Consider the following 115,343-nt stretch of genomic DNA (forward strand, 5'->3'; position numbering starts at 1 on the left):
GCATTGTTGAACGTGAACGCGCCGCGAATGCCGCGCAGCTCGCCCAGTTCGCCTGAACGGATAATTTCCTTCATGCGATCATAGCGCGGGTGGAAGCGGTACATGAACGCCTCAGCCAAATGAACGCCGGCCTTGCGGCTGGCATCCGCCATCCGCTGCGCTTCCCCGGCATTAAGCGCAATCGGCTTCTCGCACAGCACATGCTTGCCGGCTTCCATCGCTTTAATGCTCCATTCCATATGCAAATGATTCGGCAGCGGAACATAGATCGCATCAATATCCGGATCGTGCAAAATTTCCTCGTAGCTTCCGTAAGCTTTTGCTATATTCAATTCAGCCGCTGTCTGCTGAGCTTTCTCGATTCCACGGCTTGCAATCGCTGTCACTTCACCTGTCTCCGATTGCTGAATACCCGGAATAACCGCTCCCACTGCGATTCCGGCACATCCGATAACGCCCCAACGAAGTTTTTTGCTCATATGGCACCTGCTTTCATGGATTTGGCATCATTATAGTCCAAGTAGCAGGCGGAAGGATATACAACATTAATGCAGCAGCATATTAATTTTTTGCTTGATGGACACTCCACTCGTCAATATACTGGAATACGGCGCTTTTGTCGATTACCAATTGTTTACCTCTTCATCTAAAAAAAAACGGACCCGCCTCGAACCGATCAGTCCGCTGCAGATCCAGCACATTTCAATTAACCTATTACCGTCAATTCCTTCGGAAATGTCGTCAGCACGTCAACGCCGTGAGCGGTCACGACGACATCATCCTCAATCCGCACCCCGCCCAGGCCGGGCACATAGATGCCAGGCTCGATTGTGAATGCCATGCCTGCAGCAAGCTGCTGCTCGTTGTCGCCATGTACGGATGGGTATTCATGTACATCCAGCCCTAGTCCGTGTCCCAATCGGTGCATAAAATAGTCGCCGTATCCTTTGCCGGCAATGACCGCCCGAGCAGTCCGATCGAGGCTGCCAAAAGTAGCGCCAGGCGCGACTGCCTCAATCGCCCGCATATTGGCAGCAAGCACAGTCTCATAAATATCCTGCAGCTTCGGAGCGATATCGCCAACCGCAAACGTCCGCGTAATGTCGGAAGCATAGCCATCGACATAGACTCCGATGTCAAACAGCAGCAATTCACCCTCACGCACAGAACGGTTGCCAGGAACGCCATGCGGCAATGCCGATTTCTCGCCTGCTAGCACTATCGTATCGAACGAAGGCCCATCAGCGCCCAGCTTTTTCATCCGGTATTCCAGCTCCGCGACAAGATCAAGCTCCGTCACGCCAGGCTTCACCTGCGCAACGCCGGCATGCAGCACGTCCTCAATTACCTGAACAGCCTTGCGCATCATCGCAATTTCTTCTGCCGATTTGATCATACGCATCGACTGCAGCTCGGCCGCAAGATCGAAATAAGCATCTGCACCGATGGCCGCGGCCAATGCCTCGAAGCGGCTTACCGTCAAATGCGTTTTCTCCAGTCCGACGCGCCTTACAGCCGCTGAAAGCAGCTTTTGCAGCACTTCATAGGGATTATCGGTATCCGTATGCGTATAGATGCGCGAGATCCCTTTGGCAGCCGTCCCCGCCGCCTCCTTGTCGAGCGCCGGCACAAGCAGAAACGGTTCGTGCCCTTTCACAAGAATAAGCCCGAGAAACCGCTCATGCGGATTGCTGCGAAAGCCGGTCAAATAATAAATATTTGCAGGAAGCGTCACGAATAGCGCATCGAGCGCTTGCTCCTCCATATAACGGTAAAGCCTCTGTATGCGACTTTGCAATTGCACGCACCATCCTGTTCCAATGTTGGTATGCTTAAGCAACATTATAGCACATTTACCCGTTATCCCACTCCACACCGCCGATCAGCTGACAATGGACATCGCAAAAAGGCCAATCATTTGCGTATCTTATTCAATACGCTACGATTGGCCAAGCGCCGGCTATCCAATCCCGCGGCGGCAATGATTTATCCGGCCGCGAAGGAACGACAGCTTTACAATATTGGAGACAGCAGGCGCGTCAACGACTCCTTCAGCTTTTGCGTACGCGACCTCGCATTGTATTGCGCAAGCGTCAGTTCCCGGCAATGCGTCAGGTCTTCATCGAATATCCGCTGCAATTTAGCCGCGGCTTCACTATCGTACACAATCGCATTCGCTTCAAAGTTCAGCTTAAAGCTGCGGATATCGACATTAGCCGTTCCGATCGAGGCGATTTTCCCGTCAACCACGATCGATTTCGCATGGAGGAAGCCGTTGTCATACAACAAAATATGCCCGCCCGCTTCAAGCAGGTCACCCAAGTAGGAAAACGAAGCCCAATACACCATTTTATGATCCGGGTTACCTGGTATCATCAGCTTCACCTTAACACCGGATAAAGCGGCCAGTCGCAGTGCGTTCAATACACTCTCATCCGGAATAAAATAAGGCGTCTGTATACATACGCTTTCCTTGGCGGCATGAATCATTTTGATGTAGGCATTTTTAATTTGCTCATCCGTATTATTCGGGCCGCTGGACACAATTTGTATCCCGACTTTTCCGTGCGCAAAGCCGACCGGGAAATAGCTCGGATCTTCCGGGATCGCTTTATTCGACGCCAAATTCCAATCGAGAAAAAACTGCGCCTGCATCTGCAGCACCGCACTGCCGCGAATTTGCAGATGAGTATCGCGCCAATTGCCAAACCGCTTGTCCAGCCCCAAATACTCGTCGCCTACATTAAATCCGCCGATGTAACCGACTTTTCCGTCAATGACGGCCAGCTTGCGATGATTACGGTAATTGACCCGAATATTCAGGTAAGGAATTTTGGACGGGAAGAAGGCCGCGACCTCTCCGCCAGCGTCAACCAGCGGCTTGTAGTATGACTCCGGCAGACCAAAGCTGCCGATTTGATCATAAAGAAAGCGAATCTGTACGCCCTCTTTTGCCTTTACCGTGAGCGCGTCCATTAATTTGCGGCCAATTCCGTCATCCCGGACGATATAATACATCAAATGGATGAAGGATTTCGCCTCCGCAATCGATACCAGCAAAGCATCGAACTTGTCTTTGCCGTCTATGTAAATATCAATTTCATTGTCTTGCGTGTACAGTGCCGAGCCGCTGGTCAAATTCATATAGATCAAATCGCGGTACGGCACCATCGCCTGATCTTTAAAAACGATTTCATTGTGCAAATAAGCTTTGCGCTGGCCGTCGACGATCTGTTTGATGACCTCAGTGGTACGTTTGCTGATTTTGTACAGTTTGGCCTTACTCATATTTTGCCCTAACAGCAAATAGAGAAAAAAGCCGACGACCGGCAAAAAGAGCAAAACCATCAGCCATGCCCAAGTATTGCCGACATTGCGCCGTTCCAAAAATATAACAACAGCCGCCAATAATAAGTTGAGCACTGTAATGAATATGTAGTAATTATGATACAACCACATCGCGCTCGCGTGCACCTCGTTTCAACCCGGATGAAACAACTATATCGTATTGTGCGTTAGTTAGCAAAGCAAAACATGCACGGATCCGCTTCTAATGAGCGGAAACGTGCATGTTTTCATCTCTTTTATCTTGCCATCCAGCCGCCATCGACACAAAGCACATGACCGTTCATATAGTCAGAAGCCGATGACGCAAGGAACACGGCTGGCCCTTTCATATCGTCCGGAGTTCCCCAGCGGCCGGCAGGGATGCGCTCTGTAATCGCCTTGTAGCGATTTTCGTCGGCAATAATCGGCGCCGTATTATTGGTCGTCATGTAGCCCGGAGCGATCGCATTGACCTGCACGCCGCGGCCTGCCCACTCATTGGCCAGCGCCTTCGTAATGCCGGCAACGCCGTGCTTACTTGCGGTATAGCCCGGCACATTAATGCCGCCCTGGTAAGTCAGCATCGACGCAATGTTAATTATTTTGCCGCTGCCTCTTTCCAGCATATGATTGCCGACAAGCTGACAAAGGAAAAATAAAGAATCCAGATTGAGTGAAATGACATCATGCCAGTCCTGCCGTGAATGCGCCGCGGCCGGCGCACGGCGGATAATGCCGGCATTGTTCACCAAAATATCGATTCCGCCAATCATGCCGATCGCCTGCGACACGACGCCCTCAAGCAGCTCCTCCTTGCTTAGATCGGCTGCGATCCATTCCGCCTGCCTGCCCATTTCGCGAATTTGTGCAACAGTGTCGCGGCATTCTGAGGAAGCTACAGCAACAACATCCGCGCCGGCCTCGGCCAGACCGATAGCCATAGCCTGTCCAAGCCCGCCGGATGCGCCGGTTACAAGCGCCCGTTTGCCTGTCAAATCAAAACTGTTCATTGCCTAGGCACCTCTTTATTTTAATATTCCACTTCAATACCGGCTGCGCGGAACGGTGCTGCCACCTCTTCGCTGCAGCCGCGGTCAGTAATGATTCGCGACACTTCCGGCAGATCGGCGAAAGTGCGCAGGGCGCATTGTCCGAATTTGTAATGGTCGACAACAGCGTATACCGTTTCACTCGTATCAATGAGCGCCCGTTTGTAATCGATCAAATCATTCGTATAGATTGTAAAGCCATGCTGCAAGTGAACCCCCGTAGAAGAGAGGAACGCTTTCTGGATATTCAACGAGCGAATGTAGCTGGCTGCTTCCGGGCCTGCCAGCATATTGCGCACTCTGCAGCCGCCAGGCACCACCAACCGGATTTCATCCTTGCACACAAGCTCGCAAATGATGTTCAGGTCGTTCGTGATGACCGTATACGGGGCGTTGTCGAGCCGCCGCGCAATTTCCAGCGTCGTGCTCCCGCCATCAAGCGCAATAATGTCGCGCGGCTCAATATAGAGCAAAGCCCGTTCGGCGATTTCCGCCTTTTCGGACGGATTTTTAACGTTCGGCCCCTTGGTCGGCAAAATGCCGAACTGCTCGCTCTGCGCTAGCACTGCGCCGCCATGAACGCGCATTAGCAGCCCCTTTTCCTCCAGCTTCGCTAAATCCTCGCGAATTGTTTTGCCTGTCACCTCAAGCAAATCGCTCAATTCGCTTACCGTTACTTCTTTATTTTCCAGCAATGCTTCCATGATTTTCTCATGTCTTCGAATCGGGTTCATCCAAACCATCCGTTCTTCAATCGTTTACCCTTATCGTAACTCGTTCATAGCCACCGCGTCCATATCTTCGAAGGTTTGGTTCTCGCCTGCCATTCCCCAGATGAACGTGTAATTGCTTGTGCCGACGCCGCTATGAATCGACCAGCTTGGCGAAATAATCGCCTGCTCATTGCGGACAACCAGATGGCGCGTTTCTTGCGGCTCGCCCATATAGTGGAACACGACGCCGTCCTCCGGCATGTCGAAATAAAAATAAATTTCCGAACGGCGGTTATGTGTATGGCACGGCATCGTATTCCACATGTTGCCCGGCTTGAGCAAGGTCATACCCATTACGAGCTGGCAGCTCTGTACGCCGCCGCTGTGAATATATTTGTAGATGGTACGCTCATTGGAATTCGTAATGCTGCCCAGATGATTCGGGGAAGCTTCGCTGATCGCGATTTTTACAGTTGGATATGTTTTATGTGCAGGCGTTGAATTCAAATAAAATTTGGCCGGGGCATTCGCATCATTGCTGGCAAAGGTCACTTCCTTGGCCCCGAGGCCGATATACAGACCGTCCTTGGAATCCATCGTATACGCCGTGCCGTCGACTGTTACCGTGCCTTGCCCGCCGACATTAATAATGCCGATTTCACGGCGCTCCAGGAAAAATTCCGCTCCCATTTCCTTTTTATCCGCTTCTAGCACAACCGCCTTGGACACGGGAATAACCCCGCCGACGATAAAACGATCGACATGTGTATAAGTAAGGTTCAATTCATCCGGAACAAATAAGGACTCCATCAAAAATTGTTCGCGCAGCTCCGTTGTATCCATCTTTTTCACTTCATTCGGGTGATTCGCGTAACGAATTTCCACTTAAAAGCACTCCCTTTACGTTTATATAAGTTCATATAGGTTCATGTTAATCCATAACCGTTTATAAATCAACACAAAAAAGAACATGCACATTAAATGTACATGTTCAGCATGCTCAATTATTCAACTGAAAGCAGCTTATTCAGTCTGCCCGGAAAATCGGTAATGACCCCCGTCACGCCTAGCCCGACTACAAGTTTCATATCTTCCTCGCTGTTCACCGTCCAGGCGTATACTTCCAAACCGCGGTCTACAGCGTCAGCAACCGCCGCTTTATCCAGCAGCTTAAAATCCGGATGCAAAGAAAATACAGGGGCACCCAGCTGCTCTGCCAGACCGTGATGGCTTTCTACCTGCTGATGATAGAGCATGCCGATCTTAAGCTCCGGCTCTTGCTGTTTCAAGCGGACAAGCAATTCATGGTTAAAGGAGGAGATGACGACATGCTGCACACGGTTCGTTTCCCGCAGAAATTGCACCAATCGGCGCTCGCCCGCTTCCCCATGCAGGTCTTTAACCTCTACGTTAATCATAATGGAAGGAGGCACAAGCTCGAACACCTCCGACAGGAGCGGAATGCGTTCTCCTGCATAACGCTCATCGAACCAGCGCCCGGCGTCCGCTTGTTGAATTTCCTGAACCGTCAGTTCATGAATCGCTCCGCTGCCATCGGAAGTACGGTCGATCGTGTGGTCATGGCATACGATAATTTCGCCGTCTTTCGAGAAATGGACGTCCAGCTCGATCGCATCGCAGCCCTGCTCCATCGCAAGCTTGAAGGCAGCTAAAGTATTTTCCGGCGCTTCTCCGGCACATCCGCGATGAGCAATTACAAGTGGTTTTTTCATGGCATATTCTTTCCTTCCATTATTAGATAATGTGCTACCATAGTCTGCGTTTGCCTGCTGATACGGCCAGCGCACCCGCTTCGAGCGCATCGTCGATTTCCTGCTGATTGTCCACCAGGCCGCCCGCTATGATCGGCAGCGGCGTTAATTCCGTTACTTCACTAATAATCCGCGGCATAATGCCTGGCATAACTTCCACCGCATCGGGCAAGCTTTGTTCAATCGCCTTGATTCCTTTGACAATGGCATTATGGTCGATCAGGAAGAGACGCTGAATCGCCATCAGCTTGCATTCTTTAGCAATTTTGATCAAGCTGCTGCGCGTTGAAATGATGCCGGTCGGACGAATATGCTGGGCTACATACGCCACCCCACTGCGATCCGCCGCTATGCCCTCAATAAACTCCATATGCAAAAAAACGTGCTTATTCGCTTGTTTAATCCGCTCTACTAATTGTTGAATATTAAATATGGAGCCTGTCAGCAAAAAAATAATATTCACTTTACTTTTTAGTGCCAGATCAAGCTCTGCTTCCGATTGAACAGCGGCAATCGTCTGATGTTCAACCAAATCTACAATAGGATACATGCGTCCACCTCAAATTATGCTTTCGTGTTTCCTATTATACCATGCCAGTATTGTCTAAAGTTCAACAATCTCCTTGATGCTGTTCAATATAAAGGCAGGCTTATCCTCAGCTTGATCGGCCATTTCCTTCGTGGACACTCCGGTCAAAACAAGAACTGAATGCATGCCAGTACTGTTGCCCATCCGAATGTCCGTCTCCAGCCTGTCGCCGACCATATAGCAGTCCGCATAATCGAGGCCGAGATACTCTACGGCGAGCGATGCGGCGATTGGAGAAGGCTTCCCGACTACTAAATCAATCGGCCGGCCTAACGCTCCTTCAATTGCACCAATCAAGGCGCCGGTATCCGGCACTTCCCCGCCCAAAAGCGGACAAGTCCGGTCAGGATTAGAAGCAATAATGAAGGCGCCGCGTATCGCCGCTTGGTAGAGCAAGTTCAATTTGTCATAAGTGAACTCTCTGTCCCAGGACAGTACGACATACCGCACATTATAATCCGTATCTGTTATCGCAATATTATGCTGCCGCAATTCATCGCGAATCGGCTCTTCTCCGATGACGAGCACCTGCTCTCCCGCCTCCACCTTTCCTTTCAAATAAAGAGCTACTAGCAGGGAAGAGTTGACAATCTCATCAACAGATGCCGGAATGCCCATCTTCGTCAGCTTGTGCGCATAGGATGCCCGGGTCGCGATCGGCTTGTTTGTCAAAAACACGACCTTGTCTCCACGTTCACGCAATGTACGAATGGCGTCAGACGCGCCATCCAGCATCTGGTCCCCCAAGTAAACCGTGCCGTCAAGATCAAATATAAATCCTTTCACTTACGCTTTCCTCCTGTCGCCTTGCCATGGTAGCAGCATAAGAGCACTGAGAAGAAACGGCTGAAGCCGTCCTTGGCGCGAGGCAAGTTTCTTCCCCTGAAATTTTATAGAATTTACCCTAGTGAAACTTATAAATTCTATAAAATGCACAAAAACCCAGACAGCAGGCATACCTAAAGTATGCCAAGCCGTCCGGGTTTCTCCTCGTCTCTAACCCATTCGATTCAGATTAAATCATTCTATCAAACTGCTTTGAACCGACTATATCACACTGGAAGACAAATGAAAAGGGCAAAAACAGGATCACGCTCAAATCGTTGTATGTTGCGCGCCTTCTGTATATCGGGCTAAAATAAGCCCCGAGGTTTCTTCGATCGATTTGCTCGTCACATCGATAATCTCGCAGCCGAGCTCCTTCATCACCTTCTCGGCGAAGGTCAGCTCCTCCAAAATCCGCTCTACCGAAGCATAGCGCGAGCCCTGCGGCAGCCCCATCGCCAGCAGCCGTTCCGAACGAATGGAAGCCAGCTTTTCCGGATCCATCGTCAGGCCGACAATGAGTCCGTCTCTTTTCGTCATCAGTTCCGCCGGCACGCTCATTTCCGGCACGAGCGGCAAATTGGCGGCACGAATGCCTTTATGCGCCAAATAAATGCACATCGGCGTCTTGGACGTCCGCGACACGCCAATCAGCACAATCTGCGCCAGCTGCAGGCCGCGCATATCTTTGCCGTCATCGTAATTTACCGCAAATTCCATTGCATCAATTTTACGGAAATAGTCGTCGTCCATCGTATAACGCAAACCCGGCTGCCGCTTGGGCGAATCATTAAACGTATCGATAAACGCTTGCATCATCGGCCCCATAACGTCGACAGCGCGAACGCCTCTTTTGACCGATTCTTCCTTCATCATCTCGCGCAGCTCCGGCTGAACGAGTGTGTAAGCGATAAACCCGCGGCACCTGGCCGCCTCTTCTACGATGTTGACGATTTCGTCTTCATTGCGGATATGACCGTACCGCTTTAATTTGATTTGATCGAAGGCAAACTGCCGCATAGATGCGCGGACAACTGTTTCCGCAGTTTCGCCAATCGCATCCGAACAAATAAATATTTGCCGATTGCTCCCTACTCCCAATGCCGGCTCCTCCCTATTCATGGATGTCATCCGCCTTTTCCAGCTGCTCCAGCATACGCCGCAAAATCGTCGTCTTGCCGATCCAGCCTACGACTTCACGCTCTGGAGACAGTACCGGCACACCGTCGAGACCATGAGCCAGCATAATGCGAATCGCTGTTTCTACTTGATCATCCGGGCTTACGGCTGCCATCGCCGGCAGACGCGACATCACCATTCCGACCGGCATCGAGCCTGCCTGCGAATTGCCAAGCGTCAGCTTCAACATATCTTTAGCGGTCACGATGCCCAGAAAACGCTTCTGATCATCGATTACGGTCAGCGTCTCTGCATTTTCCAAAAATAATGTAACGACCGCTTCATGCACCGATAGCGCTCCGGTCACAATTACGGGAATGCCCTGCACCTGCTTGACAGTAATGCCTGTCCAGCTTGATGCAGGCTGCTCTGTCTTGTTCAACTCGCTGGGGAAATAACCAACCTTCGGTTTTGCGCTCACGAGATTCAGCATGACGAGCAGCGATAAATCCGAGCGCAGCGTTGCCCGGCTAACGCCAAGCATCTCGGCAATCTGCTCGCCAGTAATCGGCGCATGCTTTTTGACGAGTTGTACGATCTCAAGTTGACGCGCGGTCAGTTCGATCTCGATCCACTCCCATTCCAATCATTGTTAACCTTCAGTTTAATGGTATCTATCCCATTCTACAAGAGGTTTAATCCATATTGCCGGCTCGAAACAGATAAGATTTGTTCGGCATGTAGTGGGTTGCCCGAATATGGCGGATCGTTTGTGTTTTTGCCCGCATGACGATAGAGTGCGTCTCTGCGCGCTGATCCGGCAAATAGCGCACGCCGCTCAAAAATTCGCCCGGCGTTACGCCAGTAGCTGCAAAAATTACATCGCCGCTGCCAATCATGTCATCCATATCCAGCACTTTGCGCGGATCGGCAATTCCCATCTCGATGCAGCGCTTGTATTCTTCGTCATTCGCCGGCATGAGTCTGCCTTGCAGCTCGCCGCCGAGGCATTTGATCGCTGCCGCGGCCAGTACGCCTTCAGGAGCTCCGCCAGAGCCCATATATAAATCGATCCCTGTTTCCGGGAAGGAAGGTGCGATCGCTCCGACCACATCGCCGTCGGACAAAAACTTGATCCGTACGCCAATGCTGCGCAGCGATTGGATCAATTGCTGATGGCGCTCCCGGTCCAGCACGACGACCGTCAGATCGGATACGCTTTTGCCCAGCGCTTCTGCCGCCTTCGCTATCGTGTTTTCCGGAGAATCGGTAATGCTGAGCTTGCCGCGCAGCTGCGGACCCACTGCCAGCTTCTCCATGTACATATCCGGAGCGTGCAGCAACTGCCCCTTCGGAGCAATCGCAATGACCGACAACGCATTGTTCAAGCCTTTGGCTACGATCTCCGTGCCTTCAAGCGGATCGACGGCAACGTCAACCTCCGGCCCGTCGCCTCCGCCTACTTTTTCGCCGATATAGAGCATGGGGGCTTCATCCATTTCACCCTCGCCAATTACGACAGTACCTTGGATCGATACGGTGTCAAACATCAGGCGCATAGCGGTCGTTGCCGCACCGTCGGCTTCATTCTTGTCCCCGCGTCCCATCCAAGGAGCGGAGGCCAGCGCCGCCGCCTCTGTCACACGCACAATTTCCAATGATAATTCCCGTTCCATACCTATCCCCACTCCTTATTGTAGGCATTATTTACTGTCATTACACCTTACAGTATCGTATGAAAGATTGTACTACTTAATTATTTATTGTGCAATATATGTTTATATGATACACATTATATTCACAATATTAGGTTCAGTCCATCCCATACAAGCAAAAAAATAGCTCTAAAAAGTCAATGCTAACTGACTTTTTAGAGCTATCCTGCTACAGTTTAATGATTTGTCCCGTCGCTTGCGATTCAAATGCCGCCAAAATCACCGCTAGCGATTTCATGCCTTCCTCGCCCGAAATGCTCGGCGGTGTACCGGTTACGATCGATTCAATAAAAGCATCGATTACACCGCTTGATTCCTGCTTCTCATTCGTCGAAATGGCGCCTACCTTGTATTTTTCCACCGTTCCGTTGCGCAGCTCGACAATGACCTGATCTTCAGGGTCGGTTCCCACCTTCATCACGCCATTTTCACACCAAAATACCGAGCTGTTATCTTCGCCTTTATAATATGTCCAGCTTGCTACCAGCGAGCCGATGGCTCCGCTTCTCATCCGGAGCATGCAATTGGCATTATCGTCTACTTCCGTGCCGTCCTTATGCAAAGTACCGATAAATGCCCCTACCTCTGCCACTTCATCCTGCAGCAAATAACGGATCAAGTCAGACTTGTGCACGCCCAAATCGCCCATCGCGCCCATAATCGCTTCCGGCTTGTTGAAAAACCAGCTCTCGCGGCCATCGACGCTCCAGCCCTCCGGTCCCGGATGTCCAAACGATGTGCGAAAGGTAAGCACTTTGCCCAGAACGCCCGAATCCAAAATTTCTTTGGCCTTCACATGCGGCGGCATGAGCCGCTGATTGTGGCCCACCATCAAATAGACGCCGTTTGCAGCTGCAGCCTCAATCATTGCCTGCGCTTCGGCCAAGGATGCGGCCATCGGCTTTTCCACCAGCACATGCGCTCCAGCGTTGGCGGCGTCAATCGACACCTGCGCATGCAAGGCGTTCGGCAAATTGACACTGACCGCATCCGGCTTCTCAGCAGCCAGCATCGCTTTATAATCTGTATATGCTTTCGCTCCATATTGATCTGCATAACGCTGTGCGCGCTCAGCGACAAGATCGACAAAGGCAACCAATTGAACATGAGGGTTTGCCGCATACTCCGGAATGTGGCGGTGCTTGGAAATCGAACCGCAGCCAATCACTGCTACTTTAATTGTTTTACTCATCCCCAGATAGGCTCCTTTACGAATATAATTATGACTAATCAGTTTATGCCCTCGACAAATAATTGTGCTTTACCCAGTTCAAGCTGTTCTCCACGCTTTGCAGCGGCGGATTTTGGCAATTATCCTGCTCAACGATCATCCACTCGACGCCTGCATCCGAGGCAGCCTGAAGCACTTGTGCAAGCGGCACCTCGCCTTGTCCAAGCTCAAGCGTAATCATTTCGCCCTGCTCGCCCTTCCTAAAATCCTTCAAATGAAGCAGCGGCAGGCGGCCTGCGTACTTGCCAATATAGGCTAACGGATCTTCGCCGGCAAATTTTACCCAGCATACATCCAGCTCCACCTGCAGTTGCTCAGGTGTCGTTGCCGAATAAATCGCATCGAACACATACTCGCCATTCAACTGCAGATGAAACTCAAAATCATGATTGTGATAGCCAAACTGCAGACCACTGGCGCGCACCTTTTCCCCGGCTTCCTGCAAAAAGGCGATATGCCCCTCCCAATCGGCCGTCGTTCCCCGCTCATTCGGATGGATCCACGGGCAGATCATATACTGGCCGCCAATCGCCTTCAAATAGTCGATCTCACCTTGCAGGTCAGCTTTGAGCTGCTGCATGCCGACATGACTGCCGATCACTTTAAGCCCAGTCTCCGCTAATAGCGATTTCATCTCCTCAACCGACAAGCCGCCATAGCCGGCAAACTCTACCCCTTCATAACCCAAAGCCGCTACCTTGCGAATCGTACCCGTAAAATCATTCGCCAGCTCATCGCGCAAGGTGTACAATTGCAAACCGATTCCCATTCTTCTCATTGGAACACACTCCTGCCATCATTTTCAAATCTTTATAGCCAATTTGATTACATCATACACTGAGTTGTTTCCAAATGACCATAAACGATATAATTACGACATCGACGATTTGGCTACCATTATTGAAGCGAGGGATGATGATGACATCGGCATCAGTCGTGCAAACATGCGGTTACTCCTATCATACCCAGCAATTCAGCGTGACCCATACGCCAGGGCTGACCTCCTATTTGCTTCGTCTGCAGACAGAAGGGATGAGCGAGGCCATTATTTTATCCCCTGCCATAAAAGTCCGCCTCTATCCCGGCGATTTGCTGCTGCTTGCCCCTGGAGCCAGCTATGAGCTGCATGTTTCGGCGCATCGCAGCGACAATCGCAATGAACCGGCGGCAGCCAGCGGGGATTACTATATTCATTGTACAGGAGAATGGATCGACGAATGGTGGCAGCGCTCGGCCAAACCGCCGCTTGTCCGCATCGATCCCGACGAGAAGCTGCTTGGGTTGTGGCGCCATCTCATTGTCGAGCAGCGCCGGCAGCCGGAAGGAAGCAATCAGGAGCTATGCGACTACTTGCTGCGCTCGATCTGCCTTTCTCTGGAGCGGGCTATTGCAGAGGCGCTGGCGCCGGCTGCTGCCGCCCCCTTTCCCGTTCTTCGCATGAAGCGCTACATTGAGGAAAATGCCTTATCCCGCTTCCGCATCGAGGAGGCGGCACAATATGCCGGGCTAAGCGTCTCGCGGGCCGTCCATCTGTTTAAACAGTATGCCGGGCAATCGATGATGGCGTATGCGACTGAAATCAGACTTTCAGCTGCGATCGAGCGGATGAAATATACGACGCGAACCTTGCAGCAAATTGCCGAGAACTGCGGCTTCGGCGAATATTCATATTTTCATAAGGTATTCAAGCGCCATTACGGCAGTTCCCCCGGCATTTACCGGCAAACGATGCGTCCCGATAATAGTGCGGCAGACGAGAGCGATTGAGCTGGCATTTTGTCCGGCAATTTCCGAAAACAAAAAGCCGTCTCGCGCAGCAGTTAACAACTGCTCCAAAGACGGCTTCATCGTATTATTCAGCAACAAAACGGTTCGTCAAGCTGCCGAGCTTTTCAATTTCAATCGTCACAACGTCGCCAGGCTGCAAGTAAACTTGCTTCTCAGGCGGGTAACCCATCACTACGCCTTCCGGTGTACCGGTCAAAATAATATCGCCAGGCACAAGCGTCATATGCTGGGAGATGTAGCTGACAATTTCGTCACAGTGGAAAATCATGTCCGATGTATTGGAGTTTTGGCGCACTTCGCCATTTACGATCGACTTGATTACAAGGTCGTTCGGATTGCCAACCTCATCAGCCGTTACAAGGTATGGACCGAGCGGGCTGAAATCGTCGCAAGTTTTGCCGAGCAGCCACTGCTGCGTGCGGAGCTGCAAATCGCGGGCTGACAAATCATTGACAGCAGCGTAACCGAAAACATAATCAAGCGCGTTCTCTTTGGACACATATTTGGCATCCTTGCCGACAACGATGACCAGTTCCGCTTCATAATCGAGCTTTTCCGTTACTTTAGGTACAGCTACATCCGCTTTATGTCCAGTCAATGTGTTGTTGAATTTATTAAAAAGAATCGGATATTCCGGAATTGGAGAGTTGGTTTCCTCAGCATGCTTGCGGTAGTTCAGGCCTACGCAAATAATTTTGTTCGGGCGGGTAACGCACGGCCCCCACTCAATCTTTTCTTCGTCAAGCACATACGCGGCATTGTCTGCCGGCAAGCTGTCAACATAAGCCTGCAGAGCGGCTACCGCCTCTTGTCCCCCTTCGATTACGGCCATTACATCTTGCGCCACTTGGCCTGCTGCCGGCTGAACGGACAAGGCAGCGGCAATATCGATAATGCCGGCGTCAGTTTTTACCCCTAATGCTTGCTTGCCATCTTGTACAATTGTTACGAGCTTCATGAAATGAGACCTCCTAAATATAGTTGTTGCGCAGATGCAAAAACTTCCTGCAGTTTGTATTATAACGTTCCTTCGGAATTTTGCATCCTTGCCGTTTACGCTTTTTTGCCGAATACAGCTCCGCCGTCAATATAGAGCGGTGAGCCCATCATGAACTTCGACTCGTCAGAAGCGAGGAACAGCGCTGCTTTTGCCACATCCTCCGGCCGGCCAAGCTCACCGCTCAGCTGACGCTTTCTGAGACCTTCATAGGCTTCCTCCGGATCATCGTAGGATTTGCGCAAATAGTCCTCAACGAAAGGCGTCATAATAGTGCCGGGCAGCAGCGCATTGACGCGGATATTGTAGTCCGCATAATCAACTTGCATCGATTTGGTCAGGGCCAGTACGGCGCCTTTCGTGGCAGCATAGACAGCGCGGCGGGCAAGGCCAATCTCGGCGATGCAAGAAGACATATTAATGATCGAACCGCTTTTGCGCTCCATCATATGCGGCAGCACATACTTGCTCGGTATGTAGACGCCGCGAATGTTCACGTTGACAACCTTGTCCCACAGCTCCGGCTCCAGCTCATGGAGCGCGCCGACGCCGCTAATGCCGGCATTGTTGAACAATACATCAATGCGGCCGTACAGCTTGATAATATCTTCCACCATGGCGCTGATCGCTGCAGGGTCGGTTACGTCCGCTTTACGATAGATCGCTTCGCCGCCAGCTGCGCGAATCTCGGCCGCGGTTTCCTCACCTTTTTCCTCCGACAAATCATTGACGATGACGGTTGCCCCTTCGCTGCCGAACAATAGCGCTGTGCTTTTGCCAATGCCCGAACCCGATCCGGTAATTAAAATAACTTTATCCTTCAGTCTCATAGCCTCTGGTCAACTCCCTCAAATATAAATTCAGCCGCAGCCGGCCTGCCGCTATTCCGCCAGCCGTTCAGCCAATTGCCGAATTTCCGCTTCCGCCGCATCCTTCTTTTCCGGCCAGCAATGGACCGGCATAGAGCAGCTGACCGCATAGACTGCCTTGCCTGACTGATTGAATACCGGAGCGGCGATGCAATTAAAGCCCATAACCGCCTCCTGCATGTCGTACGCCACCCCGCGCTCCCGGGTCAGGCGCAGTTCCTTGCGCAGCTTCTCCATATCCGTCAGCGTATAAGGCGTCAGCTGGCTCAACTCGCTCTCCTGCAGCAATTGCTCCATCCGCTCCTCGGCTTCGAAGGCGAGCAAAGCTTTGCCAAGACCTGTTGCATAGGCCGGAAAGCGCATTCCCGGCTCTGAAACGAGCCGCACCGGAGAAGGAACCTCCAGCTTTTCCAAATAGAGCACTTCCCAGCCGGCCAGCTTGGCCAGCTGCAGCGTTTCGCCGATCGTCGAGCGAACAATCGCTCCCTCCTGCCGAAATTGCGCTTTCACATCATAGTGCTGGGCAAATGAAAACCCGATCCGCGACAGCCCGCGGCCAATCGAGTAAGTGTCCCCGGTCTCGCGCTTCACCCACTCCAGCGCTTCCATCGTCTGCAGCAGCGAAAACATCGAACTTTTATTGATTTCCAATGTGCGCGACAGCTCAATCAGCTTGAAGCGCCCGGGCTGATCCGCGATCAAGTTCAGTACTGCATGTGCCTTCTCCAGTGCCGGCACCCAATATTTCGGTTTATCTGACATACGACTGTGAACCTCCATCCTTGTTGCCTGACAGTAAGTCCGCAGAACAACATGCCGTGGTTTATTATACAGAACTAATTCTCAAATAATAAACCTAATCTCATTATAACGAGCGCTGCGCCCCCCGGCAAGCAAAACTAAGAAAAATCTCCCTAATATTAATATCAGGAAGACTACAAGGGGGCCATGATCTATGAGGTGCAGGATCGCGCTCCAATGACTTCCCACGCTGCCTCCGATATGTTAGGATCAAGAGATAACGAACGAGCCTGCATATGGAGGTAATTTGCCATGCGTTTTATCGACAACCGGGGCGTCACCGACCCCGCTTTTAATTTAGCTTTAGAAGAATATGCACTGCGCAATCTCCCGATGGATGACAGCTATTTGCTGTTTTATATTAATGAACCCTCCATCATCATCGGCAAAAACCAGAATACGATCGAGGAAATCAATCAGGAATATGTGCGCGATAACGGCATTCACGTCGTGCGCCGCCTGTCGGGCGGCGGAGCGGTCTATCACGATCTGGGCAACCTTAATTTCAGCTTCATTACGAAGGATGACGGCAATTCCTTTCATAACTTTGCCAAGTTCACCCGCCCTGTCATCGATGCGCTGCATAAGCTCGGGGTAAACGCCGAATTAAGCGGACGCAACGATATTCAAGTCGATGGCCGCAAAATTTCCGGCAATGCCCAATTTGCCAGCAAGGGGCGAATGTTCAGCCATGGCACCCTGCTTTTTAATTCCGCCATGGAAAATGTCTCCTCCGCGCTGAAAGTCAAGCCGATTAAAATTGAATCCAAAGGGACAAAATCGGTACGCGGCCGCGTGGCCAACATTTCGGAGTTTTTGCGTGAGCCGATGACGATCGAACAATTCCATGCTGCCCTGCTGCGCGAGCTGTTCGGCGGCGCGGACGGCGAGGTTACTCATTATCCGCTGACAGATGCGGAGTGGAGCGCCGTTGCCAAGCTCGCTGAGGAGCGCTACCGCAACTGGGACTGGAACTACGGACGTTCGCCAAAATGCAACATTGAGAATATCCGCAAATTCACCTCCGGCATCATCGACGCCCGGCTGGATGTTGAAGACGGACATCTTGTCGGCATTCGCCTGTTCGGCGACTATTTCGGCGCCCACGATGTCACCGAGCTGGAAGAGCTGCTTATCGGCACGCGCTATGAAGAAGCGGCATTACGCTTGAAGCTGGCCTCTGTCGATCTTACACGCTATTTCGGCAAATTGAGCGAAGATGAGTTTATCAACCTGCTGCTGCTGCGGGATTAAGAGCTTCCGGTAAAAGGGAGCTAATTGTTCCGAGATAGGCAGAGCAAATGCTGCACAAAAGAGTTAATTTCACAATTCGAAACCCTTGGTATTACTGACTTTTTTACACCTAAAAAAGGAGTTACCTCCCCAAATCTCAAAAGTTTGCAGACGGCACCAGGCCGCTTAAAGCTACCGCTCGCTGCTCTTTTTGAGCTTTGACGCTAACGAACCTGACAACTCTTATTCGGCTCAAAATGAGGCTGTTTGGGCTCTAACGAATCTACCGATCGTTAATCACCGAAAATCGGCGGCTTTCTCTCCTTTTTCCCCGGAATAACGTGTTTGAGATTCGTTACACGCTGAAAAAGGCGATGGATAGGCGAATAGCGTGTCTGTGATTCGTTAGCCCCAACTTGTCAGAGCTGTTATTATGAAATTGACTCCAAAATGCAACATTTGACCCCGAATTCTGCGGTATTGGCTGAAAATATTGTACACTCTGCAACAATCATCACTAATTTAAGCTCCCTGAGGAGCAGATTGTTGCATTTCATACAACAATTCAGGGAATACTCGTTCCCACTTTGGAGTTTGTTGCACAAACTACAATATTTGAGCTTATTTTTCCGTTCAACCGAACGACGCTGAGAAGGACTAGGTTATTTTTCCAGATCTTAGTTATTTCGCAATCGAACAAACGGACCATCATTCCGTTATCTGTGAACAATCGTGCCAAAACAACAGGGCTGCGGACCTTGCGACGTCACGAAAAAACCGTCAGAAGCCGTCTCACAAGCAGCAAGCAGCTGCTTTGTAAGACGGCTTCTTTTTTGCTTCACTTGCCAATCATATAGTCGATACAGGCCTTCGCCAGCCTTCAGCCAGCGGCGGTTTTTGCGCATGACAATCCCCATTATCCGTAAATAATAAACCTTATGCTGCAATAATGCGCATTCTGGGCGCCTCTGGCTCTGTAATGGATGTTTTTTGCCGTTTGTCCTCCGTTTTGGCGTGTTTTTAAACCGCAGCTTCACTTTACATGGCAGCGCTTTTGTGAAAGTGTTGCCGAATCAAACGCCAGCCGATTTACTTGCTGCGCCACCTGTACTACAATGAAAGATACTTGAAAGATGTGGAGGCTCTACAATGGATTACATTATTTTGGATATTGAATTTAATGGCCGTAAATTCGCCAGCGATAAACCGATGGAAGTCATTGAGATCGGCGCCGTTCGACTGGATGCTCAGCTGCAGCAGATCGATGAATTTGCAGCCTTTATTAAACCTGTTTATTTTGCCAAGCTGAACGACTTCATTAAGAAAAAGACCGGCATCCCGCAGGAAGCGATCGATAGTGCCGCCCGCTTTCCGAAAGTGATCCAGGATTTTATCGGATGGCTGAACCGCAGCGAATCATTCATTCTGTTTACTTGGGGCGGGGAGGATATGAAACGGATCGTATTTGATACCCGTATGCACAAGCTTGATGATCAATACTGGCTGCAAGTAACGTACTACGATTTGTTAAAAGGCTTTTTGCGCGACCGCAAGCTGACCAACGATGTGAGCGTGGAGGGCGCGCTGGCCGAGCTTGGAATTCCAGCAGAAGGATCTGCGCATCGCGCCTTGGATGACGCGCGTATGACTGCTGAAGTTTTCAAAGCGATATTTGAGCGGCTAGATTTCACCTATGCCCAGCACTACAAAGATGTGTATTCTAACGCCAAGGAACGCCGCCTCGTGAAACAAGCTATTCGCGGCATGCGCTCCCAAAAAATCACACCAAACTGGGAGCTTCTTGTCGAGCATTATTTCAAGAATAAGCCGGCCATGCAGGACCCTCGAAAGTTGGCCGAGCTGCAGCAATACTTTGAGCGTGAAATCAATAATCGCGCTGAATCCTCTCCTTCCCGGCAGGAATAAACTTTTGGATACGCCGCTTGCAATTGTCACAACCAAATTCATGCGGCATCCCCCCTTGCTTCCGCTCTTACTCCTATATTCTTCCGCCATCATTTTGCCAAATGGATGACAAATATGCGACACATCCCTTGTGAAAATAATCACATTAACTTTGTATAATAATAACAGCAACATCCCATCTTAACTTATATTAGGAAAGGAGCCAGCCTATGGACCGAGGAAAGCTGCAAGAAAAACGGCTTATCCTGCTATGTTCCGTCGTCGCCATCGTCATGCTGTTGTCATTAACCCGTTACTTATTCTAAAAAGGAAGGATATGAGCCTGTGCTGCTTAACGGATATGATCCAGTCATCTACAGCCGCATTTTGACTTCATTTACTTTGGGCTTCCATATTATTTTTGCTACACTCGGGGTCGGCGTTCCCATGATGATCGCCCTGGCGGAATGGATGGGAATTAGACGGCGTGATCCGCATTATTTGCTGCTGGCCAGAAGGTGGACGCGCGGATTTGTCATAACGGTAGCAATCGGCGTCGTAACAGGAACTGCTATCGGACTCCAGCTAAGCCTGCTTTGGCCAAGCTTTATGCGCGTTGCCGGACAGTCCATTGCACTGCCGCTGTTTATGGAGACCTTTGCTTTCTTTTTTGAAGCCATCTTTCTTGGCATCTACTTATATACATGGGACCGTTTTAAAAAACGGACGGTTCATCTCTGGCTGCTGATCCCGGTCGTTGTCGGCTCCTCCGCTTCCGCTTTTTTCATTACAATCGTCAATGCCTTTATGAACGCCCCAGCCGGCGTCACGGTGCAGAACGGCAAAATAACCGATATCGCTCCATTTGCCGCAATGCTCAGCCCCGCCATGCCGACCAAAGTCACTCACGTTCTTGTAACCGCATATTTGACCTGCGCTTTCGTGCTCGCAGCTATAGCAGCCTGGTCATTACTGAAGGGGCGCAATCATGTCTACTATAAAAAAGCGTTGAAGCTGACAATGGTGTCCGCCTTCGTCTTCATTATTGCCAGCGCCGTAATCGGCGATCTATCCGGCAAATATTTGGCCAAATATCAGCCTGAGAAGTTGGCGGCGGTGGAATGGCATTTTGAGACCTCCACTCAAGCCCCGCTTGTTTTTGGCGGTGTTCTCACGGCCAACAACGAACTTAAATACGGGATAGAAATCCCGTTTGCGCTCAGCATCCTCGCTCATGGCTACCCGAATGCCGAAGTGATCGGTCTCAATGATATACCGGAGGATGAACGACCGCCACTGTGGATTCACTATATGTTTGATATGAAAATGGTGCTTGTCGCCATCATAACGCTTGTAGCTGCCCTCTATATGCTTATGCTATGGCGCAAACGCGGGCTGAGCAGCAAATGGCTGCTCCGAGCGATCATTGCTGCCGCACCGCTTGCGATGTTAACAATCGAGCACGGCTGGATTTTTTCCGAGGTCGGGCGCCAGCCGTGGATCGTCCGCGGAATTATGCGTACAGCCGAAGGGGCGACAGTTTCCGGCCATGTAGATACGATGCTTATTTTATTCAGTGCGCTCTATGTCCTGCTCGGTATTACCGCTGTCCGCGTCTTAACGAAAATGTTTCGCAACCATCCGGTTGAAGCAGAGCTTGAAGCGCAATTAAAGAAAGGGGGAAGTGGAGAGTGAGCTACGAAGTACTTGGCATTACAGTGTTATGGCTGTTTCTGTTTGGCTATCTTATTGTTGCTTCGATCGACTTCGGTGCCGGGTTTTTCAGTTTTTACAGCCATATTACCGGCAAACGCCATCTGATACACGGCATTATCGAACGCTACTTGTCGCCTGTATGGGAAGTGACGAACGTATTTCTCGTCTTTTTCTTTGTCGGCATTGTTGGCTTTTTCCCCGACACTGCCTATTATTTAGGTACTGCCCTGCTTGTCCCTGGCAGTGTAGCGCTCATCCTGCTCGCTATTCGCGGTTCCTACTACGCCTTCAATACGTACGGCTCGCGGAGCAATATTGTTTATATGTTCTTGTACGGGGCAAGCGGACTCCTTATCCCTGCCGCCCTGTCGACCGTACTGACGATTTCCGAAGGCGGCTATATCCGGACCGATACGAACGGCCAATTGCTTTTTATGTACCGCAAACTGTTCACGAGCACCTACTCCTGGGCGGTCGTATTGCTGGCATTAGTGAGTGTTCTGTACATTTCAGCGATGTTTCTTTCCTACTACGCACACCGAGCTAATGATCGTCCGGCTTTTGAAATCGTGCGCCGTTATGCACTCGCTTGGAGCGGCCCGACGATCCTTTGCAGCCTGCTTGTCTTTTTTGCCATCCGTCAGCATAATCCGGAGCACTTTGAGCGGATGATCGATCTCGCCTGGATGTTCGTAGCCTCCTTTGCCTGTTTCCTGGTCGCCATTTACTTGGTCTGGGCCAAACGCCGCCTTGGGCTGTCGTTCATCTTTGTCATGCTGCAGTTCGGGTTCGCCTTTTTCGGCTATGGCGCAGGACATTTGCCTTACATTTTATACCCGTACGTAACGGTATACGACAACTTTACAAACGAGCCGATGGCTTTGGCGCTAATAACCGTCTTCATACTCGGTTTGATGCTGCTCGTTCCGTCTCTTTATCTGCTCATGCGGCTGTTTCTGTTCGATGCCAAATATGTGCAGGGCAAGCGCGGATAACCGTGCAGTCTCTATGACACAGCAATCTCGAAAGGTGGTTAACATCTGTGGCTGACTTCTTTCTCTTGTTTGTTGCTCCGTTTCTAGTTGTAGTGCTCGCCGTTGGCGGATTGTTTTTTTGGGGCGGCTATACGTCCAAGTGAAGTGATCATGATCATTGCGATGCATCCTTACACACCGTGCCGCTTGCGGTACTCGAGCGGAGACAAACCGTTCCATGCCTTGAATACCCGGTTGAAATTCCGGACGCTTTGATACCCTACCCGCTCCGCTACCTGATAGACCGGAATCGTCTCCTCCATCAAAATCCGCTTCGCATGCTCGATGCGGATTTCAGTTACATATTCGGTATACGTTTTCCCGACCTCGCGATGAAACAGCCATGAAAAATAATCGGCATTCAGATGGACAGCACTCGCTACGCCGGCAGCCGTCAGCTCTTGATTGAAGGACCGCTCAATCAGTTCCTTCGCCTTGCGGATTGCCGGATCGGCCGTCTCCTTTTTCGTCTCGCGGTCAAGCTTGAATACGATCAGCCCCCGCTCCTTTCTGGCCTGCATCTGCAGCGCCTGACGGCGTGAAGACGGAAACTCCGTTACATCCCGCAACAGGCAAAAGGAGGCCATACAGCTTGCTTGCCCGTACTGCTCCCATGCGTCGAGCAAGCCGGCGGCCAGCTCGACGCAGCCCTGCCGAAAGGTCTCCTCCTCCTCGCCGTCCACAGCTTTCATAATGATGATTACTTCCCGGCCGTTTTCCCGGCATACGGTTGCGTTTGCGCTGCTCAAGAAATCCTTGGCGAATAAGTAAAGCGGCAGCTGGAAGGATGGCTCATCGGCAACGATGGTGAGCACCCCGATATAAGGCACATTCGGATAAACGCCTAACGTAGTCGCACAATCGTACATTTCGCCAAGCGAGCTGAATTCCCCCTTGAGCAGCAGATGCAGGCGATAATGATCGGCAATGACCTCTGTCTCTGTACGCTGGCGCTGCAGCTCTCCTTCTGCTCGCCACAGCTCCATGACCTTCCGCACCATCTCCTGCAAATCCTCGCGTTTGACCGGCTTCATCAAGTAATCCAGACAATTCAATTGAATCGCCCGCCTCGTATATTCAAAATGGCTGTAGCCGCTAATAATAATCGCATGCAAATCAGGATTGGTCTTGCGGACTTCCAGCAAAAATTGCAGGCCGTCCATACCCGGCATATGAATATCAGTCACGATCAGATGAATGGGCTGCTCCTGCAGGAGGCGCATCGCTTCCTGCGCGCTGTCCGCCTGCGCTACCTCCACCCAGGCAGGCACGCACTGCTCGATGATATAGACCAGGCCGTTGCGTACTACCGGTTCATCATCCACTACAACAATCCGATGCATGCTCACTTGCCTCCTTTTCTTTGCACAACCGCAGCGGCAAATGCACCACCACCTGAAATCCTCCGCCAGGTGTGCCCTCCACTTGCAGGCCATACGACTCGCCGCACAGCAGCCGTACCCGCTCCTGCACATTGCGCAAACCAGTATGCGACGATTTACGTTCCTCTTCCTGTCTGCGCAGCTGTTTGGCTTGAAGCCCCTGCTCCGCCTGCTCGAACTGCAGCCATTCCCGCACTTCCAATAGCCGTTCTGCGGACAGCCCTTTTCCATTGTCGCGGATTTGAATAATTAGCTGTCCCTGATGAGCCATTACCCGAATGGCAATTTTCATCGCTGCGCCGTTAAAACCGTGCTGCACTGCATTTTCCACTAACGGCTGAAAAATTAGCGGCACGACACAAGCATCCATCACAGCTTCCGGTATATCCAGCTGTACCTCGATCCGGTTGGCAAACCGGATCTTCTGCAGCTCCCAGTACACTTGAAAGCCGTGAATCTCCTCATGCAGCGGAATAAGCTCCGATTGGTGCCGCAAGGTCATCTTGAAGAAATCGCCCAAATAGCCGATCATCTGCGCCGTTTCTTCATCCTCGTTCATAATGGCCATCATATAAATGGATTCGAGCGTATTGTATAGAAAATGCGGATTTACCTGCATCCGCAAAGAATCGAGCTGCGCCTGCTTGCGCTTTAAGGCCAGCACATGCGTTTCCTCGATCGTTTCGCGCAGACGCTGCGTTACTTTAACAAAGTGGGCCGTTAATTGGCCGATCTCATCCTTTCGCTGGTCTTGCGGCATTTTCAGCATCAAGTCGCCTGCACCGACCTGATTTTGCATTTTCCATAATGTCAGTACAGGGCCGGTCAGCCTAAGCACGATCCACCCATAAAAAATACTGGCCAGCAGCAGCGCACAAACCGCAATAATTAAAATATACAGTTTAATTTTATCGATCTCTTTATTCAGCACCTCAATCGGCACTTGATAAAACACAAGCCAGCCAGAATAGGCAGAGGCGCGGGCGGCCATCCAATACCCCTCAGCCGTACGCGTCGCTTCTCCCGGCGTATTCAAATAAGTGTGCACCAGCCGGTCCTGCTCATCCCCGCCTGACAGGACAGCCTGGCCGTCCATCGTGTAAATGCCCAGCTTTCCTTCCGGGTACAGCTGCACATTATCCCGTATGGCAAGCAGCCGGTCGAAATTGAAATCAATCGAAATAACCGCTAACGGCTGCTGCTTCTCGAAGCTATTGATCATTCGCGATACAGAAAATACATAGCCCGGATTGTAGCCGATCTGCTCCTGGATATGGCGCGGCGTAAGCGTCATCCGCCCCTCATTGATTACGGCATTCTTATACCATGGCGCTTCCAGAGGCTTGAAGCCCGGATTCATGGCCGAATTGCGGGATACAACGAAAGGCTGCCCAGAGACCGGATAGAGAAACACCCCTTCCGTATCTCCGCGCAACGAGATCATTTGCCGCAATACATTGTCCACGTAGGAGCTGTATGAGTACGACGCGTTATTAAAAAAATACTCCTTGTTCCGCAGCGGAACCCCAGAGCGCAAGCCCTCCAAAATATCAAGCAACTGCTTTTCATAGTAGGGCTTTTGCGTCAAGGCTTCCAGCTGTGAGATATAGTTATCGATATTGTCGATCGTTTGCCGCAGCACTTCCGAAGTCGTCGTCGAAATGTGATCGTACAGACTATTCCGAAAAACGTGATATGATGTTAAACTAACTGCGCTTAACGGGAGCAGCACCAGAATAAGGAACGAGAATAGCAGCTTTTTACGAAGCGATAAAGTTGGAAATTTAGAAAAAAATGCCGTCATCCTCAACCTCCCTCCCGATGCTGTTACAACATGCTGTGAATTATCATATTAGCCTTTTATCGCTCCGCTCGCAATCCCTTTGATGATATAAGATTGCAGCGACAAATACGCGATCAGGTTCGGCAGCATAATTAAGACAATTAACGGAAAAATCGATGCCCAGTCCTTCGTATAGAAGCTGACATAATTGTAGAGCATCAATATGACGGTCTGTTTGGAAGCGTCCTGCAAATATAATAATGGGCCGAGAAAGTCATTCCAAATGCCCAGCGTCAGCAAAATAACAGCTGTCGCCGTAATCGGCTTAAGCAGCGGAAAAACGATCCGCACAAACAATTGATAGACGGAGCAGCCGTCGATGCTCGCGGATTCCATAATCTCTTTCCCTACCGTACCCAAAAATCCCGTATATAGAAACACCAGAAAAGGAAGCTGTCCGGAGGTTGTTATTAAACAGTACCCAACATACGTATTCGTCAAGCCCAACGTGCTGGCCAGCTTATAGAGCGGGATCATACCGAGCAAACCGGGAATCATAATGGACGAAATTAAAATAAAGAAAACGATTTTGCCAAGCCGCCCGTTATTCAAATGAATCGCAAACGACATCATCGAGCTTAGCACGATCGAGGCTGCAATAATAACTGCCGTAACAAAAATCGAATTGCTGAATGACAGAACAATTTTGGCTTCGCCAATTACCCGGGCGTAATGCTCAAAGGTAATCGATTTGACAAGCGAAAACGGGCTGGCGCTAAGCTCCTGAAAACTTTTCAGCGAGCTGTTTATGACCAGAAACACCGGATAGGACATTATGAGCGCGAACAGCCATGCCCCGGCCTCCAGCGAAAAAGTACGGTAGCTGTATTTCATCGTAAACGATTCTCCCTTCTGCGCAAATAGCCGAGCAGAACGACGGAGACAAGCATGACGACAATAAAGTTCACGACTGCTCCCGCGGAAGCGTAGCCGACTTGCCCTGCGCGCAAGCCTTGTACATAGAGGAAGTAGCTGACCGTAGTCGTAGAGCCTGCCGGACCGCCTTCCGTCATCGTATATACATAATCGAACACCTTCAGCGCGTCAATCGCTGTCAATACTGTCGTAATGGTTACCGCCGGCGCCAGCAGCGGAAACGTGACATGACGGAACGTCTTCCAGCCGTTTGCCCCGTCCAATTGCGCCGCTTCTTTCAGTTCTGTCGGAATGGTTTGCAAATTAGCGAGGAAAATGACCATCGACTTGCCGGCAAACTGCCATATATTAACCGCCGCAATCGCATAAAGTGCAGTTGATGGATTGCCGAGCCACAGCTCCGTCAAATGATTTAGGTGCAGCGCGCGCAGCAATGAATTGAAAGATCCTTCCGGATCGAATATGCGCATCCAAATATAAGACACAACGAGCATACTGAGTACAGCAGGCGCAAAAAAGATCGTACGCAAAATATTTTTGCTCTTCAAGCCCGTATCAAGCGCCAGCGCTAAAATCAATCCCAGCAAATTCAAAAAGATCGTGACGACAAGGGCATACATCAACGTATTGGATAATGCCGGAACAAATTTATCGTCGGTCAGCAAATATTCATAGTTGGACGTGCCGATAAATTTCGGAGGCGACAAGCCATCCCAATTCGTAAACGAATAATAAAAACTGCTTATATTCGGGTACATAAAAAAGAGCAGGAACAAGAAAAAACCGGGAAACAAAAACAGTCCATAAAATAAAGGCTTACCTTTTCTCAGCAGCATAATCTCGTCTCCATTTGCAACCCGGTGGCTGCTGCCGCAGCTTTTACAGCAGCAGCCCCGAATTTGATCAGGCTTTATTGATTTTGTTTCATGTATTTCTCCATCTCGGCATCAAGCGCTTTCGTTACGCCAGAAGCATCCATTTTGTCAAACAGCATGTTCTGCACAACATTGTTAAATTCGGTTTGCAGATTCGGGTTCAACCAGCCTTGATCAAGAAAACGCCAAAACTGGTCGCGCTCAATCGCTTCTACAATCGGCTGAAAGCCCGGCTCCAGATCGGATTTTGCCTTCAGATTTGTCGGGAATGAATTCTGGCTTTTTGCCCATACCGCCTGATATTCAGGCTCCGCCCAAATTTCCAGATACTTTTTCGCCAAATCCATATATTTCGTATCTTTATTGATTGCCCACGTTGTGCCTACAGCAGCGGCGGCCCATACTTCACCTTCCTTATTCGGCATCGGGAACATGCCGAAATCCAGATCCGGATTCGCCTTTTTGATCGGATCGGCCGCCCAGCTGCCGTTAATCAGCATAGCCGCCTTCCCTGTTACGAAATTGTTCTGTGCGCCGTCGCCGGACAAACCCAGCGCATCGGGGGAAGCATAATTTTTATACAGGTTTTTATACTCGGTCAGCATCTCTTCCCATAAACCGGTGAACTTCGCTTCGCCGGAATTCATTTTCTCATCGAAATCCGGATGCTTGGCGTAAATCCATGCGGGCGCAAACGTATACGTATCAAAGATTTGCCATTCCTTGTTTAAGGCAATCGGCGTTATGCCGGATTGTTTAATTTTGTCGCAGACTGCCAGAAACTCGTCGTAATTTTTTGGAATATCGATGCCGAGATCGTTGAATACTTTTTTGTTGTAATAAACTCCGAGTGCAGCAAGGTCGTTCGGCAGTCCATACAGCTTGCCGTCAAAGGTCGTAACCGATTTCGCATTTTCCGAGATGTCCCCTGCCCACGGCTCATTGCTCAAATCAGCCAAATAGCCCGCTTTGGCATAGGAACCGATCGAGGTCAGGCCAGGGTGAATCATGACAACGTCAGCCAGTTCCCTCGAGGCTGCGCGCGCCTTCAGCAATTCCTTGAACTCTGGTCCCCCTTTGCCTTCGTATACAACCTTTGTCCCGGGATTGCGCTTTTCAAATTCGCGGTTAACCTCTTCAATATTGCCGATATATTCTCCGGACTTGTATCCCAGTACACGCAATGTGACGGTTTCGGAGCCCCCTGCCTCTTTGCCTGATCCGGAATTGCCGCAGCCTGTCATAGTTGCTGCAAGTACAATGCATGAAGCCATTACTGCCCACGATGTTTTGTTCAAAACTGTGTGCCCCCTTCTCTCCCGTTGTTCGTGCTTACAGTAGCTATATTAGCATCCGTCCCTCCGCGACAACAGGACGTCATCTTTGAACTCATGGACATCTTCTTGGGAGTTGCGGCTAACCACCTGTCAACGTCTCGACAACGCTTCCATTTTCCCTATACAATAAGGGCATCAGATTGGGGAGGGAGTCTACATATGGTTGCATCGACAGCAGAATTCAGCAATATAAAAACTAAATTCACCTCGCCGGAGCCGCCGCGGAGCTTGTATCCGCTATTTTGGCTGCATGGCGATGAACGTGAGACCGAGGCCGTATTGCGGCAGGAAATTGCCGCTATGGATGAAGGCGGCTGCGGCGGCTTTGTCATCGAATCGAGACCGCATAAAGACTATCTGGGCGAAGGCTGGTGGCGGGATGTCGCGATTTGTCTCGATGAAGCCGAAAAGCGGCGGATGAAGGTATGGATTTTTGATGAGGAGTTTTTTCCGTCGGGAATTGCAGGCGGCAAGGTGCTGCAGGATCATCCGAAATACCGCATGAAAGCCCTCGTCCGCGAGCAGTTCAGCTGGGAGCAGGTAACCTCATTTCCGCTTGCCGAGGGCAACTTGCAGGCTTGGGACGAGGTATTAAGTTTGTCTGTGCATGCCGCTAGTGAAGTAGCCGGACAATACCGTTTATTTGACAACTGCGACGAATTGCTCGCATGGAGCAGGCAGCCAAAGACCGAGGCTAGCGCATGCTCATGGCAAATCAATGTCATCGGGCTCAAGCCAACCTGGAGCGGACGGGAAATTGATAAAATGGTCGATTATATCGACCCTGAGGTGGCGGACCGCTTTATTAAACTTACGTATGAAGCGACCAAGGAACGCTTCGGCCATTTGTTCGGCACCGTCATTCAAGGCTTTTTTGGCGATGAGACAAGCTTCGAGAACTTCGGCTCCTATGATTACTTGTTTGGTCCCGAAACGCCAAGCCTGCCATGGACCCGTCAGCTATTCACCGCCTTTCGGGCGCAAAAAGGCTACTCCTTGCGCGAGAAACTGAATCTGCTGTGGGACGATGCGCCGCTTGCCGATCCAGAGCTTGCAAGAGAGACGATGAAAGTTCGCTTTGACTATATGGACGTCATGACCGCTTTGTTTTCCGAGCATTTCTTCGGCCGCATTCAGCGCTGGTGCCACGAGAACCGCGTGCAATTTATCGGACATATCGTCGAGGATAACCATGCGCATATGCATCACGGCTACGGCGTCGGCCATTTTTTCCGCGCTACGAAGCATTTTGATATGGGCGGCTATGATTTCGTCCTGCGGCAAATCGATCCCGGCCAAAAGCTGCAGCCTTATACCGAACATTACCCCCAGTTCGCTACCTATCGTAAACCGCCATATCCGGATTTCTTTCACTTCACGCTGGCCAAGCTTGCGCAATCGGCGGCGCATTTGGAGGTCGGAAGCGATCTCATTATGTGTGAAAACTTTGGGGCGTACGGCTGGGATTTAAGTATGAAGGAGATGAAGTGGCTAACTGACTGGCAGACGATCCGCGGTACGAATTGGTATGTTCCGCATGCCTTCTCGCCGATTTTTCCCGATCCTGATTGCCCGCCGCACTTCTATGCCGGAGGACGCAATCCGTTGTGGCCGTTTTTCCGTCCGTGGGCGGACTATGCCAACCGCTCCTGCTTCATGCTCCAGGATGCGCAGCAGATCGCCCGGATCGCTGTCGTCTATCCGGCAGAATCGCATTGGAGCGGAGATCCTACCCGCCTTGATGAGGTATGCCGCAGTCTGATGGAAAATCAGTGGGACTTTAATATTGTCTCTTGCGATCTGCTAACAGATTCGCAGCTGAGCACAATTGCAGAAGGAAGGCTGCATATTCGCGACGCATCATTCCGCACGATTATTTTGCCTGGTGTTCGCACATTGCCGCTCGCTGTCATGGAGCGACTCGCCGCTTTTGTGCAAGCAGGCGGGCAGTTGATCGCGCTTGATGCATTACCTGACCGGGAGTGCCGCGGGGCCCATGAAGCTGTTAGCAAGCTTGCGGGCGAGCTCTCAAATGCCAGCACGGTTACAACGGTTACACTTGATCAGCTTTCCGACGCCATTCTGACAGAGTTGCGCAGCATTTCGCTGGAGCAGCCCTGCACAGAGCTGCGGTATGCCCATTACTTCAAAGCAGGCATTAACGTCTTCTTCCTGCATAATGAAAGTCCGACGACCGCCTGGAGCGGGACGATCCGCCTGCATGCCGCCGGCATTCCCGAGCTGTGGAACCCGATGGACGGTTCAGTGCGGCAAGCGGCCGCCTACAGCTGCGGTTCCGCGGACACGGCGATCTGGCTGTCGCTGGCGCCATTCGCGGCAACCTTCGTGGTCCTTGCGCCTGACGGAACTGTAGAGCAGCTGGATCATCTGGAGATAGACGATGCTGTGCTGCAGCAAAGCGGCGTACAAGCGGCACGAGATGCAAGCGGCACTATTCAAGTTTGGGAGCCAATCGACGATGCGAAGAAGCGGATGGATGAAGTTTGGCAGGCTGTCACAGTCTCCAGCACCTTGGATGAAATTGACTTGCCGCAGCCGGCTGAGATTCCGGCCATGCAAGATTGGCTGACGCTGCCCGCAAGCGCCAAGTTCAGCGGAACGGTAACTTATCAATGTCAGCTTAAGCAGCCTGCTGCAGACGGAGCAGATGGAGCAGACGGGCAGCAAAAGTATGTGCTCGATTGTGGAGAAATAGGCGGGGTAGCCGAATTCGAAGTTAACGGCGTAAAGCTGCCGCCGCAATTTTGCCCGCCTTATCAGCTTGATTTGCTCCCATCGATGTTTAACGGGCAAGCAGGCTGTACGATTCGTTTGGCGGTTACAAACACATTAGGCGCATATATCGAAAACTACTGTAATCCCGGTAAGCCGGCACCGGCCGGACTGCTGGGCCCAGTAACGCTGCAGGCTTACCGCAGACTAAAGTAAGCAAGCTGGACGGGGACATTTCTAGCTAAATGTGCCCCGTCCACTCCCATGGCTGATTGGTCAATGCATCATCCAGCCGCCGTCTACATTCAACGTTTGACCTGTAATAAAATCGCTGTCTCTGGAGGCGAGAAACACGAATGCCCCTTCCAGATCATCCGCCAGCTCCCGCCTTGGGAAGCATTGCAAGCTGCGCAGCGTTTCCAACACTTCATCGGATGCCTGCTGACCTACCTTCTCCGCCTCCGTCTCTGTATAGACGGCGCCCGGCGTCAAGCAATTGACCGTGATGTTGTGCTCACCGACCTCCCTCGCCAGCGCCCGGGTAAAGCCGACGATCGCGCCTTTGGAAGTTACATAATGCAAAAAGTTTTTTTGCCCGGTAAAAAACGTGACCGACGAAACATTGATGATTTTGCCGCGTCCCTGCTCTTTCATGAATGGAAATACGGCCTTGGCGCACAAAAACTGCGAGCGGACATTGGTCGCCATAATATGGTCCCACTCTTGGACGCTGATTTCGTACCATGTTTTACGGGGATCCATTGCCGCATTATTGACCAATATATCGACTGTGCCGTACCGGCGGGCCGTCTCCGCGACCAGCGCCTCGACTTCGTCTTCCTTGGAGACATCTGCTTGAAAGGCAAACGCTTCGCCGCCGCTCCGGCGGATCTCCTCGACAACCCTCTCCGCAAGCTCCGGATGAGTCCGGTAATTGACTGCAACCTTCGCTCCTTCCACCGCATAGCGCTTGGCGACGGCTGCGCCGATCGAGCGGGAAGAGCCGGTTATGATGGCCACCTGCTTGGATAATCTCATTGTTGATCTCTCCTTATAAACATGATCCGCCCTGCAGAGCGGGACGCGCTAATCGGGTATACTGGCCGAGCGCGCCTCTATGTTTGATCTCCGGTCTTTTCCAGCCCTGTCTCCGTTCCGATAAAATCGTCTCGATTTCCGCCGCTTCACGCTCGATCCCCTCCGTGCCAACGATCGAAATCGTCCGGTTCGGGATGTCGATGCGAATCAGATCGCCGTTCTCCACGAAGGCGATCGGCCCGCCTTCACAAGCTTCCGGACCCAGATAGCCGATGCAAGGGCCTCGCGTCGCGCCGGAGAAGCGGCCATCTGTCACCAGCGACGTCGTGCGTGACAAGAGCGGATCGGAAGCGATCAGCTCGGACATAAAGAACATCTCCGGCATTCCCGTCGCCTTAGGGCCCTGGTAGCGGATAACGACGACATCGCCAGACTTGATCTCCTTGGCAATCAGCGCATCGACTGCCTCCCGTTCACTGTCATATACTCTCGCCGGCCCTTGGTGCATCTGCATCTCATCGACGATAGCCGATTTTTTGACCGTCGCTCCCTCAGGCGCCAGATTGCCCTTAAGCACGGCGAGCGAGCCTTCCGCCTTGAGCGGCTTGTCGAACCGGTAGATAACATCTCTACGATTCAGCTTATAATTGGCCAGAAACATCTCGGCGAACTTCGGCATCTCACTCTTAAAGTGCTGCTCGAGATTTTCCCCGAGCGTGCGCCCGGTTACCGTCATGACGTCCAGATGGAGAAACGGCTTCAGCTCTGCCATTACCGCCGGTACGCCGCCGGCATACCAGAAAAGCTCTGTCGGGTATTTTCCGGCTGTCTTGGTGTCCACCAGCACCGGAATGCGGCGATGAATCTCATTGAATCTGTCGGCGTTAAGTTCAAGCCCCGCTTCCCGGGCTACCGCAATCAAATGCATAACCGCGTTCAAGGAACCGCCGATCGCCGAATGGACCATGATTGCATTCTCGAAAGCCTGCTCCGTCAGAATATCGGACGGACGGATGCCCTTCTCTGCAAGACGCATGACCTGCTGGCCGGCATCGCGCGCCGCCCGCTTGATCTCGGCATTCGTAGCCGGAATAAGCGCCGTCCACGGCAGCGCAAGACCAAGCGACTCCGCCATCACCTGCATCGTGGCTGCAGTCCCCATATACTGGCAGGCACCGCAAGTCGGACAGCAGCTGCGCTGAAAGGCAAGAAATTCTTCCTTGCTCATCTTGTTCTGTTCGACTTCGACGCTCATATGCCACAGTTCTTCATTCGAACGCATGCACGGTCCGGCCCCCATCGCGCCGCCAGGCACGAAGACAGCCGGAATGTTCAGCCTCGCGATCGCCATCAGATGCGCCGGTACCGCTTTATCGCCGGCGGATGTTAACACCGTGGCGTCGAATGGCGTAGCCATCGCATGTATTTCCACAAGAGAGGCGATCAAATCCCGGGATGGCAGCGAATAATGCATACCGCGGTGCGCCTGCGCAACGCCGTCGCAAATATCGGTCGCGGTATAGACAGCTGGCTTGCCGCCCGCTTGATAGACCCCCTTCTCGATCTCGTCGACAAGCTCGCCAAGATGATAGGAGCTTGGGTGGCTATCTCCTCGCGTACTATCTACAAGAACCTGGATACGCGACAAATCCTCGACCGACCAATCCATCGACATGCGGAGGGCATCGCCTTCAAAGCTGATCTTTCGGACTTTCTGGCTTTCTTGCATCATGTTCACTCCCGCTTCCTCTCTCATAGCGATAACTGCTGCCAGTCAAAATGATCATCGAAAGGATACATCGGCCTTGCGATCCGTTTAAACGGCATGTCAAACAGGTTCGCAGAGCTGCTGCCTGGCGTATCCAGAATAAATATTTTGTTACTCAGCCGTTCATACTGTGCCCGGAACTGATTGGCCGACTTGACCATTACAAAATCAGCTGTTGCCGGCTCCAATCCAACGGAACGGTACATCGCAGGATCGCCAGTAAAAATTGCCCGCTCCTGCAGCAGCACAGACAAACCGCCGATTTGCAGTACGACGCATCTTCCCATGCGGCCGACTGTATTTTTGGCATGGGCGCCTACCATAACGAATTCGCCGTCTCCGATCGTCCGCACTTTGCCAAACACTTCGATCGGGGTCCCTTGACTGCTCTGCGAATACCCGACAGATAACGTTACAGAACTCCCTACACCGGCTCGAATCGCAGTATCGACCGCCGGCGCATCAACCATTGATAGCATGCCGGAAAGCTTGTGCTCCATCCCAAGTTCAAGAGCTCTTCGTAATACGAAATTGCTGTCTCCCGTCGAGCCGGCCCCCGGACTGTCCGCGGAATCCGAAATAACGACTGGCTTCCCGCTCCCTTGGCAGCGAAGGGCCAGTTCCATCGCCTCATCGACAGTCAACAGTTCCACACCAAATTCATACCGCTTTTCCCACAATAGTCCTGCCAAACGATCCGCTTCCCGCTGCGCTCGCTCACGATCGCTCCCAACGACAACGACCGCCGAGCCGTATTCTTCGATATCCAGCCAGGGCTGTACCGGAAAGAGCGACGTGATGAGCGATTCTCCCCGCTGTTCGCCGCGCCTTGCTTCCTCCCACAGGGCGCCGAGAGGCCCGCTGTGAAATTGGCCATTCTCAGCCGGGACGATCATCGGAACTTTGCGCATTGCGATAACAGGCTCGCTCTCCTTGTTTACAATGGATAGCAGCAGCCCGGCAGCCTGCAGTCCCGTTTCATAGAAATCGATGTGAGGGAACGTCTTATAACCGACCAGCCCGTTTACCTTGCCGGCGATTCGCGCCGTCATGTTCGCATGCGGGTCCAGCGTAATAACAAGCGGCGTCTGCTCGCCAATGTGCCGGCGAATCAAGGCGATCAGCTCACCTTCAGTATCATCGCAGCCCTCGGCAACCATCGCGCCATGGAACGCAAACAAAACGCCATCCACACCCCCGCCGTCCCTCGCTGCCTGCAAACGGATATCCAAATCCGCCTTCAACTCGTTAAAAGCGGTTGCCGATAGCGGGCCTGAAGAGACAGCCATGCAAAATAATGTAGGTACAATCTCTGCCTGATTGAGCCTGAGCTGATCGCAGAACCCTTTTACCTCGTTTTCAAAAGCCGCTTCGGTCAGCTCTTCCCCTGTTATGTAAAAATAATTGCGGAAATCTTGAACTGTCGTCTTCTTCGGACTGAACGAATTGCTTTCTTGCAAAATACCGCCCACCACAATACGCATCTGTCGATCCTCCTCATACGCCTGTCAGGTTTATAAAAGCAAGCTCTATCCACGTAATGACACTGCCATCATAACACGTTCCCGAAACTTGTCAATGATTTATTTAAAACATTATATTGTTGACAATCTTACGTTTGAATAATTATAATTGCATTATCGAAGCAAGTAAGCTACCATTTCCATAAATCGTATGAATAAAGAGGATCACGATCATGAAAAATTTTTCATTTACCCAACAATCGAACCTTTCCCTCCGCGAGAAGGTTGTCGTCGAAATCCGCAATGCGATATTGCAAGGGCATCTGAGCGCGGGCGAAAGAATAAAGGAAAATGAAATCGCACTTCAAATGGGCGTCAGCCGGGGGCCGATCAGGGAAGCAGTTCGCCAACTGGAGTTGGAAGGCTACGTCATCTCATACCCGTACCGGGAAACGGTCGTCGCCGAAATGGATGAGAACGAGATCAAGGATTACTTGACCCCGATCCGCTATCACCTCGAATCGACAGTTATTCAAAAAAATCTGGACGCTATTAATGACGAGTTTCTCGGTCGTTTGCAAGAGATTATTGACGAGATGGATCACCATCACGCTGATAGCGATGTATACTTTTGGGTCGAACAAGACCTGCTGTTTCATGAAACCATCATCCGTCTCGCACCTGAGCGCACGGTCCATTTGATTTGGGAGAGCGTCTCCAACCGGATTAAACTTCATTTCAGCCAGCGCACCGGCGCTTACGACAAGCAGCAATTCGTGCGCGATCACCAGCATTTGCTCGATGTCCTGCGAACGAAAGACATGGTCAAGATTCAGCAGACGCTGCTCGCGCATATGAACCTGTATTGACAAGCACCTTAGAAGCAAAGGCCCACCGAAAGTCCAGCTCGCGAAAAAAAAGCCCCTCTTCAGTTCAGGGGCTCACTCGCGAACGGCTTTTTTGTCCTCTGCCAACTAGGCAATGACGTACGCAACTACCCTATCCTGAAAAATACCTGTTGGTAGTGGTGTCTTCATTCCTCTGATGGTGCTGCGATAGTGGCATGGACGTCTAACTGATCGCTCAGAAAAAACAAGTAGTGCCGGAAGATCGCTCTTCCGGCACTACTTTGCTTCTACTATTCGAAATAAATTGCTTTACCTGTCTGGGAGGACTCGTAGATAGCTTCCAAAATCTCGGATACTACGAGTGCTTGCTCCGGCTTCACGATCAACTCTTTGTCGTTCAGTACAGAGTCGATCCATGCGCGGGCTTCCAGCTCGGCCGGATCGTCGCTTGCGCCTTCGTAGAAGGCCACGCCGCCGCTGCTCAGCTCGATTTCCTTGACGTACAGACGGCTGTTTTCTTCGCCGTTAATACGCAGTCCTTGCTTCATGTCGGCGCCAGCTTTCGTACCGCAGAGCGTTACTTTTGCTTCGTCCACTTCAAGCGTATTCAGCGCCCAGCTGGACTCAAGCACGATCGATGCGCCGTTCTCCATCGTAATCATGGCGAAAGCGGAGTCTTCTACTGTAAACTTCGCCGGATCCCATGGACCCCAAGCGTTTGCAGCATTTTCGGTTTGCGACAATTTATGGTAAGCACGGCCAAGAACTACTTTTGGCTTGTAGTTGTCCATCATCCACAGTACAAGGTCAAGCGCATGTGTACCGATATCGATGAGCGGACCGCCGCCTTGTTTTTCTTCGTCGAGGAATACGCCCCATGTCGGTACTGCGCGGCGACGAATCGCGTGTGCTTTGGCAAAGTATACTTCGCCCAGCTCGCCTGATTCGCACACTTGCTTAAGCGCGCGGCTGTCCGTACGGAAGCGGTTGTTATAGCCAATGCTCAGCTTTTTGCCAGTTTGCTTGGATACTTCCAGCATGCGGCGAGCGTCAGCGGCCGTCTTAGCCATTGGCTTCTCGCACAGAACGTGCTTGCCGGCCTCCATAGCAGCAATGGAAATTTCGGCATGGGAATCGTTTGGCGTACATACATGGATGACTTCGATCGATGCATCTTTCAGCAGCTCGGTGTAATCGCTGTATACTTTCGCATCCTCATTGCCGTATTTTGCTTTTGCCTCTTCGGCGCGTTCTACGACAATATCACAGAAGGCCACTATTTCGGCTTCTTTCACTTTGGCCAAGCTAGGCATATGCTTGCCGTTAGCGATACCGCCACAGCCGATAATACCAATACGAACTTTAGACATGTTTCGTTCTACCTCCAATTCGAATCGGGAAAAAGTAGTCGTAATTTTACATTGTATGCAAGCATCCAATGCACTAAACTTAGTATAAGCGAAATCGTTGTTGCAAGAATAGGTTCGGAATGGCGAAGCTTTTATGTGATTTTGTCTTTTGACGAGGTGGTCAGATGGAAGTCTATAATGAAAAGGTTGCTTATGAAAACCCTCTTTTGTCTATAAAAGTGTTTCAATCACAGCGCAATAACGACTTTTTTCTCAATTGGCATTATCACCGCGAGGTCGAATTGCTGCTTGTCAATGACGGCACGCTCGATGTCTACATTGAAGAGGAAGTCATTAGACTTAACGCTGGAGACGTAGCGATTATCGGCGCCAAGCAGCTGCATCGCGATCGCAGCCTCGGCATGCCGATGAACTATATTGTGCTGCAATTCGATCTTGATCACTTCTTTGATCACAGCACAATGCCCTATATGCGTTTCTTCTCAGAAGCAAAATCGCCGCTTAGTCAAGCAAACTATATTTTTCGGGAAAATAAGAAAGCGCGCGATGAAGCGGCAGATTGCATCCGGGCCATCTATACGGAGGTCACCTTCAAGCAGACCGGCTACGAGCTGGCTGTGAGCATGATTATCAAAAAGCTGCTGCTCATTATGATCCGCAATGATACGAAGAAGGCGCTCGTAGAAAGCGATGACTTTGACCGCGCGCGGCTGCGCTCCGTTCTCGATTATGTCGAGTCGCATCTGCATGACCGCATTCAGGTTGAAGAAGTATGCAAATTGGCCAATATGAGCTACTACTACTTTGTAAAGTACTTCAAAAAAGCAATCGGATTATCCTTTACCGAATACGTCAATTACCGGAAGATCAAATGGGCGGAACGCATTTTGCTTACAAAGGATATGAGCGTATCCGAGGTTGGCGATCGCATTGGCATGCCGAATATGGCGCATTTTTATAAAATGTTCAAAAAATACAATGATTGCTCCCCGAAGCAATTTCAGAAACGTATGCAGGCATGGGGCAGGCAATAAAGCCCAAAAAGCTCGGCGCTCCGATTCATTTCGGTGCTCCGAGCTTTTTCGGCATGACCAGTTTGTAGCCTACGCCGCGAATGGATTCGATTTGCACCGATTCCTGGCCCAGCTCCAATTTTTTGCGGAGCGAGCTGACATGCACATCCACAGTACGCTGGCCGCCGATGTAATCAAAGCCCCACACGACGTTCATCAAATCATCGCGGGTAATGACCATTCCGGGACGCTGTACAAGATAGAGCAGCACCTCGAATTCCTTAGGACGCAGCGGAACCGTCTCGCCATTCAGGATCACTTCATACTTCTCCGGATAGATGGACAGATCGCCGGCTGTAATTACTTTTTCCGTAGATTCGGTCAGTTTGTCCTCCTCATGATTGGAGCGGCGCAATACAGCAGACACCCTTGCGAGCAGCTCCGCTACTCCAAACGGCTTCGTAATATAATCATCCGCACCGCGGCGCAGTCCTTGCACGACTTCCTCCTCCGCATTGCGCGCAGTAAGAACAATGACAGGCGTACGATTGCCGCTTTGACGCAGCCGGGATAAAATTTCAAAGCCATTCAATCCAGGCAGCATTATATCCAGTACAATCAGGTCGAACGGCTTCTGAAGGGCGGTCTGCAGCCCTTCAGCGCCATGATCGATGACAGTCGTATCGTATCCTTCCAGCGTCAGGTTGTACGAAAGCAACCTCGCCAGCGTCGGTTCGTCTTCAATGACAAGCACTTTTTGCGACATGTAACCCCCAGCTTTCTCGCTTGTTGCTAACCGCTTCATTACTTGCTTTACAAATCAATCATATCATCCAACACCAATCGGGTAAACCTTTTATTGCAGCACAGGCAGCTCAATGATAAATGTCGAGCCTACTCCGACCTCGCTCTCTACCGCGATTGTTCCGTTATGCAGCTCAACTAGATGTTTGACGATCGATAAGCCGAGTCCCGTTCCGCCTGACCCGCGCGAGCGTGCCTTGTCGACTCGATAAAAGCGTTCAAAGATACGCGGCAAATCCTTTTTAGGTATGCCTATCCCTGTATCAGAAATGGTTAACCGCACGAAATCATAATCCCCGTCACTGCCATGCGTGCCTGCCGGACCTACTTTAATCGAGACCTTCCCGCCCTCCGGCGTATAATTAATCCCGTTGCCGAGCAGATTCATCACGATTTGCCGCAGCCGGTCCTCGTCAGCTTCTACATAAAGGCCGGGTTCTGCGTTCATTTCCAGCGTAATATGCTTGCGGCTTGCCTCAGCGGACAACAATTCCAGCGTCTTCTTCGTAAAGCTGTACATATCGACGGGGGAAAACTGCAGCGGCACCCGGCGAGACTCGATTTTGGACAGCTCCAAAATATCGCCAATCAGCCTGTTCAGCCGCTCACTCTCATCGAATATAATTTGCAAAAACGAACGTGTCGTCTCCTCATCCTTCACTGCGCCGCCAAGCAGCGTCTCGGCAAAGCCCTTTACGGCTGCGATCGGCGTTTTCAGCTCATGCGACACATTTGCGACGAATTCACTGCGCATCCGCTCCAGACGACGTATCGCCGACACATCCTGCAGAACGAGCAGCACGCCGCCGAACTGCTGATCGTCCTCAAAAATCGGCACTAAATTAAGATCGAGCAACCGCTCTTCGGGAAAATAAAACGTAATTTCTTCACGCAAATGCTCCTTGCGCTCCAAACCGTCCTGAATAATTTGCGACAGCTCATACTGCTGCTTCGCTTCCGAATAATGCCGCCCGACCAATTTTTGCGCTGTAATGCCCAGCACTTCCTCGGCAAAACGATTTAGCAGCACAACTTGTCCGGAGCGGTCGATCATGACGATGCCGTTGATCATATTGTCCAGAACGCTTTCCAGCTGATTCTCGTTCTGATGAATACGTTCCATCTGCACCTGCAGGCTGTCAGCCATTGCATTTATAGCCTGTCCAAGCTCACCAATTTCATCCTGCTTGCGCACCTCGACGCGAGTGTGATAATCCAGATTTTGAATCCGTTTGGCGACCCCTGTTATTTGCTCGAGCGGCCTTGTCAAGCTGCGCGCCAGCCGATAGCTCACCGCCGCCGCCGCTGCAAATAACAACAACAACCCGATGCCTAGGACGGTCCAAATATGCCACATGCTGGAATCGACCGTTTTCAAGCTAAGGGCGAGACGAATATAAGCCGATTGCGGATCGGCCGGGTTGACTTTTTTGGTTACATAGAGCAAATTTTCGCCAAGCGTATCGCTATAGCGAATCGTCCGGCCAATCCCTTCCCGGCTCGCTTCCTCCACCTCTTTGCGGCTCGCATGATTGTCCATCGTCCGCGGATCGTGGTCGGAATCGCCAAGCACCATGCCGCTGCCGCTCACAAAGGTCACCCGCGCATCCGTAACTTGCTTCAATTCCTTCGCCTGAGCTGTGTAATAATCATATAATTGTTCCGGCTCGCCCTGCGGCCATTCCATCTGGCGTAAAATAATGTTCATTTCGCGTATCATATTATCCTGCAGCGCATCAATATGATTGTCTTTATACGTTTTCGCCATAAAGAGCCCCGCAGCAAGCACCGATATGCCAACCATTGCTACCATAATTACTGTCAACCGTGTTCGAAAACTGTTCATCTCGCTCCGTCCTCTACGAATGGTATCGCCACTATCGTACCTGTCCTTCTTGCTCCGCGCCAGCCTTTGGCTTGTAAAGTTTTTGTAAAACATAATGATGCACCGTTGCCAGCGGCTGCTGAATCAGGATCGACAGGACGACAGGAACTGCAGCCAGCGGGCTGAAATACCCTAATGCGAGCACAGTCCCTAGCGATATGTTGCGCATTCCTGACGCATATGACACAGTCGTTTGTATTTCCCGGCTTCGATAAGGGATCGCTCCGAAGAATCCCACCGCGTAACAGAGCCCGACTAGCAAAATCGCGATCGGAATTATCGTTATCAGATCGCCCTTCAGCGCCGAGGCTTGCGGGGCAATCGCCGCAGCATTCAAAGCGACTACCGCTACAAAGCAAAGCTTGGAGAGCGGCGCGGCGTAAGGCTGCACCGCAGCCTGAATGCGCCCCCCGGACAACTGATGCAGCCCCACCCCGATCACGGTCGGCAGCACAATAATAATAAGCAGATCCGTTATCATCTGCATCGTATCTGCTTCGACCGTTGTATGAAACAGCAAATGCAGTCCAGCCGGCACGACGAATGGGCTCAACGCCGAATCGATAACGACCATTGCCAACATGAGCGGCACGCTGCCGCCCGACATGCCAACCCAAAGTACGGTTGATACACCTAGCGGAATAATCGTAAACAAGACGAGGCCAACCACGTAGGGCGAGTCTGATCCGAAGATCAGGCTCCCTATCCCGTAGGCAATAAGCGGTGACAGCACATGGGTCAATACGAAGGTCCATACCATTACACCCGGCCGCCGCAATACAGCCGCAAGCTGCTTCACTCCGCAGCCGATCGCCATCGTCAGCGTAACAAAGGCGAACAAATAGGGCACATACGGGACAAAGCGATGCAGCTCCGCTGAAAAAAGAAATCCCAGGACGAGTGATCCGGGGATAAGAAGAAACATCCATTGTTCAAAACGTTTATTAAAAGCTAATCCGAAAGCGCGCGTAGTGCATCCCTCTTTTTTTATTTGAATACCGGTTCTTTAAACTGCGCCAGCTTCGCCTTGGAATCCTGCTCGACATCCGCATGCAAGCTGTTGCCGTGCGCATCCATCGTCACGATAGCCGCAAAGCCCTCGGTCTGCAAATGCCACATCGCCTCCGGAATGCCAAATTCCATGAAATCGACGCTGTTGACATTTTTGAAGCATTCTGCGTAATACTGCGCGGCTCCGCCGATTGCATTCAAGTATACGGCGCCATGCTCCTGCAGAGCAGCCAATGTTTTGGCACCCATGCCGCCCTTGCCGATGACGGCGCGGATGCCGAATTTTTTAATAATATCGCCTTGGTAAGGCTCCTCGCGGATGCTTGTCGTAGGTCCGGCCGCCTTGACATGCCAGCCCTGCTCATCCTGCAGCATGACCGGTCCGCAGTGATAAATTACCGCGCCGTTCAAGTCGACAGGCGCATCGTGATCCATCAAATGCTTATGCAGCGCATCGCGGCCGGTATGCATCTCGCCGTTAATGATGACGATATCGCCTACCTTAAGCGAGCGCACCTGCTCTTCCGAGATCGGCGTATTCAGCACCACTTCGCGGCGCTCCGGCTGATTATCCACCGCTGCTGCCGCGGCGTCGGCCGCTGCCGACTTCATCGGCGTGTCTGTGCCGCTAGGATAAATCCAGCTTTTTCTTTGGCCGGTAGCGCCATCGAGCAAGGCGCCTTGACGGCGATAAGCCCAGCAGTTGTAGGCTACCGATACAAAGAAGCTTGCCGGCAGACGATTCATGACGCCGATTTTGCAGCCAAGCAGCGTAACTTGGCCGCCGAAGCCCATCGTGCCGATGCCGAGCTTATTGGCATTTTCCATCACATAGTCTTCCAGCTTGGCCAAATCCGGATTCGGATTCGTATCGTCGACATGGCGGAACAGTTGCTGCTTCGCCAGCTCATAGCCGGTTGTCCGGTCGCCGCCGATGCCTACGCCGATAAAGCCTGCGCTGCAGCCTTGGCCTTGGGCTTGATACACGGCATGCATAATACATTTGCGAATACCGTCAAGATCGCGGCCTGCTTTGCCCAAGCCTTCCAGCTCAGCAGGCAGGCTGTATTGAATATTTTTGTTCTCGCAACCGCCGCCCTTAAGAATAAGACGGATGTCTATGTCGTCATTTTCCCATTGCTCAAAATGGATAACAGGCGTTCCCGGCCCTAAATTATCGCCAGTATTAGCACCTGTCAAAGAATCTACAGAGTTGGTCCGCAGCTTGCCGTCCTTCGTTGCCCGGGCAATGGCATTGCGGATCTGCTGCTTCATAATGATTTGATTGGCGCCTACCGGTGTATGGACTATAAATGTCGGCATTCCCGTATCCTGACAAATCGGCGACACTCTCGTCTCCGCCATCTCAATATTGGTAGCAATTGTCGAAAGCGACAGCCCCGCGCGCGTTGCCCGGTCCTCCGCCTCCTGTGCAGCTTGAATCGTTTTGCGAACATCGCCCGGCAGATTAGTAGAAGTTTCCACAATAAGATCGTATACGCTTTGTTCAAAATGTTGCATAACGTGCAGCCTGCTCCTCTCTCTAGTCGCATTTCATCTTTAGTTATATAATAGCATATACACTTCCCTTATAGGCAGTAAAATATGGAGAAGAGGTGATCCTACTGGACGATAAACATAACGCGGGCAGCCATTTTATGGCCTACCTGTACCGGTTGCGCTACATTGAGCGCTGGAGTCTGATGCGCAATACGACCCGCGAAAATGTCGCTGAGCATTCCTATCATGTCGCCCTGCTCGCTCATATGCTGTGCGAGATTGGCAATCGCATTTTTGGGCGCTCGCTCAACTCTGACCGCGTTGTAACGCTAGCTTTATTCCACGACGCAACCGAGGTATTCACCGGCGATATCCCGACACCGGTCAAGCATCATAATCCGAAAATGCTCGCCAACTTCCGCGATATTGAGGCGATGGCCGCCGAGCGGCTGCTGGCCATGGTCCCTCCCCAGCTTCTCCCGGCCTATACGCCGTTGATCAGCAGCTCCAGCAAGCAGCAGCCAGACGGGGAGGACCTGCTTCTGCTCCGCATGTTAAAGGCAGCCGACCTGCTTGACGCCTACATTAAATGCTTATCCGAGCTCTCCTCGGGCAACCGCGAATTTGCTGTCGCCAAAGGACAAACCGAAGCGGCGCTGGCCCGGCTGGAGCTGCCTGAGATCGACTGGTTTTTGACGCATATGGCGCCCAGCTTCAGCAAAACATTGGATGAATTGTCCGAGCAGGACGACGACTAAAACCGGCTGCCCGGGACTGCACAATGATGCTTGTGCCCCCGGGCAGCCGGTTTGCGTCAATATCTCATTTCCCGTACCGCTTTCGCAATCGAGCGATACAGATCTTGCCAATGCGGAGCGATGCCGTCATCCATCTGACCGGACTGCTGCTCTTGCTCTTCTTTATCCGTGCCAGGCTGTCCGCTGCCTAGACGATCAATCGCCTGCACGCTTTGCTCCCCTTTTCCGTCATTTAGCTGCGCCATCCTAAAATCCGCCCTCCTAACCCTTCAAGCGCTGTCTGCGCAGTGTAAACAATTCACGCAGCTCATCCGTTGACAGTTCTGTGATCCAGCTTTCCGATTGTCCTACCACTTGCTCATTGAGCGACTGCTTGCGGGCAATCATATCGCTGATCCGCTCCTCCAGCGTACCGAGCGTTACATATTTATGCACTTGAACATTGCGCGTCTGCCCGATGCGGAAGGCGCGGTCTGTCGCCTGATTCTCTACAGCGGGATTCCACCAGCGGTCGAAGTGAATGACATGATTGGCTGCCGTCAGATTAAGCCCGGTGCCGCCCGCTTTGAGCGATAGCACAAAAGCGCAGCCCGGCTCCCGCTCATTCTGGAACCCCTCAATCATCGCATCGCGGCCCACCTTCGGCACACCGCCGTGCAAATAAGGAACCGGCAAGCCAATCCGCTCCTCCAGCAGCTTTTTGATCGCAGCTCCCATCTCGACATATTGGGTAAAAATCAAGCAGCGCTCGCCTTCCGCGGCGATTTCCTCTACCATTTCCAGCAAACGCAGCAGCTTGTTGGAGCGCTCTGGGTCCCAGGCGCCGGCTGCTTTGCCCGGCTCTTCCTTCAAAAGCAGGCTTGGATGATCACACACCTGCTTCAGCTTGGTCAATGTCGCCAAAATTAATCCCCTGCGCTGCATCGGACCGAGCTTCTCCAGATCGGCAAGCAGATCGCTCACAATATTTTCATACAGCGTCCCCTGCTCAACCGTTAGCGATAAATAGGTTTGCGATTCATTTTTTTCCGGCAAAGACAGCTGGATCGCCGGATCCTTCTTCCCGCGCCGCAGCAAAAACGGCTTTACCCAGCGCTGCAGTTCGGCAATCAGCTCTTCATTCCGTTCGCGCTCGATCGGAAGGATGATCGCCCGCCGAAACTCGCCCATGCTGCCCAGATAGCCGGGATTAATAAAATCGTAGATCGACCACAGCTCTGTCAAGCGGTTTTCCATCGGTGTGCCGGTCAAGGCTATGCGATGATTCGCCTGCAAAGTCCGAATCGCCGCTGATTGCTTGGTATAGTAATTTTTAATATTTTGCGCCTCATCCAGACAGACGACATCCCACTTGGCCGTGCCAAGCTCCTCTTCATCAAGCGGAGCAAGCGCATAAGAAGTAATTACGAGATCCGCTTCTGCAGCAGCTTCGGCAAACGCTTCGCCGCGCAACCGCCGCGGGCCGTAATGGACGTAGACGCTCATTGCAGGGGCGAATCGCTCCAGCTCCTTCTCCCAGTTGCCGATAACCGAAGTAGGACATATGAGCAGCGATGGCCCCAGCGCTCCGCCCTGCTCAAACACATGCTGCAAATACGCCGTGAATTGGATCGTCTTCCCGAGCCCCATATCATCGGCCAGGCAGCCGCCCAGCCCGAACCTGCGCAAATAGGCCAGCCACGACACGCCTTGCAGCTGATAAGGGCGCAGCTCGCCTTGGAAGGCTTCGGGCTTGTCAACGATCGGCAGCTCAGCCGTTTCGTTCAATTGCCCCAACCAAGCCTGCAAATGCGCATTCAGCTCAACTTCCGCCTCCAGTGCATCCGTATCCTCCGTTTCCGCCTCCAATTCAGCCGCGCCGCGCAAATGCATCTCCAATACGTCGCGCATCGTAAAGTTCATCTTGCCGCCCTTTTTCTTCAGCCACTTGCTGATCCTTGCAACATCCTCGGGAGCCAGATAGACCCACTCTCCGTCAATATGCAGCAATCGCCGCTGCTCTTCGGCCAAACGCATAAATTCGCTTTCGCTAATGCTGACATCGCCGATCGCCAGCTTCCAGTCAAAGTCAACAATTTGCTGCAAGCCAAAGGTTGGCGTCTCCCGCGAGCCAACAGAGGATTTCACCTTCGCCCGCAGCCTCAGCTTGCGGCTGCGTACCGCCTCCCACCAGCCGGGAAGCAGAACGAGACAGCCGGCAGCAAGCAACCGCGGACCCGCCTCCTCCAAAAACAGAAAAGCCTCCTTATCCGACAGCTCGGTTTTGAGCATCGCAGCTTCATTAGCTGCGGCGGAACTATCGGACGCGCCGTTTCCCCAATCCGGCAGTGCAGCAATCCACTTCGCTTCTTCCTTCCGCATCCGTTCGGCGAAGCATTCTTTCCACTGATCCGGTATCTCATCCGGCAAGCGCCAGCGCAGCGGCTGCTCCCCCCTGCCATTATCCTCCTCCAGAGTGAGCCATTTGCCCCCTTCGGTCCTGTCCTGAACAGCCGGGCGGAGACGCCAGCCAGCCTTCCCATCCGGCTCCAGCAGTTGCAGCGCCAAACGAAACGGCACTTCATCGCGCTTCATGCCGATGGCAATCAGCCAATCGTCTTCATCGGCCGCCTTCATATAAAGAGCCGATTCTCCTGTTTCATAAACGGCATTCTGCCATTCAATTTTAACGTCCGAATCTTCGGCAATAAGCCGTTCAACCACCTGGCTGAGCCATTGTTGCAAAATTGAGACTTCTGCAGGTAAGAGCGACAGAGTTTCTTCGCGCAGCGATCCGGCGCCAGATTGCGGCAGCCGGAGGCGCCAGGCGCGCTGCCCTTCCGACCAATGCAGCCAATCCGGCATAAACCAGCCGCCGAGCAATGCCTCCCGAATAATTCTGGCCATTCTCATTAACAATTGCAGGTTCTCATGCCATACAATCTGCAGCAGACGCACCGGTTTCGGCGAAGATAAATAATCCATCGCCAGCAGCGGATCGAGCACGAGCTCCAGCTCCTTCCGCCTGCCTTCGCGCTCCGTCACCTCAGCGCCGTACCAAGAAGGGGCATGCCAGGCAAAAAGAAGGGGGCGCAGCCGCGGCGTCAATCCGGCGGCAGGCTCTACGGTTAACACCACCCCGTCAGCATTGTCCCAATAACCGTCAACTTGGATGATTTCCGTCCCTGAGTAACCTCTCATGTAATGATTTTTCCCCTCCAGAGCTCTTCTTGTAAGGCGCGCAGCCGCTGATATTTTTGAACAAGACCGGCTACATACCGCCGCCAGCGTTCCAACTGACCATCCGCCTTGTACAGCCGCTCCAATTTTTTCATTAGCTTCACCGCCGTCTTGTAGCCCTGACGATTGCGATTGCGGATCGCTGTATCGATCGCTTGATGATATAGGGGCATCAGCACGCGCGGCGCCTCCTTGGATACTTCGCGCAAATGCTGGACATCAATCTCGCCAGGATCGACGGCAAGCAGAATTTGCAGATCGGCCCATTGATCATATTGCTGCCGTCCGAGCCAATGCGCGGCCAAAGCCGAATAGGAAAACGGCAAAAAGTCTATCAAATACTGCTGCCAGCGCGGATTTTGCGGCTGCTTCTCGTCGGCAGCGCAGCACATCTCAATAAAAGGGCCGAATGCCGGCGTCTTCCTTTCCCTGCTTAACTCCTTATATATATAATCCATCCACATCTCAAGCTGCGGCCATGCCTCTTCATTCAGCCGCCGGCGAGCAAAGCTGCAGGCAAGCACACCTGATCTTGTAAAAGGCGCTTTGCTTATTAAAGCTACAGCCTCTGTATCTTCCTGATCTGTAAAAGTCAGGAAAGCCAGCGCCAACGGGTAAAATATAGGCTCACGCCCCGAACGCTCAAGCTCTGCCATTTGCTGGCCCAGCCAAGCCTCCTCCGGCTGGCGAAACTGCGGAACCTGCACCAGCTGTCGCCACAGGGCAAAATAAAGCGTCTCCCAGCGGTGCAGTTGATTCGAACGCTCCATATCGCGTTTTCGAAAAAAATAAATCAAGCTTTGCAGCGCTTTCTGCTCCTGCTCCGTCAGCTCGGCGGCATCAAGCTGCTGCATCAGCTCTTTATAATTTTGAATCCATGGCTCCGTCATCCGCGAAAAAGCCATTTCATAATAATAACGATTGTAGCTGTCCGTTATGCGGTAGGCTGCTTCGGCCTGTTCCAAAACGAACAAAATCGCATGGATCCAGTGGAGCTTTTTTATAATCGGCCCCCAGTCCTTGGATTGGCTTTTGATGCTGGAGAGCACCTGCTGCAGCGGATGAAGGGAATGACGGCATTGATGCCAGCTTTGCCCGTACTCTGCTGTCATTTCCCCCAGCCACTGCTGCGGGTCGCCCCCATCTGCCGGCAGTTCCTTCCCGGCGCTAATTGAAGGGGCCGCTTTGCTACCGCCGCCAAGCAGCCGATTATGCGCCTCCTCGGCATCGTATCCCGCATTCGTACAATAGGCATAATAGACGGCAACCATATGATCGCAGCTTCCTTTGTACAGACAAGTACAAGTATTGAATTGACTGTCTTCGGTATCGAGCGTGACGGCGACAATTTCCGGCGCTTTGACTACGCCATAGATGGAATGGCCAACTACTGCTTGAACGGAGAGCACTTTTTCACGGCGGTAAAGATCCCAGCCGCGCTCCAGCAAATGTTGTGGCATTGTGCCTGCAAAGCGATTTTCCAATGAAATCCTTTTTTCTTCACTAAGCCGAAAATAGCTGATCATCTCCGTCCCTCCGATCACTTTCAAGCATCTTTTCATTATAACAAAAATAAAAGCTCTTTGCTCTGCAGCGCACGCGCCAAGAACAAAAAGCTTTTTCGAATTAAGATAACGCCGATCTAAGCATGCCTTCATAGATGCCGGGCATAGAGCCTTCAATTACTGTAGCGCCGACCACTTTCTCATAAAATGCTACCGGTCCGGCTCCGCCGATAACCGCATAACCATACCCGTTTTCCCTCATTGCCCGCAAGGTTTCCAAAAAGAGCTGCTTGCCAATGCCAAGCCCGCGAGCATCCTCCGCTACGCCTGTAGGGCCGAAAAAGCCTTTGCAGGTTGCATCATAGCAAGCAAAGCCTAACAGCTTATCGTCCTTGACGGCAATATAACAGCTGACCGGCTGCCGGGCAATCGCCACCTCGCATTCACTGCGCCACCCTTTGCCAAAATGCGACTCGACCCATTCCCCAATGACGATCATCTCCGGCCCGAGCGCGCGGCGAATGGTAACTCCGGTACGTTCTTTGTAGCTCGCTGCCGTCTCGTCCTCCGGCAAGTTGTACAATTTCACTAACATATCAGGCATTTGTCGATTCTCCTCTTCAATTAATCCATTAACAGTATACACAAATTGCTCCGGTGCGCCTATAGTTCTCGCGACTGCGGTTATCAATGCGGAATGCGAATGACAAAAGTAACGATGCCGATCCCTTCCTCCTCCTCAAAACTTACCTCGATCGATCCTTTATACTGATCCACGATCGTTTTGACAATCGCCAGCCCAAGACCGGAATGATTACCCGCTTTTGTCGTAAAGCCGGGCTTGAACAAATCCTGCTCATTTAATCCGGCCGTATGCTCGCAGTAATTGCTGACGGTAAATTCGATCACCGTCTGATGCTGGCGGCCGATCAATTGCACCACGCGCCGCTCTTCTTCCAGCTTCATTACTTCATCGAAAGCATTGTCGATGAGATTGCCGAGCAAACGGGTCAAATCGAGCGTCTTTACTCCTAAAGCCAGGCGCTGCAAATCGGCAATATCAGTTTCAAATTTAATTTTATGCGATTCCGCTTGTGAAATCTTGGAACGGATTAAGGCCGCTATAGCCGGATTGCCAATATGTATGATATCGTTTAGCTGCCTAATTTCCCCTGTTAGTTCCGCCGTGTAGGCCTTAAGTTCCTTTATCTTGTTCATTGCAGCCAGCGCATCGATCGTCTGCACATGATTCAGAAAATCATGGCGCTGTTCCCGCATCGAACGAAACAAGCTATTAATTTCATCCACATAGGTCTCTTGTGTCCGGCGTACAAGCTTATCGCGCGCTTTGCGCCACATCGTAACGATTAAATAGCCAAAAACAATGCTAAGCGCAGTAATGCCTGCCATTTTAAGCGCAATATGAGTAAATTGCTTGTTCAAAATCGTTTCAATCGATTTGTAGTCAGCGACTAGCGCCAAGATATAACGAGAAATCGGCTCCCCATTCTCGTCAAGCATATTGGTTGAATTGTCTACATCTACCGGGATGAACATCTTAATAACATGCGCGTCATTAATTTTTGCATTAAGCATGACAGGAAGATTCGTCTCATTGGCTTCCTGCACGTAGCCCACTTCGTCATCATGAACGTATTGATGAGTTCCAAAAATGATCGGCTGCTGGGTAATATGCTTCAGCTCGGCTCCCTTTTCGTTCTTCGTAGTTAATGGGCCAAGCGGCAAAGTACGCGGATTAATAACCGTAATTTCCAGCAAGGAGTGATTGGCACGCAGCGTTTTATCTATTAATGTGCTTACACCTGTCTGTTCGTCATAAGGCTGCTGCCTGCTCTCATAGCTGACATAGGGATCGATAATATAATTCGTCGTTCCGTCATAATAATAGCCCCACTTGCGCACCTTGTTTGTCTCGGATTGCGCAAATTCAAACGGGCCTGACCAAAAATTTTTAAGCCGCTGTCCCCAGTCAATTGATACATTGTAGGTGTCAAACAATTGTATAAACGCTTGATGCCAAGGACGCCAATTTTTCGTCTTCAAGCCTGACTCTATAGGATCAGAGGACTTATACAGCTCTATATCGTCATGCGATCGCTTCAATAATGTAATGTGCAGCATATCCAGCTTGCGGCTTACTTCAGCCAGCTGATGTTCAGTTACCTTTTCAACGTCGGCATCCAGGGCATTTTGCGCGGCGATGGCCGCAGCCCGCAATTCTCTGCCGATTTGCTCCTGAAACTTCTCTGCGCCTTGCCGGGACAATTCAATTGAAATTTCGATCTGCTTTGCGACTGACAGCAGCTCATGGCTCAAGCTCTCTTCCAGTGATTTTTTCGTCGTAAAATAATAGAATGCGTTATTGACCCCTAACAATACAACAATCAACACAATGGCAAGCAACCATACGTTGAAGCGCATTATCATTCGACTCTCTGATTCCCCTCTACAATTCTCTGTAAAGCTCTAATTTAAAAGTATGATCACTGTCCTATTATGACCGATTTCCAAGTGAAGAACAATGATTTATTAACGATTCGCGGACAGTTATGACAATATAAGACAAAACTTCGGCATGGATCGACATTCTTCTACATACAATAAGCCAAATGTGCCAAAACACGGAGGCTTGATGAAATGGCCGAAATTACGCCGGAGCAGCTGCAAACCTGGCTGAATCACAGCCGCAAATATGCCGCAGCGGGCGAGGTAGCGAGCTATATTCCCGAATTGCGCCATGCGCCGCGCGATGCACTCGGCATTACTTTGATCGGCTGCGATGGCCGCAGCATAACGGCCGGAGATTGCAGTGTTCCCTTTACTTTGCAAAGTATTTCCAAAGTGTTCACCTTGCTGCTGGCGCTTATCGATAATGGAGAAGCTGCTGTATTTGCCAAGGTCGGCATGGAACCAAGCGGGGATGATTACAACTCCATGCTGAAGCTCGAGCTCGTCGAGCCCGGTATTCCCTTCAATCCGCTTATTAATGCGGGCGCGATTACCATTACTTCGCTCATCCATGGCCCTTCCCCCGCTGAAAAGACAAAGCGGATTATGCAGTTTTTTCAAGAAATTGCCGGGAACGCCCCGCTCAGAATCAATGAGGCTGTTTATCACTCCGAAGCAGAGACCGCCCATCGCAACCGCTCTTTAGCGTATTTTTTAAAAGATAATGCAGTTCTTGGGGACGATATCGATGTCGAGGACGTGCTGGAAACCTATTTTAACCAGTGCGCGATCGAGGTTCACTGCTCAACTTTAGCGCGTATGGCGCTCGTTCTAGCCAATAATGGCGTTGACCCGCACAACGGCCGGACGCTAATTCCCCGTCGCTATGTACAAATCGCCAAAACCTTTATGGTTACCTGCGGCATGTATAATGCTTCCGGACAGTTCGCCATCCGAGCCGGAATCGCAGCCAAAAGCGGCGTATCAGGCGGCATTCTCGCCCTCGTTCCTCAGCGATGGGGAATTGGCGTGATCGGCCCTTCCCTCGACCGGAAAGGCAACAGCATTGCCGGCATTCATCTGCTGGAAACGATGTCGGCCGCTCTCGATTGGAGTCTATTCTAAGCCAAGCCGATACGTTAAAATGAGGCGAAAAAGGGCATCCTGATAAGGGTTCAATACTTTAAAGGAGGTTCATGGCTCATGGCCGATATGCCCTATCAAGCGGCTTTATTATCAAGCGAGGAGCTGCAAAAGCTGCAGCAATGGGAACAGCAGTTTTCCCGTGAAACCGGCAAAAACATCGTCCTCGTCGCATACCAGGAACAGGCGGAGAAACCTGCCTTTTCTGCTTCCCCGCAATCATGACAAAAAAGATCGTCCGCTCTTTCTGACCAGAAGCACTCAGGAAGAGCAGACGACCTCTTTTTTTTGTATAGAATGGCCGGACGCTTAGACGCTCGCAAGCTATTTCATAGTTTCGCGCTCCTTGCCAAATCCTAGCCTTTTTTTCAGCACAAAGTAAATATCGTAAATTCTTTTCGATTCCTTCGTCAGCAGCGGGCCAAGCACCGCCAATATTAGAACATACATGACGGCAAATGATTGTATCATCGGCATCAAGCCGCCTGCTTTCCCGATATTGGCCATAATGATTGAAAACTCCCCGCGCGAAACGAGTGTAAATCCGATATTGACAGAAGCCCGGTTAGTCAAGCCGGAAATCTTCCCCGCGATCACGCCGGCCGCATAGTTGCCAATAATGGTTAAAATAACAGCCAGTACAGCCATTCCAACTGCGCCGCCTAATGACGCTGGCTCGATCGTCAAACCAAATCCAAAGAAAAATACAGCGCCAAAAAAATCGCGAAACGGTAAAACCTGATGCTCGATCCGCTTCACATGCTTGGATTCGCCAAGGACCAGCCCAATCATTAGCGCCCCTATTGCTTCAGCAACATGCAGCGTCTCCGAAAAGCCTGCCACCAGAAACAGCATTGTCATAATCATTAATAAAAACATCTCTGACGACTGAATATTAAGACCGATATCGAGATATTTGATCACCTTGCGGCCAATCATTAAAAAGACCACAATAAACACCAGCGCCGATAAAGAAATAAGCAGCACATTGACAAATGATGTTGCACCGCTCAGCACAAGTCCTGTCAAAATCGAAATATGCACGGCAATAAACAGATCGTCAAACATAATCATGCCCATGATCACTTCAGTCTCAGGATTAGCCGTCCGCTTCAAATCGACCAGCACCTTGGCGACAATCGCAGTCGATGAGCTCGTCATAATGCCGCACACTACTAACGTTTCCTTAATAGGCAGACCCATGATCCAGCACAGCAGTAAGCCCGAAACAAAGTTAAGCGCTACATAGAAGGTGCCGCCAACTATAATTGCTTTTCCCGATTTCATTAGACGGGTAACCGAAAATTCCAGTCCCAAATAAAATAATAAAAACAAGATGCCAAGCCGGCCCATAAAATCAATAAATGTCGAGCTTTCAATAAATCGCAGATCAATGATCCAAAAATGCGGCGCATGCGGCCCTACGGCCATGCCCACTAAAATATAAAATGGAATGACTGAAAAGCGCAGCTTCGTGGAAATCAGGCCGACAATCGTAATAAGAGCAACCGCCAATCCTACTTCAAACACTAAGTTGTTGTCCATAGGCTATTCGCCTCCATGCATAAGCAGCTGCTTCAGCTGCTTCAATTGCATTCGCTCTCCTGCTACGACCAATGTCGCACCTGCCGCCAAGGCTTGCTCAGGCCCGGGATTGATATGCTTCCTCTTATCCTTCTCCACGATCGCAATAATGGTGGCCCCAGTCCTGTGCCGGATATTCAGCTCACCGATCTGCTTGCCGATGCAGGCGGAAGTCGGCTCTACCCGAATCCACTCAATGACAAGGTCTTCCAGCGCCATTTCCTGGTTCTCTAATGCCTGCGGCTTGTAGGTAATCCCTGCGACGATCGCCGATACCATTCTGGCTTCATCATCATCCAGCGTCACCATGGACTGCACCTCATCCGGTTCATTCGCATTCATATGGAATAGATCGCGCCGCCCATCATTATGAACAACCATGACCAGCGTATCGCCGCTGCGGGTTTCCAGGCGATACTTCTGCCCGATTCCCGGCAGGTTGGTTTCCTTTAAATTCAACTCTGCTCACCTCCTTTTTCCATACAGATCGCAGGCATGCCAAAAAGAGCGACCAGATGCCTCTTTTCGCCCGAAATGTTGTACCTATTCCCTTTCGCCGCTGCTTGTCTCACCCGCTGCTTTCTAAGGCGCATCATAGATATCACCCCCGATTTGCTGAAGCATTTCGCTGGGACTTCCAACAGAGCTGTTCATACCGCTCTCCTCCTTCTCCTTTTTGTACAGACCTTTGTCACCTTGCAGAGGTCTTGCCGCTATCTTATCAGACTCCACCCGTTATATCCAGCGCGGCATACATTGCAGTGCCCATTTTTCCCGGAAACCGCACCACTGTAATCGCCCTTTCATACAATAACTTGACTGTATCCCTTCACTTGTAAACACCAAAAAACCCGAGCAAGGAGGGGTGACAAACTTGAAAGGTAGCGACCAAAAGAGCAAATTTTTATTGACCCACCGTGAGCGTGAAGTATTCGAGCTGCTAGTACAGGATAAGACGACAAGGGATATTGCTCAACAATTGTTCATAAGTGAGAAAACCGTTCGCAACCATATTTCTAATGTGATGCAAAAATTGAACGTTAAGGGTCGTTCACAAGCGGTTGTCGAGCTGATCAAGCTTGGGGAGCTAAAAATTTGATAGGTTGATCGTATACCTTGGCGAGCCTCTTCGCTGCCTCCAATCCACCCGGGCAGCAGGAGGCTCATTGATTTTTTTACCAAAAAACCTCTGATCCCACAATCGGTCAGAGGCTTCATGCATGCAGCTATTGATTTTACACAGTCGTAATGGTAATCGTTTGGGAGGCTTTGTCCCACTTTACGTCGGCGCCAAGCGACTCGCTAATAAACCGCAACGGAACCATTGTATTACCGTTTATGAGTTGAGCGGGCATCTGCAAGGTTACTGCTGTCCCGTTCACTTTCGCCTGCTTGCTGCCCACCTTCAAATAAATGGTAGTACTGTCTTTCTTCGCAGTGACCGACTGCTCACGATTGTTCCACTTCAGCTCTGCGCCAAGCCGCTCAAATATCGCCCGCATCGGCACGAGCGTATTTCCGCTCTTCATCACAGGGGGCTGCACGAAGCTTTGCAATTCGCCGTCAATGATGACTTTGATCTGATCAAAGCTGATCTGAAGCGGCTTTACGTCGATCCCTTTGCCGAAATACCGTTCTCTTAGATCCGAAATATCATTTACCGATTCCGTCCGCTGCCGGATGAGTTTACGCAAAGTTTCGTCGCGCAAGTCTGTAAGCTCACGTATTGTATTCGTACGCAAATTGTTAATGGAAGACATGGCGCTTTCGCGCGCATTTTTCAAATCGTCTTCACCCTCGTTCAAAATTCGGTCTATTTTGGTCTGCGTGTCTGATTTGGTTGCATGCCCCTGCTTATAAGCCCACATTGTGCCTGTCGAGTAGCTGCTGTTGCTCTCGTTGCGAAGCTTCCACATAAGGCCGGTACTGTAGGCTGGATTAAAGTCATTCTTATAAGCCCACATCGTGCCTGTCGAATAGTTTGGATTGATGGCGTTTTTATATTTCCACATGGCACTTGTGCTGTAATCAGGATTAATCTGGGTGCGAAAATGCCAATGCGCGCTTGTCGAATAAGAAGGATTGCTTTCTTTGCTGTACTTCCAAAGGGCGCCTGTCGAATAATCCGGATTGGTTTCTCTTTTGACCTCCATTAGTCATTCTGGTTGCACTGATCAATCGCTTCCCATGATGATGATAGCGCTGTACCCAAGAAATAACAATCCACTTCACATAAAACTTTATTAAAGATTTACCAGCGCACAGACAAAAACAAGCCAGCTTCGAAGCTAACTTCGAAACCGGCTGTAAAGCTGGCTACAAGAGACTATCCATGCCGCCAGTATGTCTCGTGCGCAAAACGATATTGCTGTGGCTGCTGCGGCTCAGGGATGGCGAAGGCGCCCGCCGGCCGATAGACGAATGCCGTCTCTCCAGCGGCATAGGGCTGCTGCTGGCGCCGCTCGATGCAATCGATCAGCATATTTTGTTTCAGCGATAAATATTCCAGTGTATGCGGCCCTTGCGCCGCTTCAATTTCTCCCGGGCGGAACTCATAATATACGGTGCGCCGCAACGGATTGCCATCGCCAGCCGGCGAGCCGTGCAGCACCTCAATATTGTGCAAAATCACATCACCCGGCTTCATGGGCACAGGAATCGCATCATCAGTCTGAAATCCATCCCGGCGGCAACGTTCATCCGCTTCTGCTTGTGACCATAAATGACTGCCGGGTATAACCCAGAGACAGGTTTTCAAATCGGCTTCATCCAGATAAAAATCAACATTGAAGATCGGACGCGGATCGCTGCAGCCTTCAGGGAACGCAGCATCGCGATGCCATGGCACGACAATCCCCTCGCCCGGCGCTTTTAACACCATCGAATCCCAGGTCGGAATAAAATTCCGGCCTTGCAGCTTTTCTACCGAGGCTAAAATATAAGGATGTCCGAGCAAAGCCTTCATCGTGTCGCTTTTATCGATTACATACTCGATGCGATGCAAGGTCGATTGGCCTGATTTCATCCCCTTTGCATAGCGAAAGTCGGGGTGGTCGACTACTGTTTTCATACCATAATCATACAGTCTCGCCATCTCTCTTTGTACTTCGCCCAACTCATCAACGCCAAGCACATTGCGAATAATTAAAAAGCCATTTTCCAGAAAATACTTTGCTTCTTCCTCGGTTATACAAGGATTTAGCCTTGCATCGGCAAAGAACGGGTCATGGTTTATTTGGGTCATTACAATCGCTCCCTCTATTACAAATGGCATTTCCTTCATGTCTAGTATAAAAGAAATGCACCGGACGGTATTTAGTTCAAAGTAACAATTTGGTTGCCGAAATCACTTCAAGAGGCTATACTAAACTTCATGCGTGCAAACGCTTTACTGGAAGTGCACATGTAAGGAGGTCGGCCATGGATACAGCGCCTTTTACCGGGCACCATTTCCCGCTGCCAGCTCATGCAGAAGGCAAATATTATTTTCCGCCCTATATTACACTAGCTCATTTGTTTCATGCGCCGGACCGCTGGGGTCTCGCGCCTCGTACGCTGAACAGCTACCAATTTCAATATGTAGTCGAAGGAATTGCCGAATATGAAATCGAAGGACGTACCATTACGACGAGAAGAGGGGATTTAATTTACCACTCCCCCAATCAATTGCATGAGGTGCACACCATTCCGGGCGAGCCTTATATTTGCATCTCTATTTTGTTTCATTTTGGCAGACAGCATTATCCTGTAGAAGAACTGCTTGGCCAAGATCGCTATCTCGGCAATTTTGCCGGACATAAGATTGAGAAAAAGCTGTCTCAGCTTATTTCCCACTACCATCAGCCAGGGCTTTCCCATCACGCCGCCTGCCAAGGCTTGTTGATGCAATTATTTGCCGATTTATCGGGCTGGAAGCAGGAACAGACGGAGACAGAAGGACAACATAAAATAAAGGCGAAAATGGTACTGATCCGCAATCATATCGCTGGCCACTACAATCGTGAAATCAGGCACAAGGAATTGGAGCAATTATCAGGCTTGAGCCGCAACTACATCATTGTCAAATTTCGCAAAGCCTTCGGTATGACGCCATTTGAATACATGACCAGCGTCCGGATCGAACGCGCCAAGGAGCTAGCGATACAGACCAATATGTCCATCAGTGAAATAGCAACAACTGTCGGGTATGCAGACGTGCATACTTTTGGGCGGATGTTTAAAAATAATATGGGGGTCAGCCTTAGTCAGTTTTGCTCTTCGCTTGTCACTGAATAACAAAGAGACACCAGCGATTCCTATGCAGGAACAAGGTGTCTCTAAGTCCTTACTGGCTGCTTGTTCCCGACTTTGCCGGAAATATGCGTTCAACCATGGCATTAAATTCGACAATAAACCCTGAGATCGGATGCCCTTGGCGAACATCTTCCATATAGCCGGTCATGCGGCTGACAAAATCCGGGTTGGCTGAAACATATACATGCTGGATTTGCGGAGCCATCCGCTTCACTTCATTGGCAATGCGATCTTTGAGCGACCTGTCGATGGCACGCTCTGACGGCACATCGGCATGCTGGTGATAAACTTGGTTTTGATGAGCATAATAAGGGCGATTCGAATGAGTCTTGGTTTCATCGTAGCTCCGTGTACTATCAATGGCTCTCGTTCCCAGCATGTCATAATCCTTGGCGCTCGGCTGTGCGCGATTTTCCGGTACGCCATGAATACTGGTCATGCCGTAGCTTTTGCGGATGTTATAGTTAGACTCCTGCGGCAATAAACTGCTTTTAGTACGCGATAAGGGACGGGACTGAGCCTTGGTTCCTCTTTCACTTTTGGTAGTAACCGCCACGTATGCATTCTGATCGGTCAACATGACAAAAGCTCCGTCAACTTCCTTCATCGAAGTGATCTTGTCGGATATCTCCTGGCTCATTTCCATCCTGTGGTTCCGATGCAGTCCCATCAGGTTGTTGCTGTTCAAACGTCCATTTTCAAGCCGATGCTTTTCGTAGCTTACGCTTTGCTTGCGCAGGTTGATATTGCCGATATCTCCTTGCCGCTCCATACAGCCTGCGGTCAGCAATGTGCTGCCCAGCATCGCACCAGCCGCCAATACCGCCCATTGTCGTTTCATCTTCGCAACGCACTCCTGTCGTTTGAGTTAGTCCTTTTGCGACCATTCATAGGATTCGCTGATCTGGGCATTGGTATGCTGGCAATATTGACGCGCTGAGGCGATAACCGCCTGATGGCTTAAAGCAACGTTTCCTGAAACATACGCTCGGCGAAAACAGCCGATTTTTCCAGCCGTTTTTGAATAGCCGGCCAAAGTTCTTTATGCGCAGTGTGTATGATGAGGTCATGCTCGACACCCTTAATGGTTAAACCGCCGCGTTCAACACCGGTACGAGGCACCCCGCAGCTATCATGAAATGAAAGAACGCTGCCGTTGTCGGCAACTGTATTCGAATAGACACTTGAAAGTCCCAATATATCGAAAGCGATATGAAACATTAGCCATACACTCGCCGGTGCAGCCGGGATTTTCGGAGAAATTATCCATCGCCCCCAATTGCCGGAGTTATTCACGATATCATAGATGGCAATCGTACCAACCACCGTACCTGAAAGCAGCTCGATACAAAAATAATAATCATTTTCCTGATCAAAATAGCGCTCCAGCCAAGCTTGATGAACTGTGAAATCAGCAGGAAACTCTCCGATATAATCGGTTAATCCCGGCTTCCGGCGCAATTCATAGATAAATGCCGCATCAGTGCGTTCTACCGGTCTTAACCGTACCCCAAATCGTTCCGCAGTAATCGAATGATTCACAATTTCACCTCTAATATTTGGACGATATCATTCAAGCTTTGCATCGCAGCTGCTTCTTTAAAGGAGAACCTCACTTGAAATTCCTCTTCCAGTCGCATAATCAGTTCCATATGTCGAAGGGAATCCCAGTTAGCCGTGTGCTGCCGCTCCGGATTATTCGCATCTAATGATGGTTCGTTCAGTACCTCTGACAAAATCGAATGGATTTGCTCTTGCAGATTAATTCTCATTCGATCACCTCCAATTTCGCCGGATGTTTTATACAATAGGCTGCCACTTGGGCCTGTAATCGAGCTATTTCATAGGGCACCGACTGATCGCCGGCCATCCGTTCCAGCCATTCAAGCGCCGGCTTATTGCGCGTTCCTTGATTATGATCAATCGTAAGCCATTCAACCCCTTTATTCGCCAGACATTGCAATAAATAGTGGAAACAAACCGTTTCAACATCACGCCCTAAAGCTCTGCAGCTAAACACCGTCTCTATAATAACGGCCCGATCTTTTTCAATCCGACAAACAAAGGCCCCTACGATGCCGCTATCCGATAATGCATCGGCCAGATTTACCGTCATCGTAAAGCAGTCACTGGCTTCCATTACTTCGATCGCTTCAAGCTCAGTCATACGACGTAAAGCCAAATTGAATTGATTCGTTTTTTGGCTTAGCTCAAATAGTCTTCCAGCATGCGAACGCTCATTCAGATGAACGCTTATAACCATCTGCAGACTGGCCAAATATTCAGTCTCATCCCCATACTGTTGCCTGCCCTGCTCTCGTAATTGATTGGCCTGTATATCAGCTGTTCTTTTCGCTGCTTCCGTATCTTGATACATCTGATAGAGCCCCGGGTAATGGCACAGCGCCTGCTGTGTATGCGTCCCTTCACGATAAGCGCGCAGCAAGCGAACCTCCGGCAGCCGCGCATGCATCTTGAGCAATTCAGCCGGATTATCGTCAATAAAGAGGATCGCTGAAGGGGAGATATTGAGTCGTTTTGCCGTCTCAGCCATTCTGTCCGGCTTTGGTCGCCAATTCGCACTGACAACTGCAAAATCTTGCCACTGCAGTGGAAAATCGGGGCGATTGTCAAATAAGGCACGTACATCCGCTTCTTCATTGCGGCTGCAAATTGTAAGCATAAAGCCGGATTGCTTCAAGCGCAGGAGCAGCTTCTGCAGCCGATAATGCCCCTCTGTGAGCTCTACGCCATCTATCCCATCTTCGCCAAGCACCCCGCGATATAATGTATCATCCAAATCAAGCGCAATCGCCTTTAATCGCGGCAGATAGAGCGCTGGCAGCAGATGAACCCCCAGATGACGAGCAATGCTCATCGTCGCTTGGGCCGATAGTGGATAGTGACTGATTTGATCATTACGCTCGTCATAAAAAGGATCGGCTATATAATGAGCAAGCTGTGCCAGATCAATCACTTCACACCCGGCAACTGACATGGCCAGTTCAGATAAGCGGACATTCAATTGGCGAAACCATGTACGACTGCCCGTTCTGGAACCGAAAAGGAGCTCCCCTTCTTCCATTTCCTCTGGCCAGTTATTCATCCAGATCGGACGGTCTGTCCCTTTTCTTAACTGCCTTATACGCGTTTCGAGCCATTGAACCGCATCATCCGCACTAATCGAATCCGTATAAATTCGCCAATCCAGCCAGATGATATAACCGTCTGCCGATTTATTCCCGCCAATCAGCGGCAAGGCAGTATCATAATCAGAGTAGCTGAATTGCAGATCAGCCCCCCACAGTCTGCAAAATGAAGGCAGCAAGCGAGCGACAAATTCAAAGGGCATCGTCCGGTCAACCCGGATCTGCAAGGTTTGATGCAGCGGAAGCGCAGGCATTTCGCCAAGCTTGGAGCGGGCTGGAAGCGACACTAGCAATTCGTCTATGGCATCCAGGTAGGTCCATTGACGATCCATGTAACATTCCTCCCTTCCTAACGTCCTGCAGCATATTCTGTCCTTGTCCTGTTCAAACAATGATCTAGCTTTATTTATAGTATGCAAGAGAACTTTTTTTGAATCGGGTGTATACAACTATTTTGGGAGGGTTCATCAGTATGTGTTTTAGTGAAGATCAAGTTGACATTCGGTGTGGATTGCATTACATTTAATTTATTAGCACCTGGTACTAATACCAGATATTAAAGGAGGGTAACCATGCAATCACAACCTTTTCACTCTCGTGCCAGCTTAACTGCATTTGGCACCTACGTCCCCGAACAAGTGCTGGACAATGCGGGGATGGAACGTCTCGTAGAGACAAGTGATGAATGGATCGTACAGCGTACCGGTATTCATGAACGCCGCATTGCAGCATCGACCGAATTTTGCAGCGACCTTTGCTTCGCGGCGGTACGCAATATGCAGGAGCGCTATAATTGCGATTTAAGCGATGTTGATTTCATTCTGGTCGCTACCTCTTCTCCCGACACATACTTCCCTAGCATGGCTGCCCGTATTCAAGGAGAGTTCGGAATTGCACAATGCGGCGCGGCAGATATTCAAGCGGCATGCGCCGGCTTCGTTACAGCGTTGCAATTAGCTAATGGCCTGCTGCTCACTGGCGCTCATCGCAAAATACTTGTGGTGGGGGCGGAGACGCTTTCCAAGATTACAGACTACACCGACCGAACATCTTGCATTTTATTTGGCGATGGAGCCGGGGCAGCATTGCTGGAACAAAGTGCAGAAGGCTGCATACTTGGCTCGTTTGTCTCCACAACCGGCGCAGGAGGGCACCACTTGTACCGTTCCAGTTTGGCCCCGGCGATCAATGGACATCCGATTAAGATGAATGGAAAAATGGTGCAAAATGGCAGAGAGGTTTACAAATGGGCCGTCAGCCAACTGCCGCAAGGAATTGCAGCGCTGCTAGCACGCTGCAATTATAGTGTAGAAGATCTGGATTGGTTTGTGCCTCATTCCGCAAATATGCGCATTGTAGAATCTGTCTGTGAAAAAAGCGGCATCTCACTGGGTAAAACATTAACTAGCGTTGCCGATTACGGCAACACTTCTGCCGCGTCAATTCCGCTTTCACTTGACTTGGCACTCCAGGCTCAGCGAATTAGACGCGGAGATCTTGTCCTGCTGTACGGTTTCGGCGGCGGACTGACTGAAGCGGCGCTGCTCATGCGCTGGACGCTGTAACGCCAATATGAAAATCGGCCAGCCTCGACCAATCATGCTAAGTCACCTCGTCCAGCAACATTCGTCTTAACCGCTCTGCGGCAGAAGATAACGGAATGTCTTTTAACGTAATAATGCCTGCTTTTCGAGGTGGAAGCGGCTGCGATAGCTCCACCTCGAACAATTGGCCGCTGGCCAGCTCATCGGCAACAAAACGGCGCACAACACAAGCAACGCCAAATCCCGCTTTGGCAAAATCAGCTAACAAATCGAGACTGCCAAGCTCAATTTCGGGCCTGAGCTGGGTCTCAAATTGGGCGGCTACTGAATCGACATAAGCCCTTGTATTACTTCCGCGCTCTAGCATTAGCAATGGATGCTCGGATAGTTCATGCCATGTAACAGGCGCAGTAATGAGGCGGCGGAAATTTTTTCCCGCTACAAAACAATCCTGCAGCTCCACTGATTCATCTACTGAAATTCTTTTGTCGGCCTGATAAGGCAAATTAATAATCCCTAAATCAATCTTTCCTTCCTTCAGCAAAGCTACTGTCTCTGGCGTCGTCCGATTCGTCACATGAACGCGAATTGCCGAATATCGTTTATGGTACACGCTCAAATGAGGCAACAGAACATGCTTGCACAACGTATCACTCGCCCCAATGCGAATTTCACCATCCAGCAACTGCTGCATGTCGGCCATCTTCCGTTCCCCATTACGAATGTAATGGTAAGCCTGTTCAATGTAACGAAATAATTCTTCTCCTTCAGCCGTCAGCTTGACCCCTTTGGGCATGCGGAAAAACAATCTGCCGCCCAGTCTTTCCTCCAGCTGTTTGATCGAATGGGATACAGCCGGCTGAGTAATAAACAATTGCTCTGCCGCTTTCGATAAGCTGCCTGTAACGGCTGTGACATAAAATACTCGGTACAATTCTAGATTTTGAATCGGATAGTACATCCGTATAAACCTCACTTATATGTACGATGATGGTCATTGCTATTATTTATAGTATAACAATGACACAGCGCCGTTGCGAGTCCGTACCATTTCATATCATGAAACAGATTCGAACGGCGGCTTTTTAGACGTAGGATTCTGTGGTTCACTGCTCCTTGTTCTTGTATACTTCCACGGCTTCCAGCAGCCAGGGCTTGCTCGGTTTTCCATACATCTGTTTTCGGAGCGGAACGCCGGCAATCATTTCCGCCATCGTTTGCTGCATATTTGCTAATACACGAATATTTTCACCTATTGCCTGCTCTAAAAGCGGAAGACGCTCGGCCGAATCAGCCACGCAGTTTAATATGCGCGCCATAGCCTGCTGACTCTGAGCAATTGCCCGTATCATTTCAACACGTGCCTCCTGCTCCTTCTTCCGCCAGCTCACTCCTGCTGCTCTCCTTCAGTAAAATCAAACTGCCCTCCAACCGGTTGCTGATCATGCCGAAGCGCAGCACGCAGTACATTAGCCATGCCTTGATTCAATTTTGCCAAGCCGTCAATGACTTCAATCAATTGATCATGTACACCCATTGTTTCACGCAGTTGTACTTGTTGTTCACCAAGCGATCCTGCCGCAACATGATTACAAATCCAATTTCGCACTTTTTCGGTCTCGAGTGCCTTCGCTTCTAGTATAAAAGCGATATTTTGCTGCATTGTAACAGAAGCATCAAGCATCCTGCCATATGCTCTCTCCCGCCCCATTCCTCATCTCCCCTCCCCGCCTATTCCTCTTCCTCTTCCTCTTTCTCTTTCTCTTCCTCTTCGCCAGTCTCAGTCATGATAGCGTGGATTGTAGTAGCGATCGTCTCCTGTAAATCCGCAATGCTGTTCAAATAAGCCACGACACTGGCCGTAACCGTCTGCGAGCTGCTCATTAAGCCAGCCATCCCGCCGAAATCCGGATTTTGATCAGGCAATATGTGCACCATCTGTGCCATTCGTACAGCGACACTGCGCTTTGCTTCCAACACCCGTGCCATTTGTTCATGTGAGGATGACATGTGCTCGATCAATTCAGTTACCGAATGCTGCATATTTTCCCCTCCCCCGTCGTTACTATCATATGCGGCGTAGTTCCATATGTTACTGGATTCCCTTGCACATCGCTTTATGCACAAAAAAGCAGCCTGTTTGGATTGCTTTACAGCTCGCAAACAGGCTACACGATTTATTTTACGGTCAGTTTCTCAGCTACGATCTGTTGTTCCGTTAATGAAGTGCGGCACCTTTGTTAGGCTGCGGCATTTGCGGAGTTCCAGTAGCCGGTGCAAACGAATTAACCATTTGCTGCATATCAGCTTGAGCCAATTGCGGAACTTGATAATAAGCTCTTTTATTTTGGTACATAAAAAGCTCATAGGACATCTCAATAAAATTTTGCACTTGAGCAGCCAATACACGTCGCACAACAGGGTTTGTTGTTTCAAGAGCAGACATTGTCAGCAGTGAACAATGAGACTTGACTAAGCCTTGCATTGCTGCGCAAACACCGGCATCATTAATTTCTGAAATGGACTGCATCGGTTTTTTTGGCTGGCTTGGTTTGAGACCGTATACCGGAGGGAGGACTTCATTTATCAGGTATGTAGATGTTTTTTGACTTGGTTCCTGCCCGGTTTTAAAACATTCAGCTGTCACATTGTACTGTGATTGCATGAATTGGTATTGTTTGTCCAGAATTTTAAGCAACTCCTGATCCTGTACATACTGCCTTAACATCATATACTGATCCATTGCATTAATGGCACAACCCAATACCTCATGTACATCAAAAAGCTCATGCCCGCCATGATTCATGTTCATCGCGCCTTGTGTAGCATTTGTCGGTGAAACTTGCTGTTGCATTACCGCATCTCCTTTAAAGTAATCTTATTTTTGTAACGATTTTAATATGGATTATTAAAGATGCAATTATTCACCAGTCTGTACTTTATCAGCCTTTGTAAGGACTAATATTGATTTAAACGCATATACCCTCTCTGACAAAAACTCCTGACACGGCTTGAATGCTGTATCAGGAGTTTTATTGTAATCCTATTTACTTCCAATCACGATCCAGTTCACAATACCTTTCGGCTCTGGTCCTATCCGTGTCCGAACGATGAGCAGTCGAACTTCGTGAAACGATTTTTCTTTAATAACTGCATAACAGGATGGATGATCAGTAGTGGCAACAAAAGAATAACGATCATTCAAAAACGGCTCTTCGAATTTCACCGTTACCTCGCATTGCTCACCCTGTTCTATAAAGTCATACGGAATCAGTCCAAACTGCAGAGCGGCAGAGGTTGTCGCTTGTACCGGGGCAAAATCCAGCTTTTCCACTCCGACACTTCGATTTTGCAAGCTATACCCGCTCACAGAATCGAGGAAAACGTCCGGGGCCAAGTGTTCAAAGGTAATCGTACCGGGAGCAATTTTCCCCGCTGTTACAGCACCCTCAGCTATTTTATCAGATGTAACAGCCCCAGTTATCAAATGTTTCTCCGTCACGCTCCCTGCTGCCAGCTTCGCTCCAGTTACCGCGTCATCTCGCAGCGCTTCGCTTCCTACTGATCCTTCGGACAGCTTTGCTTCGGTCACTGATCCATCGCGCAGTGCTTCGTCTCCCACTGATCCCGGCGCTAACTTTGCTTCCGTCACCGCTGCATCTCGCAGCGCTTCACTTCCCACTGATCTTACGGACAGCTTCGCTCTGGTCACCGAGCCGTCGCGAAGCGCTTCGCTCCCCACTGATCCTTCGGACAGCTTCGCTTCCGTCACCGATCCGTCGCGCAGTGCTTCGCTTCCCACTGATCCTGTCGACAGCTTCGCTTCGGTCACCGACCCGTCGCGCAGCGCTTCACTTCCCACTGATCCTGCTGACAGCTTCGCTTCGGTCACCGACCCGTCGCGCAGCGCTTCGCTCCCCACTGATCCTGCTGACAGCTTCGCTTCGGTAACCGCTCCGTCGCGCAGCGCTTCACTTCCCACTGATCCTGCTGACAGCTTCGCTTCGGTCACCGACCCGTCGCGCAGCGCTTCACTTCCCACTGATCCTGCTGACAGCTTCGCTTCGGTCACCGACCCGTCGCGCAGTGCCTCGTCTCCCACTGACCCTGCCGCTAACTTTGCTTCGGTCACCGAGCCATCGCGAAGCGCATCACTTCCTACTGATCCTACGGACAGCTTCGCTTCCGTCACCGACCCGTCGCGCAGTGCCTCGTCTCCCACTGACCCTGCCGCTAACTTTGCTTCGGTCACCGATCCGTCGCGAAGCGCTTCGTCTCCCACTGATCCTGGCGCTAACTTTGCTTCGGTCACCGAGCCATCGAGTAGTACTTCACTTCCCACTGATCCTGACGCTAACTTTGCTTCGGTCACCGATCCGTCGCGAAGCGCTTCGTCTCCCACTGATCCTGGCGCTAACTTTGCTTCGGTCACCGAGCCATCACGTAGTACTTCACTTCCCACTGATCCTGACGCTAACTTTGCTTCGGTCACTGCTCCGTCGCGCAGCGCTTCACTTCCGACTGCGCCTGACGATAACTTTGCTTCGGTCACCGAGCCATCGCGAAGCGCATCACTTCCGACTGCACCTGCTGCTAACTTTGTTTCGGTCACCGATCCGTCGCGCAGCGCTTCGTTCCCCACTGATCCTGCTGCTAACTTCGCTTCGGTCACTGCTCCATCGCGCAGTGCTTCGCTTCCTACTGATCCTGCAGCTAGCTTCGCTTCGGTCACTGCTCCGTCGACTATTGCTTCGCTTCCCACTGCATCTGTTGACAGCTTCGCTCTAGTTACGGCGCCATCCCGCAGTGCTTCGCTTCCCAACGCGCCTATGGACAGCTTCGCTTCCGTCACTGAGCCGTCACGCAGCGCTTCGCTTCCTACTGATCCTGCAGCTAGCTTCGTTTCGGTCACTGCTCCGTCGACTATCGCTTCGCTTCCCACTGCATCTGCTGACAGCTTCGCTCTAGTTACGGCACCATCGCGCAGTGCTTCACTTCCCAACGCGCCTATGGATAGCTTTGCTTCCGTCACTGAGCCATCTTGCAGTGCCTCATTTCCTACTGATCCTGCAGCTAGCTTCGCTTCGGTCACTGCTCCGTCGACTATCGCTTCGCTTCCCACTGCATCTGCTGACAGCTTCGCTCTAGTTACGGCACCATCGCGCAGTGCTTCACTTCCCAACGCGCCTATGGACAGCTTTGCTTCCGTCACTGAGCCATCTTGCAGTGCCTCATTTCCCACTGATCCTGCAGCTAGCTTCGCTTCGGTCACTGCTCCGTCGACTATCGCTTCGCTTCCCACTGCATCTGCTGCCAGCTTCGCTCTAGTTATCGCACCATCGCGCAGTGCTTCACTTCCCAACGCACCTATGGACAGCTTCGCTTCCGTAACCGAGCCGTCACGCAGCGCTTCGCTTCCTACTGATCCTACAGCTAGCTTCGCTTCGGTCACTGCTCCGTCGACTATCGCTTCGCTTCCCACTGCATCTGCTGCCAGCTTCGCTCTAGTTACGGCACCATCGCGCAGTGCTTCACTTCCCAACGCACCTATGGACAGCTTCGCTTCCGTAACCGAGCCGTCACGCAGCGCTTCGCTTCCTACTGATCCTACAGCTAGCTTTGCTTCGGTCACTGCTCCGTCGACTATCGCTTCGCTTCCCACTGCATCTGCTGACAGTTTCGCTCTAGTTACCGCGCCAGTGCGCAGCGCGTCACTTCCCACTGATTCTGCTGCTAACTTTGCTTCGGTCACCGATCCATCGCGCAGCGCTTCACTTCCTACTGCACCTGCTGCCAGCTTTGCTTCGGTCACCGATCCGTCGCACAGTGCTTCACTTCCTACCGCACCTGCTGCTAACTTTGTTTCAGTCACCGATCCGTCGCGCAGCGCTTCGCTTCCCACTGATTCTGACGCTAACTTCGCTTCGGTCACTGCTCCGTCCCGCAGCGCTTCACTTCCGACTGCACCTGCTGCTAACTTTGTTTCGGTCACCGATCCGTCGCGCAGCGCTTCACTTCCTACCGCACCTGCTGCTAACTTTGTTTCAGTCACCGATCCGTCGCGCAGCGCTTCGTTCCCGACTGATCCTGCTGCTAACTTCGCTTCGGTCACTGCTCCGTCGACCAGCGCTTCGCTTCCCACTGACCTCGATGCCAGCTTCGTTTCAGTCACTGCTCCGTCCACTAGCGCTTCGTTCCCTACTGATCCCATTGCTAATTTCGCTTCGCTTACTGCTCCGTCGACCAGCGCTTCGTTCCCTACTGATCCCATTGCTAATTTCGCTTCGGTTACTGCTCCGTCGACCAGCGCTTCGTTCCCCACTGATCCCATTGCTAATTTCGCTTCGGTTACTGCTCCGTCGACCAGCGCTTCACTTCCCACTGACCCTGCTGCTAACTTTGCTTCAGTCACCGCGCCTTCTCGCAGCGCTTCGCTTCCCACTGATCCGGCTGCTAACTTTGCTGCGGTCACCGAGCCGTCGCGCAGCGCTTCGCTTCCCACTGATCCTGCTGACAGCTTCGCTTCTGTCACTGCACCGTCGACCAGCGCTTCACTACCCACTGACCCGGTTGCTAACTTTGCTTCAGTCACCGCACCTTCTCGCAGCGCTTCGCTTCCCACTGATCCTGTTGACAGCTTCGCTTCGGTCACTGCACCATCCATCAGCGCTTCGCTTCCTACTGATTCTGCCGCTAACTTCGCTTCCGTCACCGCACCGTCGCGCAGCGCTTCACTTCCTACCGCACCTGCTGCTAACTTGGCTTCGGTCACCAAGCCGTCCATTAGCGCTTCACTTCCTACTGAGCCTGCTGCCAGCTTCCCTTCAGTCACCGCGCCGTCGCGCAGCGCTTCACTTCCCACCGATCCTGCTGCCAGCTTCCCTTCGGTCACTGCGCCTTCGATCAGCGCTTCACTTCCTACTGATCCTGCTGCCAACTTCCCTTCAGCCACCGCGCCGTCGCGCAGCGCTTCACTTCCCACTGATCCTGCTGCCAGCTTCCCTTCGGTCACTGCGCCCTCAATCAGAGCTTCACTTCCTACTGAACCTGCCGCTAGCTTCCCTTCGGTCACCGCTCCGTCCACTAGCGCTTCAGTTCCCACTGATCCTGCTGCTAACTTCCCTTCGATCACCGCTCCGTCCACTAGCGCTTCGCTTCCCACTGATCTTGCCGCTAGCTTAGCTTCGGTCACCGAGCCGTCACGCAGCGCTTCACTTCCCACTGATCCCGCTGCTAACTTCGCCGCGGTCACCGAACCTTCGGACAGCTTCGTTTCAGTCACCGCGCCGTCGCACAGCGCTTCGCTTCCCACTGATCCTGCTGCCAGCTTCGCTTCGGTCACTGCTCCGTCGCGCAGCGCTTCGTTCCCTACTGCTCCTGCTGCTAGCTTCCCTTCAGTCACCGAGCCCGCTGCCAGCTTTGTTTCGGTCACGGATCCTGCTGCCAACTTCGCTCTAGTTATCACTCCGTCGCGGAGCGATCCGCCTCCCAATGCGCCTATTGCCAGCTTCGCTTCAGTCACTGCACCGTCGCTCAGTGCTTCGCTTCCCACGGCTCCTGCTGCCAGCTTCGCTTCGGTCACTGCGCCGTCACGCAACGCTTCACTTCCTACTGCGCCGATGGACAGTTTTGCTTCAGTCACCGCTCCTGCCGCAAGCTTCGCTTCGGTCACAGCGCCATCGACCAACCCTTCGCTTCCTACTGCGTCTGCGGACAACTTTGTTCTAGTTACCGCTCCATCGCGCAGCGCCTCGCTTCCCACTGCGCCTGTGGACAGCTTCGCTCTAGTAACAGCTCCATCGCTTAGTGCATCGCTTCCCACCGCACCTATAGACAACTTTGCTTCTGTCACTGCTCCGTCGCACAACGTCTCGCTTCCCACCGCTCCTGCGGACAGCTTCGTTTCAGTCACCGCGCCATCGGCTAATGCTTCGCTCCCTACTGCGTCTGCGGACAGCTTCGCTCTAGTCACCGCTCCATCACGCAGCGCCTCACTTCCCACCGCTCCTGCTGCCAGCTTCGTTTCGGTCACCACGCCATCGACTAACGCTTCGCTTCCTACAGCGTCTACGGACAACTTCGCTCTAGTTACCCCGCCATCGCGCAGAGCTTCGCTCCCCACTGCACCTGTGGACAGCTTCGCTTCGGTCACCGCTCCGTCTCGCAGCGTGTTACTTCCTACTGCTCCTGCGGATAGCTTCGCTTCAGTTATCGCACCGTCGCGCAGCGCTTCACTTCCTACTGCTCCTATAGATAGCTTCGCTTCGGTTACCGCACCGTCGCACAGTGCTTTGCTATTGACGGAACCTGTGTGTAAATGAGTCTCAGTTATTGCACCTTTGCCAATATGACGACTGTGAATAGATCCCTCCTGCAGATGCTTCCCTGCAATCGTTTCAGCAATAAGATGCTCGCCGTTTACTGTCTGTATAGCAATTTTCGCACCGGTTACCGCTTCATCGGCAAGCTGGTGCGACCCTACTGAGCCAATTTGCAGCTTGGAACTGCTAACGCTGCCTTCCGCCAGCTTCTCGTTCGATATAATCCCGTCGCATAGATGCCACTCACCGATGCTTTTAGCGGCAAGATGGATGCCATGAACTGCCTCGACCGCAATTGCGTTGCTCCCGACCGCTTGAGATGCTATTTTATTTTCAGTCACACTTTCATTTGCAAGCTTCCCGGTCGTAACCGCCTCATCTGTCATTTTATCTGTTGAAACACTTTCTGGCGACAGTTTCAGTGAATTAACGGCATAATCCGCCAAATGATAAGAATTTACTATCCCGGGTGCAAGATGACGTTCATTGACCGCACCACTGGAAAGATGATGCCCTTCTACAGCTTCTTCCTGCAACGCAGCGGCATCTATCGCACCTCTTGCAAAGTGCTTCGATTCAAGCTGGCCTGGCTGTACATGCTCCGCAGTAATCGACCCAGGCGAGATTGCCTTTGCTGTAACTGAATTGGCAGACAAATGGTGAGCCTGGATCGCTTCGGCTGTTAGTTTATTCGAGTTGACGGAGGCGGCGGCCAGATGTTTCGATTCTACCGCATTCTCAACCAGTTTCTCCGGGCCAACACTCTGATCAGCAATTTTGCTCCCCGTTACTGCATGATCAGCCAGCTGTTCCTTTCCAACCGCTCCCTTACTGATATGGCTTTGCTGTATCGCTAATTTTTCAATTTTTTGTCCGTTTACAGAACGATTTGCCAAATGCTTGCCAAGAACAGATTGTTCTGTCAAATGATCTGGCTGAATGAAATCTTTGGTCAGATGCCGCGATTCGATACTTCCGTCGGCTATTTTGTCTCCTCCTATACTTTTTCTTCCAATATGACGGTTCTGTACCGCCCCATCTGCCAGCTTCATGCTGGTAATGCTCTGATCGGCGATTTTCGACGCAGTCACAGCTTGCTCAACCAGTTTAATCGTCGTTACGGAGTTATCGGCAAATTTTTGCGATGTAACCGCATTGTCTACTAAATGTCCGGTCTGAATTTCATTGGAGGCGATATGATTTCCATGTATCGCTTCCTTCTGGATCTTAGATGAACTTATTGCCTTCTCCGCAATCTTCTCTTCTCCAACAGATTCGGCCAGCAGTTCCCGCGCCCCTACTGCTCCGGCTGACAAATGTTCAGATCTAATCTCACCAGGCGTTATATGCCTTCCTTGAAGTATACCTGCCGGAAAATGTTCAGCAGATAATAGACCTGGTTTTAAATGAAAAGAATGAACGGCTTCGAAACCAATTTTTTCAGAAGTAATGGATTGATCACGCAATTTAGACGTTATTACGGCATGATCGGCCAACTTCGCTGTGTTAACAGCATCATTGGCGATATGTTCCGAGCGTACAGCGCTACTCTTGATTTTGCTTGATGACACGATCTGATCTGCCAACAAATCACTTGTTATGATAAACGGCTTCAAATGTTTTGCTTCGATGGAAGCCTCCGCAAATTTATCACTACTAATTATACGGTCAGCCAATTTATCCGATGTGATACTTCCATCTTTCAGTTTCGAACCCGAAATAGAACGATCCGTCAATTTGGAGCCGGAAATCGCATTACGTGCCAAATGCTCGCCTATAATAGCATTCGGGGCAATTTTCAAAGTTGTTATTGCTCCATCGGCAATTTTAATACTTTCCACAGCAAAATCGGCGATCTTCTCTGTTTCGACCGCTCCATTTCCTAAGCGTGCTGAATCGATTGCCCCTGGAGCAATTTTTTCCGTTAATATTGCTTCATTGACAAGATCATCCGTGTAAATAAACGGAACTTGCTGTTCCGGAAGTCTTCTTTCTGCACTGTATGCGTCTTTAACTTGCTGCTCGATCAGGGCTGGCGCTACAGTCACTTCCGTCTGCGGTTCAAGTTCTTCTAAATCGTCGCTTAGTTCCTCATCAGCTTGTTCTACGACTACGACTGCGGCTGCATTCGTAAACGCATGATCAGCGTCTGCTTCCGATACTTCTGACGAAGACGCTGAAGTTTCCGTCTCTTCAGCGATACTCTGTACCTGCATCTTCTCATTATCAAGAAACTTTATTTCCGATGTATGCGGATTATCCACATAAAATAACGGTTTCCGTCCTCTAAGACGCTTTCCTTTCTTTTTCCTGATCATAGCGTTCTCCTTCTTTGTGGAATGATACCTTAGCATATGCACATCCCTGTAGGCAGGACACTATATAAGGAAATTGTAATACAAAAAAAGAAGGGCGTAATGCCAGCTTATGCCCGCATCGTCTGGATTCCTCTCGTCAAAGTAGCATCGTTAGCCCGAATCCGATCCTGCTATCGTCATCAGCAAGCGCGGGGGTACAGCGTTATTTGCCATCGCCTGTCGCCCCCGCAGTAAATCGATCGGGAGCAAACGGCGCCAGCGGGACCCGCGCCGCGTGTGCATGCCCGCTCAGCAAATCGCCGACAAGCCTGGCCGTTACCGGACTAAGTAAAATGCCGTTCCGATAATGTCCGGCCGCTATAATAATATGGGAATGCGCCGGAAGCTCTCCAATCAACGGCCAGCCATCGCGTGTGGCCGGTCGCAAGCCTGCCCAGCGCCGAATTGTCGGCCGTCCGGCGAGATATGGAAACAGCCGCTCGCCCCATCGCACCAGACGGCCGATTCCTTTATCCGTCACCGCCGTACTGTAGCCTGCAACATCTTCAGACGCTCCGCACACCAGCGTCCCGTTCCTCTTGCCGACCCAATACGCTTGACTGGAAAAGATCATATGGTGGGTATAACCGAATGGCACCTCATACGCGCAAATTTGACCGCGGATCGGGTGAATCGGAATCGGGAGTCCAAGCTCATCGGCTAATTGGCATGCCCAGGCTCCTGTACAAACGACCAAACGGTCGCCATGCCACTCCCCTTTTTTGCTCGTGCGCACTACCGGTCCGCTTGCGTCAATCGCCACTTCTCCCGCATGATCGACTAGCTCCACGCCAAGTTTGCGGCACGCTTCCTCCAATGCCGCAACCATTCTGGGCGCATTCACATGCCGTTCCGCCGGATTGTACAAGGCAGCCACCGCTTTATCGGTCAAAAGCGGCTCCATCGCCCGCAGCCGCTTGCCTTGCTCAATCAACTCGACATCGCTCGCCCCGTAAGCCGACTGCCATGCCATGCGGGTCTTAAGCGGAAGCAAATCAGCTTCATGAAGGGCTACAGTCAGACTGCCGGTAGCCAGCAGCTCCGGATTGATGCCGGATACCGACTCAATTCGCTTCACCCATTCCGGATATTGCCGCAGGCTTTCCTGGCAAAGCTGAAAAAAAGGATCGGGCTGTTCCGGATTTTCGGTATACGGTGCCAGCATGCCGGCCGCCGCGCCCGAAGCTTGACCGCCGAACGATGCCTGTTCGATGACCGTCACCTGAAACCCCCGCTGCACAGCTTCGAAGGCGCAGGATAAGCCGATCACGCCGCCGCCCAGCACAATAATGCGCCCTGCCATGTTCAATCGCCCCTTTGCAGCGTATGGAATGACGGCGCAGAGATGCCTTCTAGCTCACTGCTGGCCGACGCATAGCGTTTTTTCGGGATACGCCCGGCGCAATAAGCCATTCGTCCTGCTTCAACCGCCAGCCGAATCGCATAAGCCATCGCTACCGGATCATGCGCCTTGGCTACAGGCGTATTGACGAGAATGCCTGCCGCCCCAAGCTCCATCGCCTGCACAACATCGCCGGCTGAGCCGATACCGGCGTCCACAATGACCGGAACTGCTGCCTCCTCAACAATAAGTCCAATATTGTACGGGTTGAGTACGCCCAGACCTGAGCCGATCGGTGCGCCGCCCGGCATCACAGCTGCCGCTCCCGCTTCCTCCAGCCGCTTGCACAAAACCGGGTCGTCTGACGTATAAGGCAATACGACGAACCCTTCCTTCGCTAATTGTTCCGTCGCCTTCAGCGTCTCGATCGGATCCGGCAGCAGCGTCCGCACATTGGCGCTGATCTCCACCTTCACCCAGTTTCCCAGCCCGGCAGCCCTTGCCAACCGGGCAATCCGCACCGCCTCCTCCGCATTGCCGGCGCCTGATGTGTTCGGCAAATAGACCAGCGTGCGGTCTTCCATCTGCTGCAGCAGCGAATCATCTTCCACATAATCGAGATTGACTCTGCGCACAGCGAACGTAACGACCTGCGCCGCAGATGCATCTAGCGCCATCTGCATTACAGCCGGGCTCGGAAAACGTCCCGTCCCCAGAAAAAACCGCGATGTCAATTCTGTTCCGCCAATCTTGAGCGGATCGTCTTTACGCTGAAACTCCACTTTGTTAACCTCCCCCTACAAAATGAACGATTTCCAGTGTCGCCCCTTCTGCAATCGGCGTCTGTGTCCACATATGGCGCACAACGATAACGCCGTTCAATTCCACAACAATTCGTTTCCCGCCAAGTCCCAGTTGTTCGATCAGCGCCTGCACATGAGCTGCATGCGTCCGCTCCTCGCGCCCGTTTACCCGAATTGTCACCGCTTGGCTGCTGCCGCCTTCCTTCGGCTGCTGATCGGCCGCTGCGATTCTCGCCAGCAGCTGGCGGCAGGCGGCTGCGGGATCATCGCTTCCGACGATTGCCGATACGGCACATATCCGCCGCGCGCCTGCGCGCAGCACTTCATCCACGTTATTCGGCGTAATCCCGCCAATGGCGACAAATGGAATGCTGATTTGGCTCGCTGCTTCTGTCACATAGGAAGTCGTTACTGCCGTTCTTCCCGGCTTTGTCCCTGTCGGATATACAGGCCCGACGCCGATATAATCCGCTCCGCCGGCTTGCGCCGCCAAAGCCTGGCCGATGTTATGGGTCGAAATTCCAATCAGCCGATCCGGTCCGACGATACGGCGCGCTTCAGCGAGCGGCAAATCGTCCTGCCCCAGATGGACGCCATCCGCCTCTACGGCAAGCGCCACATCGATATGATCGTTAATAATAAGCGGCACATTGTAGCGCAGAGTCAGCTCACGCAGCGCATAGGCCTTAGCGAGCACTTCCCGCTTCGGCGCATTTTTCGCCCGGAGCTGGACAATGTCTGCTCCTCCTTGCAGGGCAGCTTCCATCACCGGGATCATCTGCCTTCCCGGATGATAGTTTTCCCCCGTAATGGCATACAGCCGAAAATCCTTCCATTTTTCATTCCGCATCTTCTTCCGCTCCCTCTTTATCCCGCTCCGCTTTGCTGCTGGCGCGGCAAATATTGCCCGCATAAGACAAGCGCCCGCTCAGCATCGCTCGTCCCTTGCACCAGAACGCGGCCATCGGGAAATAAGACCAGCTTTTCACCGGCCGGAATATGAATTTTCAACAAATACGGATTGATCGTCACTTCGTAATTGGCAGCTGCAAACCGCTGCTTCATCGCGGTCAGATCGAAAGCGGACGCCCAGGCTACTTGTACGCTGTCACGCCCGCAAATCGCCGTTGCCTGGGGAGAACCGGCTGGCGGCAAAGCGGGGGCGGCATCCCCCTTGTACCCGCAATGCGGACAAGCTGGTACAGCTGACGGCAGTGCAGCTTCATACAAGCGAAACGGCCACAAATTCACCGTCAGCCATGTGCGCCGCAGCATATCGCTGTTTCCCGTCAGCCACTTGAGCGCTTCTGCCGCCTGCATCGCCGCAATCCAGTCGACAATCGGCGAAATGACGCCAATCGTATCGCAGGTTTCCCCTTGCTCGCCCTCCGATTCTTCGCCAACCAGGCAGCGCAGGCATGCACTTTCGCCCGGCACAAGCGCTGCACACATGCCATGCGCTCCGGCAATCCCGCCATAAAACAGCGGGATCCCTTCTTGGAAGCAAGCATCGCTCATCACATAGCGCGTCTCGGCATTGTCTGTTCCGTCCAGCACAAGGGCCGCACCTGAGACAAACGTGGACACATTGGCCGCCGTCACATTGGCGACATGCGGCTCTATGCTGACCTCGCTATTGATTTGGCGCAATTTATTCGCTGCAGCCACCGTCTTCGGCAGCATCGCCAGCGCGTCAGCTTCATCAAACAGCATCTGGCGCTGCAGATTGCTTGGCTCTACAAAATCGCGGTCAACGATGCGAATCGTACCGATGCCTGCCCGCGCCATATGCTGGGCCAGGGAGGCGCCGAGTGCGCCGCACCCGACGATCAGTACCGTTGCCGCTTGCAGCCGCTCCTGGCCCTGCAGCCCTATCGGCGCAAAGCGAATCTGCCGGGAGTAGCGCTCTGACCACCGATTGTCATTAGGTGCCATAAATCGTACTACCCGCTGCTTTAAAAGCTTCAGACTTTTCCTTCATCCCCGCTTCAATCGCCTCGCGCGTCTCCAGCCCATTCTCCTCGGCATAGTCGCGGATATCTTGCGTGATGCGCATACTGCAAAACTTCGGTCCGCACATGGAGCAGAAATGAGCCGTCTTCGCCGCTTCAGTCGGCAAGGTTTCATCGTGGTAGGACATCGCCCGTTCCGGATCAAGCGACAAATGAAACTGATCGCGCCAGCGGAACTCAAATCTCGCCTTCGAAAGCGCATCATCGCGCTGCTGCGCACGCGGATGGCCTTTGGCCAAATCTGCCGCATGCGCGGCGATTTTGTACGTAATGACGCCTTCTTTAACGTCTTCCTTATTCGGCAGTCCCAGATGCTCCTTCGGCGTTACGTAGCACAGCATCGCCGTCCCGAACCAGCCGATCATCGCCGCCCCGATCGCGGACGTAATATGATCGTACCCCGGCGCAATATCTGTCGTCAGCGGTCCCAGCGTATAGAACGGTGCCTCCTGGCAAACCTCCAGCTGGCGATCCATATTTTCCTTGATTAGATGCATCGGCACATGTCCCGGCCCTTCGATCATCACCTGAACATCATGCTTCCAGGCAATTTTCGTCAGCTCGCCAAGCGTGTCCAGCTCGCCGAACTGCGCTTCGTCGTTTGCATCGGCAATCGAGCCCGGGCGCAGACCGTCGCCTAACGAAAAGGCCACATCATAACGCTTCATAATTTCACAAATCTCTTCAAAATGGGTATACAAAAAATTCTCTTTATGATGCGCCAGACACCACGCCGCCATAATCGAGCCGCCCCGCGAAACGATCCCCGTCACCCGCTTCGCTGTAAGCGGTATGTACCTAAGCAGGACGCCGGAATGAATCGTAAAATAATCGACCCCTTGCTCTGCCTGCTCGATCAATGTATCGCGGAAAACTTCCCAGCTTAAATCCTCCGCCTTGCCATTAACCTTTTCAAGCGCCTGATAAATCGGAACCGTTCCTACCGGTACCGGCGAATTTCGCACAATCCATTCCCGCGTCGTATGAATATTTTTGCCTGTGGACAAATCCATGATCGTATCCGCACCCCAACGGGTCGCCCAGGTCATTTTTTCTACTTCCTCCTCAATCGAGGAGGCGACGGCCGAGTTGCCGATGTTCGCATTAATTTTGACATGAAAATGACGCCCAATAATCATCGGCTCACTTTCCGGATGGTTAATATTTGCCGGAATAATCGCTCTGCCCGCTGCAACCTCATCCCGCACAAACTCCGGTGTCATCCCTTCGCGGATCGCGATAAATTCCATCTCAGGCGTGATGATCCCCTTCCGCGCATAGTGCAGCTGCGTGACATTCCGCCCTTCCTTAGCGCGCAGCGGACGGCGCCCATTCCCCGGAAACACCTCGGCTCCCCGCTGCGCTGCCGATTGCGCCGTACTGAAGCCATTATCCTGCGGCTTGATGGCGCGCCCCTCATAGCGCTCTACATCCGCTCGCTCCTCAATCCAGCCGCGGCGCAGCTCCGGCAATCCACGGCGAACATCGATGACAGACTCTTGATCCGTATATGGACCGCTCGCATCATATACGCGAACCGGCTCATTTTCCACTTCGATTCCTTTTTGGTTTGAAGGCGTCAAGCCAATCTCCCGCATCGGCACTTGCACATCCGGACGGCTTCCCTCTACATATACTTTGCGGCTGCCTGGCAATGGCGTTGTTAATATTGGCATAAAAAAACCTCCTAGAGTTTCAATTCGAAAATCACTAGGAGGCGCTCATAATAGTCAAAATAGAAACGGCTGCGCAAGTCCATGGCATCAAAAAACAACATGCTGCCATTGTCATAGAAGAGACGCTGCTCGCCAGAACAAAAAAGACCGTTCCGGCGAAGGAGCGGTCTGTATACGCGGACATTCCCGAATATGCTGCAGCAGCATAAGCCGCCACGCTATTCCGGGCACATTAGCAATAACAGGCAGCCTGCTGCGGCCAGAGCTATACAGCTTACCCCACGCCTATCAGCAGTCGCATTGCTAATGTCGCATTCACATTCCCACTTTCCTACGCTGGCATGACCCAGATCAGGTTCTAAGGGACCAAGGCACTGCTGCCTTATCTCAGCCCATACGGGCGCCCCTAGTGGATTTCCTGTGTAAGACTATACCCCTCCTCCTTCCGTTTTGTCAACTCTCTTCTGGCAAATCCCGCTATTGCCTGCGATGGACGCCTGCAATTGCATTTACATTGCCGGCAATTTGAATCGTTGCTGTTGTCTGTTTGACTATACCGTTGCTGTAGTACGCAATAAATGTAAACGTCAGCGGACCATCGCTAAGCTGCTCGAATTGCTTATCCCACAGCTCCCCTTTCCATTGGGAAGCAGACGTATCTGCAGCGATCAGGCGGGTCGAATATTCCCCCATCTTCACTTCGACACGAGTGGCTTTAGTAGCTCCAGCTGTCTTTGTCGTTCCTGCATACAAAACAAACTTTTCTCCTGCCCAAAACATATCATAGCTTCGCGGTTGTTCCTCATTGCCGCTAATTTTCTTATTGCTTGCCTTGCGCCGCTCATCCCATAATTCCGTATGCTTTACTTCACCGCTAACTGTTAACGGAAGCACCTGAATCGTCTTCTGCACAATGACCGGATCAGCCTTTCCATCCGACACTATCAGCTCAACACTGTATTGACCCGGCTTAGCAGCGTTTATTTCCGGTTCATTAATACTATATGGATGATCCGCCTCATAATTAAAATCGCTTGATTTTCCGGATGGATCGACGATCCGGTAACGCATTGTCAACCGGTCGCGGTCGGCATCATCGGCATTTGCGCGCAGTGTAATTGTATCCCCTTCATAAACCGGCTTCGGCTGCCAATCAAAATCAGCAGTTGGCGGCTGATTCGTTTCAATATAAAAGAATTTCGGATCGCTCCACACGCCCCAATCATAGCCATCAAAAACGCGCACCATTACATACAGATTAACTTTTTCCGGCAGATCAACCGCCGGTCGCCAAGCTCTGCCGCTGCCCGGCCGAACATCAGTGTCCAGCAGCTGCACGCCGCCATATTTGTAAATTCTGAGCTGGAAGCGTGTTTGCGGATCGCCATCGGTATCGTAATAGCTCCATTTAAATTCCGGCCGCAGCTCCTTCAGCTTGGTTGGCTTGTTCTGATCGTTGCTGTCCGGAACAAGAATCTGTGCGACCGGCAAGCGGTTTACAATATTCACTTGGCGGCTGAACTGTGCCTCAGCGCCGGCAGAATCCTGTACCCTTTGCCGAATATTGAACGTTCCCAGCGTATTGAACGTCTTCGTCCAACTCGTCCGCGATGTGCTCTGCAGCGTTTCGCCGCCGCCCGTCGTTACATTGCGGATGTAGTATTCATGCGGCAAGTTCTCACGTCCACCGTCCTCTTTATCGTAGGCGGTTGAATTGATTGTGATTGGTACATTGCGGTACGTATTGATATAGCTTGTCGTGAAGCCTGGAACTGGCGGTGTATTCGGTGTCGCTGTTTTAGCGACATCCAGCGAGACGACCGTATAATCTGACCAAGCGTTATATTCGTCTTTGACAGCCATGCCGATTTCATACAGACCTTTTTCTTGTGGCGCAACCAGCTTTTCTTCTACAATCGTTCCCGATGGGCTCATATAGTAATATTTTCGCTCCAAAATGCCGCGCGTTGCTTTGTAATCAATGCCCGTGTTCTCGGCCGAATATTTGTAGATACTTTCATAGCGATCCGGATCATAGCTTGTATCCGTCCAAATGACTTTCCCATCCGCCGCCTGCTTCACAGTAAACTGCGAAACCGGCCTGCGGTGAACCGTCACCTTTTTCTTAAAGGCATTCGACAGCTTGCGGTATTCATCAAAAGTCATATCCGGATAACGATAATTCGGATGCGGATCATCCTTCGCCTGCAGCGTCACGATGTAGTCCCCGACTTTATCGAAGGTGAGCTGCTCCGAGCTGAATGTTTTGCTGTGTTTGGCCGATACTCCCTGATTGTTAATAAAGCGCGGCGTATGCTCAATTGTCCAGTTGTAAGAGCCAGCCTTCGGATCGTTCTCCGGATCAAGAAACTCAATGTTCTTATAGGCAACCTCTGCTGTGGCCGTCCCTTCATCCCAAATGGCGAAGCTGTCCGACCATTCGATGATTTCTTTAACCGGCTTGTACGTAAAGGCGCTAAAGTAAACATAGGCTTTGTTAGAAAAATAACCGAATTTGCCTTCTTTAAAGCTGCCGTCCGTCACACTTATCACCGGAATGTTATTCAAAATGACATCGATCTGCTTGCCGACCGTCTTGATCCGCACCGCATAGCTTTTGTCCGATTGGAAGGGATAGTTGCTTGCTTTCAGCACAGTACGTACACCACCCACATACTTCACTAGCTCAAAGGAGTGGCCGTCCGATTCGACTGCATAACGATTTTTTGTATCCTTCATCCGGAAGGAAAGCCCCGTCACTTCATTGTCGAAATCAATATTCTCCATCCGGAAGCTATATTTCATTTCCGCATCAGATAACGTGATATTCGACATGAACTGGCCGTTGGTGTGCATCTGCCTGACAAGCGGCGCAGTTGATGGTTTCCCGCGGACAGTGAACATATATAAATTGCTTGAATCCTGAAAATACTCTTGTAACGAAATCATAAATCCATCTTGGTAATAGGTTGTGTACGGAAAACAGCCCGATTTTTGCATGATCTCCTGATCCTGGCTGTCTCGAACAACCCATGTACAACCCGATGCACCTATCCAGTCTTTCGTTTCCAGCGAATAGCCTTCGGCAGTCGTCTGGCGCAGCGGGCGCTTCATCGAGCCATCCCATGAAATCCGATGCTCTTCCAGTTTATTCATGCCTGTCCCTGAAGATCCACGGCCATCATAATAGCGTTTAATTGCTCCCGTCTTCATATCAAGCGCATATAAGCTCTCCGACGACATATATGGGTCGTTCGGATGGCCTTCATAAACAGGAACAGTTAGCTCCCCGGCAAAAGTATTGATCTCCATTTTCGGGTAGTACAAGGTACTGTACTGACCGACGAGTCCAGGCGCACCGCCAGAGAAAGGCGCTGTCCACACTTGTGGATCGGTCAAATAACGCCGCCAGACCATATTCATGTTTACGTCATATTTAGTCACATTAAGATCGTAATAGGAATGGTTATTCCCCGTCCTGAATCCACCATATACATAAGAATTCCCTTGCGGATCAAAATACATAGGTTCAAGAATCATGTATGGGCTGTTACTTGGACTGACGAAACTTGCTCGCGGCGCCGGAACCGTCCAGCCCGTTAGCTTCTTCACACTTAGGTCAGGGGACACTTCATAGTACGTTCCAAACTCTTCGCCAACCTTGCTCCCCCAACTAGATATGCCCATAAGGAGTTTATCGCCTCGTGCACCGATAAAAGTCCAGAAAGGCATTTCGGCTTCTTTAATTTTTTTACCTGTAAATGCATCATAGACAGTAATCGTCGATTTGGTAGTATCACCGGATTCAGGTCGAGATCCTACATAAATATATCTGCCTGCCACTTCCCATTGTTGATCGGTTGCACTATACCAATCGGCAATGGTGAAAGCATATGGACTGCCATTTTTATATCGGTATAATAGCCCCCAACCTTCAGAATACATTTCTACTGGTGAAAGCTTGGTTGGATCAAGCGCATAGATGCGTATATTACGCTTAACGTTAGGGAAGCTGCCGGATGTATCCCTTTGGTGAAAGTAGACCAACTTTTTGTTCGACCGTACTTTATAATCCGAATATGTGGACACATAGAAAGGACGGTTGTTCACATCGAGCAAAAGCTGATTCTCATCCAATGTCGTCATTGACCGCCATGGTGAAAGATTATTTGCGCCAAAACCTAAATCCTGCTGTGGTGGCATATACCACGCATAACTTCCATTTCCTCCAAAGATGAGCGAGGAGGCGGTTCGGAATCGGTTATCACCAAAATTTTGTCCACTGCCAGCTGCCAAGCTGCCTCCGCCGTTCGTTGTCCAAAGGTCATTTTTGCGAAATACTTGTTCCGTGGTATTCGGTACGTAGACTGGCCAGCCCATCATCGTATCTGTCCGGATCGTTGTCGATGCATTCAAATCCGGCTGCAGATTTTTCCCTTCTACCTCAAAGGACACCTCCGGCGCATTATTGACCACATCCATCGTCAATATCGCTTCCGACGTTTTGGCGGTATCGCCGCTTTGTCCATACGCTTCCGTTACCTTCACATAGAATAAATACTTCCCGACCTTATCCGGATTGATAGTGAGGCTTTCCAGCGTGCCGTCAATCGTTTTCCAGTTGTCATCGGCAAAGCCGTTGTTTTTCGCATCGTACTTATACTTGTATTCAGCCTTAACGATTTCATCGCCGTCCGGACTGTACGATTTGTTCAAAATAACGGTTGGCTCATTACGTATGGCCAGCTTGGGCACGTCCAGCTTGGCGATCGGCGGCAAGTCCGGTTTCACCACGATTTGACAGGTGGCCGGCTCAAGCGATTTCAAACCGGTATTGTCATAAACGTGAAGCGATACAATTTCGACGATATTCTTATCTGTGCCATTCTTGTAAAATGATTTCTTGTTTGTCCATTCATCGCGGCTATGATCGATCGTACGGCCTTGAAGTGGACTATAGCTCCGGTTTGATTTGAACAGATTGTCCGGAACCGGATGATTTTCAATTACTTCTTTCGGACAGTCAATGATCGGGACAGGGTTCTTGGGCACGATGTTGATATACGTACAGGCTGTAGCTGTCGCTCCCCAATCGTCGCGGACTTGCGCGCACACTTGATGGAAGCCGCGGGTGTCCATTTTGATGTTGTTCATTGCCCATTCATGTACCGGATACTTACTCGGTAAAGATCGAATGAATGCTGATCCGCTTTCGGCAAAGAAAAATTGATCGAAATGAATCGTGTCGCCGTCCGGATCATACGGTGTTGGAACTGTCGGATCAAAGATGACAGTAAGATCGAGTATAGAATCCTCAATCGCTTCATTTAGTACTTTTGTTGGCACATTCGGATTAACAAAACCAATTTGGAACTGCGGCGGCTGGTTGTTCTTCGGATCTTTTACGACGAGCGGTTTTTCGGCTACCCATTTTTCACCGCAGCTTGTTTTGATTTTCATTGATACGACGAAAGTACCTACACTTATGACAGATGGATAATTTACTCGTGTAAAATTCGAATCTGTATGCTGCCCAAAAATGTCCGCTCCTGTCCAACCGAACGTGCTTCCTTGCTTGGTAATTTTGTATGAATGAGATATATATGTACAGCCCTTTAGCTCATAATCTTTCGGATGCAGGGTGAACGGGTCGCCGTAGTCGATCGTGTCAGGAATGATGTCAAAGTTACCTGTAAATGAGTTCGCAGCTGACGATTCATAGAAAAACGATACATAGCCGGTTTTTTGATTCTTATCCAGCGTTACCGCGATGCGTGTCGTACTGGCCCGGTTATCGGTGTAACCGGTGTAACTGACGCTTCCGCCAAGTGGTGTGCCATAGCTGCTGTCGGCTTCTACATATCTCGTAACAGGCAATGCTGTAACAACCGTCGATTTTTCCTCTTTTAGCTTGAACGTGCCGCTGCTGCCTTCGCGTACCATGTGCCTGATTTTAATCAGACCTTCGTCACCAGCGCCAACGTCCTTTTTCTTGTAGTAGTGGATAAGAAAAAATGTATTGAAATTGCCATTATAGGTGAAGCCAGGCGGTGCGCCTGAAATGATTTCTCCAGACGGCACCTCGCCAGTTGTTGTTTTTTTGTAGCCGACATATTCATATTCGGGATGAGTCGGCGGCGTAAGGGGATAGGATTTCCCCTTCTGCATCACTTCTGTTGTTTCCGGAAAAATAGCTGCTAAGCTTTTGCCCCTTGTGTCGAAGTGCTTGGTGATTAGTTGTGGTTCGCAGTCGATGGTGATGAGCATTGGAACGTAATAACTATATGTTACAATGTTTCCATTCGGTTCAATCTTAGGATCTGCTGCATCAAACTTGGCATTTTTCACTGTCAGGGTAAAGGAAATATTTGAGGTTCCTATACCAACTTGATTGCTTTTATGTATCGAGTATGTCCTTATGGTTCGATCCTTAACAGATCCCCACGAATAACTCGCATATCTGGATCTTTCAAAAATGTTAAGCCATTTATTATCAGTTGAACTGTTCCCTGGCATTGTTCTTACAATAGTGTCTGTAAATGGCTCTACCGTAATATTTGTTATTTTTCTGTTAGGGAGATCGAACTCATAAGGGTATGGAACATCATTGGGAATAGCTTTTCCATGTTCCGCTGGTATCCAAGTACCGGTTTTCGTATTATATTGCGTATTCAAATCGAACACTGCTACAAAATAAAATTTATTTGGGTCACTACCGCCCGGGACGGTTGCATCATCAATAGTAGGAAGCGTTCCAGCAGAGGCATTGTGGTAAAAGGTTGTTGGCCACAGACCAAACAAATACATAAAAAGCAGTAAAATTGAAATTTTCTTTTTTGTTTTAAATTTATAGTTAGTCATTCTTCATACCCCTTTCTTACTTCGTAAAGGGATTTAACAATAGAGGTGTAGTTTCAAGGTTCACTTTAAACCCAATATACTTCACACTGCTTATTTTGAAATTTTCCCAGTTTTTATCCTTAATATCTCCAACGAAAAAATCTCCACTGCTTGCAACATAATATACATCTACGTAAGATCCATCAGCATTTTTAAGCGATATCAATTCAGCCGGCATCCTAAATCTCGGTTTGCCATCGCCTGTTAAAAAGTAAATTCCAAATCTCTTACCTGAATGGTGTATTTTTATGACATCGAGTCCATTTACTTGTTCAGTCCAAATTTTATAAAATGTAACCTTGTCATCAACAGCTTCAAATCTGACTGGAAAGTCGCTACCTGTAAAAACTGAAACCTTTTTCGTTTTTGAAATGTCCTCATAATCCCCAAAGTAACGCTTATACTCATCGTAAGTACCCACCTTTACACCCTTTTCTTCCAAACTCAGAACCTTCTCCTCCCCAACCCATACTCGCTGCCCAACCGCATCCCAGCGTACCGGTATCCCAAAGCCGGCATTAATCAGCCGCAGCGGCACCATTGTCCGATTGTACTTCACCTCGGAAGGCGCGCCGAGATCAAAAGATTTTCCATTAATCTCAGCCGTTTTCGAACCGATCTTCAATTTAATCGTCCTGTCGCCGCGCGTTATCGTTATATCTTTTCCGCTCAGCTTCAGCTTGCCTTGGAAATGATCGCTGATAAAACGCAGCGGCACCATCACACGGCCGGCATTGGAGTATGGAGGTGCATCAGGAGTCGCTTTTTTGCCATTCACCATGATTTCAATTGAATTCGCTGCAGCCACGGATACTTCGGACATTGCTCCAAGCTGAGTTGCGGCCACCAGCAATGTCAACAAACCTGCCGCCATTACTTTGCCAATCATCTTCTTGTTCATATCATTCACCATTCCTTTTAATGTTTTATAACCTAACCTTGAATATTAGATTCTCTCCTTGCCTAGTAAACTACTGTCTTCCACTTTTTCACAAACTCGCAGCCCCCCCTTCCCTATTATTATTAACTAGTTCAAAAGCATCACTCTCCATTACTTTTAGCACAATTTACCACCTTTCACAATCGTTTCTGAGCAATAATTTCGGAAATGCGATCAAATTGATGCACTTTCTGCAATATTTCCCCAGACAATAGCCGTTTTTTGCTGAAATGATGTACGTTTTGCAATATTCTCGCCCCTATCAGTCTCTGTAAACAGCAAATTGTTGCATTTCGTACACAATTCCCCTTATAAGCCACACTACTACTCACTTTTTGTTGTGCAACGTACAACATTTTGCAGCATTCCAGCTCCTAACTTACCTTTCACCCGCCTAACCACACCTTTCCCCAACAAACCTCAACCCACGCGCTCCCCCCCACCACTCATCTCCCTTTCGCATCAGCAGTCAACAAAAACAGCACCTGCTCACAAGCCAAATAAGCTTGCAAACAGGTGCCTCCTGTTAGTCAATCTATTATTCCAGTCCCAAAAACCTATGACCATATACCTATATTCACTTGTTCTATCATAACCGCATCCTCATCTAAAATCAATACTTTTTTATTTCTAATCTCAACGGTGTTTTCCTGCACTTCCTTACTGCCAGCCAGTCACAGTACGCCGCTTTCCCGCAGCAGCTCCAGCCAGCGCTCGGCAGAGTGCTGCCATGTAAAGCAATTTTCTACCCGTTCGCGGCCATGTTTGCCCATCCTCTGCCGCAATTTATCGTCACGCAGCAAAGTCAACACGTAATGCCGCATCTCTTCTTCTATCCGCAGCGGATCAACAAGAAATCCAGTGTGGCCGTGCTGAATGATTTCCTGCATTCCCCCGGAACGTGCAGCGACGACTGGCAGACCGGCAGACATCGCTTCAACATTAACTAGACCAAAGGCTTCTCTTGCCCCCGAGGGCACTACTGCTACATCTGCCCCCAGAAACCAGTCCGGAACGTCAGTATAAGGGGCATAAGGGATGAATTTCACATGCTGGCGCAGCTTTTTCCCTGACCTGTGCAGCCCGCGGACGTAAGGTGTGGTTCGTTTGGAGCCATAGAAAGCCCCGCCGACAATGACCAGCAGTACGGATGGATGCTCTTTGATTAACGCCGGCATCATCCGCAGCAGATGGTGAACTCCCTTTATTGGAATAAGGCGTCCCATAAAGAGGACCACGCTTCTCCCTTGCCAGCCTCTTGTCTGCCGCAGCTGTTCACGCTTGCGCATCCCTTCTGGCGAGTATTGGGAAATAAAGCGCTCGGTCTCAACGCCCGGGTAGATGACATTGATTTTATGGGCGCACTCCGGCACGCGCCGCGCGACATCCTCACGAAGAAACTCGCTATTTACGATAATTTTTTCTGCTTGATGGAGGCATCGGGACAAGATGAAGGATGGGATTGATTTTTGGCTGATAAAAGTATTGGAATGGAGCTGCAGCCAGATTCGGCTGTGCGGCCGGAACCGCGTCAAGCGCAGCACGGTACGCGGACGATTTTCGACACTGGTAATATCCGGTGCCAGCTGACGCAGCGAGCGTCCGACAGATGTGATGTATTTCTGCTTGCTCGCTGCTGGGAAGCGCAAACAGCTCACTCCATTCAGCATACTGCGCCGGGGGAGCGAGCGGCTTGTTCGCCCGTAGATACTAACTTGTACCGCAGGTGTAAGCAATGGAGCAAGCTTTTCGACTACACGCTCTACCGAGCCGCTGTTGGGAGAAGGGAGCGGGAAGGCACCCGGCGTAACAAAGGCGATTTTAGGACGTGGTTGCAAGGATGACACCCTCCTTTCTCGCAGCCATAGCTGTACTCCTCCAATATACGATTGTCCTGCTGCTTAGGACACGGCATATCCCTATTGCTGCACAGATCGGATCAAACGGCCAGTGTACGAGGCATAATTGTTGCGTATATGAAACAAATTATGAGTTAAAAACGTAATAATAAGTATGCTTTTCATTACAGCAGCTAACGACAGTACGGTAAGTTCAGTTCTTATCCCTGCTTACGATACATACTGTAGCTGGAAAACTAACATATTGATTATAGGACCATGTTGTGGCAAACTTATCCGGGGACCTGAGAAAAGGTCTTCAATTGTGGAAAGGACGTGAATTACGGGCATGACCAAATGGCTGCTTCGTTCAATGACCGAGTTAAGCTCGCGAAAATGGATTTCAAAGCTGACTGGCCGCTTCGCCCAATCCTCTGCGAGCCGGCGCTTCATACCGAAATTCGCAAGCATCTACGGGATTCGCGTAGAGGAAGCTGAGAAGCGGCTAGAAGAATACAGCACGTTGAATGAATTTTTTACAAGACGATTAAAACCGGGGACACGTACGATTGACCCTGCTTCGTCATCGCTGGTCAGTCCGGTCGATGCGCTTGTTACGGGAGCGGGCATCATTGAATCCGGTACAATTTTAAATGTTAAAGGACAAGACTACACGGTCGAAGAGCTGCTTAATTGCTCGCCGCGTACTCAAAATTATAAATACGGCTACTATATTGTTTTATATTTAAGCCCGACTGACTATCATCGCATCCATACACCAATCAATGGCACGATCGTCGAACGGGAGCATGTGCTTGGGAAAGTATATCCGGTCAATGATTTTGGATTGCGGCAGATGAAGCGGGTATTGAGCCGCAATGAGCGCCTCATCACATATATCCGTCATCAGGCCGGTGAAACTGCCGTCGTCAAGGTCGGAGCGATGAATGTCAGCAGCATAAAATATGTGAACGAACGTCAAAACCAGGTAGAAAAGGGCGAGGAACTGGCCTACTTCGAATTCGGCTCAACAGTTGTGCTGCTTATGGAGGATGACACCTTTGACCCGCGTGACGATTTGAAGCCGGGTCTCAAGGTGCGGATGGGAGAACCGCTTGGCGTGTTGAAAAATTAATCAACAAGCGTTCAGCGGACAGCCGCTTTACTCCTTATCGGCCTCTCGGGCACCAGACCAGCAACAACAAAAGCGACCATCAAGCGGGCTCACATAGCAGCCCTGCCGATGGTCGCTTCTTTAATGCTACAACTGCAAATGGCTGGCCAATCTTTCGATCTGCGCAGCTCCCCGCTCAATTTGCTCCTCCGTCAGATGGGCAAAGCTGAATAGCGCTCCCTCTTTTCTGCCGCCCTCAATACCGGCCAGCCAGTAGCGCCGGCTATCCAACCACCTGATCCCGTAAGCTTGGCATGCAGTCTTCAAACGCTCATAATCGTGCGAATTGCCGCGCCACTCAGCATACACATGCAGCCCGGCATGTGCCGGGATAAACCGAAACCAGCGGTTGAGCCGCCCGGAAAGCGTTTGTTGAAGACTTTCCAGCCGCTGCCCGCAGATGCGCTGGATTCGCCTTCTGTGGCGCTCATAGCTGCCGCTGGCTATAAAAGCCGCTAATGCCCGCTGCTCGATCAAGCCGGAGGCGACGGGCTCAAACACCTGCTTCGCAAGCCGGAAGGGCTCTACAAGCGACTGCGGCAGCAAAACATAGCCAATCCGCTGCTCGCCGAGCATCGCTTTGGAGAAGGTGCCGACATAGATGACGCGATCCTCGCAATCCATCGCTTTAAGCGCGCTTGTCCGGCGGCTGTTCCAATAGAAAGTGCTGTCATAGTCGTCCTCGATAATGACCGCACCTTTGCGGTTCGCCCATTCCAGCAGCTGCTCACGCCGCTCTGCGCTCAATTGTGCACCCGTCGGAAACTGCCTGGCCGGCGTGACTAACAGCAGCTTCGCATCCCAGTCCTGCGGAATAATTCCCTCATCATCGACCGGGGCGCCGGCAATTCTCCCGCCGGCAGTAAAGATCGCCCGCTGAATGCCCAGATAAGTGGGATTTTCCAACACAACATCATCTCCTGGCGACAGCAGCAGCATGGCCAGCAGCGTAATGGCTTGCATGGATCCGTTGGTCAATACGATCTGCGAGGCGTCGGCGCCGATCCCCCGCTCCTGCCGCAATCCAAGTGCGATCGCCTCCCGCAGCGGCAGATAGCCCTCACAGTGGGAGGTGCGGGGATAGTCCTGCAGCGAGTCGCGAATTTCCGCATACATCGCTTTTTTCCATTCCTCCGCCGGAAACAGCTCAGCATCTGCGGCCGCGAAGCCGAAATCGATCTGTTCTGCCGCTGCCGGCTGATCACTTCTTGTATCGAGCGGCAAATCGCGCTTTCTTGTCAATGCGGGAGCCGTCAAGCGTTCGATATACTGCAGCCGCTTCGCCCAATTGGATAACGGGATCTGTGCCCGTTCGCCGGCCGGGGCCGCGGCCATCTTGCTATTACCCGCTTCTTCCTGTCTACCCGCTACGAAGGTCCCGTTGCCCGCCTCCGTTTTCACAAATCCTTCCGCGCTTAACTTCTCGTAGACCTCGGTGGCGACACCGCGTGACAGATCGTACATCTCTGCCAGCTTCCGTGTCGGCGGCAGGCGCATTCCTGCAATAAGATTGCCGCCTTCAATTTGGTCCTTGATAGCCAGATAGAGCGATTCTGCTTTTTTGCCATATTCTTTATAGTAACGCTCATATGCCGGATTGAAGTCCATGCACCCACCCCCTCCCAGCCAATTGGTCTAATAAAAACACTTTAAATCGGCCCTTCTGTATTGTCAAACCGCAAGCTACAATCACAATAATGAGAAAAAGGAACGCCGCCCCAAAGCGGCAATAAGGGGGAGCCGCAAAATGCGCAGAAAAGAATTTGCTGTCACTAAGCAGGATGAGGAGCAAATGGCCGCTTTTTTACAGGAAATGAACTTTGGATTTCTCGGCACCGTTGACGAAGAGGGACAACCGGGCGTTACCCCTCTTAATTATGTATTCAACAATGGGACAATCTATTTCCATGGCAGTCATATCGGTGAAAAAATGAAACGGCTGAGGCATAATCCGCGCGTATCTTTTTCGGTAGCCAAGGAATATGCCATCATACCTTCTTATTTTTCCGATCCGGAAATGGCCTGTCCGGCGACAAGCTATTTCAAATCGGTACGAATAGACGGCCGTGCTGTAGTCGTCGATAACCTGGAAGAGAAGGCTGCCGTCCTGGAGGCGCTCATGAAGAAGCTGCAGCCCGAGGGCGGCTATCGGACAATTGACGCCAAGGATCAAGCCTATATTCCTCGCCTGAAGGGCGTCGCAGTGGTCCGCATTGAAGCAGAGCGAATGAGCGGCAAATTCAAGTTCGGGCAAAACCTGAACAACGCCCGCCGGCAAGCCGTCGAAAATGGACTGGCTGACCGGGGGCGTCCGCTCGATCTGGACACTATGGAGTTGATGCGCAAGTTTTGCCCCGCTCATCGTGAGAGCTAGCGGATTTCCGAAGGACTCTTGCCTGTATACTGCTTGAACTGGCGGCTGAAGAAGAAAATATCCCGGTAGCCGAGCGCGTCGGCTACTTCCGTCACGTTCATTCCGGCATGCATAAGCAAATGCTGGGCCCTTTCTATGCGGGTGCGGATCATGAAGGATTGTACCGACAAGCCGATAATTTCGCGAAACTTGATGGAAAAATAACGGGGAGAAAGCTGAGCCCGTTGCGCCAAATCTTCCACGCGATGCGGAATGCCGGGATGCTGCCGGATATAATTCGCGCTTTCCTGGATCGCTTCCAGCAGCTGATTGCTTCCTTTGCGCTCAATGGGGCTCGCATGATCCTCCCGCAGCAAATGAAGCATCAGCTGCTTTAATATTAATTGCGCTTCAATTTCGGCAGCGTACGTTTTGACGAGAAACAACCGCACATAACGCGACAGCAGATGCTCAAAGTCTACTGTTTCGTTTAACAAGCGGTAAGGGCGGGGGACTGCCTTAACAGACTCCTTAACATCAAAATGAATATAAGTTAAAACAAGCGGATGCTGTGGATGATGAGTGGCGCTCGTATGGTCGCCTGGGCGAAATAAGAAGCAGCTGCCCTTCTCGATTAGGAAAAGCTCTCCATTCAGCTCCAATTCTCCACTTCCGCTCCATACATAAAAAAGATCATAATTTGCCATTGGCTTTTCGCGTTTTTGCCATTTCCATCCTGGTTCACATACGATTTTTGCAAAGTATGGAAGCAGCACAAAAGACGATGGTTCAATGTGAAGCATGCGAGACAATTCCTCCAAACAAACTAGCTATATTCAATACATATCGTTATAAAGGTATCCGTTGCCATCATACAATGCCCATTATACAGGGTGCAAGGGGCATTAGGCTATCTGGAACAGCCAAATTCAGACAGATTGCCAGGAGCAATTATACACCTTTCAAGGCTATAAGGTCGATAAAAACATTTTGTTGCCTTTTCATGAATCTGCGTGGCCTTCGTTAATGAAAAAATGATATAATAACAGCTAATCGGTTTCGGATTTGAAACCCGGATATATTAGAACGATTTTTTGGAAGGATGGAATGAGGTCTATGAACCCACTTGTCCAGCAATTGAATGCCACAATCGAACGCGAGAACAATCATGTTTTTGATATGCTGTCCTCGCTCGGCAAAGCGATCTATTTTCCAAAGGAAGGCATCCTGAGCCAATCCGCCGAAGCGAAAGCAAAGGCGAAGAAGTTCAATGCTACAATCGGCATAGCAATCGAAGACGGCCAGCCGATGCATTTGAAGGTTATCCAAGACACATTGTCCGCATACAATCCGAAGGACATTTATGAATATGCGCCCCCTGCAGGCAAGCCGGAGCTCCGTTCCGCATGGCGAGCAAAGATGCTGAAGGAAAATCCGACACTTGAGGGGCAAACTTTTGGCAATCCGGTCGTTACCAACGCTTTGACGCACGGTCTGAGCATAGTAGCGGATCTGTTTGCCGATGCCGGTGATGCCGTTATTTACCCAAGCAAAAATTGGGAAAACTATGAGTTGACTTTCGGCGTTCGCAGAGGCGCCACAATCGTCGAATACCCGCTCTACAATGATGATATGCGTTTCAATAGCGAAGGTCTGCGGCAAGCCCTGCTTGCGCAAAAGGATCAAGGCAAAGCAATCGTATTGCTCAACTTCCCGAACAATCCGACCGGCTATACGCCCGGCCCGCAGGAAGGCGATGAAATCGTCGCGGCGATCCGCGATGCGGCCGAAGCCGGCATCAATGTCGTCGCTGTTACAGACGATGCTTATTTCGGTCTGTTCTTCGAGGATTCCTTGCATGAATCGCTATTCGGCAAACTGGCGAATGTACATCCGCGCGTACTTGCCATTAAAGTCGATGGCGCAACCAAAGAAGAATATGTGTGGGGCTTCCGCGTCGGCTTCATTACGTATGCTGCCCAATCCGGCGGACTGCTCAGCGCATTGGAGCAAAAAACATTAGGCATTATTCGTGCTACGATTTCCAGCGGCCCGCACCCGTCGCAAACATTTGTCCTGCATGCGCTGCAATCGCCTGAGTTTGAAGCTCAGAAGGCCGAGAAATTTGCCATTATGAAAGGCCGCGCCAACCGCGTTAAAGCTTTGCTCGATAGCGGGCGCTACGACGATGCCTGGACCTATTACCCGTTCAACTCCGGCTATTTTATGTGCCTGAAGCTCGGCGGCGGCAATGCAGAAGCAGTGCGTACCCGTCTGCTGGACGAATACGGCGTCGGTACGATTGCGCTGGGCGAGACCGATCTGCGCGTTGCCTTCTCTTGTATCGAAGAAGAGCATCTAGAAGAACTGTTCGACACAATTCACAGAGCTGTTGTTGATGTTGCAGCAGCGGTGAACCAATAATAATAGAAAAGAACCTTTCCTTTATTCAAAAAGTCGCTGCCTCAATTGAATAAGGAAAGGTTTTTGTTCATTCAGTTTCTGCCGGGTACTTCAGCCTTTTGTAGCACTTCTCAAATACACCGCCATCATAGGCCGCGTAGTCCTCCGGCAGCTCGTCAAGCCTCACGCTGGCTCCCCCCAGCTCAGCAGACCGCTGAGCGGCAATCGCCGCCATTTCCGCTTCCAGCAGCGCCGCAAAAGGGACAGGGGCCGGGGCATCGCCTGCCAAGTAGGGCAGCACCGCTTCCAGCAGCCCCTTATAAAGTCCGGCATTATCTACCACTATATGCTCTGCCTGCCGTTCCGTGATAACGGTCGCATAAAATGGCAAGTAGCCGGCTGTCTCACCGATGCTGACAACACCTTGACGGCCATCGGACCAGGTTAGTTCGACCTGCCGCTGACTTCCTGAGCGTCCAAGATGGCGAACGGATGCAATACCGGAACCAAGCAGGCCGTGCAGCAGGCTGTAGGCATGGATGCCGTAGTTGAACTCGTCTACAGAGCAGCCGGCAAGGCCGTACACCCATTTATCCTCCTCATTCCTCCCGCCGCTCCATGCTGCAACTTCCCGGCAGTAGCGCAGCGCCGAACCGCCTGTTAATAAAGCGCCATTCGCGACCCAATCCGCCATTTGCCGCAAATGGCGGACTCGGCCGGCAAGCGGCTTATCAATAAAGACCGCTTTGCCTGCGTCTATAAAAGGCTGCGCCCGTTCTATATGTACATCCCAATTGCAGCTGTGGATCAGCACGGCATCGACCAGCGGCACCATTTCCTCCAACGTTCCGCATACAGCTGCAATTCCGAATTTGTCTACGAACGCCTTCGCGTAGCCTGCCGGATGAATGGCGCCGCTGTCAAATACCGCTGCAACCTCGTGCCCCATGCTGCGAATGATCGGAACAAAATTTTCCGGATGAGAAGTATCAAGATCAACAAGACCAATTTTTATCGCCGTCATGATTGCTCGTTCCCCTTTTTCAAATGCTGTTCATATTCTGTCCCGATATGGAGCGCCCCGCCTGTCGTCGCATAAAAGCGATCATCCAGCCGGTAGACGCCGCTGTCCGCATCGATCCAAGCAGCGCCGGCAAGCGGGTGCATATGCTTCATTTTGTCCCAGTCACGATAATTTTGATGGCCGTTCGTTTCGATTACGCCAATTTTCATCCCCGGGAGCAAAGGCAGGTGCGCAGCTAAAGCTTTGTTCCAATCAGCCAGGAAGGGATTGGCCGTCAGATCGGCACAAAAGCATGGAATATGGCTATCCTGCGCCAATTTGGCAATTTTCAGGCTCATACTCATCGTCTTGGCAACCGGCTTCAGCGCAAACGCGCCATAACCCAATTCCATTCTTGCCCGTGCATCGCATTCATCATGGACGCTCTCATCCGCAGCAAGCCGCACCGGCAAATCAGAGACGTCGCTCCGGTCCTCTTCTGCAAAAGGCTCCTCAAACAGCACAATATGCGCCAAGGCTCCGATTTTATCTGCATAATCGAGCAATTGCAGCAATCTGTCCTTAGTATCATAACGGCCATTGGCATCCAAATAGTAAGCAATTTTCCCATCTGCTGTATATGGTGTTGTATATCGTGAGGCAATGCGATGCACCTGGGCTAGCCGCTCCTTGTCCCATGCAACCATTTTGGCCCGATCCCCGTCACCGTCCGGATCAGCGCCTACTTTAATTTTTAGTAAACAGCAGCCCTCCGTAAGCAACTGCACCAGTCCTTTCTCATCCATCCCGTAAGGAACAAGCGGAATGCTGGCCAGCGCATGCTGTTTCTCCTTTAATACATCACGATAGGCAGCAGGGATCAGTTCCTTAAAGGAACATTGCTTCCCTCTGCTATACAACCCCCATGCCGCCTGATCGACAGCAACAAGCGCATTTAGCGCAAACGTGCTGCGCAGCCCGGAGCCGGCTATGTGTTCTCTGCCGTAAGCAAGCACTTGCGGAAACAGGCGGTCAATCAGCTCAACCGGCGATGCAAACTCCGTCCCGGCCGCAAGCCGCAGCGCATATTGCGTAAGCTCAGCCATCTTCTCATTGCCGGTCTTTTCCCCGCAATGAACGAAGACGTCGGGATCAGACCACAATACGCTTTGTACACCAACACCTATCCCTGCCCTGCCTTCCTCATCATATAAGCCGACTACAGCCTGCCAGAGCTCTGACAAATAAGCGCCTTTAAAACCAAACGGCGATATTAACGGCTCCTTAATGATCGCCATAGCTGAATCTGCCACCCTTGCCATCCTCTTCACCTCACCTCTTGTTTCTAATGTATATCTTACTGTACTTCTTGAAATAAATAAACTGTTTTGTGTATGAGAAGAAACGGCTGACGCCATCCTTGGCGCGAGGCAAGTTTCTTCCCCTGAAATTTTATAGAATTTAGCAGGTAAAACATATAAATTCTATAAAATCAAAAAAGACTATTCCCTTCCAGCGGCACATGCCAACTGAATGAAAATAGTCTTTTCCATCATTATTACTTGCTTACTTTAACTTGTTCAGAGGTGCCTGAGCTTGCTTCCTCGCCCTTGCTTTCGGCGCCACCGTTAGCTTTTTTCGCCTCTTCCTTCTTTCTTGCATTAGTCAGCTCCTGCTGGCCTTTTGTTTCGATCGTCTTGAGCGCTTCATCAAGCGAAATTTTTCCGTCTGCAGCCTGCTGCAGTTGCTCTTGTGCGACCGTATAGAACGGCTGATAGAAATCCTGCGGCATCTTGCCGTAGAAGCGCTCCGACGGGTTAACCCGCGGCTTCAAGGCATAGAAGGCTTCCATATTTTTACCGTCTTTATCTTTAATATATTTGGTCCGCGCCATCATGCTGCCGCGGCTCGTTCTTGACAGCAGCTTGGCCGCATCGTCGCCGTTTATGTACTTTACGAGTTCCCATGCTGCCTTCTGGTTTGGCGAACTTGCGCTGATGGCAAAAATTTCCGACGTGCTCATCGAGGAGCCATAGTCCGGATTGTTCGGATCTACCGGCTCGGACACGATTTCCCAATTGAATGGTTTAATTTTTTTGGAACGCTCGGTCGCTTCCTTTAGCTCATCCATGAAATAAGTGCTGTTGACCGTCATTGCCGCTTTTCCGGCAATAAAAGAATTTTGCCCCAAGTAATCCTCATAGCTGCCGCCGTTGAAATCGTTTTGCGGAGCCGCTGTCTTCAACGCATCGATTCCCAATTGGAAGGCTGCCTTCCAGGCATCGGTATTGATCGACAGCTTGGTCATTTCGGGATCGGACATGACGAGCCCTTGACTGAAGCCGATCGTCATCCCCATATCGAATGGCGAGCCCTGATACCCCATGTATAGTCCATATTCGCGGTTTTCCGCCGAGCCCGTAGACGGGAAGCGTTTCGCTAGATCGACAATTTCTTTCCAGCTCATTTTGTTTTTTGGCGGCTCAATGCCGTGCTTGGCGAACAGATCAGCATTGTAGTACAGGCCCTGGCTGTAAAAGGATGGCGACAAGCCGTACAGCTGGCCATTAGCCTGCTCCTTCAGAAAATCGATAATGCCGGGCAAAATTTCATTGCCGAGAAAATCCTTTTCCGCAAGCATTGGGCTTAAATCTACCAAGGCGTCCTTTTCAGCCAGCTTTTTATATTGATCCGTGTTCAACATAAGGACGTCCGGCTTTTCTTCCTCCAAAAATTTGTTGAACGCCTCGTCGGGATCCATACTTTCATTTTCCATATTCGCATACATGCTGCGCTGACTGACAACTTGAATTTCTACATTGGGAAATTTCGTATTGAACAAATTTCCATATTGCTGGAAAAAGTTTTGTTCATCCCAGTACATAACCTTAACGACAGCTGTTTCTTCTGTTTTTAGGGAGTCGGAATTGCCTGAGCATGCTGCAGTCAAGACGGATACGCCGAGCAGCGCCGCAAGCACGGTCCCCTTTTTAACCATAACCATTAGTGCCCTCCTAACTTTATTCCTTTCTATTTTAGCATACTATCTACCAGTAAAATCCTTAAAAAAAACATAAGATTTTGCAGATTAGCGATGCAGAGCACTAAAAAGCTATTCTGTCAGAGCAAATTTCTCTGCAAGAATAGCCTTTTAGTACCACTATCCATGAGGCTGCGCGGCCTCTAGTATATCGACTCATTAACGCTCCGGCAAGCCCCTCACATACTCATCCGAAAGCTTCATCAATTCCATTATATAATCATAATGATCGCGATATTGGCTGAAATCTTCAACCGGCTCCAGCGTATTCAGATCAAAAGCTTCGCCATCCTCGAATCCTTTGCCCGGCACGAACATAATTTCATTGTTGAAGAACGAGCCTGTTGGCATATAGTATCGCATCCCAAAGACATTATTCGCAGCATTGAGCAAATCTTGGCCGAACACAGTATAACCCTCTCGCTTAAGGGAAATACCCATCAAATTGGCGATTGTCGGCATAATGTCAACCTGTCCGCCCACATTCGTCAATGTCTTCCCTTCGATTCCGGGCACATGAACGATGAACGGGATATTAAAACGGCTGATTCTTTCCTCATATGAAATACCCAGTTGCTCCTTTACCCACTCCGGATCATTGTCCTTCGTTTGCATACCGAAGTGATCGCCATACAGCACCAGTACGGTATTATTCCATATGCCCGCTTCTTTTAATCCGTCTATGAATTGGCCGATCGCTTCGTCCGTATAATGAAGCGCGTGAATGTAATTGCCAAGCTGTTTGCCTTCGAGCGAGTCCGGCAGCGTCATGCCGCGCAGCTCAACCGGCACTTTGAACGGATGATGGCTGGATAAGGTTACGATTTGGGCATAGAAGGGGATTTCTTGCTTATGCAGCTCTTCTAGCTTCTCCAATGCGACCCGGTAGATTTCCTTATCGGACGAGCCAAGCACACTAAATTGGTCATTGTTGAAAAAAGGCTTATCATAATATTTCGTAAAGCCAAGCGCCGGATATAGCTTGTCGCGATTCCAGAACGTTACATCGTTCGGATGGAATGTATTCGATTCATAGTTTTGCTTCGCCAGCAGTTTCGGCAAGCTCGGAAAATCGCGGTCTCCATAGCCTTTGGACATCGCAAGCTTGCCATTCGGATAGATGCCTGTATTCGACAAAAATTCGGCGTCCGACGTATTGCCTGGTCCTACTTGTTGAAAGAAATGCGGAAAATATAAGCTGTCCTCGATCAATCGATTCAGCACGGGCGTAACTTCTTGGCCGTCAACCTTCAGATTGATCGCCAGGTTCTGGAACGCCTCCATCTGAATAACAATGACATTCATCCCCTTCGCTGCGCCGAAATAATTAGGGGAACCCGCTTTGACCGCTTCATTGCCTTCCATCTGATAAGAGGACTGCAGTGCTGCCAGAGCTTTGGCAACATCCGTCTGCTTACCGCCTGATTTGCTTTCCTTCATTGCCGTCGCCACCTGATAATTGAGCACACCCAACCGTTCCGCCTGCACCAGCTCATTGGAAATATCTCTATCCACGCGAATGTAAACAAACGACACAGCAATGCAAACGACTCCAATGATCAGTACGTAAAGCGGTTTTGCAATCGATTTACTTTGTGCAAGCTGGGATCTTCTTCTCAAAGTAACAAGCCATAGTATGCTCAATAAAACAACATCTATGAAAAACAAGAAATTTGTCAGTTGAATCGATGATTCCACGCTGTCGCGAACCTGACCTACCTGATTAATGCTATGAAGTGCGGCATATGTGGGCACGCTGCCAAAATAATTGAAATACACCGTTGATGCGAACAAAATGAACGACATCACCACATTCAGAACGCCGAATACCAGCGGCTTCCATCTTGCTGTAGTGATTAACTCTAGTAAACATAGAAAGACTAGTACAGAGACGGCATCAGCAGGCAGCCTATCATATTGTATGCCTTGAAATACAAATTGACGAAAAAGCAGTATTTTTAGCATTATCAAGATAAAGGTAACTGCCATCGGTGATTTGCGGTAACTGTTCATTATAAGCGTCAAGCTTGCTCACTCTCCTTCTGCGTATTGTACTGCGCAAGTTGCATTCTTTCAATGGAACATTCTTTCAATGGAACATTCTTTCAATGGAAATAAGAAAAACCGCCAGCATTTGACGGTTATACGTATGAAAATTTTTGAATCGATATGCTAGTTTGTCTCTTTTTGCTCTCTCGCCTTTACCAGCTCCTGAGAAGCCTTGGTCTCTATCGTTTGCAGCGCATCATCCAGCGATTTTTTGCCTTCCTCGGTCGCTTGAATTTCTTCGTCTACCAATTTGTTGAAGGCCATTATAAATTCATAAGGAACTGCAGAAAAAAACCGGCCTTTCACATCCTGAATCGGGTTTAAGGCATAAAAAGCTTCAATATTTTTTCCGGGGCGTTCCTTAATATGCTTCGTCCTTGCCAGCAAATTCGCATGGAATGTACGGGATAGAAATTTTGCCGCTTCATCGCTATTAATATATTTAACCAACTCCCAGGCCGCTTTGGCATTAGGAGAATTTGCCCGAATGGCGAAAACGTCGGATGCTATGAACACTCCTCCCGAGCTCGCGTCATTGGGGTCAGCCGGCCCCGGAACGAGTCCCCAGTTTATGTCTTTATTTAATTGTTCCGCATTTTGTTCAATTTGGTCCATATAGTACGGGCTGTTGACTGTCATCGCCGCCTTGCCGTTTATAAACGGGTCATTGCTCAAATAGCCGTTGTTGCCCTGCTCCTCGGAAGGAGCAATCACATCCTTGGCCGCAATCGCAGTTTCAAACGCCTTTTTCCATCCCTCCGATTGCAGGGTGATTTTCGTAACGTCCGCATCGTTGGCCGTCAGCCCTTCGCTCCACCCGATTGTCAGCCCCATATGGTAAAAGTCCATATAGTTTAAGCCATACGCCTCATTTTCCTTATTGGGAAAACGCTTGGCCAGCTCCAAAATCTCCTTCCAGCTCATCCCTTTCGCGGGGATTTCAATGCCATATTTACTAAACAAATCGGCGTTATAAAATATCGCTTGGCTAATAAAGGTCGGCGTCAGGCCGTAAAGCTTGCCCCCGCCCTGTTCTTTCAATTTATCGATAAATCCGGGGAAAATATCCTCGCCTTTAAAATCCTTTTCCTGCAGCATCGGCTCCAAATCCATCAACTGATTGTTAGCTGCCAATTGCTTATATTGCGTATGGTCGAGCGCCACCACATCCGGTGCTTCGTTTTGCAAAAAGCTGTTCCATGCTTCCTCAGGACCGAGGCGCTGCTTATATTCTTCCAGCACGTGCTGGCCGATGACCTCCACCTCAATATTGGGATATCTGGCATTGAATAAATTCCCATATTCCATCATGAAGACCTGTTCATCCCAATAAAGAACCTTTACTGTTGCCTTCTCTTCTTTCATCGCATCGCTGTTCCCCCCTGAACAAGCAGAAGCAAAAATCGATGTTGCTGCTAGTGCCGACAGCACAGCAGCGCTTTTTAAACGTTTCATCATTACCCTCCTAAAATTGTATCTATCCCAACAATAAAGCCGAATTCTTAACAATTTCATAAAAATAGCGAGGGGAAAAGGGAGGGGATTTCTTAATATTTTCATAAGTTCTTATGCCGTATGTAAAGAAACCTAAAACAGCAATCCCGAAAGTGTCCTCAAGCCGAGGTCTTCCGGGACTGCTGTTGTTTATACTTATTGCTTAATGCTGATCAGACGAGGCTGCATGGAAGCAAGCTCAATAAGACTTGTATTGGAGACTTCATCGTTAAGCAAATCAGTCCATCTTGAAATCGTATTGCCTTTATACTTCATATAAACCCGTTTCGGGTCACCGTTGTAATTACCGATATTGATGAGCAGCTTGCCCTTGTGTTCGGCACTTCGCCACTCAACCCCCTGTACCGGCTGGCCGGACTCTGCATCAATCAGCATCACCTTATTTAACTGCCGCTGATCCAACAGCTGCAGCAGCGCAGCCCGAATTTGCGCTGTGGATAATGACTTGGAAATCGTTGTCGTCCCCGGATGCTGCAAAACAGCATCTCTGACGGCTGCCGATAGCATCTGATTATGCTCGCTATATTTAAGCGTTTGCTCTCCCTCTCCGATAACGAACAAGGAACCGCCTGCCTCGACAAACGCCTTAAGCGCCTGCGCTGTTTCTGCTTTCACATGCGTCACTCCAGCAAGAATAATTACCTTGTATTTCAGTAATTGTCCTTCTGCAGCTTGCTTCTCCGTTACAAAACCGACTTTTTGCCCGCTCAGGCTGGCTGCTTCATAGGCTTTGCTTACCACATCGGGATAGTCCGCCGCATAAACCATCGAAGGCAGCGAATACAGAATCGCCGTATTGGCCTTTGCCTGCTGAAGCGCCGTTACTTCCTCCGCCAGCCGGTTCAAATCCAGACTCGTACGGCCTACCGCTGCGGTTACATCGGGACGATGCAAAATGCTCCCATAAAAATAGCTCTTCGTATCATAGCTTCTTTCCCACACCCAGATCGTCGATGCGCTTCTTCCATGGACAGCCCCTTGCCAAAGAACGGAGCGCACATGGGTAACCTGTTCCGGTACATAGCGATTGTCCCGGTCGGCGATCAGATGATCCTCGGAGTTAAAGATAGGCGCCTTTTTCAATGAAGATTGCAGATCGTAGAACCGCAATTCATTTAATAGACCCGGCATGCCCATATCCAGGTAGCTGACATTGTCATCGCCGTTAATTTGGCTGAACTCGGTGAATCGCTCCGGGTCGACTCCCCACACAAGCGCACCGCGCAAAAACCCTCCATTCATCGTTTTACTGTGCAGCGGGATGTCCGGCGCCTGTTCCTTAATAATATCAGCCATCCATTTATGCCAATCCCCGAATACAGTATTGTTAAACAGCACCCAATCATAAAAATGCGGAGTAGCTTGAATGCCGCTTGGCATGGGCACATCGGCAAATGCGCTGTAAGCTGTACCGTAAACCTGGTTCAGCTTCCCGATGTCGTCATAGAGCGAAGACAAGTATTGCTGCCATGCCAGCAAATACACAGTCTGCTTGTTCGTTTCATAAACCGGTTCATTGCTGATCGTAATGCTGTGCAGCGCAGGCGCATCCTTGACGAGCGGAATGAGCGTCCGCAAATATTGCTCCAGCATTTCCCTAGCCTGCGGATGATCGATATTGTATTTAATAAATTGCGAGTTATCTGCAAACCTTGCTTCCGGCCATTTCGCAAAAGCCCACTCCGGGAAGTAATGCGGAGAAATGAGCAGGTTTACCGCGATATTATTGTTGGCTGCTTTTTGCAATTCCTTTAAAATATCTTTTTCAATCGTCTCGGTGGAAATGGCATATTCTTTGCCCGGCTCACTTGCATAAACTTGCTCAAAGCCCGAGTTTTCCAGCAAATTTTCACTACTGCCTTCTTCAGTCATGCTAACATCGTCCACCCACACCTTGCCGCTAATGCCTTCCGATACGATCAGAAAAGGGAATCTCGTTTCGTTCTCTCCGGTCGTATACGACATTTGCTGCTCTGTCCAATCATAGCTCCCTTCTGGAAACTTCTTCCGTACTGCCCAGTTGGCTCCGCCGGGGAACCATACATTGCTCACTTGCTCTCCCTTGACCCATGCTTTGATCACATACGTCGTGTTTGGCTTGACTGCAACATTTTGCATGACGTTCAAATAAACTTGCGGCGCCTGCGGGCTGGCATTCGTAATGCGGATTGAACCATTTCCCGATTTGTACACCGAATGGTCAATAACTGCCGATGCGTTGACCGCGCCTGCTTTATTGATTGACCAACCCCGCAAGCTGCCCGGCTCTTTAATTACACTCGACAACCCGATTTCCATCTGGATTGTATTCGTCCCGTATCCTTTAAACTGCGGGATATCCGCTCGCACTTGCCCGAAATGACCGTAACCGGTGAAAAATACCGGACGTTTCTTGGCAACCGCTTCTCCCGGCGCAATCGTATCCGCAAGGAATGAATAATCGTTAATTTCGATGGACTCCCCTGTTACATAACGGGGAAGCTCCCAGGGGCTGGCCGTGCCGTTCAGATAAGCTTGCAGCCTGCTTTCAGCTTCGGCATGCAGCTTCTCCAGCTCCTCCGCCACATACTGTGCCCGCTCCAAATAGCCTTGCGCGATGTCTTGTCGACCGTAAGTGAGAAAATTTTTGATTACGGTGTAGTTTACATTCTCATAGTCCGTTGCCAAATCGCTCGTCTCGGCATCCTTCAACAGCTGCTCCAATTGAGGCAGCCTGGCGGCAATCGCGTCAAATCTGACCTTCAATGCTGCCGCATCGGCAAGGACGTTGATCGTCTCCGTTCGGCTAAGCTGAATGCCGGAGCCCTGCTCGGCAGCGACCGCTTCCAGCATATGTTTACCTGGCGAGAGCTGGCCCACTGTAAGCTGTTTGCGCAGCACGGTTTTCGGCGGCACTGTTATTGTGCCTTGGATTTGCAGCAGCGGAACCGCTAGATCGACGGTTAACGGCTCATCGCTGTAATTGGGAATCGAAACCGTATAATCGTTCGGCTCGACGCCGGCAATAATCCACATATCCCATTTCTCATCGGGCCCGACAGGCTTTAACAACGCGAATTGGGTCGGGTCTTTGAAGCGGCCGATGCCGCCTGTCCATTCAATATAGCCCTTTCGCTCGCCGCCATCATTATCATTAATCAGCATAGAAAAATAGAACTGCGGCGGCATTCCTCCAGCAAAGATCGCCTCCCATGGCAGCCTTGCTTCATATATCGTTTCATTGCCGTAGCGGACCGCCTGCAGCTCAATGGCTTCCCGGCCCAAAGTTCCTGTACCAGCACTCCATTGTGCTGTCTGCGGCTCGCCACCCACAAGCGCCAGGCCGTATTCCGGACCGTAAGCAATTCCGTCCGCACTAAAGGCAAGCTGCAAGCTGTCGCCTTTCCACATCATATCCCCGGCAAACGCTTTATGCGTATTATCCGTTACTTTAGCGGCCATATAAAAATAGTCTTCATCGTAAGCATACTTGATTTTTCCGGAAAGATCGCTTTCTCCTTTCCAATCGCTCATCTGCACCTGCCGTTTTGCGTCTGCCGGCAGTTCAATTCCGGCCTGACCTGCCCAGTCGTCCAGATCGCCGTCGATCGAAATATGATCGGCTGCCAGCAGCGGCAGCAGCTTGCCGCCCCCCATCTTGCTAATATATGAATCCAGATCAAGTAAAGACTCACCGACAATTCCCGTTATAACGTCATAGTGGAATGTCGATACGAAGCTGTCAAAAAGCCCCGCCTTCGCGGCATAAGCTTTAATGGTTGACTCCCGCTCCAATGAAATTGGCTGTGAATAAATGATTCTAGTGGCGGAGCTGCGCGGATCCGTACCATCCAGCGTATAATAGAGCGTCGCTCCCGCAGTAGGAGATGACAATTGAACCGCCGTGCCGCTAACTACTGTGCCGGCGCCCGGAGCGGCCTGTACTGGCTTGGTCATATTTTGCAGCGGTTGAACCCGGATATGGTCAAAAATATACGTAACCTCTGCTCTTCCTTCAAAGTCAAAGCCGCCGAAGGAATAGAAGTTAATCATCGTAATTTTGTTTTTCGCCGTCGGCAGTTCCGTAAGATCAAGTTCAACTGTGTTCCACTCGCCGGCTTTCATTTTTGGCAATTGACGCTCATATACGATGCCCGCCGCATCGGCGATTTTAAGCGAGAGCGGTTCGCGCGGGCCATTGGTTTGCGTTATAGGATATACGTCAATCAGCATTTTTCCCATACTGGAAAGATCCAGCTGTCCACCGGTGTTCCAGGTATAGTTGACCCAGCTCCTTACACCAGCATTCATCCGGTAAGTCGCTTGCGACGCATATTGACCCTCTGTTCGCGGATAGGTAATCTGTGTAACAGTAAGTTCGCCTGCCGGCGAATTGGAGGTCGCCCATACTCCCGGTTCTTCAAAACCGTTGAGCACCACAGCCCCTTCATTTGCCGGGCCCGCCGGGCCGCCAACAGCTTGGGAAACGCTAATGCCCGGCAGCGAACCGGCATCGCACATGGCCAATACGAGGCAGCAAATAAGCAGACGCACTGCCGCTCCCTTCCAAACGCTCTTTCCCCTTTTCATCGCGTCACTCCTTTGTAATCATACTCAAACCGGTAATTTGTCTCACCCGCTAGCCCTTTACGCCAGTCCACGACACCCCCTTCTCGATCAGCCGCTGGCAAGCGCTAAACACGATCAGCAGCGGCAATGTGGATATGACCAGGCTGGCCATCAGCACATTTGTATCGAATTCCGGACGGTTCTGAAAGTCGTTGAGCGCTACTGTAAATGTCCATACCTCCTGCTTACGGGCAATAACGAGCGGCCACATAAACTCATTCCATACCGCGATAAATGTCATTACAGCGACAACGGTCAAAATCGGATAGGACATCGGCGTCACAATGCGGGCAAAAATGTTCAGCTCGCGAGCGCCGTCAATCCGCGCCGCCTGCAGCAGCTCTCCGGGCAGCTGATCGAAGAAGCCTTTAAACAAAAAGATGACGATCCCCCAGGCGCTATGCGGTAAAATAATTCCCCACAGCGTATTGACCAAATTCAATTTTTCCATCGTCAAATAAAGCGGGACGAGAATCGCAATTTCCGGTACCATTAATGTCGCTACAAAAAATAAAGTCAGCCAGCGCGACGTCCGCTTGCTTACAAGATGGGATAGCGCATAGCCTGCAAACCCGCCGACAATGAGCTGCAGCAAGATCGAAGCCGCCGTCACGATAAAGCTGTTTCCCAAATAATGCTGAAATCCGATTTCACTACCGCTTCCAAGCTTCCATAGCACCAAATAATTGTCCAGTACACGCAGCCAATTCCCTTGCTGGGTTACCGAGACAACCTCGCCGGCCAAAAAATGAACCGAGCCAAGAAATTTGGCGGCCTCCGCCGCTACGGTGCCTGCGGCTGCCTGCTCCCGTTCTCCCGTCCAGCGCGGTCCGACCGCGCCGTACCACTCGAATGCCGAATATTGCTTCTCCTTAATAATCGGAAGCTTGCTTTGGATCAGCGATTCCTTGAACAAGGGTGTAGGAACGATCTCCGCACGTCCTGTATTGAACAAATAAGCCGGCGTGTTCGCTTCATAAATTTGCCGATCACCGCGGATGCCGATAATTTTCATTTCGCCGATCGGTTCATTTTGCAGCTTTTTCCATGTGAACCAGGTTGCTTTCATCGCATCCAGCTCATATTCCTCCATACTTCCGTCTGCGCCCTCCTCCGGGTACTGCAGCTGCAATACAATCGTCTGAGGCTGCTTGGGCAGCCATTTGGGCGGGAAAATATAGATCGACATATTGTCTTTCATGGAGGAACTGATCATCCAGAAGAGCGGCACAAGCGACAATACAATAAAGGCAATCGTCACAGCATAAGCTGTATACGTCAAGCTTCTTTGCCCTTTTTCACGATAGGGTCTGGCTTTCATTGTTTCTCTCCTTTCCATGCTTCGTCTACTCATTGCCGCGCGAAAATCTAAGCTGCAAATACGTTATGGCGGCTATAATGACGAACATGATCATCGAGATTGCTCCAGCCGTTCCAAATCGGTATTCCCGGAATGCGCTATCGAAGACGAGCATCGACAGCACAGTCGTACTATTAACCGGCCCGCCCCCTGTCATCACATAGATTTGATCGAAGGCAAGAAAAATGCTGGCCGTAAAGCTTATAAACTGGATGCCAATGACAAAGCGCAGTCCCGGCAGAGCGATATAGCGCATGCGCTGCCATGGGCTGGCGCCATCGATTTTGGCCGCTTCCACGATTTCACGGGATACCCCCTGCAGCGCGGAATAGTAGATTAATAGAGCAATACCGCCTCCCAGCACAGATGGCAAAATAATCGCAATCTTGGCCATATTGGGGTCATTCAGCCAGCCGTAAGGGCCAAGGCCGAGTTTGCCGAGCCAGCTGTTTAACAGCCCGTAGTCCGGATGGTAGATCCACTTCCACAATATATAAGTGGCAATCGACGGCGTCGCTGCGGGAACTAAATAAAAGAAACGATAGATTGTATTGCCTATCCGAATTTCATTAAGCAGCAGCGCCTGTAAAATAGGTATCCAAAACGTCAGCAGCAAATAGAGCAAATAAAACATAAACGTATTGTACAGCGCTGTCCAAAAATAAGAGGACTGCAATAGCAGCGCATAGTTTTTTACACCGACGAATGTCCCGGGGGGATCCATTACCCGATAATCGAAAAAACTCATATAGACCGCTTGGGCCAGCGGTATATATTTGAACAGTAAAAAGGCGGCGATCGCCGGGGATAGGAAAGCTATGCCTACCCATGAAACCCGGCGCCGCGTCATTACCGGCCTTTCCCTGCGAATTACGGCCGCAGTTTTCATCTATTTAACGCCTCTCTCACTTTTTTGCATCTTTATTGTATGGATCAACGACCTCGCGCTGCGCAAGCGCTTCTGCTTCCGCCAGCGCCGTTTTAGGATCCGCATTGGCATCTGTCAGTACCTTCTGCACGGCTTTAACCACATATGGCGTCAGACGCTCCTTTAGGAAATACTCCAATTGCGTATTCTCGGCCGCCTGAATGACGCCGTTCACAATATCTGCCGGCACGTCCTCTGTAAATTTACGCGGATCAACATCGCTGCGTACAGCGAGCATATTAGGAACAGTCCCATTCTCGGCTTGTTTTTGGAGCAGCCGCTCCATCGCTTCCTTGGAAGAACGGAATTGAATGTAAGTCCAGGCTGCGTCCTGCTTTTCCTTTGATATTTTCGGATTAATGATCCAGTATTGGCCGCCTGTCTGCGAAGGCGCTACTCCCGCGGGTCCCGCCGGGAACGGCGCAAATCCCATCTGCTCCGGATCCGCTCCGCTGGCAAACATGCCGCCGAACCAATCGGAAGCGCCTAATATCATCGCTGCGCGCCCTTGGGCAAAATCTTTTTTGTTGTCGTTAATACCTTGCAGTACATTCGTCTGCACCGCCTCATATTTCCATTTCAAATCTTTATAATACTGCAATGCAGCAACGGTCGGCTCTTTCGTGAAATTCAATGTCACGGTCCCGTCTTCGTTACGGGTCGTCAAGTCGCCGCCTGCCTGCCAGACATAATATTCAAAAAACCAGTCCGCCCACTCCATGCCAAGAAGCGCATACCCGTATTGCTGTTTGTCCGGCTTGCTTAATTTTTGCGCATAGCTCGCAAACTCCTGCCAATTGACCGGAGGCTTCGCCGGATCAAGCCCCGCTTCCTGGAACAGATCTTTCCTGTACATCAGTCCCATCACATACATATTGTTTGGTACGCCGTAGATTTTGCCATCTACCGTCGCTGTCGCCATCGATGAAGGGATAAATTTATCCTTATCGGCGTATTCGTTCCAATACGATGTCAGATCAAGCGCCAGCCCTTGATTGATCCAGTCGCCAATAACCGGAAAATGCGCCAGGTGATAAGCGTCCGGCCCTTGCCCGCCGGCCATAGCCGTTACAAACACTTGACGGTCGCTTTCCCCCTTCGGAGCCTGCTCATGATTCACTTTAATATGCGGATACTTCTGCTCAAATTCAGCAAACAGCTCGTCATACACCGCTTTAACCTGATTATTCGGGTCCGGCTTATCCCAGACTGTAATCTCTACCTTTTTTTCCGGTTCAGGCTTATCTGCGGTTACTTCTGTCCCTCCCTTGTTTTGTCCATTGGCGGGCTTCTGCCCGGCGTTACCGCTGTCGCCGCTGTCGCCGCTGCCGCTGCTGCATGCCGTAAGCAGCATTAAAGCGGCGACCGTTGACAAGACCCATTGCTTCCTCACGTTCTTCACTTGCCGTTCCTCCTTGATTGTGGCAACCCATATTTGAACACGCTTTCATTTTATCCGAGACCCCTTCGGCCCGGAATAGAAAATGGTAACATTCCGCTATGAATAATTCCATCGTTGCTGCCAGGGGAAGAGAAAGCTCAGGCGCGCAAGCTCTCTCTGAATTGTGTAGGCGTCATGCCATAATACTTTCGAAATACACTGGAAAAATAAGCGGCATCTTCATATCCGACAAGCGCGGCGACCTGCTGGATCGATAGTGAACCATCAGCCATCCGTTCTGCCGCATGCTCAAGCCGTACTTTGGTTATATAGTCGCTAAAGTTTTCCCCGTACTTTTCCTTAAACAGCTTCGAAAAATATTTCGCATGAATATAGTAGCGGTCAGCGACCCAGTTCAAAGAAATATTTTCATAATAATGCTGGTCGATGAATTGCTTTACCTCGCTGACAATTTCTTCGCCGCTGCGCTGCTGCCGCTCGCGCCCGGCTTTCATGATGATATCTCCCTGAGCCAGCAAATCCTCGACAGCATCATGCCAGCTGTTGAATGTCTCGATTGCCGGACCGCGCGCTAAAAAAGTGTGCGTATAGCCGGAGCAGCATTTTTGGAAGAAGTACTCGATCTCCGCATATGCTTTTTCAAGCTGGAGCAGGCCGCATTCCGGATTCGCCGCAAGCTTGCTAAAGCGTTGAACCAGCATTTCCCGCAATTGCGCTCGCTGACCATGCTCCAGCACACTGCTTAAATATCGCTCTTCTTCTGAATTGAGCGGAGAAAGCAGCGGCGAATATTGGCCAGACTCTATTTCGAATATGCGCCCGCTGCCATGAACAATTTTGCTCTTAACCGCAAGCAGAGCTGCTTTGTATGATTCGGCCATATTGTCTGCCTTAACCGGCATCCCCATCCCTGCCGTCACCTCTGCCTGCAAGGCCAGGCGGATTTCCTCCATCGTCCGGCTTACCCACAGCTTGCGTCCATTATAGCTGGCAGACATACCGGCTGCTGAAGCAGAACATGACGATACAAGAACGACCATTTCTTGCGGATGATAGGCATGCCTGAACACATGACCCGTCAGCTTTGCTCCCAGCAATTGCTTTTCAATCAGCTGGCGCAGCCTTTTCCATTGCGGCTGGCCAATTTCACCGGCCACTTCAAATACAACAGCGTATCCTTCTTCAATCGGCAAGCCTGGCAGCCGCTCCCCATCCGGCCGGCTGCCTGTCTGTCCGATCAAGCGGGTCAATTGCAAGTCGTTCTTCTCGTCCGCTTGCTCCTTATGACGCTCAAGCAGCTCGCCAAGCAGCCGGTTCAACTCCTTGTCATTGACAGGCTTGAGCACATAATCCTGCACCCCGTATTTTATGGCCTGACGGGCATATTCGAAATCATGATAGCCGCTCACGATGACACAGATTAAATCCGGCCACTTGCGCTTTGCTTCCTGTACTAATTGCAAGCCGTCCAGTTCCGGCATCCGAATGTCTGTCAACATGATTGTTGGCAGCTCCTGTTCCAAACAAGCAAGTGCATCTATGCCATCCTCAGCTTCAGCGGACAATTTCAGACCGAGCGCTTCCCACTCGATTTTATTTTTTATCCCTTCCCGAATAATCGGTTCATCATCGACGATCAGTACAGTGTTCATATGTCACCTGCTCCTTCCATTTGGTCTTTTATTAGCAGACATACAGTTGTCCCTTCACCTGATTGACTTGAAATCGTGATCCCGCAGTCTTCGCCATAAAAGAGACGAATCCGCCTTGCCACATTGCTGAGTCCGATTGATGCCCGCTCTTGCCCATGCTCCTGCCTGTTCAAATAAACAGCGCCCATGCTTTGTTCAGCGAGTGTGCCGCGCAGCGCCTCCACTTCTTCACCGGTCATCCCATGGCCATTGTCCGACACCAAAATTTCGATCCTATGGCTGCCGATAGCCGCTTTGCGGATTTGAACTTGCACACTTCGCTCGCCTCTTTTGCGCTCTATACCATGGACAAAGGCATTTTCCACAATCGGCTGCAGCAGCAGCCTGGGGATTGCTACTACTTTTAGCTCAGGATCAAGCTCAATCTTATACTGCAAGCGCTCACCATAACGTACCTTTTGGATCGATAAATACATGTGAAGTTGTACGACTTCCTCCGTAATCGTCGCCGCTTGTCCGCCGCTAATGCTATAACGGAACATACTGGCAAGACCTTGGCTAACTGTACTTACTCGCGGATCTTTATATACAGCGGCAATGCTGTCGATCGTACTTAGTGCATTATAGAGAAAATGCGGATTAATCTGCGATTGCAAGGCCATAATTTCCGCATCCTTTTTAAGCAGCTCCGATTCATAGACTTTACTGATCAGACCGCGTATTTCCCGAGTCATACGGTTGAAGCTATTCCCTAAGGCGCCAATTTCATCATAGGACAAGAGCGGTACTTCAACATCGAAATTGCCCATCTCTACCTGCTTCATGCTGTTGCGCAGCCTCTGCAGCGGACGGGTAACGCCGGATGAAATAAGCAAGGCGACCGTCATCGCGATCAATAAAATAATAATACCGATTGTAAAAGCTTCCCTCTTGGCTTTATTGGCGCCTTCCAGCACCTCGGTTAACGGCACACTGCCAAACAGAATCCAGTCTTTGGACTTGAATGGCGCATACACGGCTAAATAGGATTCCCCGGCGATTTGCGTATCATAGTGGCGTCCCCCAAGCTTGCGGGCGGACAAATAATTCGAAAATAATGCAGTATCGGCAATGGAACGCCCGATTTGCTGTTCATCTTGCGCAAAAATAATCGTCCCTTGCTGATCGACGAGCATTGCATCTCCGCTATCTTTTAACTGCACGCTTTGCAGCTGCCCGAGCAGCCAGTCGGCCTGCAGATCAATCCGCAATGTTCCGACCTGCGTTTGCTCGTAAGTATTTATTTTTTTTATCGCTTGAACATAACTAAGCGTGCTCATACTTTGCTCATCCTTGTCCGACAGCGAACGCGCGACACGCCATGCGCCATTCCCTTGCATCGCGGTAGCTAAGCGGATCGTCTCCTCCGTCTCCTGCTCCCAAATGAGGCGCTCCCCTTCCAGCAAATTCGACTTCAGACCGCTAATCATCGAATTGCCGCTTAAATTATGAACAGAAATAAGCGCCAGCTGCTGATTATTGCGCAGTGCTGCATGCATCTTATTGCGATAATAAATCGCTTTGGGAAAAAACTC

At 50.8% G+C, this 115,343-nt stretch carries 89 protein-coding genes and 1 riboswitch (2 of these 90 only partly in view); of the genes, 18 read left to right on the top strand and 71 right to left on the bottom strand.

Annotated features, from left to right (window positions below; translation table 11 throughout):
- From ACFQ0N_RS10595 to ACFQ0N_RS10660, 14 genes are all read right to left on the bottom strand, one after another.
- Positions 1–479: the beginning of a Gfo/Idh/MocA family protein gene (locus tag ACFQ0N_RS10595; protein ID WP_379325664.1), read on the bottom strand. The gene continues 508 nt to the left of window position 1, outside the view; the window shows 479 of its 987 coding nt (coding positions 1–479); its start codon is at positions 477–479; its stop codon lies off the left edge, out of view.
- A gap of 227 nt (positions 480–706) precedes the next feature.
- Complete coding sequence (locus tag ACFQ0N_RS10600) at positions 707–1,798, bottom strand: M24 family metallopeptidase (protein ID WP_379325666.1); 1,092 nt, start codon at positions 1,796–1,798, stop codon at positions 707–709.
- A 215-nt stretch (positions 1,799–2,013) separates the two neighbouring features.
- On the bottom strand, positions 2,014–3,459 hold the full coding sequence (gene cls / locus ACFQ0N_RS10605; RefSeq protein WP_379325668.1) for a cardiolipin synthase: 1,446 nt from the start codon (positions 3,457–3,459) through the stop codon (positions 2,014–2,016).
- A 125-nt stretch (positions 3,460–3,584) separates the two neighbouring features.
- The gene (gene kduD / locus ACFQ0N_RS10610) at positions 3,585–4,337 is read right to left on the bottom strand and encodes a 2-dehydro-3-deoxy-D-gluconate 5-dehydrogenase KduD (RefSeq protein ID WP_379325670.1); all 753 of its coding nucleotides are present in this window, start codon (positions 4,335–4,337) and stop codon (positions 3,585–3,587) included.
- Between the two features lie 20 nt (positions 4,338–4,357).
- Positions 4,358–5,110 (bottom strand): DeoR/GlpR family DNA-binding transcription regulator, encoded by a 753-nt coding sequence (locus ACFQ0N_RS10615; protein ID WP_379325672.1) that lies wholly within the window; start codon positions 5,108–5,110, stop codon positions 4,358–4,360.
- A 30-nt stretch (positions 5,111–5,140) separates the two neighbouring features.
- Positions 5,141–5,974: a 5-dehydro-4-deoxy-D-glucuronate isomerase gene (kduI, locus tag ACFQ0N_RS10620; RefSeq protein WP_379325674.1), complete on the bottom strand. Its 834-nt coding sequence runs from the start codon at positions 5,972–5,974 to the stop codon at positions 5,141–5,143.
- A 119-nt stretch (positions 5,975–6,093) separates the two neighbouring features.
- A complete protein-coding gene (locus ACFQ0N_RS10625) occupies positions 6,094–6,822 on the bottom strand; it encodes a glycerophosphodiester phosphodiesterase (RefSeq protein WP_379325676.1) in 729 nt (242 codons plus the stop codon).
- Between the two features lie 34 nt (positions 6,823–6,856).
- Entirely contained in the window at positions 6,857–7,411 is a 555-nt protein-coding gene (locus ACFQ0N_RS10630) for a glycerol-3-phosphate responsive antiterminator (protein ID WP_379325678.1), read from the bottom strand.
- Positions 7,412–7,465: 54 nt separating this feature from the next.
- Positions 7,466–8,236 (bottom strand): HAD-IIA family hydrolase, encoded by a 771-nt coding sequence (locus ACFQ0N_RS10635; RefSeq protein WP_379325680.1) that lies wholly within the window; start codon positions 8,234–8,236, stop codon positions 7,466–7,468.
- A gap of 309 nt (positions 8,237–8,545) precedes the next feature.
- Complete coding sequence (locus ACFQ0N_RS10640) at positions 8,546–9,397, bottom strand: pyruvate, water dikinase regulatory protein (protein WP_379325682.1); 852 nt, start codon at positions 9,395–9,397, stop codon at positions 8,546–8,548.
- Entirely contained in the window at positions 9,390–10,040 is a 651-nt protein-coding gene (locus ACFQ0N_RS10645; RefSeq protein WP_379325684.1) for a CBS domain-containing protein, read from the bottom strand. Before ACFQ0N_RS10645 ends, ACFQ0N_RS10640 begins: the two co-directional genes overlap by 8 nt.
- Before the next feature lie 49 nt (positions 10,041–10,089).
- Complete coding sequence (gene glpX / locus ACFQ0N_RS10650) at positions 10,090–11,070, bottom strand: class II fructose-bisphosphatase (RefSeq protein ID WP_379325686.1); 981 nt, start codon at positions 11,068–11,070, stop codon at positions 10,090–10,092.
- A gap of 208 nt (positions 11,071–11,278) precedes the next feature.
- Positions 11,279–12,301, bottom strand: coding sequence for a Gfo/Idh/MocA family protein (locus ACFQ0N_RS10655; protein WP_379325688.1), 1,023 nt, complete (start codon positions 12,299–12,301; stop codon positions 11,279–11,281).
- 43 nt (positions 12,302–12,344) lie between these two features.
- Complete coding sequence (locus ACFQ0N_RS10660) at positions 12,345–13,118, bottom strand: sugar phosphate isomerase/epimerase family protein (RefSeq protein ID WP_379325690.1); 774 nt, start codon at positions 13,116–13,118, stop codon at positions 12,345–12,347.
- Positions 13,119–13,258: 140 nt separating this feature from the next.
- Between ACFQ0N_RS10660 and ACFQ0N_RS10665 the strand changes: the two genes are divergently transcribed.
- The gene (locus ACFQ0N_RS10665) at positions 13,259–14,107 is read left to right on the top strand and encodes a helix-turn-helix domain-containing protein (RefSeq protein ID WP_379325692.1); all 849 of its coding nucleotides are present in this window, start codon (positions 13,259–13,261) and stop codon (positions 14,105–14,107) included.
- 85 nt (positions 14,108–14,192) lie between these two features.
- Here the strand turns inward: ACFQ0N_RS10665 and ACFQ0N_RS10670 are convergent, their stop codons facing one another.
- The 3 genes from ACFQ0N_RS10670 to ACFQ0N_RS10680 form a co-directional block, all read right to left on the bottom strand.
- Complete coding sequence (locus tag ACFQ0N_RS10670; protein ID WP_379325694.1) at positions 14,193–15,086, bottom strand: fumarylacetoacetate hydrolase family protein; 894 nt, start codon at positions 15,084–15,086, stop codon at positions 14,193–14,195.
- A 95-nt stretch (positions 15,087–15,181) separates the two neighbouring features.
- Positions 15,182–15,955 (bottom strand): SDR family NAD(P)-dependent oxidoreductase, encoded by a 774-nt coding sequence (locus ACFQ0N_RS10675; protein WP_379325696.1) that lies wholly within the window; start codon positions 15,953–15,955, stop codon positions 15,182–15,184.
- Positions 15,956–16,006: 51 nt separating this feature from the next.
- Positions 16,007–16,756, bottom strand: a complete 750-nt coding sequence (locus ACFQ0N_RS10680; protein WP_379325698.1) for an IclR family transcriptional regulator — start codon at positions 16,754–16,756, stop codon at positions 16,007–16,009.
- A 291-nt stretch (positions 16,757–17,047) separates the two neighbouring features.
- Between ACFQ0N_RS10680 and lplA the strand changes: the two genes are divergently transcribed.
- A complete protein-coding gene (gene lplA / locus ACFQ0N_RS10685; protein WP_379325700.1) occupies positions 17,048–18,049 on the top strand; it encodes a lipoate--protein ligase in 1,002 nt (333 codons plus the stop codon).
- 695 nt (positions 18,050–18,744) lie between these two features.
- Here lplA and ACFQ0N_RS10690 read toward each other — a convergent pair.
- The gene (locus ACFQ0N_RS10690; protein WP_379325702.1) at positions 18,745–18,933 is read right to left on the bottom strand and encodes a hypothetical protein; all 189 of its coding nucleotides are present in this window, start codon (positions 18,931–18,933) and stop codon (positions 18,745–18,747) included.
- 244 nt (positions 18,934–19,177) lie between these two features.
- Between ACFQ0N_RS10690 and ACFQ0N_RS10695 the strand changes: the two genes are divergently transcribed.
- The 4 genes from ACFQ0N_RS10695 (at position 19,178) to cydS (ending at position 22,787) form a co-directional block, all read left to right on the top strand.
- Positions 19,178–19,954 carry a 3'-5' exonuclease gene (locus ACFQ0N_RS10695; RefSeq protein ID WP_379325704.1) on the top strand — a complete coding sequence of 259 codons (777 nt, stop codon included), beginning with the start codon at positions 19,178–19,180 and terminating at the stop codon, positions 19,952–19,954.
- A 324-nt stretch (positions 19,955–20,278) separates the two neighbouring features.
- Positions 20,279–21,628, top strand: a complete 1,350-nt coding sequence (locus ACFQ0N_RS10700) for a cytochrome ubiquinol oxidase subunit I (protein ID WP_379325706.1) — start codon at positions 20,279–20,281, stop codon at positions 21,626–21,628.
- Positions 21,625–22,644: a cytochrome d ubiquinol oxidase subunit II gene (locus tag ACFQ0N_RS10705; RefSeq protein WP_379325708.1), complete on the top strand. Its 1,020-nt coding sequence runs from the start codon at positions 21,625–21,627 to the stop codon at positions 22,642–22,644. The genes ACFQ0N_RS10700 and ACFQ0N_RS10705 overlap by 4 nt, the downstream gene beginning before the upstream one ends.
- A 47-nt stretch (positions 22,645–22,691) precedes the next feature.
- Positions 22,692–22,787, top strand: a complete 96-nt coding sequence (cydS, locus tag ACFQ0N_RS10710; RefSeq protein WP_379325710.1) for a cytochrome bd oxidase small subunit CydS family protein — start codon at positions 22,692–22,694, stop codon at positions 22,785–22,787.
- A gap of 27 nt (positions 22,788–22,814) precedes the next feature.
- On the opposite strand, the gene ACFQ0N_RS10715 is transcribed toward cydS, so the two are convergent.
- The 5 genes from ACFQ0N_RS10715 to ACFQ0N_RS10735 form a co-directional block, all read right to left on the bottom strand.
- A complete protein-coding gene (locus ACFQ0N_RS10715) occupies positions 22,815–24,026 on the bottom strand; it encodes a response regulator transcription factor (protein WP_379325712.1) in 1,212 nt (403 codons plus the stop codon).
- Entirely contained in the window at positions 24,001–25,869 is a 1,869-nt protein-coding gene (locus ACFQ0N_RS10720; RefSeq protein WP_379325714.1) for a sensor histidine kinase, read from the bottom strand. The genes ACFQ0N_RS10715 and ACFQ0N_RS10720 overlap by 26 nt, the downstream gene beginning before the upstream one ends.
- 48 nt (positions 25,870–25,917) lie before the next feature.
- Positions 25,918–26,742 (bottom strand): carbohydrate ABC transporter permease, encoded by an 825-nt coding sequence (locus tag ACFQ0N_RS10725; RefSeq protein ID WP_379325716.1) that lies wholly within the window; start codon positions 26,740–26,742, stop codon positions 25,918–25,920.
- A complete protein-coding gene (locus ACFQ0N_RS10730; RefSeq protein WP_379325718.1) occupies positions 26,739–27,620 on the bottom strand; it encodes a carbohydrate ABC transporter permease in 882 nt (293 codons plus the stop codon). The genes ACFQ0N_RS10725 and ACFQ0N_RS10730 overlap by 4 nt, the downstream gene beginning before the upstream one ends.
- Before the next feature lie 74 nt (positions 27,621–27,694).
- A complete protein-coding gene (locus ACFQ0N_RS10735) occupies positions 27,695–28,957 on the bottom strand; it encodes an ABC transporter substrate-binding protein (protein ID WP_379325720.1) in 1,263 nt (420 codons plus the stop codon).
- Between the two features lie 198 nt (positions 28,958–29,155).
- Between ACFQ0N_RS10735 and ACFQ0N_RS10740 the strand changes: the two genes are divergently transcribed.
- The gene (locus ACFQ0N_RS10740) at positions 29,156–31,945 is read left to right on the top strand and encodes a glycosyl hydrolase (protein ID WP_379325722.1); all 2,790 of its coding nucleotides are present in this window, start codon (positions 29,156–29,158) and stop codon (positions 31,943–31,945) included.
- 60 nt (positions 31,946–32,005) lie between these two features.
- On the opposite strand, the gene ACFQ0N_RS10745 is transcribed toward ACFQ0N_RS10740, so the two are convergent.
- From ACFQ0N_RS10745 to ACFQ0N_RS10755, 3 genes are read right to left on the bottom strand one after another with little or no spacing between them, the layout of a single operon-like run.
- Complete coding sequence (locus tag ACFQ0N_RS10745) at positions 32,006–32,767, bottom strand: SDR family NAD(P)-dependent oxidoreductase (RefSeq protein WP_379325724.1); 762 nt, start codon at positions 32,765–32,767, stop codon at positions 32,006–32,008.
- Between the two features lie 13 nt (positions 32,768–32,780).
- Positions 32,781–34,499 (bottom strand): dihydroxy-acid dehydratase, encoded by a 1,719-nt coding sequence (ilvD, locus tag ACFQ0N_RS10750; RefSeq protein ID WP_379326025.1) that lies wholly within the window; start codon positions 34,497–34,499, stop codon positions 32,781–32,783.
- Positions 34,500–34,519: 20 nt separating this feature from the next.
- Entirely contained in the window at positions 34,520–36,019 is a 1,500-nt protein-coding gene (locus tag ACFQ0N_RS10755; RefSeq protein WP_379325726.1) for a M81 family metallopeptidase, read from the bottom strand.
- Between the two features lie 212 nt (positions 36,020–36,231).
- Here ACFQ0N_RS10755 and ACFQ0N_RS10760 point away from each other — a divergent pair, with 212 nt between their 5' ends.
- Positions 36,232–36,867 (top strand): GntR family transcriptional regulator, encoded by a 636-nt coding sequence (locus ACFQ0N_RS10760; RefSeq protein WP_379325728.1) that lies wholly within the window; start codon positions 36,232–36,234, stop codon positions 36,865–36,867.
- A gap of 269 nt (positions 36,868–37,136) precedes the next feature.
- On the opposite strand, the gene ACFQ0N_RS10765 is transcribed toward ACFQ0N_RS10760, so the two are convergent.
- Positions 37,137–38,216, bottom strand: a complete 1,080-nt coding sequence (locus tag ACFQ0N_RS10765) for a Gfo/Idh/MocA family protein (protein WP_379325730.1) — start codon at positions 38,214–38,216, stop codon at positions 37,137–37,139.
- 164 nt (positions 38,217–38,380) lie between these two features.
- On the opposite strand from ACFQ0N_RS10765, the gene ACFQ0N_RS10770 reads away from it, so the two are divergent.
- The gene (locus ACFQ0N_RS10770) at positions 38,381–39,250 is read left to right on the top strand and encodes an AraC family transcriptional regulator (RefSeq protein WP_379325732.1); all 870 of its coding nucleotides are present in this window, start codon (positions 38,381–38,383) and stop codon (positions 39,248–39,250) included.
- 25 nt (positions 39,251–39,275) lie between these two features.
- Here ACFQ0N_RS10770 and ACFQ0N_RS10775 read toward each other — a convergent pair whose 3' ends face one another.
- The 4 genes from ACFQ0N_RS10775 to ACFQ0N_RS10790 form a co-directional block, all read right to left on the bottom strand.
- Positions 39,276–39,995: a response regulator transcription factor gene (locus ACFQ0N_RS10775; protein WP_379325734.1), complete on the bottom strand. Its 720-nt coding sequence runs from the start codon at positions 39,993–39,995 to the stop codon at positions 39,276–39,278.
- 90 nt (positions 39,996–40,085) lie between these two features.
- Positions 40,086–41,879, bottom strand: a complete 1,794-nt coding sequence (pnpS, locus tag ACFQ0N_RS10780) for a two-component system histidine kinase PnpS (RefSeq protein ID WP_379325737.1) — start codon at positions 41,877–41,879, stop codon at positions 40,086–40,088.
- Positions 41,880–41,910: 31 nt separating this feature from the next.
- Positions 41,911–42,843, bottom strand: coding sequence for a bile acid:sodium symporter family protein (locus ACFQ0N_RS10785; RefSeq protein WP_379325739.1), 933 nt, complete (start codon positions 42,841–42,843; stop codon positions 41,911–41,913).
- A 62-nt stretch (positions 42,844–42,905) separates the two neighbouring features.
- The gene (locus ACFQ0N_RS10790; RefSeq protein WP_379325741.1) at positions 42,906–44,450 is read right to left on the bottom strand and encodes a fumarate hydratase; all 1,545 of its coding nucleotides are present in this window, start codon (positions 44,448–44,450) and stop codon (positions 42,906–42,908) included.
- Between the two features lie 137 nt (positions 44,451–44,587).
- On the opposite strand from ACFQ0N_RS10790, the gene yfbR reads away from it, so the two are divergent.
- Positions 44,588–45,187 (top strand): 5'-deoxynucleotidase, encoded by a 600-nt coding sequence (yfbR, locus tag ACFQ0N_RS10795; protein ID WP_379326027.1) that lies wholly within the window; start codon positions 44,588–44,590, stop codon positions 45,185–45,187.
- A 56-nt stretch (positions 45,188–45,243) separates the two neighbouring features.
- Here yfbR and ACFQ0N_RS10800 read toward each other — a convergent pair whose 3' ends face one another.
- From ACFQ0N_RS10800 to ACFQ0N_RS10820, 5 genes are all read right to left on the bottom strand, one after another.
- Positions 45,244–45,432: a hypothetical protein gene (locus tag ACFQ0N_RS10800; RefSeq protein ID WP_379325743.1), complete on the bottom strand. Its 189-nt coding sequence runs from the start codon at positions 45,430–45,432 to the stop codon at positions 45,244–45,246.
- A 16-nt stretch (positions 45,433–45,448) separates the two neighbouring features.
- On the bottom strand, positions 45,449–48,367 hold the full coding sequence (locus tag ACFQ0N_RS10805) for a DEAD/DEAH box helicase (protein WP_379325745.1): 2,919 nt from the start codon (positions 48,365–48,367) through the stop codon (positions 45,449–45,451).
- Positions 48,364–49,932: a hypothetical protein gene (locus ACFQ0N_RS10810; protein ID WP_379325747.1), complete on the bottom strand. Its 1,569-nt coding sequence runs from the start codon at positions 49,930–49,932 to the stop codon at positions 48,364–48,366. The genes ACFQ0N_RS10805 and ACFQ0N_RS10810 overlap by 4 nt, the downstream gene beginning before the upstream one ends.
- 100 nt (positions 49,933–50,032) lie before the next feature.
- Entirely contained in the window at positions 50,033–50,515 is a 483-nt protein-coding gene (locus tag ACFQ0N_RS10815) for a GNAT family N-acetyltransferase (protein ID WP_379325749.1), read from the bottom strand.
- A gap of 83 nt (positions 50,516–50,598) precedes the next feature.
- On the bottom strand, positions 50,599–52,353 hold the full coding sequence (locus ACFQ0N_RS10820; protein WP_379325750.1) for a sensor histidine kinase: 1,755 nt from the start codon (positions 52,351–52,353) through the stop codon (positions 50,599–50,601).
- A 216-nt stretch (positions 52,354–52,569) separates the two neighbouring features.
- Between ACFQ0N_RS10820 and glsA the strand changes: the two genes are divergently transcribed.
- Together glsA and ACFQ0N_RS10830 are read left to right on the top strand one after the other, a co-directional pair.
- Positions 52,570–53,505, top strand: a complete 936-nt coding sequence (glsA, locus tag ACFQ0N_RS10825; protein WP_379325751.1) for a glutaminase A — start codon at positions 52,570–52,572, stop codon at positions 53,503–53,505.
- 78 nt (positions 53,506–53,583) lie between these two features.
- On the top strand, positions 53,584–53,748 hold the full coding sequence (locus tag ACFQ0N_RS10830) for a hypothetical protein (RefSeq protein ID WP_379325753.1): 165 nt from the start codon (positions 53,584–53,586) through the stop codon (positions 53,746–53,748).
- Between the two features lie 99 nt (positions 53,749–53,847).
- On the opposite strand, the gene ACFQ0N_RS10835 is transcribed toward ACFQ0N_RS10830, so the two are convergent.
- Both ACFQ0N_RS10835 and ACFQ0N_RS10840 read right to left on the bottom strand, forming a co-directional pair.
- Complete coding sequence (locus tag ACFQ0N_RS10835) at positions 53,848–55,068, bottom strand: cation:proton antiporter (protein ID WP_379325755.1); 1,221 nt, start codon at positions 55,066–55,068, stop codon at positions 53,848–53,850.
- Positions 55,069–55,071: 3 nt separating this feature from the next.
- Positions 55,072–55,566 carry a cation:proton antiporter regulatory subunit gene (locus ACFQ0N_RS10840; protein WP_379325757.1) on the bottom strand — a complete coding sequence of 165 codons (495 nt, stop codon included), beginning with the start codon at positions 55,564–55,566 and terminating at the stop codon, positions 55,072–55,074.
- Between the two features lie 415 nt (positions 55,567–55,981).
- Between ACFQ0N_RS10840 and ACFQ0N_RS10845 the strand changes: the two genes are divergently transcribed.
- Entirely contained in the window at positions 55,982–56,206 is a 225-nt protein-coding gene (locus ACFQ0N_RS10845; RefSeq protein WP_204819491.1) for a helix-turn-helix domain-containing protein, read from the top strand.
- A 136-nt stretch (positions 56,207–56,342) separates the two neighbouring features.
- Here ACFQ0N_RS10845 and ACFQ0N_RS10850 read toward each other — a convergent pair whose 3' ends face one another.
- Positions 56,343–57,260, bottom strand: a complete 918-nt coding sequence (locus ACFQ0N_RS10850; RefSeq protein WP_379325759.1) for a copper amine oxidase N-terminal domain-containing protein — start codon at positions 57,258–57,260, stop codon at positions 56,343–56,345.
- A 173-nt stretch (positions 57,261–57,433) separates the two neighbouring features.
- On the bottom strand, positions 57,434–58,351 hold the full coding sequence (locus ACFQ0N_RS10855; protein WP_379325761.1) for a phytanoyl-CoA dioxygenase family protein: 918 nt from the start codon (positions 58,349–58,351) through the stop codon (positions 57,434–57,436).
- A gap of 176 nt (positions 58,352–58,527) precedes the next feature.
- Between ACFQ0N_RS10855 and ACFQ0N_RS10860 the strand changes: the two genes are divergently transcribed.
- Positions 58,528–59,382, top strand: coding sequence for a helix-turn-helix transcriptional regulator (locus ACFQ0N_RS10860; RefSeq protein WP_379325763.1), 855 nt, complete (start codon positions 58,528–58,530; stop codon positions 59,380–59,382).
- Positions 59,383–59,431: 49 nt separating this feature from the next.
- Here ACFQ0N_RS10860 and ACFQ0N_RS10865 read toward each other — a convergent pair whose 3' ends face one another.
- The 4 genes from ACFQ0N_RS10865 to ACFQ0N_RS10880 all read right to left on the bottom strand — a co-directional run bounded on the left by ACFQ0N_RS10865 (position 59,432) and on the right by ACFQ0N_RS10880 (position 62,881).
- Positions 59,432–60,241 (bottom strand): YhcN/YlaJ family sporulation lipoprotein, encoded by an 810-nt coding sequence (locus tag ACFQ0N_RS10865; RefSeq protein ID WP_379325765.1) that lies wholly within the window; start codon positions 60,239–60,241, stop codon positions 59,432–59,434.
- Between the two features lie 119 nt (positions 60,242–60,360).
- Positions 60,361–60,942 (bottom strand): GNAT family N-acetyltransferase, encoded by a 582-nt coding sequence (locus ACFQ0N_RS10870; RefSeq protein ID WP_379325767.1) that lies wholly within the window; start codon positions 60,940–60,942, stop codon positions 60,361–60,363.
- A complete protein-coding gene (locus tag ACFQ0N_RS10875) occupies positions 60,939–61,172 on the bottom strand; it encodes an acyl carrier protein (RefSeq protein WP_379325769.1) in 234 nt (77 codons plus the stop codon). Before ACFQ0N_RS10875 ends, ACFQ0N_RS10870 begins: the two co-directional genes overlap by 4 nt.
- On the bottom strand, positions 61,169–62,881 hold the full coding sequence (locus ACFQ0N_RS10880) for an HAD-IIIC family phosphatase (RefSeq protein ID WP_379325771.1): 1,713 nt from the start codon (positions 62,879–62,881) through the stop codon (positions 61,169–61,171). The genes ACFQ0N_RS10875 and ACFQ0N_RS10880 overlap by 4 nt, the downstream gene beginning before the upstream one ends.
- Positions 62,882–63,121: 240 nt before the next feature.
- Here ACFQ0N_RS10880 and ACFQ0N_RS10885 point away from each other — a divergent pair, with 240 nt between their 5' ends.
- Positions 63,122–64,114 (top strand): ketoacyl-ACP synthase III, encoded by a 993-nt coding sequence (locus tag ACFQ0N_RS10885; RefSeq protein ID WP_379325773.1) that lies wholly within the window; start codon positions 63,122–63,124, stop codon positions 64,112–64,114.
- Positions 64,115–64,151: 37 nt separating this feature from the next.
- On the opposite strand, the gene ACFQ0N_RS10890 is transcribed toward ACFQ0N_RS10885, so the two are convergent.
- The 14 genes from ACFQ0N_RS10890 to ACFQ0N_RS10955 all read right to left on the bottom strand — a co-directional run bounded on the left by ACFQ0N_RS10890 (position 64,152) and on the right by ACFQ0N_RS10955 (position 90,282).
- Positions 64,152–65,054: a LysR family transcriptional regulator gene (locus ACFQ0N_RS10890; RefSeq protein WP_379325775.1), complete on the bottom strand. Its 903-nt coding sequence runs from the start codon at positions 65,052–65,054 to the stop codon at positions 64,152–64,154.
- Between the two features lie 145 nt (positions 65,055–65,199).
- Positions 65,200–65,484, bottom strand: coding sequence for a hypothetical protein (locus ACFQ0N_RS10895; protein ID WP_379325776.1), 285 nt, complete (start codon positions 65,482–65,484; stop codon positions 65,200–65,202).
- A complete protein-coding gene (locus ACFQ0N_RS10900; RefSeq protein WP_379325777.1) occupies positions 65,481–65,804 on the bottom strand; it encodes an alpha-helical endospore appendage domain-containing protein in 324 nt (107 codons plus the stop codon). Before ACFQ0N_RS10900 ends, ACFQ0N_RS10895 begins: the two co-directional genes overlap by 4 nt.
- Before the next feature lie 20 nt (positions 65,805–65,824).
- The gene (locus ACFQ0N_RS10905) at positions 65,825–66,136 is read right to left on the bottom strand and encodes a nucleoside-diphosphate sugar epimerase (RefSeq protein ID WP_379325779.1); all 312 of its coding nucleotides are present in this window, start codon (positions 66,134–66,136) and stop codon (positions 65,825–65,827) included.
- A gap of 175 nt (positions 66,137–66,311) precedes the next feature.
- Complete coding sequence (locus ACFQ0N_RS10910) at positions 66,312–66,947, bottom strand: spore coat protein (RefSeq protein WP_379325781.1); 636 nt, start codon at positions 66,945–66,947, stop codon at positions 66,312–66,314.
- Positions 66,948–67,136: 189 nt separating this feature from the next.
- Complete coding sequence (locus tag ACFQ0N_RS10915; protein WP_379325783.1) at positions 67,137–74,732, bottom strand: WIAG-tail domain; 7,596 nt, start codon at positions 74,730–74,732, stop codon at positions 67,137–67,139.
- Between the two features lie 202 nt (positions 74,733–74,934).
- Positions 74,935–76,074: a glycine oxidase ThiO gene (gene thiO / locus ACFQ0N_RS10920; protein ID WP_379325785.1), complete on the bottom strand. Its 1,140-nt coding sequence runs from the start codon at positions 76,072–76,074 to the stop codon at positions 74,935–74,937.
- Positions 76,075–76,076: 2 nt separating this feature from the next.
- Positions 76,077–76,895 carry a thiazole synthase gene (locus tag ACFQ0N_RS10925; protein ID WP_379325787.1) on the bottom strand — a complete coding sequence of 273 codons (819 nt, stop codon included), beginning with the start codon at positions 76,893–76,895 and terminating at the stop codon, positions 76,077–76,079.
- 4 nt (positions 76,896–76,899) lie between these two features.
- Complete coding sequence (gene thiE, locus ACFQ0N_RS10930) at positions 76,900–77,766, bottom strand: thiamine phosphate synthase (protein WP_379325789.1); 867 nt, start codon at positions 77,764–77,766, stop codon at positions 76,900–76,902.
- Positions 77,767–77,783: 17 nt separating this feature from the next.
- The gene (locus tag ACFQ0N_RS10935; protein ID WP_379325791.1) at positions 77,784–78,851 is read right to left on the bottom strand and encodes a ThiF family adenylyltransferase; all 1,068 of its coding nucleotides are present in this window, start codon (positions 78,849–78,851) and stop codon (positions 77,784–77,786) included.
- On the bottom strand, positions 78,841–80,604 hold the full coding sequence (gene thiC, locus ACFQ0N_RS10940) for a phosphomethylpyrimidine synthase ThiC (RefSeq protein ID WP_379325793.1): 1,764 nt from the start codon (positions 80,602–80,604) through the stop codon (positions 78,841–78,843). Before thiC ends, ACFQ0N_RS10935 begins: the two co-directional genes overlap by 11 nt.
- 311 nt (positions 80,605–80,915) lie before the next feature.
- A riboswitch (TPP riboswitch) is annotated at positions 80,916–81,022 on the bottom strand.
- A gap of 59 nt (positions 81,023–81,081) precedes the next feature.
- Entirely contained in the window at positions 81,082–86,775 is a 5,694-nt protein-coding gene (locus ACFQ0N_RS10945; protein ID WP_379325795.1) for a hypothetical protein, read from the bottom strand.
- 706 nt (positions 86,776–87,481) lie between these two features.
- The gene (locus ACFQ0N_RS10950) at positions 87,482–88,405 is read right to left on the bottom strand and encodes a copper amine oxidase N-terminal domain-containing protein (protein WP_379325797.1); all 924 of its coding nucleotides are present in this window, start codon (positions 88,403–88,405) and stop codon (positions 87,482–87,484) included.
- Positions 88,406–89,118: 713 nt separating this feature from the next.
- Positions 89,119–90,282 (bottom strand): glycosyltransferase family 4 protein, encoded by a 1,164-nt coding sequence (locus ACFQ0N_RS10955; protein WP_379325799.1) that lies wholly within the window; start codon positions 90,280–90,282, stop codon positions 89,119–89,121.
- 349 nt (positions 90,283–90,631) lie between these two features.
- Between ACFQ0N_RS10955 and asd the strand changes: the two genes are divergently transcribed.
- A complete protein-coding gene (gene asd, locus ACFQ0N_RS10960) occupies positions 90,632–91,417 on the top strand; it encodes an archaetidylserine decarboxylase (RefSeq protein ID WP_379325801.1) in 786 nt (261 codons plus the stop codon).
- A gap of 126 nt (positions 91,418–91,543) precedes the next feature.
- Here asd and pdxR read toward each other — a convergent pair whose 3' ends face one another.
- Positions 91,544–93,064 carry a MocR-like pyridoxine biosynthesis transcription factor PdxR gene (gene pdxR, locus ACFQ0N_RS10965; RefSeq protein WP_379325803.1) on the bottom strand — a complete coding sequence of 507 codons (1,521 nt, stop codon included), beginning with the start codon at positions 93,062–93,064 and terminating at the stop codon, positions 91,544–91,546.
- Between the two features lie 139 nt (positions 93,065–93,203).
- On the opposite strand from pdxR, the gene ACFQ0N_RS10970 reads away from it, so the two are divergent.
- Positions 93,204–93,830 (top strand): pyridoxamine 5'-phosphate oxidase family protein, encoded by a 627-nt coding sequence (locus ACFQ0N_RS10970; RefSeq protein WP_379325805.1) that lies wholly within the window; start codon positions 93,204–93,206, stop codon positions 93,828–93,830.
- On the opposite strand, the gene ACFQ0N_RS10975 is transcribed toward ACFQ0N_RS10970, so the two are convergent.
- Positions 93,827–94,612, bottom strand: a complete 786-nt coding sequence (locus ACFQ0N_RS10975; RefSeq protein ID WP_379325807.1) for a helix-turn-helix domain-containing protein — start codon at positions 94,610–94,612, stop codon at positions 93,827–93,829. The two genes, ACFQ0N_RS10970 and ACFQ0N_RS10975, sit on opposite strands and share 4 nt — an antisense overlap.
- Positions 94,613–94,925: 313 nt before the next feature.
- On the opposite strand from ACFQ0N_RS10975, the gene ACFQ0N_RS10980 reads away from it, so the two are divergent.
- Positions 94,926–96,233, top strand: a complete 1,308-nt coding sequence (locus ACFQ0N_RS10980; RefSeq protein WP_379325809.1) for an aminotransferase class I/II-fold pyridoxal phosphate-dependent enzyme — start codon at positions 94,926–94,928, stop codon at positions 96,231–96,233.
- Between the two features lie 67 nt (positions 96,234–96,300).
- On the opposite strand, the gene ACFQ0N_RS10985 is transcribed toward ACFQ0N_RS10980, so the two are convergent.
- From ACFQ0N_RS10985 to ACFQ0N_RS11035, 11 genes are all read right to left on the bottom strand, one after another.
- The gene (locus tag ACFQ0N_RS10985) at positions 96,301–97,236 is read right to left on the bottom strand and encodes a Gfo/Idh/MocA family oxidoreductase (protein WP_379325811.1); all 936 of its coding nucleotides are present in this window, start codon (positions 97,234–97,236) and stop codon (positions 96,301–96,303) included.
- Positions 97,233–98,528 (bottom strand): enolase C-terminal domain-like protein, encoded by a 1,296-nt coding sequence (locus ACFQ0N_RS10990; RefSeq protein WP_379325813.1) that lies wholly within the window; start codon positions 98,526–98,528, stop codon positions 97,233–97,235. Before ACFQ0N_RS10990 ends, ACFQ0N_RS10985 begins: the two co-directional genes overlap by 4 nt.
- A 245-nt stretch (positions 98,529–98,773) precedes the next feature.
- Positions 98,774–100,219 carry an ABC transporter substrate-binding protein gene (locus tag ACFQ0N_RS10995; RefSeq protein ID WP_379325815.1) on the bottom strand — a complete coding sequence of 482 codons (1,446 nt, stop codon included), beginning with the start codon at positions 100,217–100,219 and terminating at the stop codon, positions 98,774–98,776.
- Between the two features lie 195 nt (positions 100,220–100,414).
- Positions 100,415–102,280 carry an LTA synthase family protein gene (locus tag ACFQ0N_RS11000; RefSeq protein WP_379325817.1) on the bottom strand — a complete coding sequence of 622 codons (1,866 nt, stop codon included), beginning with the start codon at positions 102,278–102,280 and terminating at the stop codon, positions 100,415–100,417.
- A gap of 147 nt (positions 102,281–102,427) precedes the next feature.
- Entirely contained in the window at positions 102,428–103,759 is a 1,332-nt protein-coding gene (locus ACFQ0N_RS11005; protein ID WP_379325819.1) for an ABC transporter substrate-binding protein, read from the bottom strand.
- A gap of 195 nt (positions 103,760–103,954) precedes the next feature.
- Complete coding sequence (locus ACFQ0N_RS11010) at positions 103,955–108,388, bottom strand: chitobiase/beta-hexosaminidase C-terminal domain-containing protein (protein WP_379325821.1); 4,434 nt, start codon at positions 108,386–108,388, stop codon at positions 103,955–103,957.
- A gap of 49 nt (positions 108,389–108,437) precedes the next feature.
- Entirely contained in the window at positions 108,438–109,748 is a 1,311-nt protein-coding gene (locus tag ACFQ0N_RS11015) for a carbohydrate ABC transporter permease (RefSeq protein WP_379325823.1), read from the bottom strand.
- Between the two features lie 25 nt (positions 109,749–109,773).
- Positions 109,774–110,676, bottom strand: a complete 903-nt coding sequence (locus tag ACFQ0N_RS11020) for a carbohydrate ABC transporter permease (protein WP_379325825.1) — start codon at positions 110,674–110,676, stop codon at positions 109,774–109,776.
- Between the two features lie 16 nt (positions 110,677–110,692).
- Entirely contained in the window at positions 110,693–112,117 is a 1,425-nt protein-coding gene (locus ACFQ0N_RS11025; protein WP_379325827.1) for an extracellular solute-binding protein, read from the bottom strand.
- 137 nt (positions 112,118–112,254) lie between these two features.
- Positions 112,255–113,769 carry a response regulator transcription factor gene (locus ACFQ0N_RS11030; protein ID WP_379325829.1) on the bottom strand — a complete coding sequence of 505 codons (1,515 nt, stop codon included), beginning with the start codon at positions 113,767–113,769 and terminating at the stop codon, positions 112,255–112,257.
- Positions 113,766–115,343: the 3' portion of a cache domain-containing sensor histidine kinase gene (locus ACFQ0N_RS11035; protein WP_379325831.1), read on the bottom strand. 285 nt of this gene lie beyond the right edge of the window; only the last 1,578 of its 1,863 coding nucleotides appear in the window; its start codon lies beyond the right edge, outside the window — the gene reads right to left on this strand; the stop codon is at positions 113,766–113,768. The genes ACFQ0N_RS11030 and ACFQ0N_RS11035 overlap by 4 nt, the downstream gene beginning before the upstream one ends.

It is taken from the genome of Paenibacillus sp. GCM10027626, assembly GCF_042676285.1.
Classification (GTDB): Bacteria; Bacillota; Bacilli; order Paenibacillales; family Paenibacillaceae; genus Paenibacillus_Z.

Bases quoted from the DNA above. Each gene is read 5' to 3' on its own strand.
- ACFQ0N_RS10790 (WP_379325741.1), bottom strand. From the start codon at position 44,450: ATGCAACATTTTGAACAAAGCGTATACGATCTTATTGTGGAAACTTCT.
- ACFQ0N_RS10860 (WP_379325763.1), top strand. From the start codon at position 58,528: ATGGATACAGCGCCTTTTACCGGGCACCATTTCCCGCTGCCAGCTCAT.
- ACFQ0N_RS10885 (WP_379325773.1), top strand. From the start codon at position 63,122: ATGCAATCACAACCTTTTCACTCTCGTGCCAGCTTAACTGCATTTGGC.
- ACFQ0N_RS10815 (WP_379325749.1), bottom strand. From the start codon at position 50,515: ATGCCTGATATGTTAGTGAAATTGTACAACTTGCCGGAGGACGAGACG.
- ACFQ0N_RS10995 (WP_379325815.1), bottom strand. From the start codon at position 100,219: ATGGTTATGGTTAAAAAGGGGACCGTGCTTGCGGCGCTGCTCGGCGTA.
- kduD (WP_379325670.1), bottom strand. From the start codon at position 4,337: ATGAACAGTTTTGATTTGACAGGCAAACGGGCGCTTGTAACCGGCGCA.
- ACFQ0N_RS10820 (WP_379325750.1), bottom strand. From the start codon at position 52,353: ATGCGCTTCAACGTATGGTTGCTTGCCATTGTGTTGATTGTTGTATTG.
- ACFQ0N_RS10745 (WP_379325724.1), bottom strand. From the start codon at position 32,767: ATGAGATTATCCAAGCAGGTGGCCATCATAACCGGCTCTTCCCGCTCG.
- ACFQ0N_RS10760 (WP_379325728.1), top strand. From the start codon at position 36,232: ATGAAAAATTTTTCATTTACCCAACAATCGAACCTTTCCCTCCGCGAG.
- ACFQ0N_RS10730 (WP_379325718.1), bottom strand. From the start codon at position 27,620: ATGCTGCTGAGAAAAGGTAAGCCTTTATTTTATGGACTGTTTTTGTTT.
- ACFQ0N_RS11010 (WP_379325821.1), bottom strand. From the start codon at position 108,388: ATGAAAAGGGGAAAGAGCGTTTGGAAGGGAGCGGCAGTGCGTCTGCTT.
- ACFQ0N_RS10800 (WP_379325743.1), bottom strand. From the start codon at position 45,432: ATGGCGCAGCTAAATGACGGAAAAGGGGAGCAAAGCGTGCAGGCGATT.
- ACFQ0N_RS10725 (WP_379325716.1), bottom strand. From the start codon at position 26,742: ATGAAATACAGCTACCGTACTTTTTCGCTGGAGGCCGGGGCATGGCTG.
- ACFQ0N_RS10670 (WP_379325694.1), bottom strand. From the start codon at position 15,086: ATGAAGCTCGTAACAATTGTACAAGATGGCAAGCAAGCATTAGGGGTA.
- ACFQ0N_RS10880 (WP_379325771.1), bottom strand. From the start codon at position 62,881: ATGGATCGTCAATGGACCTACCTGGATGCCATAGACGAATTGCTAGTG.
- yfbR (WP_379326027.1), top strand. From the start codon at position 44,588: ATGGCCTACCTGTACCGGTTGCGCTACATTGAGCGCTGGAGTCTGATG.
- ACFQ0N_RS10865 (WP_379325765.1), bottom strand. From the start codon at position 60,241: ATGAAACGACAATGGGCGGTATTGGCGGCTGGTGCGATGCTGGGCAGC.
- ACFQ0N_RS11015 (WP_379325823.1), bottom strand. From the start codon at position 109,748: ATGAAAGCCAGACCCTATCGTGAAAAAGGGCAAAGAAGCTTGACGTAT.
- ACFQ0N_RS10985 (WP_379325811.1), bottom strand. From the start codon at position 97,236: ATGACGGCGATAAAAATTGGTCTTGTTGATCTTGATACTTCTCATCCG.
- ACFQ0N_RS10835 (WP_379325755.1), bottom strand. From the start codon at position 55,068: ATGGACAACAACTTAGTGTTTGAAGTAGGATTGGCGGTTGCTCTTATT.
- pnpS (WP_379325737.1), bottom strand. From the start codon at position 41,879: ATGAACAGTTTTCGAACACGGTTGACAGTAATTATGGTAGCAATGGTT.
- lplA (WP_379325700.1), top strand. From the start codon at position 17,048: ATGCGTTTTATCGACAACCGGGGCGTCACCGACCCCGCTTTTAATTTA.
- ACFQ0N_RS10875 (WP_379325769.1), bottom strand. From the start codon at position 61,172: ATGAGAATTAATCTGCAAGAGCAAATCCATTCGATTTTGTCAGAGGTA.
- ACFQ0N_RS10715 (WP_379325712.1), bottom strand. From the start codon at position 24,026: ATGCATCGGATTGTTGTAGTGGATGATGAACCGGTAGTACGCAACGGC.
- ACFQ0N_RS10975 (WP_379325807.1), bottom strand. From the start codon at position 94,612: ATGCTTCACATTGAACCATCGTCTTTTGTGCTGCTTCCATACTTTGCA.
- thiE (WP_379325789.1), bottom strand. From the start codon at position 77,766: ATGCGGAATGAAAAATGGAAGGATTTTCGGCTGTATGCCATTACGGGG.
- ACFQ0N_RS10900 (WP_379325777.1), bottom strand. From the start codon at position 65,804: ATGGGGCGGGAGAGAGCATATGGCAGGATGCTTGATGCTTCTGTTACA.
- ACFQ0N_RS10890 (WP_379325775.1), bottom strand. From the start codon at position 65,054: ATGTACTATCCGATTCAAAATCTAGAATTGTACCGAGTATTTTATGTC.
- ACFQ0N_RS10665 (WP_379325692.1), top strand. From the start codon at position 13,259: ATGACATCGGCATCAGTCGTGCAAACATGCGGTTACTCCTATCATACC.
- cls (WP_379325668.1), bottom strand. From the start codon at position 3,459: ATGTGGTTGTATCATAATTACTACATATTCATTACAGTGCTCAACTTA.
- ACFQ0N_RS10655 (WP_379325688.1), bottom strand. From the start codon at position 12,301: ATGAGTAAAACAATTAAAGTAGCAGTGATTGGCTGCGGTTCGATTTCC.
- ACFQ0N_RS10905 (WP_379325779.1), bottom strand. From the start codon at position 66,136: ATGCAGCATTCGGTAACTGAATTGATCGAGCACATGTCATCCTCACAT.
- ilvD (WP_379326025.1), bottom strand. From the start codon at position 34,499: ATGATGCAAGAAAGCCAGAAAGTCCGAAAGATCAGCTTTGAAGGCGAT.
- asd (WP_379325801.1), top strand. From the start codon at position 90,632: ATGACCAAATGGCTGCTTCGTTCAATGACCGAGTTAAGCTCGCGAAAA.
- ACFQ0N_RS10805 (WP_379325745.1), bottom strand. From the start codon at position 48,367: ATGAGAGGTTACTCAGGGACGGAAATCATCCAAGTTGACGGTTATTGG.
- ACFQ0N_RS10740 (WP_379325722.1), top strand. From the start codon at position 29,156: ATGGTTGCATCGACAGCAGAATTCAGCAATATAAAAACTAAATTCACC.
- ACFQ0N_RS10855 (WP_379325761.1), bottom strand. From the start codon at position 58,351: ATGACCCAAATAAACCATGACCCGTTCTTTGCCGATGCAAGGCTAAAT.
- ACFQ0N_RS10690 (WP_379325702.1), bottom strand. From the start codon at position 18,933: ATGCGCAAAAACCGCCGCTGGCTGAAGGCTGGCGAAGGCCTGTATCGA.
- ACFQ0N_RS10625 (WP_379325676.1), bottom strand. From the start codon at position 6,822: ATGAAAAAACCACTTGTAATTGCTCATCGCGGATGTGCCGGAGAAGCG.
- ACFQ0N_RS10915 (WP_379325783.1), bottom strand. From the start codon at position 74,732: ATGATCAGGAAAAAGAAAGGAAAGCGTCTTAGAGGACGGAAACCGTTA.
- ACFQ0N_RS11005 (WP_379325819.1), bottom strand. From the start codon at position 103,759: ATGAAACGTTTAAAAAGCGCTGCTGTGCTGTCGGCACTAGCAGCAACA.
- ACFQ0N_RS10615 (WP_379325672.1), bottom strand. From the start codon at position 5,110: ATGAACCCGATTCGAAGACATGAGAAAATCATGGAAGCATTGCTGGAA.
- ACFQ0N_RS10935 (WP_379325791.1), bottom strand. From the start codon at position 78,851: ATGGCACCTAATGACAATCGGTGGTCAGAGCGCTACTCCCGGCAGATT.
- ACFQ0N_RS10630 (WP_379325678.1), bottom strand. From the start codon at position 7,411: ATGTATCCTATTGTAGATTTGGTTGAACATCAGACGATTGCCGCTGTT.
- ACFQ0N_RS10675 (WP_379325696.1), bottom strand. From the start codon at position 15,955: ATGAGACTGAAGGATAAAGTTATTTTAATTACCGGATCGGGTTCGGGC.
- pdxR (WP_379325803.1), bottom strand. From the start codon at position 93,064: ATGGACTTCAATCCGGCATATGAGCGTTACTATAAAGAATATGGCAAA.
- ACFQ0N_RS10765 (WP_379325730.1), bottom strand. From the start codon at position 38,216: ATGTCTAAAGTTCGTATTGGTATTATCGGCTGTGGCGGTATCGCTAAC.
- ACFQ0N_RS10695 (WP_379325704.1), top strand. From the start codon at position 19,178: ATGGATTACATTATTTTGGATATTGAATTTAATGGCCGTAAATTCGCC.
- ACFQ0N_RS10810 (WP_379325747.1), bottom strand. From the start codon at position 49,932: ATGATCAGCTATTTTCGGCTTAGTGAAGAAAAAAGGATTTCATTGGAA.
- ACFQ0N_RS10970 (WP_379325805.1), top strand. From the start codon at position 93,204: ATGCGCAGAAAAGAATTTGCTGTCACTAAGCAGGATGAGGAGCAAATG.
- ACFQ0N_RS10850 (WP_379325759.1), bottom strand. From the start codon at position 57,260: ATGGAGGTCAAAAGAGAAACCAATCCGGATTATTCGACAGGCGCCCTT.
- ACFQ0N_RS10680 (WP_379325698.1), bottom strand. From the start codon at position 16,756: ATGTCAGATAAACCGAAATATTGGGTGCCGGCACTGGAGAAGGCACAT.
- thiO (WP_379325785.1), bottom strand. From the start codon at position 76,074: ATGGCAGGGCGCATTATTGTGCTGGGCGGCGGCGTGATCGGCTTATCC.
- ACFQ0N_RS10785 (WP_379325739.1), bottom strand. From the start codon at position 42,843: ATGTTTCTTCTTATCCCCGGATCACTCGTCCTGGGATTTCTTTTTTCA.
- ACFQ0N_RS11030 (WP_379325829.1), bottom strand. From the start codon at position 113,769: ATGAACACTGTACTGATCGTCGATGATGAACCGATTATTCGGGAAGGG.
- ACFQ0N_RS10660 (WP_379325690.1), bottom strand. From the start codon at position 13,118: ATGAGAAGAATGGGAATCGGTTTGCAATTGTACACCTTGCGCGATGAG.
- ACFQ0N_RS10950 (WP_379325797.1), bottom strand. From the start codon at position 88,405: ATGAACAAGAAGATGATTGGCAAAGTAATGGCGGCAGGTTTGTTGACA.
- ACFQ0N_RS10980 (WP_379325809.1), top strand. From the start codon at position 94,926: ATGAACCCACTTGTCCAGCAATTGAATGCCACAATCGAACGCGAGAAC.
- ACFQ0N_RS10720 (WP_379325714.1), bottom strand. From the start codon at position 25,869: ATGACGGCATTTTTTTCTAAATTTCCAACTTTATCGCTTCGTAAAAAG.
- thiC (WP_379325793.1), bottom strand. From the start codon at position 80,604: ATGCCAATATTAACAACGCCATTGCCAGGCAGCCGCAAAGTATATGTA.
- ACFQ0N_RS10910 (WP_379325781.1), bottom strand. From the start codon at position 66,947: ATGCAACAGCAAGTTTCACCGACAAATGCTACACAAGGCGCGATGAAC.
- glpX (WP_379325686.1), bottom strand. From the start codon at position 11,070: ATGGAACGGGAATTATCATTGGAAATTGTGCGTGTGACAGAGGCGGCG.
- ACFQ0N_RS11020 (WP_379325825.1), bottom strand. From the start codon at position 110,676: ATGAAAACTGCGGCCGTAATTCGCAGGGAAAGGCCGGTAATGACGCGG.
- ACFQ0N_RS10770 (WP_379325732.1), top strand. From the start codon at position 38,381: ATGGAAGTCTATAATGAAAAGGTTGCTTATGAAAACCCTCTTTTGTCT.
- ACFQ0N_RS10640 (WP_379325682.1), bottom strand. From the start codon at position 9,397: ATGAATAGGGAGGAGCCGGCATTGGGAGTAGGGAGCAATCGGCAAATA.
- glsA (WP_379325751.1), top strand. From the start codon at position 52,570: ATGGCCGAAATTACGCCGGAGCAGCTGCAAACCTGGCTGAATCACAGC.
- ACFQ0N_RS10775 (WP_379325734.1), bottom strand. From the start codon at position 39,995: ATGTCGCAAAAAGTGCTTGTCATTGAAGACGAACCGACGCTGGCGAGG.
- ACFQ0N_RS10755 (WP_379325726.1), bottom strand. From the start codon at position 36,019: ATGCGTATTGTGGTGGGCGGTATTTTGCAAGAAAGCAATTCGTTCAGT.
- ACFQ0N_RS10830 (WP_379325753.1), top strand. From the start codon at position 53,584: ATGGCCGATATGCCCTATCAAGCGGCTTTATTATCAAGCGAGGAGCTG.